The following is a 115,343-nucleotide window of genomic DNA, read 5'->3' as shown; positions in this document are numbered from 1 at the left end:
AAGATTTAAGCACAATCAATAATAATTAAAGCCTAAGAATATCAGCAAGATTAATGTTGATATCTTAGGCTTTTTTCGATCAGCGACTACGATTTAACAGCATTAAACAAAGGAAATAGCTACCACCTAAAATCGCTACTAAAGTTCCTGCGGCAATTTGTGCAGGATAAATCAATATTTGCCCAAGCCAATCAGCCCAAACCATTAAAGTCGCACCGATTAATCCCGAAAGAATTAATTGTGATTTTATTTTTTGAGCGCCAATTAATACCGCCATATGAGGAGCGACTAAGCCAATAAAGGCGATAGGGCCAACAGTTGACGTAACTAATGCACATAACAGAGAAACAATAATCAGTAAAATAATACTTGCTCGCGCTGTATGTAATCCTCGCGCTAAAGCAAAGTTTCGACCAATTGATATTAATGCCAACCATCGAGTGAGTAATAAAACAACGCCCACAATAAAGATGATAGCTAATGCAAAATAAATAGCTTGTTGCCCTGTTACACGATAAGTCGAGCCTGATAACCACAATAATATTTTATAGCTACTTAACGAACCTTTCGCTAAGAAAAACTGAATAAAAGCCTCTAAACTCGCGGTTAATGCAATACCCGTTAAGATTAAACTGGCAGGGGCATATTGGTGCCTTTTACCCAACACTAATAAGATAATCATAACAACACCGCTTCCTAATAACGCCGTTCCCCATTGTGATGTTTGTAAAGTGCTTCCCAGAATTAAGCTAGAAAATACCAAAGCGAAGGTTGCACCTGATGAAACACCTAAAATATCTGGGCTGGCTAACGGGTTATAAATTAAACGTTGTAAAATAACGCCAGCAATAGCCAGTGCAACACCAGCAAAGAGTGCTGTTAATAGACGAGGGAAACGCAAAGCCCATTGATAAACGGAAGGTATTTCCCATAACCATTGGCGCTCATTAATATGAATAAACAGGGTAAGCGCTAATCCAAGTATTAATAATGCCGTTATTCCTATGACCGTATAATTCGATATTTTTTTAGTTTGAGAAATAATTGAAATAGAAAGCTGATCTTGAGCTCGCATTTTCTTACGACTAAACCAAATTAATGCTGGCGCCCCAATAGCCGCTGCCGTAACACCACTAGGAATAACTGTATTGAGCCACTGACCAACCCATATCGCAAGACTATCGGTAATTAACAGCAAACATATTCCCATTAATCCACTTGCAATGAGTTCTTGGCTAGCCGTTCTAGCTCCTAATGTTCTAACTATATTAGGTGCAAGTAATCCGATAAAACTAATTACACCAACAGCCGTAATAGAAACAGAAACTAACCAAGTACTTAATATAATGAAAAAGGCAAATGCAGGTAAAACAGAAAGCCCACGAGCCGCCGCACCTTCATGCCCTAAACGTAATAAAGTAAGAATACGAGGTGCAAAGATAAAAATAAGTAAAACAGGTGTTATTCGTGGTAATAACCAATAAACTTTATCCCAGCCATCTTGTGCTAAATCACCAGCCCCCCACATGAATATATTTTGAGCAAATTGTGAGTTTAATGTCACTAATGCCGTTGCAATAGCGCCTAATAAAATATTGACCACCATACCTGAAACAACTAAAGGTAAGCCGGTCATATTGCGAATACCTGCAATAATAATCACCAGAGAAAAGGCTAATAAAGCGCCAATTGTTGCAGCTACTGCACTGTAATCTGCAACCCAGCCAGTGAACCAAATATTAACGATCACTAAGGCTAGCCAAGCACCTGATGAAGTTCCTAAGGTTAAAGGGGAAGTTAAATTATTTTGCGTTAATTGCTGCATTAAACTGCCAACAACACCAAATAACCCGCCAATAACAACGGTCATAACTAAACGTGGTAATTGTGCGTGCAAGAAAAAAACATCAGCAAAAGGCATTGTTGTGGCTGAATTAGCCAATAAATACAATTGGTGAGATAAAGAAAGAGAATTATCAATTTGTAAGTTGGTAATGCTTAATAAGATAATTACCAAAAAATAGAAAGTAAGTTGCTTAATTTTCATTACTAGGTGCCATATCTAATAAGCTTTCAGTAATGGCTTGCGCCATTAATGTCAATGATGTCATTCCTCCATAATTCCAGACAGGTTTGACTGAATGAAAATGCCCATTTTGTACAAATGGCATGGCTTTCCATAATACTGATTTTTGCAGTTTACTTTCATCAGGAAAAGGCAACATATAAAGGACATAACCATGTTTAATCTGTTGCAATACATTCATTCTTCGTTGATCAATACCCCAAGGTTGTGGCGGTAATGATATTGCCGATTTCAGCCCCAGCTTATTTATCACATATTCGGTTGTTGAATTTTCAGTATATAAAAAGATGGAGGTAAGCGTAGAAAAACGGATCACTTCTACTTCAGGTAATGTGATAAATGCCTGCTGTAACTTTGCTTTAAATTGCGCAAAAGTAGCGTCCATTTCAGCTAACTTTTGTTGTGCGAGAGCTTCTTTTCCCAAAAGCGAAGCAAGGGTATTAAAATGCGCTAGAGCGACTTGTGCCGCATTATCTTGGCGAGAAAAATTAGGTAAATAAACCACAGGAGCAATGGTTTCTAATACAGGTAATAAATCTTGTTGTGAGCTTGATGCTAAAATAAGGTCAGGTTTTAACGTCGCTATTTTTTCTAAATTAGGCTCTGCTCGCATACCAACTTCTTCAATAGAATTCGGTGCAATAGGGTGAGCAACCCATTGGTTATAACCTGCAATTTCAGTTGCCCCTACGGGGATAACTTCAAGTGTTAATATTTGTTCAAGTAAATCCCAGTCTAAAACAATAATACGTTGCGGTGTGTTAGAAGCCTTTTCATTATTATGTTGCGCCGCATTTACTGTGGGGGTAATTAATAAAATTACTAAACAAAAGGACAGTAAATTAACTATTTTTTGTAATATTACACGCATACCACCGCCACTTTATGTTGTTGTGAGCCTTTATTATCAGGGTGTTCAATCAGCTTAATGGGTGTTTCATAAAGCGAGGAGAGTCGCTCTTCATCAAAAAGTAACGAGGCTTCACCTTCAAACGCAATTTTCCCTTTTTTAAGTGCGATGATATGAGTGGCATAACGCAAGGCAAGGTTAAGATCATGCAAAATAACAATAATACCAACGTGCTGAGTTTGATTTAACTCACTCAACAATTCCATTAATTGGTATTGATGATGTATGTCTAATGCCGAGGTTGGTTCATCTAAGATCAAGATCGGTGATTGTTGAGCGAGTAACATTGCAACCCAAGCCCGTTGACGCTCACCACCTGATAAATCATCAGCAAGCGTGTCAGCGAAAGGAAGTACTCCCGCTTTTTCCATCGCCATTGTGATAATTTCATCATCTTTTTTATTCCAACGGCTTAATGTTCCACGCCAAGGAAAGCGTCCTAAACGCACTAATTCTCTGACAGTTAATCCAGCAGAAGCGGGAAGTTTTTGGGGAAGAAACGCGATTTGTTTAGCCAAATCACGAGGCTTATATTGTGAGATATTACGGTTATTTAGTGTGAGACATCCGCTATCAGGAATTTGCTGACCCGATAACAAACTGACGAGTGTCGATTTACCTGAGCCATTATGGCCAAGCACAATGGTTAATCCTGAATCTGAAATACGCAGTGAGGGTATTGATAAAATAGTGCGTCCACCGCGATCCATTTGAATATTTGAGAGTTCAAACATGGTCACTCATTTATAAAATCATATTCCGCCTTTTATTGCATGGTTAACAATAAAAAGCGGAATAAAAAAGAAAATTACCAGCGATATTTAGCGTTTAATAAAACAGAACGAGATTGCCCGTAATAGCAGTAATAATCACAGCCAGAGAGATATTCTTTATCAAGAATATTGTTGATATTTAGCTGTAATTGCCACTGTTTATTGAAATTATAGGTTGCTGCCATATCCCATAATGTTGCACTTGGTACTGTTAAATCACTGCTCTTAGGATTATCTTTAGATTTACCTAAATAACGAACACCCGTTCCTAAAGTTAAATCTTGGGTTCCTGTTATTGGAATAGTGTAACTACCCCAAGCAGAAGCAGTATGTTTAGGAATTAAACCTGCTTGTTGTTTACCTCTATTACCCGTGTCATCGGTTTGCATATCGGTATAGGTGTAATTGGCTTTTAACGCTAAACGTTCCGTTAATTGCATTTCACTTGTTACCTCAATACCTTTTGAAGTCACTTTACCTGTTTGTGTTGAAACAAATGTCGTTGGGTTTGCAACAAGCGCATTTTTCTGAGTGATATCAAACCAAGCAATATTAAAGTAGCCATCCATAAAATCAGGTGTATATTTCACACCTGCTTCAATTTGCTCACCTTTTAACGGTTTATACAGATCCTTTGTTGCTGGATCGATAGTGCTCATTACCTCAAAGGACTCGGAATAACTGACATAAGGCGATAATCCATTATCCGCTAAATACATTAATCCTGCATTCAGGCTAAATTCGCTATCAGTACGAGATTTATCCTCATTTTTTACTTTTGCTGTATTCTCTGTTTTTACCCAATCTTGGCGTACACCAGCAACGGCAATCCAGCGACTATCAAATTTGGTTTGATATTGTGAATAAAGGCTATATTGGGTTTTATCAATAGTCCTATTAACGTTATCTGCTGGATTGAGTGGGGTATAGTTTCCGTAAATAGGGTTCCAAGGATTAATGGTGCCAAAACTATAATTATCTTGTTCATCACCTTTAGTTTGGTGATATTGCAATTCTGCGCCTGCTAATAATGTGTGCTCAAAGTTATCCGTATCCCATTCACCGACCACATTATTATCAAAGGTAATACTTTGATTTTTACCATCACGGAAAACAACACCGCGATTCAATTCTGTTGCTGTTATATCTGAATTAGGAAATGCATAAACACTACGTAAGAGCAGATCGTTATAACCATAATTTAAACGTTGAGAAAAACGCCAAAAATCATTGATGTTACTCTCTAATAAATAACCAGCTGAAATTTGGGTTCGTTTATATTTATCGTATCCTGGTTCACCTAAGTTGGTAGTAGGCTTTATTTTACCAAAAGGAGATGAAATTAATGTACCGGCAGCAGGGAAGAAAGGATTAGTTGGCGTACCATCATCATGCAAATAGGTTGCCATAAAGGTTAATGATGTATCATCAGTCAGGTTGATCGCAACACTTGGCGCAAGGTAAATGCGCTCATTATCAGTGTGAGATAATTCTCCATCTGACTTTTTCATTAATCCAACAAGACGATAGCGCACACGTTTATCATCGGTAGCACTTGAAACATCAAAACCTAAACCACGTTGGTCATTATTTCCGACCTCAAGAAATACTTCATTTTGAGGCTTAAAGCTGGGTTTCTTTTGTACGACGTTAACCGCACCACCTGGTGTCGATTCACCAAATAATACCGCCGATGCGCCTTTTACCACTTCAATTTGTTCAAAACCATAAGGCTCTAATAACCATGTATAATAACCATCACGGAAAAGACGGCTACCATCTAAATAGGTTGCTGCTTCAAAGCCTCGAACACGAAGCCAATCTGTGTCGTTATCCGCACCATAAGGTTGAGAGACAACACCAGATGTATAACGCAATGCTTCATCTAATTTTTGTGGAGCATGTGTTTCTAGATCTTGTTGAGAAAGAACAGAAACCGATTTAGGTGTTTCTTGCAAACGTGTATTTACTTTTAGTGCTTGAGCGCTCACAACAAGCTTCTCAACGTGTTCTGTTTTTGCTGTTTCTTCAGCAAAAGCCTGTGTAGTCAAAATAAAAGGAAGGGTGGCAGAACAAAGTAATGCCACAGGTTTCAATTTAAATGCATAAAAATTAATCACAATAAGTCACCGAATAATAATCATTACTATTACCACTATTATTCATGTAATCGATACTAAGGTAAATTAATTTATGCAAAAATGTCTATAAATGATAATTTTTCGGGTTAATTAACTGCTTATGTCAATCCAAGCAAGGCGTCCACCGACAGAAGTGCTGCGATGTTGTGCATGGTGGCTTAAACATAAAAATAGTATTATTGATATATTGGCATATGCTCTACATTATAAAAAATAAAAGTATTTTTTATTAAAATAATCAATATATTTATTTATATTAAGTAATTTTATTATTATTTATTATTATTTTACTTTAAATACTTTCAAACTAAGTGAAATATGAATAGCATAACCATAGGAAATAGTAAACTAACATCAGCTCAAGTTGATAGGGTTTTATCTGGAGAAAAAGTCAATAAAGTCATGACTATCTGGGATAAGATAAAAGATTTTTTCCATATTAGCGATAAAAAGCAAGTCATGACATTGTTTTATGATGTTTATTATAACCCTAAAGTTTCATTTTTAGATAAAATAGATAAATTTCAAGAACTAAGGAATTTATCACTAAATGATTATAAAGATACATTTAACATTAAAATAGATGATAATGTTTTTTATTTTGAGATAGGGGACATTCAGGATGGTACACATATATCTCAATCATATTTTAAAATTGATTGCACAGAAGAACAAAATGAAAACATCATTAATAATCAAAGTATTAAATCATTGTTTAATCAATCACCCCAAAATGATATTGATAATATAGTATCAATAGTAGTAGATAAAATAGATAGAATAAATAAAATGGAAAATAAAAGCACGGAAGAAAAAATAGAATTAATAAGAAGCACTTTATCATTATTATTGAATGATGATAACTATAGAGATAAAGAACTCGATTCTTTTAAGAAAGGAAAATCAAAACTAAATGAGATTGCATCAAAAAAAAATTGTAGCGGAATGACAGAAAAATATGTCATGGATAAAATATGGAAAATAATAAAAGAAAATGGTAATGAAAAATATAATGACTATTACACCAGTTTATTAATAGACAATATTTTTAACGATAGGTTTTATTCAACCTATAATATAATATATAGTTATCTGGGACTGAAAGAAATTCTCAATAAAGACAGAAAAATATTAGATATAGAGTTTACACCAGAAAAAGTAACTTTTTTTCTTCTAGATGAAAATAATAATAAAATCATATCCAATGAACATTCAAATATAACACAGAAATTTAATTTAGACTTTGCAGCATTTGAATACATTATAAATAATGAAAACGTATACAATAATGCAAATTTAAAGGAAGACAAAGAAAACTTAACTAATTTTTTATCTACTTACTATATATTAAGTGAAAAATTAGATGAAAAAGACAAAGGCGACTTGTTTATTAAAATATTGAATTTAAAGGAAGAAAAAAACATATTAGGTGATAAATTAGAATTAATTAAATCGATATCTAAACAATATAATAATAGTAATATAGATAAAAAACTGGACATTAAAATAACTCAAGAAAAACAAATAGAATTTAAGCTTAAAACCAGTGAAAAGGGGAATGACAATGTATTAAAATTTACCATTCCTTATGATGATAATAATTTAGATTTACTTAATATAAATAACTTTAACAATAGCGATTTCTCCATTGAAAACAAAATAAATATATTAGCAAATTTAGATAAGTATAATAAAAACTCAACTATATTAAAGATCTTTCATTATCATAATTTTGAAAAATCTTCAGAGTTAAAGGAAGAATTTAAAAAAGAATATGGAGAAGAATTTGAAAAAGAATTTCGCGGAATAATCGAGCCTTTATTGATGGATGAAAAAAAGACAAATATTTTTGAGATTAGTACCGAAGAAAAAAACATAATAGAAAACTTACCTAAAAGTATCGGCATTTATAGTGTCGAACAAATAAATGAAGTATTTAAATATTATAACGATATATTATTTATAAAAAGATTAGACTTACAAGACATTGATAATAACAATGAATATATAATAAATTCAAAAATCGATAACTTAATTTTAAATAGCAATAACAAGAAAGAAACTATTAGCGAAGAGTTTTCCGATGTGCTAAATAAAACAGTTGTAGAAAACATCACCGAAAAATTAAAAAAAATAGAAACAGAGTCTAAAATAAATATTTTATCTTTAAGTAAAATTAACACAGAAAATCTTAATGAAGAAAAATATCTTGATACCTTATTTTCTGGAAAGTTTAATGAAATTATAGAAAAATACTATAACGATGGAAAGTTTAAGAATGTAACTAATTTTATGGAAGTTAAAGTAGATAAAAAAAGTGAAAAAGATGAAGAGATAATTAAAATTAGAGTATCAGAAGAACATGCACAAACTTCTCTAATTAATGCAATTCAAGAATATGTAAAATCCCCCGCAAGCTTTCTAGCAAATAAACTTAGCAATTCAATAGAAAAAGAAAAATCAATATTAAATTTAGCAGTTATAGACCGCTCTTTATTGATCGAAATTGATAATAAAATATCAGATTTAACTGAACTCGTTGATAGAACACCAGATGGAAATAATTTAGATAATATTAAAAGTTTATTACTAATATATAAAAAAACAAGAGAAATAATTAGTAAAAACCAAGATATAAATAAATTAGCAAAGAAAGAAAAAGATACTACTGGGTCTATAATCAATGATAGTGCGTTAAATGTAGCATTATTAAACAATATAGATATGTTGGGTATTTTATTATCAGATAAACATATGGATTTAAAATATAAAAAGGATAAAGAAGAGAAATTTAAGCTTATCGAAGAAAAACAAATCAGTGAAGATTTATTATTTGAAACTCCTTTATTATACAGTGGCTTGGAAATAATGATAAAAATAAATAGAAAAATAAAAAATAAGCCTGATGTGGAAATTTCAGGAAACTATAATAAAATAAGAATGTAAAAACCCATTTATCTAAATTTAAAAAGGCTTAGTCAATTCACTAAGCCTTTTTCATTTATCTTATCTACTATTTAATAAATAGGGCGGCGATTAAGCCTCAACACCTTTTTTCGCTAAGAACTCATCATAAGTTCCTTGGAAATTAGTCACTTTTTCAGGTGTAATTTCAATAATACGGTTTGCTAATGAGCTAACGAATTCTCGGTCATGAGAAACGAAAATCAACGTACCTTGATAAAGCTCTAATGCCATATTCAATGATTCGATAGATTCCATATCTAAGTGGTTGGTCGGCTCATCCATAATTAAAATGTTTGGTTTTTGCATCATTAGCTTACCAAATAACATTCTACCTTTTTCACCACCAGATAAAACTTGGACTGATTTCTTCAAATCATCTTGAGAGAACAGTAAACGACCTAATACGCTGCGTACAGATTGCTCATCGTCTTCTGGTTTCATCCATAAGCTCATCCAATCAAATACTGTCATATCCACTTCAAAATCAGTTGCGTGATCTTGTGCATAATAGCCAATGTTTGAGTTTTCAGACCATTTTAAACGACCTGTATCAGGTGTTAATTCACCGACTAATGTTTTGATCATTGTCGATTTACCCACACCGTTATTACCTAAAATAGCCACTTTTTCGCCCACTTCAAGCATCATATTGACGTCTTTAAACAGCGGGGCATTATCATCATAGCCTTTAGAGATATTTTCCACTTCAAGCGCATTACGGAATAATTTTTTCTCTTGTTCAAAACGAATGAATGGGTTTTGACGGCTAGACGCTTTCACTTCTGCTAATTGAATTTTCTCAATTTGTTTTGCACGAGAGGTTGCTTGGCGTGATTTAGATGCATTAGCACTAAAGCGACTCACGAAAGATTGTAATTCACTAATCTGTGCTCTTTTCTTCGCATTATCCGCTAATAAACGTTCGCGAGCTTGAGTCGCTGCAAACATATATTCATCGTAGTTACCGGGATGAACAGCAAGCGCACCATAGTCTAAGTCTGCCATGTGCGTACAGACCATATTTAGGAAGTGGCGATCATGGGAAATAATGATCATGGTACTGTTACGTTCATTTAGCGTTTGCTCAAGCCAACGAATGGTATCAATATCCAAGTTATTCGTCGGTTCATCCAATAATAGAATATCTGGATCAGCGAACAGGGCTTGCGCAAGTAACACACGTAATTTCCAACCGGGAGCCACTTCACTCATAGGGCCATTATGTTGTTCTAATGGAATACCTACGTTTAGCAATAATTCGCCAGCACGAGATTCAACGGTATAACCGTCCATTTCACCAAATTTCACTTCAAGATCAGCAACACGTAAACCGTCTTCTTCGCTCATTTCAGGTAAGCTATAGATGCGTTCGCGTTCTTGCTTCACTTCCCAAAGTTCTGTGTGACCCATAATTACCGTATCAAGCACAGTAAACTCTTCATAAGCAAACTGGTCTTGTTTTAGTTTACCAAGGCGTTCATTAGGATCGAGAAATACGTTGCCGCTACTTGGCACTAAATCGCCACCTAAAATTTTCATAAAGGTTGATTTACCGCTACCGTTGGCACCGATTAAACCATAGCGATTTCCGCCACCGAATTTGACAGAAATGTTTTCAAACAGAGGCTTTGAGCCAAACTGCATAGTGATATTATTGCTGATTAACAAGACGAATACTCATTATTAGTGAATGACAAAAGGTAATGGGGCGGCATTATGCCACAAGTTACCCCTATTAAGACAGTAAAGTGACGAATGACTATAAAGGAATTTTTGTTGTGAGAGAAAAACACATCGTAATGTGAGTTATTGCCCACGAGAAAAATAAGAAAAAAGAGATAACACAAAAGTGCTATCTCCAAGAATAATAGAGTAGATATTAATACATAACGTGCTTATTTAGAAGGCACTAAACCAGGTTCAACTACGGCATAGACTTGATCGTCTAAAAGGTCAGCGTCTAGAAGTTGTGCCACTAAACGTGCAACATCTCGGCGATTAACTAAACCATGAGTTTCTTCGTATTGATAAAGCTGAGCCTTACCCGTTTCTTCACCATTCAGTAATCCACCGGGTCTGACAATCGCATAATCAAAACGACTGGTTTGCAACCACACTTCAGCCAATGATTTTTCTCTCACAGCTTGACCAAACGCGGCTTTTGCTCTGTCAGATAACGCGACCCAACTATCGCCACACCCTAACGAAGAAACCATTAACATACGCTGAAAACCCATTTTCTCCGCAGTATCAATTACGGTTCGATGAGCTAAATAATCATTTTCACCGCCCATTGTGGAAATGATGTCTGCTTCTTTTCCTGCCAATGTTAAAGCAGCTTCAACAGCCTTAGCATCAATCGCATCGCCGATAACTGTTTTGATCCCTTTTTCTTCTAACCGATTAGCTGCCTCTTCGGAACGAACTAAAGCCACAATAGGGCGTCGTTGTGTAACGCCAATATCTGCAATATGTGCGCCAACACCTTTACCGCCAGCGCCAAAAATAACCCATGTTTTCACGCGCAATTATTCCTTATTTAATTGTTGTGCTAATTGACGGAAGGCTGATAATTGCTCTGGTAACAATTGACGATGTTCGTCTCTACCAAGGAAAATCTTAAACATTGCAACGCCTTCATGATTAAAAAATAAGATAGAGGCGGTATCCATACCCATAAATTTACGCTCGATCATCGCAATATATTGGCAATTTTCGGCTTTAATATGGCCTGTCATTCCTTTTTTACCACGTAAGTTAAAATAGCCATGACGATGAAAACCACTTGGTAATTCACCGCTAAACTCTAAAATAACATCTTGAGTATGCACAAGCGTGGTGACATTACCCCATTTCATGACGTTATCCCACACTATATCGAATTGCTCACCACCCATTAATGAACGTGATGGTAAATGTCTTACAACGTCTAATAACGTTGTATTAAATTGCGTCGCAATAGTTTCCAATGTGCCATCAGGCTCTGTCATTAAAAATTGTTGTAACTCTGTATTCATGATGTTGTTTCCATCTTTTCATTAATAGTAAGGGTGATGAGATTAACGAGGAGTATTTAACTGCAAAATTAATTGCTGTAAGGAAGTCAGTAAATTACTTGCCCAAAACCGACCTTCATTGGTCAGTTTCATGCAAAGAAAATCATCTTCAACAAGACCTGCTTGATACCATTGATTTAATAAAGGGGAGAGCTGAGTCGCTTGCGGACTTAATTTGGCTAAATCAACACGACCACATTCAATGCCCGCTTGTAGTTCATGACGCCAACGAAAACCGCTGTCTGTTGTACGGCTCATCATCATCAACGGTTTTTGGTTATCCGTGATTTTTTGATAATAATTATCGAGTGAGCGTTCAATCATCCAAGAATAACCATTAACTGAACCACCAGCACCAGAGCCAAAGGCAAGACAATCCGCGCCTTGTTTAATTAATAAATTATAGAGATTGCGTTCACGAGTTGTTCTAGCCCAATGACTATTACTGATCTGACGCCAACCCACGTTATCCATAAAATCACAACCTTGAAGATAAAGCGCTCGCCTTTCTATCGGTGTTGGTACTGTCACACGTTGATTTTCGACAGCTTTACCTAATGGTGTATTTGGCAATAAATTCAAGGCATATAAATCGACACCATCTAAGCCAATATCATGGGCAATAGTCAGATCCTCTTGCCAATTCAGCGCATTTTGTCCCGGTAATCCAAATAACAGATCACACACCACAGCAGCTCTATCTCGTAAACAGAGTCCTTTCATAAACTTAGCGGCTTCTTCACCGGTTGATGTCCTTGCCATTCGTTTACGTATTTTGCTGTTAAAGGTTTGAATACCAATAGAAAATCGATTTGCACCTGCATCTAAACAAGCATCAATTCGATTATCATCAAAATTTAAAACGCGACCTTCAATCGTGATTTCGCAATCTGGTGCTAAGGGGAGTGATTGGCGTAAATGTGTGATCACACGATAGAGATCTTTTGCTGATAATGCAGAAGGGGTTCCACCGCCAAAGTAAACTGCATGAATTGGTGCTGACTGATAAAGTAAGCTATCTGATTCAGCCGATATCTCACGCAGTAATGCGTCGGTATAACGCTTACAGGCTGCTTCGTGATAGTTATTTTGATAGAAACCACAAAATGTACAATGCGTTGCACAAAAAGGGATATGAATATACAACAAACGTTTACACGCAGGCGTTTTACTGTTTAACAGTGTTTGCCATGTAGATTGTTGATCTCCTTTCGCAATAGGTACAGAGCCTCGCCACGGCATTGTGGCATGTCTATCACGAAAAGGGCTATCACCCTCAAGTGCAAAATGGGGAGTAAGATCGATTTCAGTCGAAAATTGCGTGCTATGTGTTGCGACTAACTCTTTCATTATTAAATCATTCCTACTTATTATCATTAACAGGATCAGCGGGATAAAATTGTTGATGCAATAACTCCACGGCATCCACAATACGAGGTCCCATTCCCAAAATAAGGGATTGATCAATTTCAATAATGCGTTGATTTTTCCATGCTTGTGTCATTGAGACACCGGGAACGGACGCTAATCCTTCAGAGGATCTTATACCGCCAGTATGGTTTTGTTGGCTTTGTGTGGTTATAACGATAACTTCTGGGTCAGCCGCGATAATGGCTTCTGCGCTATAGATACGATAATTTTCGTGAGTGGCGATATTATCTCCACCCGCTAATGCCAAAATGGCATCTGCAACACTGTTTTTTCCTGCAACTTGAGGAATTCCCCCTCCTGGTGAAAGAAAGAACAATACTTTTACTTTGCGCTTAATGTGATTATTTTTAGCTGTGATCGTCGTTAAACGAGATTGCAGTGAACTAATCAAAGTTTCTGCTTCTGTCTGTTTATCTAATGAAACCGCTAAGGTACGAATATTTTTAAGCATTAATTCAAACGTAGCGGGTGTTCTTGGTAAAGAAATAACCTTTACATTATGTTGTGCGAGTTGGCGTAATACCATTCTAGGTTCAGCATCATCCCAAGTCACAAAAGTAGAAGGGCGTAATGACAGAATGCCTTCTGTACTTAACTGTTTCCAATATCCGATATGAGGCAATGCTTGTGTTTGTTCAGGATAAGACGTTGTTTCATCAACACCGACAACCTTATTGCCAGCACCTATGGCATAAACCAATTCCGTTATAGAGCCTCCAGCAATAACCCAGCGTTCATTATTTTTGTTTTCTTTTGCCATTAAGTTAAAAGGCAACAATAACAAACTAAGTGCGATTACTATTTTTTTCATAATTAAAATGCCCATGTCAGACCAACTGCTGCATTAATCCCCGCGGCAGGAATAGATTCATGAGCCGTTTGATAACGCTTATTTAAAATATTATTTAAATCGAAGTTAATACGGTATTGATCGTTATGACCAAATTCTGTACTCAATGAAAGATTAATCGTCGTCCAACCTGCATAGTGCTGTTTATTTTCGGGGTTACTATGATCTTTCGCTTTTGTTGCTGCTCTTAAATATAAGTCCGACATTAGATTCATATTATTGAGCAGTAATAAATGCTTAGCACCAATACGAGAAGTTAATGTTGGTTCACCGGTATCCCATGTTTTCAATGTTGAACCAATAAATTGACGACGTATCACATTGGCAGAAACATAAGGAGTAATTGACCAACCTTGGTATTGAGCCATCACTTCCATACCATAAGTTTTCGCGCGATCGATATTGTCGTAATAGAAATAATCTGCGCGGCCAGTTTTACTATTTCCTTCGCAAATACGTTCTCCCGCACAAGCGATAGATGTGATGTAATCTTTAGCTTCAGAATAATAAATCGCGCTATCGATGTACCAATTATTCCCTTTATAACGCGCACCAAATTCCACATTATTAGAATGTTCAGCTTCAAGATCGCGATTACCGTAAGTCACCGCACCGCCAGCAGTTGTGTTCATGAATTGCTGAACAAGTGTCGGGAAAACATAACCTTGTGCAAACGCGAGACGTAATTCTGTATCTTTAAATCCAGAATAACGCAAATGAGATGACACAATAAAAGCGTTATCTTTCACAGAATCGTAAGCTAATGTCTTATAACTTGTTCCTGTTTTATTATGGTGAATAGTTTCATCACCATCTTGTAATTCTGATTCCAACCAATATTGTCTGGCGCCCATAGTCCATGACCAATCATCTGTTATTTTCCAATCATTTTGGGCAAAAACAGAGATATTGGTTTGTTTACTGCGGTTATGCAAAAGAGATTGTTTTTCATAATTAACAGCAGGTGGAAAACCCGTTGTACTATTTGAAGAAGTCTGCCCAGCGGACGTTTGTTTTACTTTATCTTGTTGATATTGAGCGCCTAAAATTAACTCATTATTTGCAGGTAAAGTAAAATTAGCCTGCATAGTCATTCCATAAGTATTTTGAGTGTCTTCAGACTGAGTTCGGTTTTTAACGGTTAAATTACCAATCATTGGGCTACCCGTTGGGGTAACAACACCAACACGGTTTTCAAATTTTCGCTCTATACGTTGTGTATAGGCATCAATATGAAGTTTTTTGAAATAATCTGTATCAGCATCATAGTCATAAAATAAACCGACTTTTTCACGCTCAAGTTTAGGTACTTTAACGCTAAACTCTTGATATTTTCCTTCATCAGCATAATAAGATTGTGTTGATAAATTATAACGATCGAGCGAAAGACCAAACTTATGTTTATCCACTTTATAACCTAACCATGCACCTTGACCGTTATTTCTAAAATGCGTATTAGGTAAACGCCCATCAGGAGTATATCTATCACCATGATCGGCATAACTTCCATTAAGGCGATATTCAAAATCACCGACAGTACCTGAAATTAATGCAGACTCTCGCCATCCCATCGTTGCTGAGTCATAAACGACTTTGACATTTCCCCCAAAAGGCTTATCGCCACCTTTTTGAGTAATTAAATTCACCACACCGCCAATAGCTTGTGAGCCATAAAGCACAGAATAGGGGCCTTTAACCACTTCAATACGCTCTAGTGCAGATTCATCAATTAAAATACCGGCACCATAATTTTGACCGCCTCGTTGATAGGTTACTTCTTGTCCATCAACCAATAAAAGTACACGCGATGATGCTTCTCCACGAATACGGATCTGTTTACGGCCAGCAAGGCTATTGTCTGTAACTTCAACACCAGGAATATCACGTAATTGGTCAGCAATAGAAGATGAATTTGATTGGCTTAATGTTTCTTTATCAATAACTTGGATAGTAGCAGGGCTGTTCCATAAAGAAGTTGCGCTACGTGTTGTTGTCACAACAAGTGTTTCTTCTTTAGGTGGAGCATTATCAGCAATAGCATATTGAGAGAGTGAGAGTGTTAAAGCGGACAACACGAAGCAAGATTTAAATTGAATGCACATAGTCGCAGACCTTAATGAGATCGGTAATTATTATCATTCGCTTTATAATTTAAGTTTTGGTATTCATCAACATAAAAATGGCAAATAGAATACATCTTTGATTTTGATCAAGGTAAAATTGTGATCTCATGCACAATGGATGCTTAAATAAACAAAAAAGGCATAAAAAGAAGGGTTTTTAAGCAAATAAAGAAAAGGAGACGAGAAAGAGTAAAGCTTCAATCACTTAGTTAGTATTAATGTGTTATTTTAAACACCATAAATATAGACCATTTAATACCGAAGATAACAAAGAGAGTGTTGTTATGCCTATATGGGTTGATGCTGATGCATGTCCAAAAGTAATCAAAGAAGTGTTATATCGTGCAGCAGATAGAGAAAAAGTGATTATTACGTTTGTTGCTAATCAACGATTAATTGTACCTGCATCGCCTTTCTTACGTACATTACAAGTTTCGGCTGGGTTTGATGTTGCTGATAACGAAATTGTTCGCCGCACCAATAAAGATGATTTGGTTATTACCGCTGATATTCCATTAGCTGCCGAAGTCATAGAAAAGGGCGCAGTAGCACTGAATCCAAGAGGTGAACGTTATACTGAAGCAACTATTCGTGAACGTTTAAATATACGTGATTTTATGGATACGATGAGAGCAAGCGGTATTCAAACTGGAGGACCCGCAAGTTTAAGTCAGCGTGACCGCCAACTTTTTGCGAATGAATTAGATAAGTGGCTTTTACAACAAAAAAAGCGCGCTTAATTTAAGTCAGTAAACAAATGCGATAATAACTTCAATTAATTATTTATTCGGTGATCTCATTCACTTTCAATTGATATCAAAAACCAATGAATTTATTTATAATCTTAAGGAAATTTTCCCATCAAGACGAGAGGTAATGATGTCATTTTCTAAATCTATGCTTGCTTTAGCTGTAATGGCTGTCTCCTTTTCTAGTTACGCGGCAAAACAGGCTGATTTGATGATAGTTGACGGCACTGTTCTGACTATGGATCAGCAAAATAAAATCATTGAACAGGGTACTGTTGTCGTAAAAGAAAATAAAATTATTGCCGTTGGTGGCCCTGAGCTTTCTAAAGAGTATCAATCTAATAAAGTATTAGATGTTGATGGTGATATTGTGATGCCGGGTTTAATTAATACCCATACTCATGGTTCGATGACGGTATTTCGTTCATTAGCCGATGATGTGCCAGACAGACTTCACCGTTATATTTTCCCACTTGAAAGCAAAATGGTTTCTCGCGAAATGGTCAGAGTAGGTGCTGATCTTGCAAATATCGAAATGGTAAAAGGTGGCGTAACAACTTACGTTGATATGTATTATTTCGAAGATGAAGTAGCCAAGACTGTTGATAAAATGGGTAATCGTGCAGTATTAGGAGAGTCTGTTATTAATTTCCCTGTTGCCGATGCAAAAACACCAGAAGAGGGTATCCAATACGCAGTAAACTTTATTAAAGAATATAAAGATCACCCTCGTATTATCCCAGCATTTGCACCACATGCTCCTTACACAAATACCACAGAAAACCTTCAGAAAATTGCTAAGTTATCAATAGAACTTGATGTTCCTGTTATGATCCATTTAGCTGAAACTGATCGTGAACAAGAAGAAATCGCTAAACGTACTGGCGGTAAAAGCCCAGTTCAATATATGGCAGATATCGGAGCGTTAAATAATAAAGTTATCGCGGCTCACGCAATTATGGTCGATGATAACGATATTGATTTACTGAAAAAATATGATGTTGGTGTCGCTCATAATATAAGTGCAAATACTAAATCAGCGAAAGGTGTGGCGCCTGTCGTCGCGATGCTAGAAAAAGGTGTTCGTGTAGGTTTAGGGACTGATGGCCCAATGTCAAGTAACACACTAACGACGATGAATGAGCTAAATCTTGTGGGTAAAATCCATAAGTTAGAGAATAAAGATCGTGCTGCTATGCCACCATTAACCGTTGTAGAGCTGGCAACAATGGGGTCGGCGAAAGTATTACATATGGAAGATAAATTGGGATCTTTAGAATCAGGTAAACTTGCTGATATTATCGTTGTTGATACTAAATCACCTAACATGGTGCCAATGTATAGCCCTTATGCAGCATTAGTTTATGGTGCAAATGGAAGTAATGTTCGTCATACCATTGTTGATGGAAAAATCTTAATGGAAGATCGCCAATTATTAACAGTTGATGAAAAAGCCATTATTAAAGAAGCGCAAGATTTCTCTGATAAAGTGCGTAAAACTGTTATCGACAGCGGTGAAGTTGTTAAATAAAAATCGATAGTAATATTTTTATCCTAGGCAGTTTATTTTTAAACTGCCTTTTTCATTGTTTATTACTGAAATTTTTCTCTTATTCTTATCTAAACAAGACGATATAAAGCTAATAAAAGCTAAATATTTCCCCATCATTAAGATAATCCTTATTATTTAAATATTCATTTAATTAAAAATACTAATATACTGTTTTATCTATTCTTTTCACCTTCACGCTATTAGATCTTTAAGTTTATTCTGTTATCTAATTTATTAGAGATGCAATACTATCTAAATATACTTGTACAACAATACATCTCTATTTTGCCGTTCTTACTAATACTGCTCATCAACTATGGATAGAATGAAAATGATGATTAAACCCAACAAACTAACACTATCGCTTATTACGTTATCTATTATTAGTTCAACCAGTGCTTTTGCTAATGAAATCAACTCGGTAGATCCCACAAAACCGCTTAATTATGATATAAAACTCAATCAAGCAACTATTTTTCTACGGGGTGCTGAACTCGATAATAACGTAACTCTCAATTTACCCGCTGGGCAGAGTGAAGTTGTTTTATCTAATATTGCAAACAATATTGATCCTAAAAGCTTGTCAATTAGCATTGATAATAACGATGTGATTATTAACACCATTAACGTTAAAAAAATTCCTATTGCACCAATTTATCCTACAGTAATCACTGTATTAATAGATAAACAAAAAGAAATTAATAAACAAATTGAAGTGCTAAACATCAATATTAATGTGGGTGATGAGCAAATTGCATTACTTAAAGATCAATCATTTTTTGGCTATGGCGAAACGCAGTCATTAGAACAATCATCTCAAAAATTTGATTTTATCAGTCAGAAAATGACATCCATTTTAAATCAGCAGAAATTAGCCCGTGAAGAAATAGCTAAACTTACCGAACAATTAGAAGAATTAAACCGACAATTAGAAATTGATATGCCAATTATTGCAAAAGAGAAAACACAAATTGTTTTATCTTTAGGCACATCAAAAAACCTAACCAGTAAAATGCGTATTTCTTATATAACACCAGATGCGGGATGGTCACCCGCTTATGATATTCGAAGCCAAGGAATGGATAAGCCGATATTACTTACCTACAAGGCGGATGTTATTCAAAATACAGGCCTAAATTGGGATAAAGTCAAACTGGTTTTAACATCAACAAACCCATCACTTAATATTACTGCGCCAACATTATCACCTTGGTATTTATCTCTTTATAATAACACTGCGAAATTCAGAAATTCGAATATGGATATGAAGATGGCAATGCCAGCTCCCGTGTCAGAGGCAATGAATGAAGCACCAAGAGAGCAATTAAGTAAAGGTGTAACTCGTTACGTAACAACCAATAATAATGGTATTAATTTAAGCCATGCTATCGCGTTACCTTACACCTTAAAAAATAGCACAGAGCCTAATACATTAGTGATTAATCAAAAAGAAGTTGTTGCAGATTATCGCTATTTAACAACGCCAAAATTAGTTGAAGAAGTTTATTTACAAGCTGAAGTGAAAGATTGGGAAAATTTAAATCTACTCAATGGTCGTGCGAATATCTATTATATGAATAGCTTTGTTGGCAATAGTTATATTAATACTAACGAATTAACAGAGTTACTTAGCATTCCATTTGGAATAGATAAAAACATTCAAATTAGCCGTATTAACAATGAGAAGATAAGAAAAGAGCCTATCTTTATTGGTACAACGATTGAACAAAAAGAGAGTTATACCATTAAAGTAAGAAACACTTACAATTCTCCTGTAAAAGTAACTATTTACGATCAGCTACCACTGAGTCAGGAAAACAATATCAATGTAGCAGATACGGTTTATAAAGATGGCGTACTTGATAAAGATACTGGCGAAATTAAATGGAATATCACATTAGGTGCAAAAGAGGAAAAATCATTACCTCTAAATTACACCCTTTCTTATCCTAAAAATAGGCAAATTGTGGGATTATGATTTTTCTCGTCTAAATTTAAAAAGTAAAATAGAAGAAATAGACGAAATAGAAGAAATAGAAGAAATAGAAGAGGGTGCATTTGCACCTTTTTCTATTTTAAATAGCAGTAAAAATAGCAGTAAAACTTTTAATAAGTATTTTTCTGCATAAACTGATTAACACTATTTTTGATAGTTTCTCTTAACCACAGCACTTTAGAATTATACGCATGGCGTTTATGCCATAGTAAAATAAATGAAATATCAAGTTGTTCAGAAACACTATGTGGTAGAGGGATAGGCAATGTTACTAAATTAGGTAAAACTCGTGAGGTATAATGGACACAATATCCAGGCAAACAAGTAATGAGTTCATGATTAGGTTGAGAAATCGTAAATAAAGTTTGCTCAAATGACGTGTAAGTTATCGCGATATTACGTAAACGCCCATGCTCTGCCAATATATCATCTAGTGCCCAATGGGCACGTTTATCATATTCTGTTGAAATGTGAGAATAGTGCAAAAATGTCTCTAAATTCCAAGGTTCATTTAATAAAGGATGATTTTTTCGAACATAAACCAATGGTGTATCACGAAAAAGCTCTTCACAATCGATGACTTCAGGTAATAAATGTAACGCCTCTTTAGAGCCTGAATAATATTCACGACCTAAAAAAGCAATATCAGCATCACCATCGATAATGCTTGATAACGAGTTATATTCCCAATTTCGTATTTGCACCATTGATTGAGGATAATAATTCAATATTTCCAAAGGAAATTGATTGAGTAGTACCTGATGTAAAGGAGATTCTAATATTAAACTGAAATGAACACCTTTAGGCGTTTCGCTATTTTGCTTGCTCGCGATATGGTTACCAATATTAATAAAATCAGAAAGAGACTCTTCAATACTTAATGTCAAAGGTGTTGGAATTAATCCTTGAGGGCTACGAACGAAAAGGGGATCATCAAACCAAATCCGTAATTTAGCCAATGCTTTACTGACTGCTGAAGGCGAAATAGACAACCATTTTGCAGTTAATGTAACACTGCGCTCTTGTAAAAGAATTTGAAAAATAACTAATAAATTCAAGTCTATTCGATGTAATGGCTTATGCATCACAATTCACCTTTTGTTGTTGTCCAGAAGAACGAAAGAGATGCAAAAAGGTAAAACCAATAAGGCAACTAGCAGACAATATAACCATCAGCATATTAAGTGCAGATATTCCCAACCATCCCATAGTCCAGATATAGAGAGATGCAAAACTCAATTGCGAAATCCCTAAAATCGAACTGGCAAGCCCTGCACGCTGACTAAATGGAGAGAGCGCTTGGCTCATTATAATACCAAATAACAACGCAAACCCCGCACCACATAATGAAAATGAAGCAAAGAACCAACGAGGATCACTGTTTTTTCCAATAAAAAGAAAAATAACTGCACCTAAAAAGCTCGATAAGCCAGTATATAAAATGGTTTCATAACGAAGTTTTGTTAAAATTTTAGGCATCATAAACGACGTTGCCATACTGACCATTGAAAGCAATGTAATTGCTGTTGAATACTGCCCAGTAGTGTAATGCATTTGTTGCATAATCACGATTGGAGAGATATTAACATAAGTCAGGATCACGCTCATTCCCAAGCATGAAATAAGCAAACGACTTAAAAAGAAACTATTTAAGAAAGACTCACCAGTGATTGTGTTATTTTTATTTTTAGTCCACTGTTTTGGTTTAGTTTCTTTTATTCCAAAGAAACAATAAATAAAAATTAATAGCGCATAGATTGCCATAGCATAAAACATCACTGGCCATTTAAATTTTAATAAGATCAGAAAACCTAAAACAGGCGCTAATACTGGAATAATACAAGTAATACCATTTATCATAGAAAGGACTTTAGCGCGTTGTTTTTCAGCTAATGTATCTCGTAATATCGCAAAGGTAACAACGTAACAAAACCCAGCCCCAATACCTTGGAAAAAACGTGCAATCAAAAAATTATTTTCCGTTACAGAAATTCCCGCATTAAATGATGCCAATAAGAAAATAGCTGTTCCAAGCAATACAATGGGCTTACGCCCTAAATTATCACTACACCATCCTGCAACTAACATGGATGAAACCATGCCCATTAAATAAATTGAAAAAGCTTGATGTAATGTCGCTTCTGATGCGTCTAAATCATTCGCTATTGCCGTTAAACCTGTTAAATGTAAATCCACACCAAGAGGGTAAATCAGCACTAAACAAAAGCTAAAAAGGATATATTTTGTCATCCAGCCACCTCAATTATTCTGATGAAGAGGCATTCTAGTCGTCAAAGAAACTGAAACCTAATGACAAAAAAGCAATCTCTAATTTCCATTTTGGAAATAATATATTTATCTCATTATCAAAGTTTAGGATCATTACAGCATTAAAGCCCCGTAACATAAATTTACGGGGCTTTTCTTTGGTATACGCATTTAATACAAGAAATCTTAGCTATCTACTAATTTTTAAACCACTGCATGACTTCTTCATAACTTCCTTGGTAAATAATTTTATCTTCCTTTTTACTTAATTGATAACGATACATAGGATCGTAATACTCTTTAAGTAAAGGGGTTAACCAAGAAAAATGCGCTTCTGTATTACCACTCATTTTTTGTGTTTCTAATGCTTTATCAAGTAATTGAGTTAATTCAGAGGCTCTTTGAGAGCCTAATCGACGACGTATTGCAAATAGCCCATGATGTAAATAATCACTATAAGCTTGCCAGCCTTCATTTTCGCCATAAACATCTAAAAAATCGTGTGTCATACGATCAAAATATTCTGCTTTCAAACGTTCTATGCGTCGTTCAAAGGGATCATCAACAACAACTATTGAAGCCTCAACCATTTTTGCTCGTAAACATTCAGGTAATCCATTGGCGCCAATAGCACGACCTTCATCCTCAAGTACCCATCGTGTATATTTCGGTGCTTTCTGCAACATTTCAACACCAAGATGGTTTTCAAATGTGGCTTGAGGAAATTGTTCTTCTACAGTGCGGCCAAAAGATGAACCTCGATGGTGTGCAATACCTTCAAGGTCAATACCCTCAGGTAATGAACGCACTAAAGTCGTTTTTCCATTACCAGTACATCCACCAATTAAGATAATAGGCCGTTGAACCAATTCATTGGTCATTTCAATAACAGTCTGTCTTAACGCCTTATATCCACCTTCAATTAATGGATAATCTATACCTATTTCTTTAAGCCATTGCTGAACTATATGAGAACGCATTCCTCCTCGAGCACAGCAAATATAACCATTGGGAAATTGCTCACAAGCTTCACGCCAAGCTGCAATACGGTTGTCACGAATTTCACCACTCACCAATTGATGCCCTAAATCAACCGCTTTTTGTGAACCTTGCTGTTTATAACAAGTCCCCACAGCAGCGCGTTCCTCATCATTCATTAAAGGCAAATTGATAGCATTAGGGATCGAACCTTGATTAAATTCAATAGGCGCACGCACATCAATAATAGGTGTGTTATTAGCAAGAATATGTCGAATATTTTGAGCAGAAAACGCTGATTCCATAATAAAAATTGTTATATCTAGTCTGGCTGAAAGATTGACTACTATACTCTTAAGAGCATGTGATGACACGCTTTGATCGTATGTTTTTATTAAATTATAAAGTGTTATTTCTGACAGAATAATTTTTTCTAGAAATATGCATGGCGACAATGTATTTTTTACCTCTCTTATTCATCACAAGAAGAGCTTCAACAATTTATCTTATGGGCAGAGAACTATATTGATACCCAATCTCAATATTTTAAAACGTTATTTATACCCATTTGGAATGGGCTAATAACCGTAATAAATACGCCACATGACTATAATTATGATGATAAAGCATCACATCTTATTTTTTATGGTTGGTCTAAAAAACATTGGATGATGAAGGCTATTTTAAAAGCTAATGGTGAAGAAATTCTTGAATAAAACCAAATAAAGCAGGGTGTTATTTATTTAAAATGAACCGTTAAAAGTAGATACTGTTACGAGGTTTATGTGATATTTGAGATTGTTAGAACGCTTTTACATTACAGCTTGCACTTTTTAGCTCCTATTTTATTAGGCTATCTTTTCTGGCGTAAGAATTGGAAGATAGCCTCACTTCTTATGATAGGAACAATGGCTATTGATATTGACCATTTGTTAGCAACACCTATTTTTGATCCCAACCGTTGTAGCGTGGGTTTTCACCCATTACATACCAGTTGGGCAGCTTTAATTTACTTAGGCATATGGTTTTTACCCTCATGGAAATTAAAAGCCATTGCAGTGGGGTGTTTATTTCATTTATTTACCGACTCGGTTGACTGTTATTTAGGTGGATTAAAACCCAATTTAACAATAACGATGAGTTGTGATAAAAATTACTTTATATCCGTTCTAAATAGCAACTCTATTCTCTAAGCCTCTAATATGCTGAATGATTTCACTTATTTTCTCTCTTTCAAGCCACATAATCTGATGGTAATTACAAAAAGCTTGATGTAGAGTGCTCAGTCTTTTTTTAATGAAGTCTATTGGGGAGGCTAAATGTTTATTGGCTTTGACTACGGAACATCGAATTGTTCTGTTGCAATGATGAAAGAGGGAAAACCCACTCTTTTGCCTTTAGAAGGTAATGATGTGTATATTCCATCAACCCTTTGTGCGCCAACCCGTGAATCCGTTTCTGAGCACTTATTTCGCCATTTAAATATTAAACCGTCCAGTGAAGTTGGCGAACAATTACTAAGAAAATCGATCGCGTTTAATCGAGAAGAAGATATTGAATTAGTTCCTGAAGATATTCTTTTCGGACAATCTGCATTAAGTTTATACCTACGTGATCCTCGTGATGTCTATTACGTTAAATCACCTAAATCCTTTTTAGGTGCATCAGGCCTACATGAGATACAAATTAGCTTCTTTGAAGATTTAGTTTGCGCCATGATGGCAAATATTAAGCACCAAGCAGAAAAAACCACACAAGAAGCGATCACAGATACCGTTATTGGCAAACCTATTAACTTTAATGGGTTAGGTGGCGATGCTTCAAATAGGCAAGCTGAAAGCATTCTTATCCGTGCAGCTAAAAGAGCTGGCTTTAAGAATATTATGTTTGAATTTGAACCTGTTGCTGCCGGACTTGAATATGAGTCGACGTTAACTAAAGACCAAACTGTATTAGTCGTTGATATTGGTGGTGGTACAACTGACTGCTCATTAATTCAAATGGGGCCAAGTTATCAAGGTAAAACCGACCGTTCAAACACATTACTTGCGCATAGTGGACAACGTGTTGGTGGTAATGATCTTGATATTTACCTTGCTTTTAAACAAATTATGCCATTATTTGGTATGACAGGGTTAACGTCTTCAGGTATTAAATTACCTCTGAAACAGTTCTGGGATCCTATTGCGATTAATAATGTAGAAGCTCAAAAAGATTTTTATTCTCGTCAAAACCTTGCTGTATTAAATCAGTTAAGACGGGACGCAAAAGAGCCTGAAAAAATAACACGCCTTATTGAAGTCTATAATGAAACATTGGGTTACAGCATTGTTCGACGTGCTGAAAAAGCCAAAATTGCCTTATCAGATTCTCCTGAATATATTGCTAATATCGCGTTATTAAGTGAAACCTTAGAATTAACGATTGAACGTGATCAAATGGTTGAATCTATTGAATCACCAAAAAGTAAAATGATTGAATTGGTTAATGATGCGGTAAAACAAGGGGGAATAAAACCGGACGCTATCTTTATGACTGGAGGTTCGGCTCGTTCACCTATTTTATGCCAAGCAATAGAACAACAGTTACCCAATGTTCCTATTGTTAAAGGTAATGATTTTGGCTCTGTCACCGCAGGATTAGCACGTTGGGGCGAGGTTTGCTTTAAATAATTAATATCAAATAATCGGTTTTAAATAACTGACTTTTTCAATATATTAAAGCGCTTTACATTCAATCTTTGTATTGATTAGATGTAAAGCGTTTTTCTTTTTTCTTTATAAAACACGATAAAAACACAACATTCGACAGGAGAACACATGTACCGCTTCCAAAATGATTATAATGAAATTGCACATCCTGCGGTCATGAAAGCAATCACTGATACAATAGGGCAACGCTATGATGGATATGGTATGGATAAGCTTTGTCATCAAGCTGCTCAATCAATAAAACAGCGTATTCAACAACCTAGTGCAGATATTCACTTTTTTAATGGTGGCACCATTACTAATTTAACCGCTATCTCTCATTTTTTACGTCCACACCAAGCTGTTATTTCTGTTAGTACTGGGCATATCGCTACACATGAAACAGGTGCTATTGAAGCAACGGGGCACAAAGTTATCACCACTTTTTCGGCAGATGGTAAATTAACGCCCGCATTGTTAAAACCTATTCTCGCTGAACATAACGATGAACACTGGGTTCAACCTAAGCTTGTTTATATTACGAATGCCACCGAAATTGGTACGGTTTATCGCAAAGCGGAGTTGCAAGCACTGCGTGATTTCTGTAACGAGCATAACTTATGGTTATATCTTGATGGTGCTCGTTTGGCAGCAGGATTAATGTCTGCACAAAGCGATCTGACTATCGAAGATATCGCTAGCTTAACCGATGCTTTTTATATTGGTGGCACTAAAATTGGTGCAATGTCAGCTGAAACGCTAGTGATTTGTCACCCAGCACTAAAATCTGATTTTCGTTTTAGCTTAAAACAAAAGGGTGGATTACAAGCGAAAGGCTGGTTATTAGGCGCGCAATTTGAAGCTTTATTTAAAGAGGATCTCTATTTCAAATTAGGTAAACACCTTAATGAAATGGCATCACAATTAACTGAGTTCTTTACTGCACAAGGCTTTGAATTTTTAGCGCCACCAGAATCCAACCAAATTTTTGTTATTTTGCCAAACACGATTGCAGAAAAATTAACACAGCAGTTTGTTTTTCATCGTGTTTTACTTGAAGCCCCTAATTTGAGTTGTTTACGTCTTTGTACTTCTTGGGCAACAACACAACAAGATATTGATGAATTCAAAGTGACCTTTTTGAAATTAATTTAATTATTTAAGTTATTGGTTATTAAACTTCATCCATTACGCGCTTTTTTAAGGCGTAATGGATCTTCAATAAAATAGCGATCTAAATTTAAGAATATAGTGATGATGCAATAACGGGATAATGCTATATTAAAGACTCCTCACTCAACATAAGTAGGGTAATAGAATGAAGAAACTGACACTCCAAGAAATGACAGATGCCCAACAAATGCGAGTAAGAACCCGAATAGGTCAAGAGAGAAAGAAATTAGGGCGTGAATTAACGAATGCTGAAATGAACAAAGTCAAAGACTCCATTATTACCGAAATCTCCCTCGAAGTTGAAAAAGCCACCAAAAAAGCACAAGCCCTCAAGAAAAAACAAAAACTAGCCCCGAGTGATGAAACCTACAGTTGGTCAGCCAAAAACCACAGTCGGGGATATCGTTAATTTTTTGCCTTGCTAGTAAATTCGATTACTAGCAAGGAGTTACCTTAAAGGTTTTACTTTCAATTAATTGCTCTAAATACCCTGATATTGACGCAATATTGTTATATTTCCATCGTCTCTATTAATGAATATAACTTTTTAAATGCATGATATTTTTTATCGTATATTTTATGTTTTTCTAAATTTGGTGTATGACGTTTTTTAAGCTTAGGTTGAGAAAGAATAACTTGTGATGAATGTGCTGGATTTACCGCTAATTGAGCCAATCTTGCTGCACCAAGAGCAGGGCCAACATCACCGCCTTGGCGATAATCAAGTGTTTTTCCTGTAATATCAGCAAGCAGTTGCCGCCAATATCCACTTCTGGCTCCACCACCAATTAATGTAATATTATCAGCTGATTGACCTGCATTTTCAGCAACTTCAATACCTTGCCGTAACGCAAAACTCACTCCTTCTAGAACCGCTTGGCATAAATCAGCTCGTTGATGCTCATGGGTTAATCCCCAAAAGATACCTTTCGCATTAGGGTTGTTATAAGGTGTCCGTTCACCTGAAAGATAAGGTAAAAAAAGTAGAGGGCTATCAGCAAAAGTAGCGTGTTCAATTTCTTCAAACATCGCACTCACACTCTCAATACCTGTTAGTTGACACACCCAATCAAGACATGATGCAGCACTCAGCATCACCGACATTAAATGCCAAGTATTAGGTAATGCATGACAAAAACTGTGTACGGCATTATCACTATTTTGGAGAAACTGTTCACTCACCACAAAATAAACACCCGACGTACCTAAAGAAAGCATTGCCTGACCTGGTTGATAAACACCCACGCCAATTGCACCTGCTGCATTATCGCCGCCACCAGCAATAATAGGTACTTGTTTCATCTGCCATTTTTTAGCGATATCAGCCAATAGATAGCCCGTTATTTGATTACCTTCAAACAACGTGGGCATTTGACGACGCGTTAATCCTGTTACCTTTAAAAGCTCATCACTCCAATCTCGTTTTTGCATATCTAACCAAAGCGTACCAGCTGAATCTGACATATCACTGGCGAAATTACCGCTCATCTTCCAACGTAAAAAATCTTTAGGTAATAAAACATGTGCAATGCGTTGAAAGATTTCAGGTTCATATTCAGCAACCCATTGTAGTTTTGGCGCAGTAAAGCCGGGCATAACTAAGTTACCCGTGATTTTTTTAAACTGAGGATATTGCGCCTCAAGCATTTGGCACTGTTTAAAACTGCGTCCATCATTCCATAATATTGCAGGACGTAAAACCGCTTGCTGATCATCAAGCAAAACGGCGCCATGCATCTGTCCGCTTAATCCAATCGCCTCAATTTGATCCATTGGAAAATGACATCCAAGCTGAAGAATGGCTTCTTCTGTTGCTTGCCACCATTGTAGTGGATCTTGTTCTGACCATTGAGGGTGAGGGCGTGAAATTGTTAAAGGAACTGAATGGCTAGTGACAACGTCACCTTGTTCATTCATTATGATCGCTTTAACGCTTGATGTGCCTAAATCTAGCCCTAAATACATGAAATTACCTCATGACCTGTATCTAATTAATAAACACAGCGGAAAACCCGCTGTGTTATTACATTGATGCTATTAACCAAAAATATAGCGATTCACTAAGCTTTCGAGCATTTCTTGGCGTCCACTTTGTAACTGTGGTGCTAAGGTATTGCTTTGTGCATATTTCGCCACATCTTCAAGGCTTAATTGACCTTGTAAGATATTTTGACCAAATTCAGCACTCCAACCTGAATAGCGCTGTGCAGTGAATTTATCAAGTCCACCATCTTGGATCATTCTTGCCGCAATGCGTAACGCTATTGCCATCGTGTCCATTCCTGAAATATGCCCATAGAAAAGGTCATATTTATCATTACTTTGACGACGAACTTTAGCATCAAAGTTTAAACCACCCGTTGTGAAGCCACCTGATTTAAGAATTTCATACATCACGAGTGCATTTTCTTCTACGCTATTTGGGAATTGGTCTGTATCCCAACCTAATTGTGGATCGCCACGGTTAGCATCAACTGAACCTAAAATCCCTAGCGCAATGGCAGTGGCAATTTCATGGTGGAAGCTATGTCCCGCCAATGTAGCGTGGTTTGCTTCAATATTTACTTTGACTTCTTTTTCAAGGCCAAACTGTTTTAAGAAACCATAAACAGTCGCAGTATCGTAATCATACTGATGTTTTGTCGGCTCTTGTGGTTTGGGTTCAATCAATAATGTGCCTTGGAAACCAATTTTATGTTTGTGTTCAACGACCATCTGCATAAAACGGCCAATTTGCTCTCTTTCTTGGCGTAAATCCGTGTTTAATAGCGTTTCGTAGCCTTCGCGTCCGCCCCATAATACATAGTTTTCGCCACCCAGTGTTTTTGTCGCTTTCATCGCTTCACAGACTTGTGTCGCTGCCCATGCAAAAACGTCAGGATCTGGGTTAGTTGCCGCACCTGCACCATAACGAGGATTAGTGAAGCAGTTTGCCGTTCCCCATAATAACTTAACGTTGGTTTCTTCTTGTTTTCTCGCTAATACATCGGTGATTGCCGCCATATTAGAGATATATTCATTGATATTATTACCTTCAGAAATAACATCGACGTCATGAAAACAGTAGAAAGGAACATTGAGTTTATGAAAGAATTCAAAGGCAACATCAGCTTTGCGTTTTGCTTGCTCTAAGGCTTCACCCGGTGTTTGCCACGGTCTATCAAAAGTACCGATACCGAACATATCAGAACCATTCCAGCAGAAGTTATGCCAATAACAAGCCGCAAATCTTAGGTGATCTTCCATTCGCTTACCTAAAATAATCTCATCAGGATTATAGTAACGAAACGCTAATGGGTTATCGCTTGTTGTGCCTTCATATTGAATTTGTTCAATTTTATCAAAGTAAGACATGGAACCGTCCTTATTTAGTATCAAGTTGTAATTCTGAATGTGATTCAAGCTCAGCAGTCATTTCTTCCTGCTCTTCTGGTGTTAATTTGGTAATGCCAAAGCCCGTGAAACCCCACAGCATGGCAAAGAAGATGCCACTCCAGCACAATACGGCCCAAGGTAAGTAACTTAAGGTTGCAACACCTAACGTACCTGCCATATAAGCCCCTGCGGCTGTCCACGGTAAAATAGGTTCAAAGATAGTGGCGGAGTCTTCGACAGTACGAGCGAGGTTTTTAGGGTGTAATCCTCGTTCGATATAGGCACCGCGTAACATTTCGATAGGAATAAGGATTGAGATTTGTCCATTACAGGTCACGCCAATCATGGTTAGCCCACAAGCAATTGTGGCTAAGATCATTGAACCTGTTGAGTGAACCTTTTTTAACAATGCATGGACAATCACTTCTAATGCGCCACTTAACGATAAAGTACCGGCAAAAGAGAGGGCGCAGAAACAGATAAGCAAGGTGCTCATCATTGAGTTCATGCCACCACGATTTAATAAATTACCTAATAATTCAGGGACTTCTTTACCTTGGATCATCGAGACATTAAAGCCATCAACGGCACTTTTTACGATGTCATGTAAACCAAAACCTTGAATAAGATAAGCGTTAAACATCGCAATAGCGGCAGAAGCTAACATCACTGGGATAGTCGGTTTTTTCGTTACTGAACCATATAAAATCACTAATACTGGAATGAGAAGGATTAGATTGAAGTTATAAACATTCTCAAGACCATTTGTAATTAATGTCATTTTTTCTGGCACACCTTGACCAGCTAAATCGCCATTCATGCCATAAACAGTCATCACAATCGCCGTTAAAATCAGAGAAGGCAGTGTGGTGTAAAGTAAGTGCCAGATATGCTGATAAAGGTCGATTCTAGCTGCCATAGCTGCAAGGTTAGTATCACCTGATAATGGTGAAAGTTTGTCACCAAAATAGGCGCCGGCAACTACCGCACCTGCGGTTGCGGCAAGGTTAGCATCCATACCTACAGCTACGCCCATAAAAGCAACGCCGATGGTTCCCGCAGAGCCCCATGAAGTTCCCGTACAGACTGATACTAATGATGTGACCAATAATGCCGTAACGTACAGCATTTCTGGGCTGATCATTTTTAATCCGTAATAGATCATCAGTGGAATGGTGCCACCAATCATCCATGTGCCTATTAATAAGCCCACACTGATTAAAATCAGCAATGCTGGCATGGTTTTAGCAATTTTTTGTGAGATTGCCGTTAAGATCTCGTCATAGCGATATCCTAATCGTTTTACTAATAGCGCAGCTACAACGGTAGATAGCACCATTAAAGGCTCTGGTGGTAAATCAAAAGCGGCGTAGCCTCCGCCTAATAGCACCACCATGGTGAATATAGGAAAGAGTGATTCGAGTAATGTAGGTGTTCTCGGGCTGTTTATCGTTTGCGTTTTCATTGTAATTTATTCCGAACTGGCATGAGGTAAGGTACGAATAAGCCGAGTGAAAACGGTTTCTAATATTGAACGAGGTGTCGCGATATTAATGCGGAAAAAACCATCCCCAACCGCACCAAAACCACGCCCCCAACTCATTTCCACTTCAGCTAATGAAACAAACCAATGTTTTAGTTGTTCTTCAGATAACTGCATCTTTTGGTAGTTGATCCATAGCATGTAGGTGCCATGACTTTGTGTGATAACCCAATTAGGAAAGTAACGTTCACATTGTTCTTTTACCCAACGACGGTTATCAGCAAGGTACATTTTTAATTCACCAACCCACTGTTGGCCTTGTAAGGTATAGGCTTGTAAAAAAGCGGGCACTGAAAAATAGCCAGGATTATGAATACCCGCAGCAATTAAGCATTGCTTGAATTTTTCACGATATTCAGGATTGGCAATAACAATATTGGCAATTTCAAGGCCAGCTAAATTGAATGTTTTAGCGGGAGAAGTACAAATAAAGGAGTGTTGTTCTACATATGTATTTACTGATGAAATAGGGTGATAAGTTGCGTCATCAAAAATAAAATCTGCATGCACATCGTCAGAAATAATAAAAACCTGATATTTTTGCGCAAGTTCCACTATTTTTAATAAGTCACTTTTTTGCCATACCGTTCCTGTTGGGTTATGTGGCGATAGCAAAATAAAGCAGACAGACTGTTTAAACTTACTTTCCAAGTCATCAAAATCAATTTCATAATAGCCGTCACGATAACTCAACGGACTTTCTAATAGTTCACGTTGATTGACACAAACGGCATTGCTAATAGGATGATAAGCTGGTGACAGCGTTGTGACTTTATCGCCAATTTGTGTGAAGTTTTGAATATAAAGCGAAACCGCTTGAATAATACGAGGACAAAACACAATCGTCTCAGGGGCAACAACCCACTGATATTGCGTTTTAAACCAATTGGCAGCAACATTATTCCAATCATGGCTCAGGTCGGTATAGCCATAAATGCCTTTAAGATTAAATTGAGTGAGTTCATTAATAATAAAATCAGGCGCAGGAATATCCATATCTGCAACAGATAACGGGATAACATTGGCGTTACTATTACACCATTTTGCACTATAGGTATTTTGCCTAGAAATTAATTTATTAAAGTTATTCTGATACATGAGAAATCTCCTCGGCAATCGGGTTTAAAAACAAAATACTCGTTGTTATTAACATTGGTTATTCCTATTTTTTACTTTGCTATTACGAAATTTGGCTTGTGTGATAGTAGTCACATAGCGATGAAAGCAAGTTCTAGCAAAATTAAAGCTGTGGTTTAATGCCTGGCTGGGTAATTAGGTAGAGTAAAATGAAAAAAGATAAATACTTTCGTATTGTGCTGTTATTCAACGCTAATAAAGTGTATGACCGACAAGTGGTTGAGGGTGTTGGAGAATATCTTCAAGCATCACAGTGTCATTGGGATGTATTTATTGAAGAGGATTTTCGTACTCGGCTTGATAATATAAACCGTTGGGTTTGTGATGGTATTATTGCTGATTTTGATGATCCCATTATTACAAAACATTTAAGCCAATTACCATTAGCGGTTATTGGTGTGGGTGGTTCTTATCATCAAGAAGAAAATTATCCATCTGTACCTTATATCGCCACAGATAATTATGAATTAGTCCAGCAAGCCTTTTTACATTTAAAGCAAAAAGGGCTTAAACACTTTGCTTTTTATGGTTTACCAGCCAAAGATCACCCTCATTGGTCTAATGAACGAGAGCATGCATTTCGTCAATTAGTCACCAGTGAAAAATATCCGGGCATTGTTTATAACGGCATGGATATTACCCAAGAAAATTGGCAACATGCGCAAAACCGTTTATCCGATTGGATACAAACATTACCCCCACAAACAGGGATTATTGCAGTCACCGATGCAAGAGCGCGTCATTTACTGCAAGTCTGCGATAATTTAAATATTAATGTGCCTGAAGAAATAAGCATTATCGGTATTGATGACGAAGATATGACTCGTTATTTATCGCGCATTGCACTTTCATCTGTTGTACAAGGCTCACGGCAAATGGGATATTTAGCAGCAAAGCTTTTACATCAAACATTAGAAGGGCACTCAACAGATAAACAGCAAAGAATATTAGTCCCCCCTGTTAAAATTGTTGAGCGTCGTTCAACAGATTTCCATTCATTTAACGATCCTACCGTTGTACAGGCTATGCATTATATTTATTACAATGCTTGCAAGGGGATAAAAACGGAGCAAGTTTTAGATGCGGTTAATATGTCGCGTTCTAATTTAGAACAACGCTTTAAAAAGGAAATTGGCAAGACAATTCACACGGTTATTTATGAAGAAAAGCTCAAACGGGCTCAAAATTTATTAGCCACCACAACACTTGCGATACAAGAAATATCCGTGATGTGTGGCTATCCATCACTGCAATATTTTTACTCTATCTTTAAAAAAGAATTTGGTATGACGCCGAAAGAGTTTAGGGATGAGTGAGATAATCATGGCAAAAGGGAAATAAAAACGCCTATCTCTTCCTACTATTCGCCCACGGATCACAGTCTGGGTGATCGATAACTTCAATCACATCATCAATATCTGCTTCAAGAGAATCAAGATATAGCGCTTCCACTTCTGCTCGCGCCCAAGGTGTTCTGCGCAAAAATTTTAAACTCGATTTCACGCTAGGATCACTTCTAAAACAGTTAATTTTGATGAGTTGCCCTAATTTAGCCCAACCATATTTTGCTACTAGTGCATTTACTTGCATTTCAAGAGTGATGCCATGTAGCGGATCTTTAGAAATATGTCCTGTCATGATTTTCTCAAATACGTTTTAGTTATTTCAAAGGTAAGAAGCGGTGCAGAGTACAAGAAAGCAGTGAGAGTGGCAATAAACTAGGCTGAATAAAATAAAGGTGATGCATTGTTATCCAGCATAACGTGTTGATTACAACACACCCATTAAATCCTTAACCATAATGACTAATACCATTTCTATTTATTATTAATTGGAATTTAACCTTAGACTGTCCTAAAGGTTTATCCGTTATTTTAACGCCTAAAGGCACTGCATTTTCAGGAAATAGCACCGTACTTGCATTAAATACATCATCTGATAATGCCAAAGGTGTGGGTGTTGAAACACAGTACAGCGTGAATGGCAGTAATTGGACTACATTAGAATTAAATAAACGTAATACCGTGATTAGTGCTGCAAAAAATGAGGGTGAAGTAACATTGAATTTTAGAGGTTATTACAAACAAATAAGCCAAGCCATTAAGTTAATTCAGTAAGTTTTAATGGCTTGGCTAATTAATTACTTCTTACGTGAAAAAGCAGAAAAAGAGTGTGTCACTTTTTTAGCGCTAATTATTTTATCTAATTGTTGTTGCAACTGTTTATCATCCATTGTCGCGCGATCATGTTGACGAAGATGCTCAGCCCAAGAAGCCACCATAAAAGTTTCCATATAAGTTTGAGCGTTATTTTCCGTAATCGCATCAGATGAAACAAACAATCCCCATGAATAACCGCCATCTCTTAAACGAACCGTTTTTAGTCGATTCATTAAACTGAGAAATTGCTCACGGTGAATTGCTTCAATTTGATAATTGACGGTAATTAACACAGGGCCTTTATCTGTTGTGATCTCAATAAGTCCATCATCAAGAATAAAGTGTTCTGAATGCTGTAAGTTGATGTTGTCGTGTTCTAATTTGACACGCAAAACACATAACCAAACTAAAATAATCCCAACCATTGCACACAGTAACGCGATCGTCACTGAAGTATGTGAAGCGATTTGTCCCCAAACGAGAGATCCTAACGCCATAGAGCCTGAAAACACAGTTAAATAGAGTGCAAGACCTCTCGCACGAACCCAATTAGGTAATGCTGTTTGTGCGGAGACCATTAATGTGGAAAGGGTGATTATCCAACTAAATCCTGCAAGCATACTGGCGAAAATAGCGAGATATTTTGAAGTTGCACTGGCAAAAATAAATAACACCAAAGCTGTACCTATGGTGCCAAAAGCAATGAGTGTGCTGGTGCTAAATTTTTCACGTAATGTTGATAAGCTAAATGCGCCAACGACAGCACCAATACCAATGCTAGTCGTTAATAAACCGTATAATGTCGCATCACCTTGCAATGAGACACGAGCCACTAGCGGTAACATTGCCCAATAGGCACTTGCAAAAATAAAAAAGCTGGTGGCTCTTATAATCGTTTTTATCAACGCGGGGCTATAACGCGCATAACGTAAACCAGAGATCATTGCTGCCACAACAGATTCAGCAGGGAGTTTCTCTTCTTCTTTTTTCTCACCTTCCCACCACCAGACAGCAAGGATAATGGCGATAAAGCTCAAGGCATTAAGTAAAAATGGAAGATAAAGACCGACTTGAGAAATCAAAATACCTGCAAGTGCGGGGCCTATTGCACGGCTGATATTAATTCCCATACTGTTTAAGGCAATACCTGATTTTAATTCATGAGGCTCGACAATACTTGGCACAATAGCTTGCCATGCAGGGCCTAAAAACGCCGCACCAGAACCCAAAACAAAGGTAATTAATAATAACCAGCCAATACTGATAACATTGAAATAAACCAAAACAGCCAATAGAGTGGCAGCACAGAGCATTAAGATATTGACGAAAATAAGCAGTTTTCGTTTATCGAAAATATCAGCAATGGCTCCAGCTGGAAGTGCTAATAAGAAAACAGGTAATGTCGTCATGGCTTGAATAGCAGCAATCATAACGGGATCAGGGCTTAGGTTTGTCATCAACCAACCAGCACCCACATCATTCATCCAAGTACCAATATTAGAAAATAGCGTTGCCATCCATAATACGAAAAAAATGCGATTACGTAAGGGCGACCATGCAGAGGCGCGTTGCGTTGCCATCGTCTTATCTCTCTTTGTTTGAAATGGCCGGTAAATAAATTACCGACCATCGTTATCATAAAAATTAGAATGCAAAACAAGAACAGCCTAAAGCGCCCCAAAATGCATTATCATCTGAAATAGGAATGGATGATTGGCGAGCGATATCATGTTGATGCCCATGAACATGGCAGGCACCACAGCATTGATGTAACTGATTTAATACCGCTGTTTTTGTCTCTTGTTGTAAATAAGAATAATGACCTGGCACTTTGATCACAGGCGACCAATCTGGTAATACGGGAATAGACGGTGGTGTTAATGATGAAAAATCACCATTTGCATACACAATTTTTCCATCCACTACCGTTAAAAGTGATTCAATTGCTTTGATCTCGTTTTCTGGCACTCGAAAATAATCAGCAGAAAGGGCGATAAAATCGGCAAGTTGACCTGCTTTAATTTGACCTTTTTTACCTTGTTCATTGGAGAACCATGAACTCCCCATCGTCCATAACATAAGCGCTGTATCTCTGTCTAAACGATTATCGCCGTCATACATTTGTAGACCACCCACAGTACGCCCAGAAACTAACCAATAAAGCGCTGTCCACGGATTGTAACTAGCTACACGGGTTGCATCTGTACCTAATCCCACAGGCACTTCTGCATTTAGCATTTTGGCGATAGGCGGTGTTTGTTTCAGTGCTTTTGTGCCATAACGTTGTGCAAAATATTCGCCTTGGAATGCCATACGATGTTGAATTGCTAATCCACCACCAAGCGCTTTAACTCGTTCAATATTTTTCTCACTGATGGTTTCAGCATGATCGAAAAACCAATGTAATCCATCGAAAGGAATGTCTTTATTTACTTTTTCAAAGACATCTAACATACGACTAATAGATTCGTTATAAGTGGCATGTAAACGAAATGGCCAGCGATGTTCGACTAAATGACGGATCACTTTTTCTAATTCAGCTTCCATATTTTCAGGAAGATCAGGTCTTGGCTGTAAGAAGTCCTCAAAATCAGCCGCAGAAAAAACTAACATTTCACCCGCACCGTTATGACGATAAAAATCACTGCCATCACCAGGTGATACCATTGATGTCCATTGTTGGAAATCTTCAAATTCTTGTTTTGGTCTTTGGGTAAATAAATTATAAGCAATACGAATAGTTAATTGATTATTCTTGGCTAGCTCATCAACGACTTGATAATCTTCAGGATAATTTTGAAAACCACCACCCGCATCAATAGCGCTAGTTACACCAAGGCGGTTGAGTTCTCTCATAAATTGACGAGTTGAATTCACTTGATATTCAAGGGGTAATTTAGGGCCTTTTGCTAATGCAGAATAGAGCAACATAGCGTTGGGTTTTGCTATCAACAATCCAGTAGGGTTGCCATGTTCATCACGCTGAATTTCGCCTCCCGGTGGATTGGGCGTCTCTTTGGTATAACCAATCGCACGTAAAGCGGCTTTGTTTAGCAATGCACTGTCATAGAGGTGTAATACAAAAACTGGCGTATCAGGAGAAACCGCATTTATTTCATCTAGCGTTGGCATACGGCGCTCTGCAAATTGAAATTCGCTCCAACCACCAACAACACGCACCCATTGCGGTGACGGTGTCACTTGTGCTTGTGCCTTTAACATCTCAAGAGCAATAGAAAGCGAAGGTACGCCTTCCCACCGTAATTCAAGGTTATAATTTAATCCACCGCGAATAAGGTGAAGATGCGAGTCATTAAGCCCAGGAATAATAATGTGTTTTTTTAGATCAATGATTTTTGTTTCTGCATTTTGAAACTGCATCGCTTCATCATTTGAGCCAATAAAAAGAAATTTACCTTGATAGACGGCTATCGCTTGAGCGATAGGATTTTCTCTATCAAGAGTATGGATCTCACCATTGATAAATATTTCAGTCGCGAAAGTTTTATTCATGATTTTTGATTTCCTATTTAAAAGGAATTAACCCTTTATTAAATAAAAGGTGTGAGCGTACCGCGCTTTATTAGCAATACAGATAACTATTTCTTTTTAAAATGAATTAAAGATATGAAAGTAAGTTTTTTTATGTTTATTCCAGCAGGTTTATTAAATTGTAGCTCAAGTTTATTTCATTACCATTTAAAACATTTGCTTTAAGGGATCAAAAAAAATGAACAAGATAGAGATGAGGTAATTAGTTGATATTCAATTGAATATCTATTATTTAAAACCTATTCATTTGAATTATCAATGTAGGATAAGCATTCACAATTTAATACCGTTATCGATTTGTTCTTTAATGTAATCGCTTTAATACTCACTAAATGTGCTAACGCGCGGTTTAATTGTCTGGTTGAGATCCCAAGCATTGCCGCTAATGGATCTCTTTTTTCTAATTGAAAAGAGAGTCCTTCTTGCTGAGTTTTAAAAAATAAATATCGGCGTAATTTAAATTCTGAAGAATAGGGGGATTGAGAGTGTTTTAACGATGATTGATAAAGTTTTTGGCTTAATTGTTGGCAAATAAAGGTCAAAAAATTTGCATCTTGTAATGCTTTTTGTCTGACAATAGAAAGCGGTAACGCTAATAAATAAGAAGGTACTAAGGCTTGTACAGTACTAAAATTAATCGCATAGAAGATAACAACGCATTAGATAAATAAGTATCGAGTTGATGCATTAAAATAAAAGCGTTACGTTTTTGTTCATCATTAACTATTAAATATTTGCTCAGTATTTTAATGTAAAAAGGTAAGGAGAAGGTTTGATACGAAATTGGCCATTATGTGGGGGTATTAATAAGGTTCACAAAGTCTGAGTTTATACATTGAATTCAATTTAACATAATATACATTATGCGAATCTTGGTGTCCAAATACGGATAGGCATTGAAATCTCTGTTTTTGGCTGGTTGATGATGTTGGTTGATCCTTAACTTAACACTTATTTACCAATGCTTTTTCTAAAGCTTGAATATAGTTTTGTTTTTTCTTCAAAGCTACAAACATTCCCCTGACAGTTATTAACTACCATTTGACGCCAAACAAAAATATCACAATGCATTACTTCTATAATTACCAACTTACTCATTGATACAGATGTGGTCACATGGTTAACAAACTGAATCTTAACTGGCCTGAATTTTTAGAAAAATACTGGCAAAAAAAACCTGTTGTACTGAAAAACGCATTTCCTGATTTTGTTGATCCTATCACACCAGATGAACTGGCTGGTCTTGCAATGGAACCAGAAATCGACAGCCGCCTTGTTAGCCTCACTGGCAACAAATGGGAAGCAAGTCACGGTCCGTTTGAAGACTTCAGCGAATTAGGCGAAGAAGGATGGTCACTGCTAGTTCAAGCTGTCAACCATTGGCATATGCCAGCAGCTGAACTGGTGAAACCATTTCGAGTGTTGCCTGAATGGCGTCTTGACGACCTGATGATCTCCTATTCAGTGCCAGGAGGTGGTGTCGGACCACATATTGATAACTATGATGTTTTTATCATTCAAGGAATGGGACGTCGTCGCTGGCGTGTGGGTGATGCCCTGCCAATGCGCCAGTTCTGCCCTCATCCCGCATTACTGCATGTTGATCCGTTTGAGCCAATTATTGATGTGGAAATGGCACCGGGAGATATTTTATATATCCCGCCTGGATTCCCTCACGATGGCTTCACCTTTGAAGATACCATGAATTATTCTGTCGGCTTTCGTGGACCAAATGGCCGTGATTTGCTGAGTAGTTTTGCAGACTATGCACTAGAACAAGATCTGGGTGGGATCAATTATGGCGATCCAAACCTGACAGTACGCGACAATGCAGGAATAATGGAAGCTCATGAAGTTGAACGCCTGCGCGCCATGATGATTGAGATGATCAACAAGCCCGATGATTTTGAACAGTGGTTAGGCCGTTTTGCAACTACACCGCGTCATGAGCTAGATATTGCACCTTCAGAACCACCTTATCAGCCAGAAGAAGTACTGAATGCGTTGAATGACGGTGAAAAACTGATCCGACTAAGCGGACTACGCGTTCTACGCATCGGAGAAAATTTCTTTGTGAATACAGAAGCTTGGGCCACCAAAGAAACGAAGGGAGCAGATGCATTATGCCAGTTTACAGAAGTTGGAGCAGATCGACTTGGTGAAGCATTGAAGAACCCAGCCTTTGTTGCGGAATTAACCGAATTTATCAATCAAGGATATTGGTACTTCGAAGAATAAGCGATATTTGCTGAATATGATAAAACACCTGCTTGCGGGTGTTTTATTTTGTCATTTCCGCCCTCCTTCTTTCTCAAGTCAGATAGTGTTGGCTTCTTAATTACCATAAGAAAACCTCGTCTTAACGAGGCTTCTATTACTGCAAAATACCGTAAAAATAGTTAATAGACTCTTTTATATCAGCCGATTCCCTTTTTCATCGACAACATTTTGTCCATCTTCTTTTGAAAAGGCACCTTTCTGTGCTTTTGGAAGAATATCCAAAACGACTTCTGAAGGACGGCATAACCGAGTTCCTAATGGTGTCACAACAATAGGTCTATTGATTAATATTGGATATTGCAGCATATAATCAATAAGTTGCTCATCAGTAGCATCAATATGACCAAGACCTAATTTATCATAAGGTTCAACATTCTTTCGTAATAATGCTCGAACTGAAATATTCATATCAGCAATGATTTTTTCTAAAATCTGTTTAGATGGTGGTGTGTCTAGATAATGGATAATTTCTGGCTCTATTCCACTATTTCGGATCATTTCAAGCGTATTGCGAGAAGTACCACAATTTGGATTATGATAGATTGTAATATTGCTCATAATGTCACCATCAATTTATTAACGTAAGTCTAAGTACTAAAGCAATTAATGTTACTGTCAGCACTGGGATAGTCATAATAATGCCCGTTTTGAAATAATAGCCCCATGTAATGGTCATATTTTTTTGTGATAATACATGTAGCCACAATAAAGTTGCTAAACTTCCTATTGGTGTAATTTTTGGACCGAGATCTGCACCAATGACATTGGCATAAATCATCGCTTCTTTAATTAAACCCGTCGCATTGCTACCTTCAATAGATAAAGCACCTACAAGAACAGTTGGCATATTGTTCATAATTGAAGATAAAAATGCGGTAATAAACCCTGTTCCTAATGTCGCTTCCCATATTCCTTTTTCTGCCAATGTGTTGAGTACTTCTGATAGATAATGAGTCAAACCCTCATTGCGTAATCCATAAACAACAAGGTACATACCAAGGGAGAAAATCACGATTTGCCAAGGTGCTTCTCGTAAAACTTTTCGAGTATTAATCGCCTTTCCTTGTGCCGCGACAAACCACAAAATTACGGCACCAACAGCTGCAATGGCACTAATCGGAATACCCAACGGTTCCAGTATGAAAAAACCAAGCAATAAAAGAAGCAATACCAACCAACCTGCTCTAAATGTTTTCACATCTTTAATCGCTGTCGCAGGCATCGCTAATTTAGAGGTGTCATATTGCTGAGGAATATCTTTGCGGAAAAACCAATGCAACATAATTAATGTCGCGATAATAGCGGCAATATCAACCGGAACCATCACTGAGGCATATTCCGTAAATCCGATATTAAAGAAATCAGCAGAGACGATATTGACTAAATTTGAAACAATTAAAGGCAAACTCGCGGTATCTGCAATAAATCCTGCCGCCATAACAAAAGCCAATGTTGTGCCTTTACTAAATCCAAGAGCGAGCAACATTGCAATCACAATGGGTGTTAAAATAAGTGCAGCGCCATCGTTGGCAAACAGTGCAGCAACGGATGCACCTAGCAGGATAATATAGCTAAATAAAAGACGACCCTTACCACCGCCCCATTTTGCAACATGAAGTGCTGCCCATTCAAAAAAGCCACTTTCATCCAAAATCAGACTGATAATAATAACAGCAACAAATGTGGCAGTTGCATTCCAGACGATATTCCAAACTACAGGAATATCTTGAAGATGAATGACACCTAACAGTAGTGCAACTAGTGCACCCGCGGTTGCACTCCAGCCGATACCTAAACCTTTAGGTTGCCAAATAACAAAAGTGATTGTTAGGACAAATATTAATACTGCAATAAACATAAAAACCTCTTTCAGAAGACTTATCTTCTAGTTTTTCATATCTGTTTTTTCATATATATAAAATTAAAAAATTTTATTCAGAGCAGCAACTAACCGCTCCTTTCTTTTCAATAGTTCTAAGCAAATCTGCTATTTTATTTTTCTCTGTCGCGTAGGTGATTTCAATAATATTTTTCACCCACGGTAATAATGTGGGAGATAAACGATAATGAACCCATTTTCCATGTTTAGAATCAAGCAATATCCCACTTTCCCGCAACATAGCTAGGTGGCGAGAAGTCTTCGGCTGGGATAAGTTTAGGGCTGTATAGATGTCACAAACACACAACTCGCCAGATGCTTTAAGTAGCAACACAATATCTAGCCTTGTTTGATCACTTAATACCTTAAATAATTGCAATGGTTCCATATTTGCTCCTCTCTTTAGATTAGCTAAATTACACTTGCAACATATATCTGTCAAATCATATGTGTTTTAATGATTACTTTTGCAATCACCTTTCCACACAGGAAGCATACCCTGTTGACTTATATCAAATGAAACAAAGTTAAGCGAATCGATTCACCTTATTGATGAGATACCTCTCTTGACTTAATAACCAATGGGGTGAGAATGCACTAATACTTTAATTTTTCCTTATATGGCTGAAATGGACTTAAAGACGGCATATAGCTGTATCTGTATCCCCTTACTTCCATTCGCTAAAAAATGCAGCGACGACATATTTCTTCATTATTTTTCAAAGCACATTTTCGATGAGTATATTAATGGCGGAGGAGCCAAAGGCGGCGGTGTATTATATATAATGGTGTTAATTCCATTGGTCATACCGTTAGCAATAGGATATTTTGTCTATCAAATTAAAAAGTATAGAAAACAAAGTTAATGAGTTTTCTTTTCATCGCTGTTAGTGAATAATTGGGAACTTCTTCGCTTTTCAAAACAGGATGATCAACGTTTAGATGCCTTATTTAATAGATGCCTTATTTAATAATCATCTCTAATTATCCTCAAAGGTGATTATTATTCGCGATATTTCTTTATGTGTGGATGTATGTAATAAAAAATCATAAGCAAATAATCAATTAATAACTTTGCACTCTTTATATATTAATTTAGCCATCTTACCCATATATGTATTTATCTATTTTTATTTATCGATATAATCTAAGAGCTTATCTTTATAAAAAATATCATAACTCATTGTGTGCTTTATATTTGACAAGGAAAATAAATCATGAAAAATAATATGATGTCTTTTACTTCGGCATTATGTTGGCTAAGTTTTTGGTTCGGTGCCGTTCTTGTTGGTGCATCATGGTTATATGCAAGGTTACAAGAAAAGGTATTTCTAACTGGATTAGATAAAGGATTTTTAGAGTTAACATCACCAGATAGCACTGTCGCATTAATGTTATCGATTGGTATTATGATGGTTGCTTTAGGTTTGATTTATGTTCCTTTATATTACTCAGCCATGTTTATCGGTAATACCGTGGCTATTTTAAGTAGAAAACCAATTAGAATTTAATTCTACCTATTAAAGTATTTTAATATTTTATTGAATTATCTTTCGACTTAAAATAAAAAGAGCCTAAAGGATCTTGTTTAGGCTCTCTTTTTCTATGGTTATTAAAATACTTTAGATGGACAACATAATTTTTTTAGCTCTCTAAAAACCCATAATAATGAATGCCAAATCAGTAGTAAGATAATTAAATTAGCAAAGATAAATAGTGCCGTTGATAATAACTGCATAAAACGGCTATTAGATGCCATACTCATATTTAATGATGCTTTTGCTAACGCAGAGACACCAAAGGAAAAACTCCAAAATGGTAATGAAAATGACTGTTTAACAAACCAAGGGATTAATCTCACCATAAATAAAAGTTGTAATAGGCCATAGCCTAATAACATTTTAGCGAAGAAGTCGATATGATTATCATTGATAGCCAAATATGCACTACAGGCAACTAAAGCAGGAGCTAATTGAATACCAAATGAGAGCCGTGACTTCTCATCCATTAACCCTTCACTACGTATTCTGTTTAAAATAGCAGGTTCTAAACTTAACCAAGAAAATACGCCAGCGCCAAAAAATAAAATACCCAAATCATTAAATCCAAATGCACCACATGCCATAGCACAGATAAAGTTATTCGCCACTGTCGGTAAATATAATGCAGGTGTGGTTGCCATTTTAGGATATTCACCCTTCCATTGATAACCAATCAGCCAACTGGAATACGCTAACTGAGCAATCGCACCGAGGCTAAATAATACAAGAGAAAATAACGGTGAATAAGGACTTAAACCTATCGATACTAAAACTGTTGTTGCGGGAAATAAACTGGTAAATCCACTGGCAACGGGATGTTTAACTTCATCAAGAATAGCGTGTCGATGAAATAACCATTTGCCCAATAGAAATAACGTCAGTGTTAGCCAAACCAAACAACCCACACTAATAAATATTTCACCAATATAAGCTGGATAGTTATGCTCTTTAGCCGCATAGCGCCATGCCATACCCGTACCTATCATCCCCAGTACTACACCAAAATAGCCCGATGCAAATTGTGAAGAGAGTATCTTAAATTTATTCATTAATATCATGCTGTTATCTTAACTCATATAAATGACATAGTGCATTGATGCTTTTCTTCTGAACATAGAATAATAATATAGATAATAAAAATTATTTTGATAAAGCGCATTTAAAATATAAGTTATGAATTATGACTCACTTTAAGAGTTTTCTCCCCTTATGTTCCCGAATATTCTGATGCTCGTGTAAATACGATAACGATATCTTTATATTGCCCTTTATTTCGGAGTTTATAAAAATGAATATCACGTTAAAAAAGGTTGGAACACTGTGTGTCGCTTCTGTTCTGCTTTTTTCACTTGCGGGTTGTTCTAGCATGACAAAACGCGACCGTAATACAGCAATTGGAGCCGGTGCAGGTGCTATCGGTGGTGCTATTTTAACTGATGGTAGCGCATTGGGTACTATTGGTGGTGGCGTCTTAGGTGGCGTTATTGGTCATCAAGTTGGTAAAAAATAACTGATATTGTCTTATTCAGCTAGGCTGGGTTTATTGCTCAATAAGCCCAGTCTCAGCATTGTTAATTGTTATATCTAATCCCTCTTATCTTACAGTTGAAAACAAAAATCTTACTTATTATTAAAGATAAAAATCTTTCATATAAGAAAAGGATCTTGTTTTTAGCCTGATTTATCACAAACCCTACTTTTAAACTTGACTCTTTCTAGTGATAGCCTTTTACTTTCAATTATTATAACTATCGAGGGTAATTAAATGATTATTTTTATCACGGGTGCTTCTGCTGGTTTTGGTGAAGCCATTGCTCGTCATTTTATCAGCCACGGACACAAAGTTATTGGTACAGCCCGTCGTTTGGATAAACTGAATAACTTGCATAAAGAGCTAGGTGAACAATTTTATCCATTACAGTTAGATGTGACAGATAAAAAAGCAGTCAGTGAGATTTACACTCAATTACCTGAAAAATGGCGCGAAATTGATGTGTTAGTCAATAATGCAGGATTAGCCCTAGGTTTAAATACCGCCGATAAAGCCAACCTTGATGACTGGGATACGATGATCGAGACAAATAATAAAGGTCTGGTTCATGTCACCCGCGCTATTCTTCCTTTTATGGTAGAAAGAAACAAAGGTCATGTTATTAATATCAGCTCAACAGCAGCTTCTTGGCCTTATATGGGCGGTAATGTTTATGGCGCCACTAAAGCATTTGTTAAACAATTTAGTTTAGGATTACGTGCTGATCTCCAAGGTAAAAAAGTTCGTGTGACCGATATTGAACCAGGACTTGTTGGTGGTACAGAGTTTTCATTAGTTCGTTTTAAAGGTGATAGTAATAAAGTTGAGCAAACTTATGCTAATGCAAATGCGTTAACACCTGAAGATGTGGCAGAAGCGGTATATTGGACAGCAACATTACCTGCTCATGTAAATATCAATACCCTAGAAATGATGCCTGTTAGCCAATCATTTGCAGGCTTAAGTGTTCATCGTCAGAGCTAAACGCACTGAAAACTCATATTTTATTAAAGCATCAGCTATAATTATTAAGATATAATAGTCATTGACAGTAATAGCGACATAACTTTAGAGGATAGCAACCATGATCAACACACTCACTAAGAAACAAGTTATCAGAACAATGGTGTTCTCCTTATTTCTTGGTTTATCAGTGTCTTCTTTTTCTTCTGTTGCCGCTTCCACTAATGTAACCATTAATGGTGATGGCTATGATAATGTCTTAGATAAAGAACAAGCTCGACAAATGAAAGAGGATTGGGATCAAAAGCGTGAGCTACGTACCCAAGTCAATCAGCGAGAAAAAATTGAATTTAATAAAGTAGATAAAGCCATTGATGAGCGGGATGCTTGTCTGAAAAGTGCAAACGTCTACGCTTATTGGGAGCCTGAAACTCGTCGTTGTTTAGACAGTAATACGGGTCGCCCTGTTAACCCATAAGAAAATCGTGTAAAACAGTGATGTTTTGCTTTGTAAAACAAGGAGTGATTGAAATGAAAAAATATGTATTTGCAGTAATGGCCACACTGGTTGCATTTGCACCTTTAGCCGCGAATGCGGGTTGTGATGAAGTCGTTGAGTCTATTCAACAAAAAATCGTTAATAATGGTGTGCCAGCCGCTAACTTTACTTTAACTGTCGTTGAAAACGACCAAGTTGCACAAACAGAAGGTAAAGTTGTTGGAACTTGCGAAAATGACAGCAAGAAAATCATCTATACTCGTCATTAATCTATAAGTTGATAAAATCTTGTGTTAAAAAAGGGCGCAATGTTAGCGCCCTTTTCCTTTCCACTGTTTATCAATGACTACTCTTCTGATTTATCTGATCCGCTCTATCTTATTTAGTCTTAATTTTATGTGCTATTTTTATCATTAGTATGTTTGCGACTAAATCAGAAAAAACAAAAACACCCAATGAATTTACTCATCAGGCATTTAAAAGTAACAAGTTTGGTATCGTTTAAAAACAGATAGCAATCCACTTCGTTACTTATTTATATTCTCTCTTAAGCAGGTACAGCGATTTCCAACTGACTTAAATCGAGGTAACAAGAGAGATCACGTTCTTCAGGACGTAACAAATACGGGATTTCACCAATCAGCGGTGCAGGAATATGCTGAGACAGCCTTTCCACTATTTTCGCGTAATAAGGTAATCCTGGATTTATTCTGTTCGCAACCCAACCTACTAATTTCAAACCATCATTGATAATAGATTGCGCTGTTAATATTGAGTGATTGACACAGCCTGGTTGAATACCAACAACCAAAACAACTGGGATTTGTTCTTTCACCACCCAATCAGAATAAAAAGTATTATCATCAAGCAGATAACGCCAACCACCATTACCTTCGATAACAACACACTCTGCTTTTTTACTTAAATTGTCGAGCTCATTTGAAATTTTATTAAAATCGATTTCATTTTCGCTAACATAACAATTATCAAGCAAAATAGGATTAATTTCGTCGTAGCGAACTTCAACTGGTGATGAATTATGAATAATCATAGCGTCACGATTACGTTCACCATCAGCCGTTTCATGTAATTCTGTTGCAATAGGCTTATAACCTACTGCCGTTGACCCGCCACGATTTAATGACTGAAGAAGTGCTCGGGTTACAACAGTTTTACCCACGTTGGTATCTGTCCCCGTAACAAAAAAGCGTGTTAACATATAATTTACTTCCGTTATGACAGATAAATCAGGTTCATAAAAAATGACAGAGATTAGAGTTTAGGGTAACACTGTTTCTGGTGGCTTGAGGTAGCTCAATTTTTTAGTTAATTGCTCAAAAATAGAGAATTCGTTAATGATCAATTGACGCATTTACGCATACAAAACAGTTTTGTTACGTTTTATTTGGCTTAATTTAGCCTTGCATCAATTCAATTAACAAAGAACCGTTGTACAGCGCTTCTTTCACTAAAGATGCAGCTGGCAATGTGCCTTTATTTCTTAACTCTGTTTCTTCAATAATGAGTGACTTTGCATAACGAGGCATGACGTGATCTTGAATATGATTCAGCATCAAAGGAAAGAGCACTGATTTAGCGCGACATAGCGGCGAACCAATTAATATTTTTTGCGGATTAAAGATATTGATCATAACAGCCAAAATAAAACCTAATCGCTGAGCGACTAAATTTACAATTTCAAGCGCAGGTTTATCGCCAACTAATATCGCATCACACAATGTCTCCACAGTTATAGGATATTTGTTTAGCAACGAAGTGGGATCTTCTTGAGCTAATAATTGGGCTTTCTTAATTAATTGAGGAATAGCAATTTCTGTTTCTAAACACCCTTTTGCCCCGCAATAACAGCTATTTTGAGAATCGATAACTTTAGTATGTCCAATTTCGACGGCGCTATGGCTGTTAGAATGTAATGTTTTTCCATTGTTTATTACGCCAGCACCAACAATGTCATCGATAACAATTTGCAGAACGTCTGAATTGTTTTTTGCCGCACCATATAAAGATTCGGCCATTGTCCATGCAGTTACGCTATGTTGTAAAAATACAGAAACACCTGTTTTTTCATGGATTTTATCGGCAAGTGGAATGTCTTTAATATCATAATAAGGTGAGCTATAAATAACGCCACTAATAGGATCAACAATGGCATTCATTGTAATGCTAATTGCCGTCAATCTTTCAACATGAGATTGATAACGCTCGAAGAATTTATCAATTGCAACTAAAAAATGATTAAGAAAATCATCGCTGTATTCCTTGGGGAAATCGAATGTATCTTCAGTAACCAGTTTGCTATCTAATTCTCTTAAACTAAAAAGTAAGCTGCCTTTATTGACGCGAATACAGAGAAATTGCCAGCCTTGACTTTCTAATTTTAATCCGACAGCAGGCCTGCCTCGAAATCCCACATCTGGGAATTCCGTTTCATGAATAAGATGCGCTTCAACTAATTCTCGCGTGATCTTAGTAATACTTGCTGGCGCAAGCTCTGCCTTTTTCGACAATGAAATACGAGAAATGGGACCATGTTCATCAATCAAGCGAAAGACTGTGCCAAGATTAAATTGTTTTACGTGATCGATGTGGCTAGGTTGGTTCCCCATTGAATGCATCCTTAATTAAAGAGCCATAATTAATTCGAGGCTCCAAATAATTCATTACCGATTATGTCGTCAATTTGTAATAATTGTACAATACTTACATAAAAAGCGTGATCAAAAACACAGATAAATCAAGATTTTTGGTGATCTAAGATATTTTTTAACAGCAATTGCGTTAATCGATTCGCCGCAGCAGGAATAGTTCGTTTATTATGTGAAACTAACCAAACTTCAGAGAACGCTTGAGAATTTGCAAAGTGTAGATAGTGCACTCCATCAACTTTCATTCGCGTAAATGATTTTGTCACAATAGAAATACCAAGTCCTGCTGCAACTAGCCCTAAAATTGTCATGGCTTCACCCGCTTCTTGTGCAATAGTTGGCGTAATTCCTGACAGACTAAGTAACTGAATAATCTCATCATAAAGTGCCGTACCAACATCTCTCTCAAAGAAAACAAAAGGATATTGCCCAATATCTTGAATATTGACCCCCGTTTCTTTGTAAGCAAGCAGTGGATGCCCTTCATAAACCGCTAATATAAAAGGCTCACGAAACAATAGCTGGTGGTGCAAATTTTCGGGTAATGTTGTGTTTCGCATGATCCCTAGATCAATACGCCCCGTTAGTAACGGCGATATCTGTTGTTTTGTATTCATTTGATGCATATGAATACCGACTTCTGGATAGTTTTCTCTAAACTGTCGCAAACTCAAGGTGACTAAATGCATAAAAGGCGTTGTTGAGGTAAAACCAATTGAAATTTCACCTAATTCACCTTTTTCCATTCTAGCGGCGCGCGTTGCGGCTGCGTTGACCTGCGCCATAATTTGATACGACTCTTTTAAAAACATTTGTCCTGCGGGTGTTAACGAAACAGAACGGTTTGTTCGCTCTAAAAGTCTAGCGCCTATTTCACCTTCAAGTGCTTGTATTTGTTGGCTTAAAGGAGGTTGAGAAATATTCAATCTTTCTGCTGCTTTACCAAAGTGAAGCTCTTCTGCAACAGCAATAAAGTAACGTAAATGTCTAAGTTCAATATTCATATTTCTCTCATGTCGCCATTGATACTTTAAAAGTCTTATTTCTAATGATTAATATATTAGACAAAAAAATCAAATATTTCTAACATTGACATAAATCAAATTTAAGTAATGGAAGTTTAATCAATATGGATACTCACGAAATAGACAGTAAAAGTATGAGCTTAGGCACTGATATTTCAGACAATACACCAAGTATAGAAAAGCCTGCTCAACACCAATCTAACCCTAAACACTATATTCAACGTGATGATGCACTGTATATAAAAGTGACAGTGTCATTTTTTATGGTCGGTTTAGCGACATTCGCCTTACTCTATTTTGTGCAACCCATATTACCGGTGTTATCTAACGAATTTTCCGTCAGCCCAGCAACCAGTAGTTTAGCTCTCTCACTTTCAACCGCTTTAATGGCATGTGGATTATTAATCACTGGCCCACTTTCAGACGCCTTTGGTCGTAAGAATGTCATGGTTATCGCACTGTTTTGCGCCGCATTTTTTACATTATTAAGTGCGACAATGAATAGCTGGACAGGTATTTTAATTACGCGAGCTTTAGTTGGACTTTCATTAAGTGGCGTTGCAGCAGTAGCAATGACGTATTTAAGTGAAGAAATTCACCCTGCTTATCTCGCATTATCAATGGGTTTATATATTAGCGGAAACTCTATTGGAGGAATGAGCGGGCGCGTTATTACAGGGGTACTAAGTGATTATTATTCTTGGCGTTTATCCGTTGTTATTCTCGGTATTTTTGCCCTTTTTGCTGCAATTACTTTCTGGAAGATATTACCAGCTTCACAGCACTTTAGGCCGACAGCATTAAAACCTCGCAATCTTCTTATAACGACTAAATTGCATTTTAGAGATAAAGGGCTGCCTTTGTTATTTATTGAAGGTGGTTTATTAATGGGTGGTTTTGTTACTTTATTTAACTATATCGGCTATCGTTTATTAGACGCACCCTATTCATTAAGTCAAACTACTGTGGGTCTGATTTCTATCGTCTATTTAAGTGGTACTTATAGCGCATCCAAAGCTGGCTTATTAACCACTAAATACGGTTTAGGCAAAGTCTTTATTGCTGGAATTTCAATGATGTTAATTGGCATATTGATTACTTTGATTGAATCACTGCCCGTTATCTTTATTGGGATGCTTATCTTAACGACAGGTTTCTTTGCTGCACATGCAGTCGCAAGTAGTTGGGTTGGTCGTCGCGCTAAACGAGGAAGAGCCCAAGCCTCTTCACTTTATCTTTTTACTTACTATGCGGGATCTAGCCTTGCAGGCACAGTGGGCGGATTATTCTGGGTGAGTTTTGGCTGGCTTGGTGTAGGGTTATTTATTGCCCTTTTAATGTTAACAGCCTTATTAATAGCATTACACTTAAACAAAGTTGCCCAGTAATTTATTGATAATTAACAAAGTGCAAAAGCAGGTTAACGCGGTTTAATGTTGTCGATTTTGCACTCCCTTCTTAAGGTATAAACTTATTCTTTAAGAAGGGATTACGATTATGGCTATTATAAAACTATCTATTACCCTGCTATTTCTCTTTTTTACATCTATTACAAATGCATTTACAGAACGGTGCCCACCAACAAAACCAGATTGCAATGTTATTGATGGAACGTTAATACAGTCGAATGAAAAACAAACTAACTTTGATTTAAAAACCATCAAATAATCCCTTTTTAGGAAAAATATCATCCCAATATGCCCTTTTCACGATATACTGTATAAATAAACAGTATATCGTGTTTTTGAAATTTATCGCTGTTAGGCGATGTACTTTTCACTGAAGCTAATGTATTGTTTTAAACAAAGGCTAGTTGTATGTTGTAACTAAATAAGGATGTTAAGATGAATCGATATGATTTAATTGAGCAATTCAATCTCTGTTTTCAGCAATTAGAAATTGAAATTAAAAAACTAACTGATGTGTTGAAAAATTTAACTTTATTACCATCAGCAGTATTTGAATTACCTGAAGTGAGTAAAGAAGAGGAACATGATGATGTTGTTCGCGTTACGGTGTCACCTTGCTATAATGAGGAAGCTAGAGATCTCACTTTAAAGCTAATGGCGAATCTTTTTATTTATGACAATGCACCGCACATTAGTAGTAAGCGCGCTATTCGTTTACCCGGAGTGCTTTGCTTTAGTACAGATAATCAAACATTTAAGTCTGTAAAAAAACAAGTTGAGCAAATTAATTTATTAAAAAAACAGCTTTCCGATATTGTTACTAAAGAGTCTGGTATATCGAAGGAAGAGCGTTTTGATTTCGTCCATAATCAACTAAAAGGCTTAATTACGCTCAATGCTTATCGTACCCTCACCCTATTGTCTGATCCAGATACAGTGCGTTTTGGTTGGGCGAATAAGAATATTATTAAGAATTTAACGCGTAACGATGTTTTGACTCAATTAGAGAAAAGTCGCGAAGCCAATCGTGCAGTCCCCCCTTATACCAGTGAACAATGGGCTGAACGTCTGGATAAAGAGATCATCACTCTTTCTCAATTACCTGAAAATACAAAATTAAAAATAAAGCGTCCTGTCAAAGTGCAACCTATTGCGCGGGTTTGGTATTCAGAACTTCAAAAACAAGTGCAATATGCGTGTCCTTTGCCTTTATTAGCTTTCTATATTGATAAAGAGAGCGACTTTAAACCCGTTATAGGCGAACTTCCTGATTATGATGCCGATAACATTCAAATTCGCCATCGCCCTAAAGCTAAAAAGCTGCAATTAATTATTCCAAGAATGCATTTGTATATTGAAAAATAGAGAATATCTTATTTTTCAATAAGTTTAATTGAGCTTCCTTGAAGGATTTGCTGAAGATAATCATTAAGCTGAACAAAATGATTGTCTTCAATATCTAAATGGATTGTTATCACCACATTGTTTTTTAATGCAAGGATTATATTTTTTCGATCAAGGGTAATTTTTTCGAGCGTATTAATGGCTTCAATATCAGATAAATGGGTCATTAAACCAATTGAGTTATCTATATCTTCATCTTCTTCATCAAATCTTGAAAGAATAATGAAATGATCAGGAGAAACAGCATCATCCCCTATTCCGATAATGGTGACATCATCTTCGACATAGCAATTAACTTCTGTCGCAGTAAACGTAATTTCTTCAGTCATTATTTTTCCTATAAGATCTAAAAATCCCGCCATTATAGCGGGATTTAATATCGGTTAAATAAGTGTATCTAACACTTATTTTTTCATGCTACCAACCATATCTTCTGGACGTACCCAGCTATCGAATTCTTCCGATGTCAGATAGTTCAGTTTCAATGCAGATTCTTTTAGCGTTAAGCCTTCTTTATGCGCTTTCTTAGCAATTTCAGCGGCTTTATCGTAACCGATATGAGTATTTAACGCAGTAACTAGCATCAATGATTCATGCAGTAGTTTATTAATACGTTCACGGTTTGGCTCAATACCAATTGCACAGTGCTCATTGAAACTACGCATACCATCAGCCAATAAACGGACTGATTGTAAGAAGTTATCAATGATCATTGGGCGATAAACGTTCAGTTCAAAGTTACCTGATGCGCCACCAATATTAATAGCAACGTCATTACCCATAACTTGAGCACATAACATTGTTAATGCTTCACATTGTGTTGGGTTAACTTTACCTGGCATGATTGAACTACCTGGTTCGTTTTCAGGGATAGCGATTTCGCCAATACCACAACGAGGGCCAGAAGCTAACCAACGCACGTCGTTAGCAATCTTCATTAATGATGCAGCTAAACCTTTCAATGCACCGTGTGAATGAACTAATGCATCACAAGTTGCTAATGCTTCAAATTTATTAGGAGCCGTTACAAAAGGCTGGCCAGATAATTCAGCGATACGCTTAGCAACGCGAACAGCATATTCTGGATGGGTATTTAACCCCGTACCCACTGCTGTACCACCGAGCGCTAATTCACAAACATGAGGAACGGAATCATTGATATGTTTGATGCTGTGCTCAAGCATAGCAGCCCAACCAGAGATCTCTTGACCTAATGTCAGTGGTGTCGCATCTTGCAGGTGAGTACGACCAATTTTAACGATATCATGGAAAGCTTCTGCTTTCTCTTTGAATACTTTCAGCAGTGATTTTAATTCTGGCAGTAAATCCTGACGTAATGCAATAACAGCAGCGACATGCATGGCAGTTGGGAACACATCATTTGAACTTTGACTTTTGTTAACATCATCATTCGGATGGATTTTGCGTTCCATGCCACGGATACCACCAAGTATCTCACTACCACGGTTAGCTAACACTTCATTCATATTCATGTTTGATTGAGTGCCAGAACCGGTCTGCCAGATTGCTAATGGGAATTCAGTTGGGTGTTTACCTGCAAGCACTTCATCTGCTGCGGCGATAATTGCATCAGCGCGCTCTTTTGGTAATAAACCTAAATCCATGTTAACACCAGCGGCTGCTTTCTTCGTGATAGCAAGCGCATGGATAAGTGCAACAGGCATTTTTTCAACTGAAATACGGAAGTGTTCAAGAGAACGCTGCGTTTGAGCTCCCCATAACTGGTCAGCAGGTACTTCGATTTGCCCCATTGAGTCTTTTTCAATGCGAGTGGCTGCCATTTCAATCTCCTTAAGTACACAGAATAATTGATTAATTCCGAATCACTTTCTAGTAAATAACTCGGATACCAGTATCATGCCATAAACAGAATAATAAATATGAGAGCTAAAGCGAGCTTATGAAATTTATAACAGAATGAAATCTGTTGATTTTTTAGAAAAATACGGTTGGCGACCTTATTTCATTGCCAACATTATTATTTAAGCTTTCATATTTATATCCGTACTTATTATGAGCCTTTATTATTCATCATAAATAGAATTACATCACAATTAAATATTGTCTAAATTGAAAAAAGAGTAAAAAAAGATGTTTTTAATGCTTATTTTATTTACCTTATAAATCATATTCATTTTGCTTTAAACTCATTATGTTAGCAAGTAACTAAGTAAGTTCTGATTGCGATTTTATTCCACTAAATCTATATTTACGGTTAATATAGATGGCGATGTACACATGTGGATTATCTATATTTAAATTTAGTAAAATTTATCACCAATTTATCGGGTTGTTTAAGGGTTACAAAACAGCCTTTATAACGTACATCGCCGGATGTACACAGAGGATGGACTAGAATTATGAAGAAATCGCTTGTCGCTGTTGGTGTTATCGTCGCACTGGGTGTTGTTTGGACTGGTGCGTCGTGGTACATGGGCAGCAAAATTGAAAGTCGCTTACAGGAAGAAACGAAACTAGCTAATGTCCAATTAGCGCAACTTGCTAAAAATGCACAATTTGGCGCTGATGTTAAACTTGAAATTCGTGACTATAAGAAAGGGGTTTTTACCTCTAATGCAGACTTTGCTGTCGTGATTTCAAAAGATGCTAGTGATGCAGACCAAGAGAAAAAAGTAGAAGAAGTTATCTTCACTACCGATATTGATCATGGTCCATTCCCTCTTTCTGATCTGGCTAAGTTTAATTTAGCACCCAAATTAGCAGCAATGAATAATACGTTAGTCAACAATGATACAACGAAAGAATTATTCAAACTGACTAAAGAGAAATCTATTTTTGATATCCATACTTCTTTAGCATTCGATGGTGGAGTTTCAGGTGAAGCGAAACTAAATCCTATCGATTTTACTGAAAATGGTGACACCGTTAAAACGACGCCTCTAACGGTTGAATTCTCATCAGATAAAGATGCAACAAACTTCACAACCAAAGTTAAAGGTGACCAAGTTGTTGTGACTAAAGAAGGTGAAGAAACTTTCACAATTAAAAATATCGCGGGTTCTGTTGCAGGAACAAAAGTTAATAACGATCAATACTTATTTAATGAGCAGTTATTAAGTTTTGCTGAAATTGCACATACCAGTAAAGACAAAGCGTCTGATTTCTCGCTGAAAGATTTTTCTCTGACAACCAAAAGTGATATCAAAGATAAGCTCTTTAACATCTCTCAAACTTATTACTTTAAGTCACTAAATGTTGCAGGATTCGAATTTGGTGCAGGTAAATTTGGCTATTCAATTGATAAAGCTGATCCAGATGCTATGTTGTTATTAACCAAAGTTTATAACAACTCATTGTTACCGTGGAATAAAAATCATTTCGATAGTTCAGAAATGGTTGAACAAGCCGTTCGTGATGTTCTGGAAAAAGGCTTAGTTTTCCGTATCGATGAAGCCTCTTTAACAAATAAAAGCGGTGCAAGTAAGTTAGCCTTTAACTTAGACTTAAATGCTTTTAACGTTAAAGTATTAGAAAGCCAAGAGAAATCACCAGCAGAGTTATTTAACTATCTGTTTAAAAACATTGATTTCAATGTTGATTTATCTCTTCCAATGTTAGCTGAATTCCGTAACACCACTCAATATCTTGATGCGGCTCGTTACCAAGAAACCGCATTAACAGATGAAGATAAAAAAGAGATCGAAGCAACAACAGCGGCTGATATTGAACAGTTAAAAACTGAGCTACAGCAAAATATCAACCAAATTTCTCAAGACGAGAAAGATGCATTACCACTGATGTTACTGGCTCAAGATGGTAACGCATTAAACATGAAACTGAACTATGCTGCTGATAAATTTACCATGAATGGTAAAACTTATACTTTTGATGAATTTATGGAAGTGACCCAAGCTCCTCAAATGTTAGGTTTAGCAGCAATGTTATTCGGTATGGGCGCATCATCTTATGATTACGATGATTCTGATTATTCAGAAGAAGGTTATCAAGAAGAAATCACTGAAGATCCAGCTATTATCGAAGAACAAGAAATCTTAATTCCTGAGCAACCAGCACAAGCTCAATAATTAACTTTTTGTTAGAACGGTACGTTGTTAAAATAATCATCGGTTAAAACAATAATCTGGTAAAAAATAAATAAACACCCCATTTGTGAATAACATAATGGGGTGTTTTTTTAGCATCGTATTTTAATTAACAATCGCGATCTCTAACCAGAATATGGTGATTGTTCCATTCCTCTTTGCAACAAGAATCAATGGCTTTATTAACTATTCCAGCAAGCGTATTTACTGTTGACATAATAGACGTGAATTGTGCGCAGACCTGACTACAGCTAGATGTTTTTTCATTCGGCTTAGGAATGTTCGGTAGTGTCAAACTATCACAGAGAATTTCTTGTAATACTAAAGAGAAATTCGCAATGCCTGTGGTGTAAATATACGAGCGCCCCCCTGTTTGCTCCGCTAAACGTATATACTCTTTTGTTACGCGATCTCTATCAGCCACACTTGGGAAACGATCGAGGTTCGTTGCACTATCGTCTGGCGTTCCTTGGTAGGTATATACTTTGACTTTTTCTTGTTGGGCAACAGCAATCGCTTCGTCATTTTTTATCTTTGCCGCGTTGGTCAATATACCTCCGCCACCTTCCATACCTTCATCACCCAAAACAAAAACAGCACGACGAGCACCATCACGCCAATCAAAATGCTTACTTAAATCAATCACTGCACGACATAAATCTTCTTTATTACCCGCATGATCACGCCCATCAGCCTCTTTAAAAGGCTTTCTTGCCTGTAAGCGACTTTCAGGTACGCCTAGCGCTTTTAAATAGTCACTAGCTGATTGATCAAATTTAGTATCATCCCATGTACCTTCAATACCTAAAAAAGTCACCCGAAGTTTTGATGGGCAATTTTCCAGTGCTTTTTGTATTGCAATATCAATATCTTTACTTAAATCTGACGACTCATCAGACATAGAACCACTGGTATCAATCACGACAACTAAATCTAACGCAATCGTGCCATCACCCGTAACGACTTGTGAGCCATAACTAAGATTATTTGCGGATGAAGGCGGAAGTATTTTGGACATTAATTGGTGTTGTATATTATCATTTTTCTTTTCAAAACTAAAATCAGAATTCTCATTCATATTATATGCCTTAATTTAAAATAATTAGGTTTCTATTAAAAAATCATTGTGGAAATAATTACATTCAGTTGAATATATTTATTTAACAGCAATCTATTATGGCGTTAATTCCCTATTCTTTACCCCTTATTTAATAAAAGAGATATTTTATTTTTTAGTTCTATTTTATTTATATAAATTCAAGAAAAAACAAACTTTGTTATTTTTATAAAAATAATCTTTTCATTCTTTATTCAATTGCTTTAACCCGTGACAAACAAGCCACCTATTAAAGCAAACCATAACAAAATGATATTTCAGTTATTTTTTTACTCATTCCCCCTTTCAAACCTATCAAAATAACTGATAAGACATTTCAATTATAATGATAAATATTTTTAAACTTAATTTTTAATGTATCAATTAACCTGATAATACACGTCAATTACATTGAATATTGTAGCTAATAAATAAACACGTCTTTTTACCATTTTTTATTTTTTAACTTAAAATTGAGAAAAAACTGCATTTTCAGTTTTAAAAATAGCCAATTTAAGTTTATTTATTAGTGAATAAAATAAAAATCAGTCATAATTATCTGCAACTCATTTATATTTACCCGATTATAAGAAAATCACTATAAACGATAGATTTTCATTATTTCTATTAAAAGGAAAATAACGCGTGATTGACACACAGTTGCCTTTAACCGATTTACATCGCCATTTAGATGGTAATATCCGCCCTCAAACTATTTTAGAGTTAGCAAAACAACATAATATTGCGCTACCAGCTTATGAATTAGAAGCATTGCGCCCTCATGTACAAATTACAAAAAATGAGCCAAGCCTTGTTAGCTTTTTACAAAAATTAGATTGGGGTGTGGCGGTTTTAGCTGATTTAGACGCATGTCATCGTGTTGCTTATGAAAACGTAGTAGATGTGGTTAATGCTGGTATCGATTACGCTGAGCTGCGATTCTCACCTTATTATATGGCAATGAAACATCAATTACCGGTTGAAGGTGTCGTGGAAGCCATTGTTGATGGTGTACAAAGCGCACGACAATCACACGATGTAGATATTCGTTTAATCGGTATTTTAAGCCGTACCTTTGGTGAAAACGCCTGCCAACAAGAATTAAATGGCTTACTAAAACATCAAGATAAAATTACAGCGCTTGATTTAGCCGGTGATGAATTAGGTTTTCCTGGTCATTTATTCCAACCTCATTTTAATCGTGCTCGTGATACTGGCTGGAATATTACGGTTCATGCTGGTGAAGCGGCGGGTGCAGAAAGTATCTGGCATGCCATTAAAGAATTGGGTGCAAGTCGTATTGGTCATGGTGTTAAAGCGATTGAAGATCCACGCTTAATGGATTACCTTGCCGAGCATCAAATTGGTATTGAGTCTTGCTTAACGTCAAATATTCAAACTAGTACTATCAATTCGTTAGCAGAGCATCCTTTAAAAACATTTTTAGAGCATGGCATTATTGCCTCTCTTAATACCGATGATCCTGCGGTTGAGGGTATTGAGCTAAAACACGAATATACCGTTGCGGCGCCTGCTGCTGGATTAACGCCAGAGCAAATCCGCCAAACACAGATTAATGGCTTAAGAATGGCATTTATTAGCCAAGCAGAACGTGACGCATTAATTAAGAAAGTAAGCTCACGTTAATATTTGATCGCTTTTTGATTAAAACCACCTGTTTATCAGGTGGTTTTTTATATTTATTGAAAATGGATGGAATGATTAATGGCTCTTAGGCTAGAATTAATTTTCAAGGGGCTATTAATCATTAAGGAAAAGCTATGTGGAATATTCATCCGACAAGAGGTCAATATAAATTATTAGCACAATATCTATCACCAATTGATGCTTCTATTGAAGCAGGTTTTCTTCAATCAGAAGGCATTGATGCGATCCTTTTAGATGAAAATATTGTTTGGAATAACCAAGTGTATGCTCAAGCGACTGGGGGGGTAAAATTACTCGTCAACTATAAAGAATTTGAGCAAGCACAGACAATGCTTAATGAACTTTACCAAGGCAAATATAATATCAACGATCAGTTAGAACCCATCGATTGTGAATTAAAGGTTGATGTGAAAAATAATAAATCTGACTATTTAAATATGGGGCTTGTATTTTTAGTCTTTTTTACACTGGGTTTAGCCCTTCCGTTTAAATCAAAATATCAATCGCTATCAGACAAAAAAGAGAATAAAGAAAAAGCTCAATAAATAAAAAAGCACCGATTAATTGTTAAATCGATGCCGTTTTTCCTAATGAACCCAATAATCAATATTCACTTAACGTTATTGTATCCACCAGCTTAAATTCATTATTTTTTCTCTGCTCTTTTACCTTGATTAGCATAGCGCTGCGCTAACACAGCACAAACCATTAATTGGATCTGATGGAATATCATTAATGGCAATAACATTACCCCAACAGTTGCTGCTGGAAATAACACATTCGCCATAGGCACACCATTTGCTAAGCTCTTTTTAGATCCACAAAAAACAATAGTGATTTCATCTTCTTTATTAAAACCAAGCAATCTTGCACTGTACACGTTCACAAAAATAACAATCGCTAACAGAATACAACTCACTCCTGCAATCGTTAATAGTGACCAACCGTCAATTTTATGCCAGATCCCTTCAACAACCGCCTCACTAAACGCCACATAAACCACCAGCAAAATAGAAGAACGATCCGTTCTATTAACTAATTTCTTATGCTTATCAACCCAACGACCAATTAAAGGGCGTGATAAGTGACCAATAATAAAAGGCACCATCAATTGCAGTAAGATCGATTGAATCGCCCCAGCAGTATCAAAATCATTCGCAGAGCCTTGCGTTTGCATTAAAAAACCGACTAATACGGGTGAAAGAAAAACACCCAGAATACTAGATGCAGATGCACTACAAATAGCAGCTGCGACATTTCCCCCTGCCACAGAAGTAAAGGCAATGGCAGATTGAACCGTCGCTGGTAACGCACAAAGATATAAAAAACCCATATAGACAGTGGGTGACATCCATTCGGGCACAATAACTTGTAATCCGAGCCCCAAAATAGGGAAAAGAATAAAGGTACTGGTAAATACAGTAAGATGTAAACGCCAATGTCCAAGTCCTGCTAATATCGCCTCTCTAGAAAGCTTCGCACCATGCAAGAAGAACAGCAATGCTATCGCACCGGTCGTAAGATATTGGAACAAGACTTTAATATCACCTTGTGCGGGTAGTAGCGTTGCTAGCGTCACCACACAAATCATTATCATGAGAAAAGGATCGAGTTTTAATTTTTGCCACCAAGACATTAGATTTAGCGCTCCCTTTGGCTTACAGCGTAATAGTTTGTTTTAAACGATTAGAAATTTCGCCAGCTTCAATCAAACGCATAATGGCTGTTGCTTGTATTGGCGTAACAGGGTTTTCTTCACCCAATGTAATTGCACGATAAATTTGTTGGTAATAAGCGGGGTAATCACCAGAGAGTGTTGCCAGTGTTGTTGTCTCTAACTCTCCAGAATCTGACAATGTTGTTAATTCACCATCACTATTATCCATTCCCCAATTATATGTTTGGTTAGGAAGATAACCTGCTTTTAAGGCATCTTCTTGGGTATCTAAACCATACTTAACATAACTTCCTTTTGTCCCATGAATAGCAAAAATAGGTGTTGGAGACGCAACTAACATAGAAGCATGAAGAACAACTCTAAGATTTTCATATTCTAGTAATGCATGAAAGTAATCAGCATTTTTTGCATTAGGGCGTAACTGAGCAATATCAGCAGTAATCGCTTTAGGTTCACCAAATAGACAAATCGCTTGGTCAAGAACATGAGGAGCGAGATCGTACCAAAGCCCGCCTCCAATTCCGGCATCTTCTCGCCAACGTTGACGTACAGTTGGGCGAAAACGATCAAAATGCGCTTCGTATGCACTAACTTCACCGAGTGTTTTATCAGCTAAAAGCTTTTTAACGGTTAAAAAGCCTGAATCCCAACGACGATTATGAAAGACGGAAAGAAGTTTACCAGCATCTGTTGCTTGCTGAGTTAATTTTTCAGCTTCTTCCAGTGTCAGTGTAAACGGTTTATCAACAATAACATGTTTACCTTTTGCCAGAGCCTGTGAAGCCAGTGAATAGTGAGTATTATTTGGCGTTGGAATAATGATTAAGTCTATTGAGGGATCATTAATAAGTGCTTGAGGATCTGCATAAACCGTAATGTGAGGAAAATCTTGTTTAACTTTATTTTCATCAGAGCTTGAAATTGCACTAAGATTTAAGCCTTCGGTTGTTGTTATTAGCGGAGCATGAAAGGTTTTACTTGCATAGCCATATCCGATAATTCCAACATTGAGTTTAATTGTCATCACCCTATCCTATTTTTATATGTTTTTTTATTAACAAAAATCACTTTCACTTTTGTAGCTAAATAAATAATAACAAAGTTTGTGATAATATCTCGTTTAGTTCTGTACACACAGGTAGGAATAATTAATGAAATTTGATCTCAAAGCAAACACCTCGAATAACCATTCAGGCAAAGCGCCGATTACAGGATGGTTGCTTGCGCCATTGGCGTATATGATTTTGTCGATTATTGGCTCTGGATTGATGTCAGTTCTCTATGTTATTAAATATTTTTCAGATTTTTCGATCCTCCACCAGCTTCCTTTTCATTTGATCTCTAGTTGGTATCTTTCTGCATTAACAACATGGGTGATGTTTGCCTTTACGTTATATCTGTTAAGACAATTTTTTTATCGCGCTCAAAATTTTCCACGACTATTTATTTTGTGGTTATTGATTAACTTACTCTTAGCCATTAAAAGCTTTGGTTTTGCTCCTGTTGACGATCAAACAGCGTTAAAATCCCTTCTATGGTCGGTCTTCTCGACAGTCTGTTTTGTGCCTTATATCAAGTATGCTAAGCGTGTTCGTGAAACTTTCACACAACTTCGATAACTTCACACCTTTACCCTTGATATTATATACGCTTGTTTAGCCTCTTTATTTCTGGAGGCTTTTTGTTTCTCTGTTTAACAATTTTGGCATAACAATGACTGATTACTTGCTTCTATTCGTCGGCACCGTATTGGTGAATAACTTTGTACTCGTCAAATTCCTAGGTTTATGCCCATTTATGGGTGTATCAAAAAAATTAGAAACCGCGATTGGTATGGGATTTGCGACGACCTTTGTTATGACGCTCGCCTCGATTAGTTCTTGGCTGATGGATAATTTTATTTTAGTCCCTTTGGACTTACTTTATTTACGCACACTGAGCTTTATCTTAGTTATTGCAGTAGTTGTACAATTCACTGAAATGGTCGTAAGAAAAACAAGCCCGACACTCTATCGTTTGTTAGGGATCTTCTTACCTTTAATTACCACAAACTGTGCCGTCTTAGGTGTTGCGTTATTAAATATCAATCAAGCCCACACCTTTATGCAATCTGCCGTTTATGGTTTTGGTGCAGCCGTCGGTTTCTCTCTTGTAATGGTATTATTTGCCGCCATTAGAGAACGATTAGCGGTCGCCAATGTACCCGCGCCATTTAAAGGTGCTTCAATCGGTTTAATTACCGCAGGTTTAATGTCTCTTGCCTTTATGGGTTTTAGTGGTTTGGTGAAACTGTAATGAATTCTTTATGGATAGCAATTGGCGTACTGGGTGCGCTAGGTCTTATCTTTGGGCTAATTTTGGGCTATTCCGCACGTCGTTTTAAAGTGGAAGAAGATCCTATTGTCGAAAAAATTGACGCGATATTACCACAAAGCCAATGCGGACAATGTGGTCATCCTGGTTGTCGTCCTTATGCCGATGCAGTCGCAAACAATGGTGAAATGATTAACCGTTGTGCGCCGGGTGGCGAACAAGTGATGTTAAAAATCGCTGAGTTGATGGGTGTTGATCCTCAACCGCTTGATGGTGACGAAGAAGCATTAAATCCAATTAGAAAAGTCGCCTTAATCGATGAAGATAACTGCATAGGATGTACTAAGTGTATTCAAGCATGCCCTGTTGATGCCATTGTGGGCGCAACACGAGCTATGCACACCGTTATTGAAGACTTATGTACGGGCTGTGACTTATGTGTTCCTCCTTGCCCTACTGATTGTATAACCTTGATTCCTGTCAAAGTCACAACCTCGAACTGGAAATGGGATTTAAACACAATCCCTGTTAAAAACATTCCAGCAGAGCCTGAAGAAACACCTGAAGATGAACCGTCATTAAAGACGGAGGATAGCGCTCATGTTTAATCTCTTTTCGTTATTTAAAAAAGATAAAATCTGGGATTTTAAAGGCGGTATTCATCCTCCTGAAATGAAATTACAGTCAAGTCGTACACCCATGCGTATAGCGCAATTACCTAATGAAGTCATTATTCCTATTCATCAGCACTTAGGTGTACCGGGTCAACTTTGTGTCAGCGTAGGTGAGCATGTATTAAAAGGCCAACCCTTAACAAAAGGAGTTGGCAGAACATTACCTGTACATGCATCTATCTCTGGTACCGTTACGGCAATAGAACCTTTTCCAAGTGCTCACCCTTCTGGCTTACCTGAAATTGCAGTAAGGATCCAATCTGATGGTAAAGATGAATGGAGAGAGAAATCACCTATCATTAATTACCAGTTAGAAAGCAGAGAAACATTACTTAGCCGTATTCATGAAGCTGGTATTGCAGGATTAGGCGGTGCAGGATTCCCAACGGCATCAAAATTAAAAGGTGGTGGCGATCTCGTTAAAACACTGATCATCAATGCAGCAGAATGTGAACCTTATATCACCGCTGACGATCGCTTAATGCAAGAACACGCTGATGAAGTAATTGCTGGATGTCAGGTATTAATTCACCTTCTCTCCCCTGATGAAGTATTAATTGGTATTGAAGATAACAAGCCTGAAGCCATTGAGGCATTAAAACAGGCATTAAACGCGATGCCCGATGAAAAACGTATTTTCATTCGTGTTATCCCAACAAAATACCCATCAGGTGGCGCTAAACAACTTACCAAGATCTTAACGGGTAAAGAAGTTCCATCGGGAGGTCGTTCATCTGACATTGGCGTTTTGATGCAAAACGTAGGTACTGTTGTCGCGATCAAACGCGCAATTATCGATGATGAACCTTTAATTGAGCGTGTCGTCACCGTTACAGGTAATGGCGCCAAAACACCGGGTAACTTCTGGGCACGTTTAGGTACACCGATTTACTCGTTATTAAAACAAGCGGGCTTTGTAGCAGGCTCTGAACAAATGGTGATTATGGGTGGGCCATTAATGGGCTTTACCTTACCAGACTTAAATGCCCCTGTTGTTAAGATAACGAACTGCCTACTTATCCCTTCAGCTGAAGAGATGGATACAGATAACCTTGAAGAAGCCTGTATCCGTTGTGGCCATTGTGTTGATGCTTGCCCTAGTGGTTTATTACCTCAACAACTTTACTGGTTTAGTAAAGGTAAAGAGCATGAGAAAGCGCAACAACATAATTTATTTGATTGTATTGAGTGTGGTGCATGTGCGTTTGTTTGCCCAAGTAATATTCCACTAGTTCAATACTACCGCCAAGAAAAAGCAGAAATACGTGAAATTGATGCGGAAGCAAAACGCGCGACTGAAGCCAAAGCACGTTTTGAAGCGAAAAAAATACGTATGGAGCGAGAAAAACTTGAACGTGAAGCAAGACATCAACGTGCCGCAGTTAAACTTGACGATGAAGAGCACAGTGAAGTTCAATCCGCACTTTCTCGCGTAAAAGCGAAACAAAGTATCGGCAAAATTATTTCTGTTAAAGCAGGTGAAGAGCCAGATAATGCAGCCGCTATTGCCGCACGTAAAAAACGTAAAGAAGAAGTCAGAGCAAAACAGGCTGCTAAATTAGCACAGCAAAAAACACTAGAAGCGTCAAGTGAAAATACAGCGAGTGAGAGCGAAGATGCTGACCCACGTAAAGCCGCTGTCGCTGCCGCATTGGCTCGTGTTAAAGCTAAGAAAGCTCAACAAGCTGCTGAAGCCATATCAACCGTAGAAACCCCAGTTGAAAACATCGAGGCTGAAGAAGTTGATCCTCGTAAGGCTGCTGTCGCTGCCGCACTGGCTCGTGTTAAAGCTAAGAAAGCTCAACAAGCTACTGAAGCCATATCAACCGTAGAAACCCCTGTTCAAAGTGCTGAGACGGAAGATGTCGATCCGCGCAAAGCCGCTGTCGCTGCCGCACTGGCTCGTGTTAAAGCTAAGAAAGCTCAACAAGCTACTGAAGCCATATCAACCGTAGAAGCCCCTGTTCAAAGTGCTGAAACGGAAGATGTCGATCCGCGCAAAGCCGCTGTCGCTGCCGCAATTGCCAGAGTAAAAGCCAAAAAAGAGGCTCAACAAGCTCAAACGGAAACAACAATTGATGAAGCCCCTGCTCAAAGTGCTGAAACGGAAGATGTCGATCCGCGCAAAGCCGCTGTCGCTGCCGCAATTGCCAGAGTAAAAGCAAAAAAAGAAGCCGAACAACGTCGAGCTAATAAAGAAGAAGTTACCTTGGATTAATCACAGATGAAATTCAGACCAATACAAAATAACAATAGTAAATTAAAAATTGCGAGTTCACCTTTTACGCATAATCAACAGTCCACCAGCCAAGTTATGCTATGGGTAACATTAGCAGCACTTCCGGGGATCTTAAGCCAGATCTATTTCTTTGGCTTAGGAACCATTTACCAAATTGTGCTAGCTATTATCGTGGCGCTTGTTACTGAAACACTTTGCGTAAAGCTCAAAAAAGAAGATCCCTTACTCTATCTGAAAGACAATTCAGCGCTGTTGACTGGTGTATTGCTCGCCATTAGTATTCCGCCTTTAGCGCCATGGTGGATCATTGTTTTAGGTACTTTTGTTGCTATTGTTATCGCAAAACATATTTATGGCGGCTTAGGACAAAATCCATTTAATCCCGCAATGGTGGGTTATGTGGTTTTGCTGATCTCATTCCCAGTACAAATGACATCTTGGATGCCTCCCGTTGAATTACAGGCTGTCTCTTACAATGTCATGGATAGTTTAAGCATCTTCTTTACAGGGCATACCTCTTCTGGCTTAACGCTTGAAGATTTAAGACGTTCTGTCGATGGCATTACACAAGCAACACCTCTTGATAGCTTTAAAACGGGTTTATTAACTCACCCTATTAATGAAGTCTTAGCGACACCTATTTTACAAGGTGAATTTGCAGGCATTGGCTGGCAATGGGTGAATGTCGCTTATTTAGTTGGCGGATTAATCCTGCTTTATAAACGCATTATTAGCTGGCATATCCCTGTTGCGATGATTTCTGTATTAGCACTATGTTCGGTTATTAGCTGGGGTATTGATCCTACGCGTTATTCACAACCGTTATTACAGCTCTTCTCTGGTGCAACAATGTTAGGAGCCTTCTTTATTGCGACTGATCCAGTTAGCGCCTCAACAACCCCTAAGGGGCGTTTAATTTATGCGGGCATGATTGGTTTATTAGTTTGGATTATCCGTGTCTATGGCGGATATCCAGATGCAGTCGCCTTCTCTGTATTGCTTGCCAATATTGCCGTACCGCTGATTGATAGCTATACACGCCCTCGTGTTTACGGACATTAATCCAAGGAGAAAATGATGATCGAAATATTAAAACGTCATGGGTTAACATTAGCTATCTTTGCTGCCTGTACGACAGGCTTAACTGCGGTGGTTTATCACTTAACCGCAGACACCATTGCAGAACAAGTCGCTTTAGAGAAACAAAAATTATTAGATCAGGTGATCCCACAATCAATGTATAACAACGATCTCTCTAAAGATTGTTATCTACTCACGGCACCTGAATTAGGGAATACAAAACCACATAAGCTTTATGTTGCTCGTTTAGACGGTAAACCTGTTGCAGCCGCATTAGAATCTACCGCTCCTGATGGATATTCAGGCGCAATTGAGCTTCTTGTGGGCGCCGACTTTAAAGCGAATGTCCTTGGTGTACGTGTTACTGCTCATAATGAAACACCAGGGTTAGGGGATAAAATTGAAACACGTATTTCTGATTGGATCACGACATTGAGCAATAGATTCATTTCCAGTGAAAACGATCCGCACTGGGCAGTAAAAAAAGATGGTGGCGATTTTGATCAATTCACGGGCGCGACGATCACCCCTCGCGCTGTTGTTAACTCATCAAAGCGCACTGCTTGGCTAATACAATCTTTACCAGAGAAGTTGGATACACTTCCTGTCTGTGAGGCGAATTAAGATGAACTCTATCAAAACGCTATTTTCACAAGGGTTATGGACCAATAACTCAGCTTTAGTTCAACTACTGGGTTTATGTCCTTTACTTGCTGTTTCTTCTACTGCCACTAACGCATTAGGCTTAGGGCTTGCAACAACATTAGTGCTCTTTTGTACTAATGTGGCGGTTTCAAGTTTACGTCGTTGGGTTCCTTCTGAAATTCGAATCCCAATTTATGTTATGATAATTGCGTCTGTCGTCAGTGCTGTGCAATTACTAATCAATGCGTATGCTTACGGCTTATATCAATCTTTAGGGATCTTTATTCCATTGATCGTCACTAACTGTATTGTTATTGGTCGTGCTGAAGCGTTTGCCGCTAAAAATGAAGTCTTTCCTTCCGCTATTGATGGTTTAGCAATGGGATTAGGCGCAACCGCGGCACTCTTTGTTTTAGGTGCAATACGTGAAATTTTAGGTAACGGCACATTATTTGATGGTGCAGATTTACTATTAGGTGAATGGGCGCAAGTATTAAGAATTGAGATAGTACATTTAGACTCACCCTTCTTACTTGCCATTTTGCCACCGGGTGCTTTTATCGGCTTAGGCTTTATGTTAGCAGCAAAATACCTGATCGATGAAAGACAGAAAAAGCGCAGCACTTTGACAACGAAAACTTACGAAAAAGAACAAGGCTGTGGTAGTCATATCGTCAAAAATTAATTTGTGAGCATAATGAATCAAGCAAAACGTATTGAAATTCTAACTCGGTTGCGTGATGACAATCCGCAACCTACGACAGAGCTAAAATTTGACTCTCCGTTTGAACTATTGATCTCCGTGTTACTCTCTGCACAAGCAACCGATGTGAGTGTAAATAAAGCAACAGCCAAGCTTTACCCCGTTGCCAATACACCACAGGCAATACTGAATTTAGGCGTTGATGGTCTTAAGAAATACATTAAAACCATCGGCCTCTATAATACTAAAGCTGAAAATGTGATTAAGACGTGCCAAATCTTAGTTGATAAACATAACAGTGAAGTACCTGAAAACAGAGAAGCCCTAGAAGCCTTACCCGGTGTCGGTCGTAAAACTGCCAATGTCGTTTTAAACACGGCATTTGGCTGGCCAACAATCGCTGTCGATACACATATCTTTAGAGTGAGTAATCGGACAGGTTTTGCCCCAGGTAAAAATGTCAATGAAGTCGAACAAAAACTGTTAAAGGTTGTTCCGGCAGAATTTAAGGTTGATTGTCACCATTGGCTTATTCTTCATGGTCGTTATACCTGCATTGCACGAAAACCACGGTGTGGCTCTTGTATTATCGAAGATCTTTGTGAATTTAAAGAAAAAACAGATCCCGAGTGAAAATTTGTCGATTTGTCTGTTTTTATGATGCGATATTACTTGCGTCACTACACACAATCGAATAAAACTATTGCCCACTTTTATTATTAAAACTGCCGACTTTCCGGAAAAATATGTTTCAAGACAATCCGCTGCTTGCACAGCTAAAACAGCAACTCCATGCCCAAACACCGCGCGTGGAAGGCCTTGTAAAGGGAACAGATAAAGGCTTTGGCTTCCTTGAAGTTGATGGTCAGAAAAGCTATTTTATTCCCCCTCCGCAAATGAAAAAAGTGATGCACGGCGACAGAGTTATTGCTGCCGTTCATACAAACGGCGATAAAGAGTCGGTTGAACCCGAAGAATTGGTCGAACCTTTCTTAACGCGTTTTGTTGGTCGTATTCAGAAAAAAGAAGGTGATAACCGTCTGTGGATAGTACCTGATCACCCTCTCTTAAAAGATGCTATTCCTTGCCGTCCTGCTCAAGGCTTAACACATAGCTTTGTTGATCAAGATTGGGCTGTTGCCGTAATGCGTCGTCACCCACTTAATAAAGGTGATAAAGGTTTTCAGGCTGAAATTACAGACTATATTACCGATAAAGACGATCACTTTGCGCCTTGGTGGGTAACCTTAATGCGTCATCAGCTTGAACGTGATGCGCCTGAAATGGGTGACGAAGCGCTCACATTACATGACACTTTACCTCGTGAAGATCTGACTTCTCTCTCCTTTGTCACTATTGATAGTGCATCAACAGAAGATATGGATGACGCCCTCTTTATTCGTAAAGAAGAGAACGGTCAACTCACACTCTTTATCGCTATTGCAGATCCAACCGCTTATATTCTGCCTAATAGTGAATTAGATAAAATTGCCGCACAACGTGCGCTAACTAACTATCTGCCAGGCTTTAATATCCCAATGTTGCCTCGCGAACTGTCAGACAATATTTGCTCATTACGTCCTAATGAGAAACGTCCTGCATTAGTTTGCCAAGTGAGTATTACCGAAGATGGCTCATTGCTTGAAGATATTCACTTCTATTCTGCGTGGGTAGAATCAAAAGCCAAGCTAGTTTATGACCATATTTCAGATTGGTTAGAAGGTGAAAATACCCAATGGCAACCTGAAAATGAGATTGTTCATGAGCAAGTGATGTTATTAAAAGAGATGTGTGAAAAACGTCATGAATGGCGTGAAAAACATGCTCTGGTCTTTAAAGAACGCCCTGATTACCGTTTTATTCTTGATGAAGGTGGCAATGTTTTAGATATCGTTGCAGAAAAACGCCGTATCGCAAACCGTATTGTTGAAGAAGCGATGATCACCGCCAATATCTGTGCGGCAAAAGTACTGGCGAAAAACTTAGGTTTTGGCGTTTACAACGTTCATACAGGCTTTGATCCACTTTATATCGATCAAGTTGTGCAGACATTAAAAGATAACGGTATTGAAACTACATCTGAAAGTTTATTAACGCTTGAAGGTTTCTGCCAATTGCGTCGTGAGCTTGATAATCAGCCAAATCAATTCCTTGATAGCCGTATTCGCCGCTTCCAAAACTTTGCTGAAATCAAAGCTGAGCCAGGTCCTCACTTTGGTTTAGGATTAGAAGCTTACGCAACATGGACTTCACCAATTCGTAAGTACAGTGATATTTTAAATCACCGTTTGCTTAAAGCGATTATCAGCAAAGAAAGTGCTGAAAAACCACAAGAAGAAGATGGTATTCGTATTGCAGAGCGTCGTCGCGCTAATCGTATGGCCGAACGCGATGTGGGTGATTGGTTATATGCGCGTTTCTTAAAACCTTTTGCTGGCACTGAAACACCATTTAATGCAGAAATTATCGATATTACTCGTGGTGGTGTTCGTGTTCGTCTAGTTGAAAATGGTGCTGTTGCCTTTATTCCTGCGCCATTCTTACATGCTGTACGTGATGAAATTCAATGTAGCCAAGAAACAGGCACCGTCATTGTGAAAGGTGAAACTGCTTATAAACTCAATGATATCATTCCTGTACGCATTGAAGATGTGAAGCTGGAAACACGCAATATCGTTGCTCGCCCTATCTAATAGGACTTAAATCGGTATACAATGAGGCTGATAGTTCACTTAGAGCTATCGGCTTTTTTTATATCTCTTATTTTTGTTAGTGATAATGAAATGCAAAAAAATAGGTGACATTGTCACCTATAATCGTATTTATGGATTTCGCTGTTTTCTTAATAATTAATCAGGGTGACCAGTGATCGTGATTTTAGTGCCTTTCTTATCTTCTTCTAACACAAACTCCGTAAAACCACCTGAAAACTGTTGCTCTATCATTAATTTCTTCGGATTTTCCCATTTATAATCAACAGAAACACCGTCTTTTGTATATTCTTTTTGGATGTTATTGTTCACTTTAATGGTTTTTACAAGATAATCTTCATCGAGTTCATTGACATATTTTTTATATGCATCTGCAATTGAAAGCCCAGCATAAACACAATGTGTTATTGCGCCATTCTCATAAACTTCATCCATGGTCTGTTTTGGTGAAGAACAATATTTGTTATGAACAATTATTTTATCCGCAGTCGTTTCTGCAAAAAGCGCAGAAGAATATAATAGTGCAACAATCATCAAGTACGCTTTCATAAAATACCTTTTAAAAAACATCTATTAGTGACAATAAAAAAATGCGCTAATCTCAATAGAAAATCAGCGCATTATCATTCATTTCATTGCTATCTAGCTAGTTAAATCAGCCACCAGCAAGTTTAACCTTCATTCCTTTAGCTTCTAATAGCGATTTAATTAAATCACGTTTATCACCTTGGATCTCAATTAAACCGTCTTTGACACTCCCACCACAGCCACATTTTTTCTTCAGTTCAGCCGCAAGTTTAGCTAACTCTGCATCATCCAGATCAATACCTGAAACAACGCATACACCTTTGCCTTTACGTCCACTAGTTTGGCGCTGAATACGCACAATACCATCACCAGCAGGACGTACTGGCTTTTGTTCTTCTTCTTTTATGCGACCCGTATCTGTGGAATAAACCAAACGAGAGTTATTATCCATTTACATACCTTGTATAGAACGATTAATTTGTTGCAATGTTTCATGAGGGTTATCGCTACGAGTAATAGGACGACCAATCACCATATAATCAACGCCTGCCGCAATGGCTTGCTCTGGTGTCATTACACGACGCTGATCGCCAACATCACTTCCTGCTGGACGAATACCCGGAGTGACTAATAAGAAATCATCACCACAAACTTGTTTAAAACGTGTTGCTTCATGTGCAGAGCAGACGACACCATCAAGACCACAAGATTTTGTCAGTAACGCTAAACGTTCTGCTTGTTCTGCGGGCGTCAATGTTATTCCCAATTCAATTAAATCAGATTGATCCATACTGGTAAGTACAGTCACTGCCGTTAAAAGTGGCGCGTCTTTACCAAAAGCAGCAAGACTCTCTTTAGCCGCACGCATCATACGACCGCCACCACTCGCGTGTACATTAACCATCCATACACCTAAATCAGCAGCGGCTGCAACGGCTCTTGCAACAGTATTGGGAATATCATGGAATTTTAAATCGAGGAAAATATCAAACCCTTCTTTTTGTAATTGAGTCACAAACTGAGGTCCAAAACGGGTAAACATCTCCTTACCAATTTTTAAACGACAAGATAAGGGATCGATACGCTGTGCAAAGTCTAATGCACTTTTTTGGTCTTCATAGTCTAGTGCCACAATAACGGGCGCGCAGGTAAGCTCGGGCGATTTCTTATCACAATGAAATGACATTTTAGGGCCTTTATTTATAGAGAGACTATTAAAAAAGTGACATCGTCACTGACCATCTAAACCGCGAATAGGTTTAACGGTATCCCATGAACGACAGGATGGACAATGCCAATATAATGCATGAGAGGTAAAACCACATTTATGGCAACGATAATCTGGTTTCGTGCGAATTTGTTCACCAACCATATAGCGCAATAAGATAAGGCTCTCTTTAGCGCGTCCTTCTTCTGCTTCTGCTAAATGGTAACGCATTAAACGATAGAACAAGCGCATGGTTGGATGACGCTCTAATTGACGATTAATGTATAACTGAGCCGCTTCAATACCTTCTTTAGCTTCAATAATGTCAGCAAGGTAAAGCTCCGCAATCGCACCACAATTACTATCCACACATTGACGTAAATAAGTTTCCCAACGAGCATTATCGTCGCCTTGAGCTTGGAAACATTCAAAAAGCATAGGTAAGGTTTCACTGACCATCTCTTTATCTTGCTCAATAACTTTCATTAAAACATCGATAGCTTTTTGTTTATCATCACGAGCAATATAGATACGACCATACATAATTGAAACACGAGCGCAAAGCGGGTCTGTTTGCCCTGCTTTTTGTAAGAAATTGAGCGCGCTCTCAAGATTATCGCTACTCATTTCTTGTAACGCCAATTCACAATAGAAATGGGCGATTTGCTCTTTGAGCTCGCGTTGTCCCAATTTTACTAATTTTTCAGCCGTTTCTATGGCTTTTCCCCAATCACTGGTTAATTGGTAAATAGCTAACAGCGATTGCAACGCACTTTGGCGAAATTCATGCTCATCAATAAGTTGCTGAAACATATTTTCAGCGCGATCGTAAACACCCGCCGCCACATAGTCACGACCTAACTGTTGAACAGCAAGTAGGCGTTGCTCAAAGGAAAGCGCAGCACTTTCCATTAGCGATTGGTGGATACGAATAGCGCGTTCGACTTCGCCACGAGAGCGGAAAAGATTACCTAAAGTAAGATGAGCTTCAAAAGCAGAGCTATCTTCTTTAAGCATTTCGAGGAAAAGATCAACTGCTTTATCTTGTTGATCAGAAAGTAAAAAGTTAACACCCGCCACATACTCACGTGACAGGCGATCGGCGTTCTGCTGTTTGTCCTGTTGGGCGCCACGACGCCCCATATACCAGCCGTAAGCCGCAGCGACAGGTAATAACAGAAACAGCAATTCTAGCATCAGCTATCGTCCTTATTTCGTAGCAGAAGCAACCGTTGGGCAACTTTCTTGGTTTTCTTGTTTTGTTTGGGCGCTTTCAAGACGTTTAATTTTACGTTTTGCTCGACCTAGTGATAAGCGTACACGTAGATAAAAAACACCACTTACAATCCAGCCAAGTACAAAACCCATACCAAACAGGGTAGCTAACAAGGTAGAAATACGATATTCACCTTGAGCGATAAGATAATTGAATGTGACTACCTGATCGTTATTTGTGCCTAAAGTCATGGCAATCACCACGATGGCAAGAACAAGAATAACCAAAATAAAAAGTAGGACTTTTTTCACATTATTTCCTTTTTTATTCTCTTTTCTTTAGTAGACAGATAAAGGTAGCATTTTCACTGCGCACAAAGAAAGTCATTTCTTAGAATCATCTGATTTTCGTATATTTTTTCATATAAATACTGAAAAAGACATTCTCTCAAAAATAAGGGCTATTGTCAGGGTTTGAGTAATAAACGTCGCTCAATCACCTTAAATGCACACCAAACCAGCACGGTGCTGATAAGAATACCGACAATCACATCAGATGCCCAGTGCATTCCTAATACAATACGCCCTACCGTGACATCAATTCCCCATAATAACCCGAGTGACGCTAAAAAATAATGACGGCGCAACATAAAAAGGACAAAAACAAATAATGCGAGTGTCGCTGAAAATAAACTATGACCAGACGGAAAAGCATAACCTGTTTCAGTTTTCCAATATTTAAGTTGCCATTCAGGGACCACAGGTGAGTTGGTTAATCCATTTTGGAGTAATTGTTCTCGCTCAGGTCTTGATACTTGATAAAAAGCTTCAGAGCTAATGTGCAAATTTTCACTAACCCAAACAACATAAGGGCGAGGCTCTTTTACTGTATTTTTAACCGCAACCTTAATTAATTGCCCAATAAATAATGTTGCAATAATTATCACGGCTAATTGAATAAAATGATTACGTTTTAATTTCAACACCATAAAAAGCAATGCTAACAAAACAATAATAGTCACAGCGCCCCAAGGTTTTGCTGCACTATCAGCTATCCATAATGTGCTTATCCCGCCTAAAGGGTGATCAGTAGGTTGCCACTTCCAACCCAATATCAACACAGCACTTGGTATGATTAAGAGCAACATACTACCTAACAGAATCAACTTTGTTACTTGCTTATTCAATATATTGCCTCTTCTTAAATACAAATGTTCTCATCCATTTACAGCTAAAGATTATCAGTATAAACGATGCAAGTTTAGCAATAAATCATTATGCACTCGGCATCAAAATCTGATAATTTGTTGAAGTGTGATTTAATAAGTGTGTGTTATTCATTTCCTTACCTATGAGGCCTGGAAATATTTCAGTGTATTATTTCTCTTTGTTCTCGTTATAAAGTGTATAATCTTGGACGAGAGTATCACCTGAAATTATGAGTCAAAAATAATGAAATTAAGACGTATCGCAGAAGCAAAACTACCGACTCCTTTTGGCGAGTTTTTAATGGTCGGTTTTGAAGAAATCGCAACAGGAAAAGATCATGTCGCTCTAGTTTATGGCGATATTTCAGGCTCAGAGCCCGTATTATCTCGTATTCATTCAGAGTGCCTAACGGGCGATGCCCTATTTAGTTTACGTTGTGATTGTGGTTTCCAACTTGAAGCAGCACTTTCACAAATAAGTAAAGTAGGTCGTGGCGTATTACTTTATCATCGCCAAGAAGGCAGAAATATCGGATTGCTAAATAAAATACGAGCCTATGCGTTACAAGATAAAGGTTTAGATACCGTTGAAGCGAACCTTGAGTTAGGTTTTAAAGCTGACGAACGCGATTTTACCCTTTGTGCTGACATGTATAACCTCTTAGGTGTTCATGAAGTTCGGTTATTAACCAATAATCCGAAGAAAATTGAAATCATGAAAGCCGCAGGAATTAATGTTATCGAGCGAGTTCCTTTGATTGTCGGGCGTAATCCAAGTAATGCACATTATCTTGATACTAAAGCCGATAAAATGGGACATCTTTTATTTAAGAAAGCGCAATAATAAAGTAACAACACAACATTAATTATTTTCAAATCCGAGCCTGAGTTGCTCGGATTTTTTATTTATTCCTTTTATTTTATTACCTTGTAAATTTATTCTTTATCTATTTTTCTTCTCTTACATCTTATTTTTATGTCTTTATTATCATTAAATTATATCATGTGAAAATTTGTCATATGCGATTTCATTGACTATCTATCTGATTCTAAGTTATTTATTAATAAATAAATTTTGATAGGAATGCATTATGCCATTACATTTTTCTGGTAGGGTTTTCGGCGCGCTTTTATTAGCAGGAGCATTATTGACTGGTTGTGATAATAGCGATAAAAACAGCTATTCAATCAAGGTTGGTGTGATTAATGGTGCTGAACAAGATGTGGCTGAAATTGCCAAAAAAGTCGCAAAAGAAAAATATGGCTTAGAGGTTGAATTGGTAAGTTTCAGCGGTTCTTTATTGCCTAATGATCCCACTGCAAATAAAGAACTTGATGCCAATGTTTTTCAACATCGCCCTTTTCTTGCCCAAGATAATCAATCTCGTGGTTACAATTTAGTGGCTGTCGGTAATACCTTTGTTTTTCCTATGGCGGGCTATTCAACTAAAATCAAACACCCTTCGGAGTTAAAATCAGGCGATACCATTGCAGTTCCTAACGATCCCACCAATTTAGGTCGAGCATTACTGTTACTAGATAAAGAAAAGCTTATTACGCTAAAACCAAACAGTGGTTTATTGCCTACGGCTATCGACATTATTGATAATCCACTTAGGCTTAAAATTATGGAGCTAGAAGGTGCGCAATTACCACGGGTTTTAAACGATCCCAAAGTAACTGTCGCTATTATCAGTACAACTTATATCCAGCAAATTAATTTATCACCGACCAAAGACAGTATTTTTATTGAAGATAAAAACTCTCCTTACACCAATATTATTGTGACAAGAGAAGAGAACAAAGACGCTGATAATGTACGTGATTTTATCAAAGCATATCAATCTCCCGAAGTTGCCACCGCTGCCGAAACCATTTTTAACGGTGGTGCAATTCAAGGTTGGTGATTGTTATTACAAAAAGAAAAGATAAAAAAATGCCCCATTATTTTTATAATGGGGCATTGTTATTAACTACGTTACAAAACTAATTAAAGCATATTACGAATAACATAATGCAATATGCCACCATGTTGGAAATAGGCTAATTCAGTTTGAGTATCAATACGGCAACGCGCCATAATAGTTTCAGTACGATTATCTGCAAAAGTAATATTAACCGCGACATCTTGGCTCGGTATTAATGCATTAAGCCCTGTGATCTCAATTTTCTCATCACCTTTTAAGCCCAATGTTTGACGAGATACCCCTTTAGGAAACTCTAAAGGTAAAACTCCCATACCGATTAAGTTAGAACGGTGAATACGCTCAAAAGAGCCTGCAATCACCACACGTACACCTAATAGACGTGTTCCTTTTGCCGCCCAGTCACGGCTAGAGCCTGAACCATATTCACTACCAGCAATAATTGCCAACGGCGTATTTTCTTGCTGATAACGCATTGAAGCATCATAAATAGCCAATATTTCACCAGTTGGAATATGCTTGGTAAAACCACCTTCGATTCCCGGCACCATTTCGTTACGAATACGAATATTGGCAAATGTGCCTCGCATCATGACTTCATGATTGCCACGTCTTGAACCATAAGAGTTAAAATCTTTCGGCTCGACACCATGTTCACGCAGATAACGCCCTGCGGGACTATCCGCCTTAATATTACCTGCAGGTGAAATATGATCCGTTGTCACCGAATCACCTAAAATAGCCAAAATACTGGCTTGATGAATATCTTTAATCGGAGCCGGCGTTTTTGACATACCTTCAAAGAAAGGAGGATGTCGAATATAGGTAGAGTCTGGTTGCCAATCATAGACGGGTGTATCTTGTGTTTGCAGTGATTTCCATGTTTCATCGCCTTCAAACACGGCAGAGTACTCTTTATGGAACATCTCTGTTTTAACTTTCTCAACAGCATCTGCAATAGCTTTACTGTCAGGCCAAATATCTTTTAAATAAACGGGAGCACCCTGTTTATCTTTACCTAATGGCTCTTTAGTAAGATCGATATTCATATTTCCTGATAAAGCATAAGCAACCACTAAAGGCGGCGATGCTAACCAGTTGGTTTTCACTAAGGGATGAATTCGACCTTCAAAGTTACGGTTACCAGATAATACAGCCGCAATAGTTAAGTCATTATCTTTAATCGCACTTTCAATCGGTGCTAATAAAGGCCCAGAGTTGCCAATACATGTTGTGCAACCATATCCCACAAGATTAAACCCTAACTTATCCAGATAAGGCGTTAATCCTGCTAGATTAAGATAATCCGTGACGACTTTAGAGCCAGGAGCCAAAGAAGACTTAACCCAAGGTTTACGCTGCAATCCTTTTTCTACCGCATTTTTAGCGAGTAATCCTGCTGCCATTAAGACATTAGGGTTTGATGTGTTGGTACATGATGTGATCGCCGCAATAACGACGGCACCATCGGTTAACTCAAATGCAGGATAATCATCAATTTTTACTTGAGGAAATTGTGCCAGTGGTTTCTTATTGGTTTCAAGATCTACAGCTGCTTTAAATGCCTTAGGTACACTCGGCAGATTAACTCTATCTTGAGGGCGTTTAGGCCCTGCAAGACTCGCTTCAACGGTTCCCATATCTAACGATAATGTTGACGTAAAGATAGGTTCATCACCTGTATGTCGCCATAAACCTTGCTCTTTGCTATAAGCTTCAACAAGTGCAATTTCTTGTTCTTCACGCCCTGTTAAACGCAAATAATCAAGGGTGATCTCATCTATTGGGAAGAATCCACAGGTCGCGCCATACTCTGGCGACATATTCGCTATTGTTGCACGATCAGCTAAAGGTAATGACGCTAAACCATCACCATAGAACTCCACAAATTTACCCACAACACCATGAGCACGTAACATCTGTGTGACGGTTAATACCAGATCAGTTGCCGTGATCCCTTCACGTAATTTTCCTGTCAATTTAAAGCCAACAACATCTGGAATTAGCATGGAGATAGGTTGTCCTAACATTGCAGCTTCTGCTTCAATGCCTCCTACACCCCAACCTAAAACACCAAGACCATTTATCATTGTGGTGTGAGAATCTGTGCCGACTAAGGTATCAGGATAAGCCACATGACGCCCATTTTGCACCTCAGACCAAATAGCTTTACCTAAGTACTCCAAGTTTACCTGATGGCAAATTCCTGTCCCTGGCGGCACGACACGAAAGCGTTCAAAGGATTGCTGCCCCCAACGTAAAAAAAGGTAGCGTTCATAGTTACGCTCCATTTCAATTTCCACGTTTTCAGCAAACGCATTTTTACTGGCATATTCATCAACCATAACAGAGTGGTCAATAACCAAATCTACGGGTGATAATGGATTAACTTTATCCACTTGCCCGCCCAAAGATTTCACAGCTTCACGCATAGCCGCTAAATCAACAACCGCAGGCACACCTGTAAAATCTTGCATAAGTACCCTTGTAGGTCGATATGCAATTTCTCGCAATGCATGTGCTGTTTTTTGCCACTCAACGAGTGCCTTAATATCCTCGTCAACAACAGTATCATTGTCGAGATAACGCACTAAGTTTTCTAGTAACACCTTCAGAGACTTAGGAAGACGGGTAATATCGCCTAATTGGCGGGCAACTTCTGAAAGACGGTAGTACTCATATTCTTGAGATCCGACTAAGAGCGTGGAATGGCTCTCTTTTTTCAAACGTAACGACATAGCTCCTCCTTCTTATTTTTATACTGACAGCATGTTTAAACCATCAAAATAGGTAAGGTTATTTATTAAACATATCATATAACGCCGAATTTCGCTTAAAGACCACACAATTTGTTAACGTAATGTTATGGGTGTCATAGTGTTAATAAATTTTAATCTCAGGATTTTCGCTTAATTAGGATTTAATGGTGGAGGTATGACTACGTAAGGATAACTTTTATGAGTAATAAACAATCTGATTTACTTAAAAATATTATGAATGCGGATCGCTATTTTGCAGAACCTATTACACCTCCTTTTCCGCAAACCTTATCGATGAATGCATTACATTCTCAAAATATAAAAGATACCGAAGGCTTAGTGCAATTTATCATCGCGTCACCAAAACCTTTTGAGCCTTCCGAAATAGAAAAAATGTCACAACTTAAAAATATCCAAATTGGACTCATTTCTATTATGGCAAACCATCTTGCTGCATTAAAAAAAGAGGATAATGAAGCCTATTATCGCCCCGAACATTGGTTAGATACGCTCAACCATTTACCCCTTCTAGGACACAATAAAATAGAAACAAAAAAACTTCATAAGCAAACCTTTGATTTTTCTGTTGCTCAAGCGTTTATTCAATTATTACTAGGAGCTGCAATCAATGCCACCTCTCCTGCACTTGGAGAATTTATTGATTTTTTACGTACCCAAGGACAAAAAATAGAAATCGGCTTACGAAACTCATTAGACAGCTATCAAACGATAACTATTGCGGGGATCACGGAGATACTCAATCATAATAATCATCTTATTTTTGTTCCAAAGCTGAAAATTTTGAGCCTACGTTTTTCTTATCAATCAGCAAAAATGCTACTCGCCAGTTGTATCGGTCGTAAATTTACCCTCTCTTTAGAGTACACCACCATTACCTCTGTATTTGATGCTAGTGCACTTGATGATCCACTGATTAATCAGCAGTTTTATGATTTTTTAAACAAGTATCGTCAGCTAAGCATTGCAAAATCAGATGCTTTTTTTAGTGGGGATTTTTATTTGAAATGAGTAATAACAGAAATTAGATTTATGAACACGCTTGAAGGCGGGAATGACCCGCCTTTCAGTATTACACTAATGGTAATTCGATATCTTTAAATAACTCTTCAATCTCTTCGTTAGTTCGCAACGCAACAGCTTGCTCAATCAAATTACGCGTAAGATGGGGAGCAAAACGCCACATAAAATCATACATATAGCCACGTAAGAAACCACTACGGCGAAATGCAATTTTAGTGGTGCTATAACTAAACTTATCACGCATATCAATGGCAACTAAATCGCTATCGAGTACAGGATCAAATGCCATGCTGGCAATCACACCAATGCCTAAATGCAGTCTCACATAAGTTTTAATAACATCCGCATCGGTTGCAGTGAAAACAATTTTAGGTTTCAACCCTACTTTACCGAAGGCATCATCAAGATCTGAACGCCCAGTGAACCCCTGGGTATAAGTGACAATATCGTAGTTTGCGAGCTCTTTAAGCGTCACTTCTCGTTTTTGTGCCAGTGGATGATCTTTAGAAACCACCACAATGCGGTTCCAACGATAACAAGGTAGCATCACTAAATCGTTATAAAGATGCAGTGATTCTGTCGCTATTGCAAAATCACTTTTACCTCTGCATACATCTTCAGCAATTTGCGTTGGTGAACCTTGGTTCATATGTAATGAAACATCTGGATAACGCTCAATAAAACCTTTTATTACTGGAGGTAATACATAACGAGCTTGCGTATGCGTTGTTGCAATCGATAGTGAGCCTCTATCTGGATAAGTGTGTTCACCCGCAGCTGATCGAATAGCTTCTGTTTTTGACAAAATCTCTCTAGACAGCCTTACAATTTCTTCACCTGCTGGTGTCACATGCGTTAGATGCTTGCCACTGCGAGAAAATATTTGTATACCTAGCTCATCTTCTAACATGCGAATTTGTTTACTTATTCCCGGCTGAGATGTATACAAACGCTCTGCTGTGGTCGAAACATTTAAATCGTTATTCACCACTTCAACGATATAACGCAACTGTTGTAATTTCATGGAGAGGCTATCCCTTCAACAAAAGACTTATTATTCCGTTATTCTATTTATATTCATATAACTAAAAAGAATAATAAAGATGTAATATATAACCACTATATCACTTATTTCATTTCGGTCTAACGTAATTAATAGTGTTATTTAGGTTTTGTTATATCGAATAGTTATAAGCTATAAATAAGCATAAAAAAAGCCAACCTTATCTGTCAGCTTCTATTTCATAATATTAGTGCCACTAAATTATTTAATCACACTACATACCATTCTTGCACCGTCGTCACTAAGAGCTTGGATCATCAGTCTTAATACAAAAAAGCGACTAACTCTCATTAGTCGCTTTTTTATTTATCACGTAATGCCAATGTTATTTGGTTTTTTCAACCCATTTACCATCGACATAAAACGCAGACCAACCTGTTGCTTTGCCATCTTTCTCTGAAGAAACATATTGCTGTTTTGTTTTACGACTAAAACGCACAATAGTTGGGTTTCCTTCAGGATCAGCTACTGGAGCTTCTGCTAAATAGCGCATTTTCTCTGCTAAACGGTCTTTAAAGCGAACCAGTTCTTCTACTTTTGGTGCACGTGTTTCTCTTGATTTAGGGAACGTGTTTGCGGCCAAGAAGACACCAGCAGCACCGTCTCGTAAGACAAAGTAAGCATCTGATTTTTCGCATAGCAATTCAGGAAGTGGAACAGGATCTTCCTTCGGTGGTGCAATTTCACCGCTTTTTAAGATTTTACGGGTATTTTTACAATCATCATTAGTACAACCCATGTATTTACCAAAACGCCCCATTTTTAGGTGCATTTCAGAACCACATTTATCGCACTCAATAACTGGGCCTTCATAACCTTTTAAGCGGAATTCACCTTCTTCAACTTCATAACCATCACATGCAGGGTTATTACCACAAACATGTAATTTACGATGAGTATCAATCAAGTAACTGTCCATTGCAGTACCACATTTCGGGCAACGGCGACGTGCACGTAATGCGTTAGTTTCTGCATCTTCCCCTTCAAGAATATTTAATAATTCATCTTCAGGGATAAGGTTGATGGTTTGCTTACAACGCTCTTTAGGCGGTAAAGCATAGCCCGAACATCCTAAAAATACGCCTGTTGTCGCCGTTCTAATTCCCATATGACGAGAACAAGTTGGACATTCAATCGACGTGATCACCATTGGATTTGGTCGCATTCCACCTTCTTCAGGATCTTTTTCAGCAACTTCTAATTGCTGACTAAAATCGGTGAAGAATGCATCTAATACCGCTTTCCAGTTTTCTTCATTATTAGCAACATGGTCGAGGTGATCTTCCATTTGCGCAGTAAAATCGTAATTCATTAAATCGCTAAAATTCTCTTCTAAACGATCCGTTACAATCTCACCCATTTTTTCTGCATAAAAACGACGGTTTTCAACTTTCACATAACCACGATCTTGAATAGTGGAAATGATAGAAGCATACGTTGAAGGGCGACCAATACCGCGCTTTTCTAACTCTTTAACTAAAGTCGCTTCGCTAAAACGTGCTGGTGGCTTAGTAAAGTGCTGAGTAGGTTCTAATTCAGCTAAAGCCAGTTTAGCCCCTACATCAACTGCCGGTAAGGTTTTGTCTTCATCTTTGTTACGCATCGCTGGCATGACTTTCGTCCAACCGGCAAAACGTAAAGTACGGCCTTTAGCTCGTAGTTTATAATCACCTGATTCAACTGTTAATGTGGTTGAATCGTATTTTGCTGGTGTCATTTGACAAGCAACAAATTGATTCCAAATCAGTTGATATAAACGTTTGGCATCGTTATCCATATCTTTTAAAGATTCTGCGATAACGTTGATATCTGAAGGACGAATAGCTTCGTGCGCTTCTTGAGAATTTTCTTTGCTCGAATAAACATTTGGCTCTTTCGGCAAATATTTAGCACCAAAATTCTCATTGATATAATCACGCGCCATTTGAATTGCATCCTGACTTAAGTTAGTTGAGTCAGTACGCATATAGGTTATATAACCAGCTTCATAAAGGCGCTGAGCTAGCATCATCGTCTTTTTCACACCAAAGCTTAAACGCGTACTTGCCGCTTGCTGTAAGGTTGATGTGATAAGTGGTGCGCTTGGTTTGCTTGATGTTGGTCTATCTTCACGATCTTTTACCGTGAAGGTTGCATTTTGTAATGCTTTAACCGCCACCTGTGTTTCATCGGATGAAACAGGGTTGAAGGCTTTATCATTATAATGCGTGACTTCCATACGCAACGGTTGCTCGTCAGGCGTTAATAATGACGCGTGCAATTGCCAATATTCTTCAGGAACAAAGGCTTTAATTTCACGCTCACGTTCAACTAAAAGACGCACAGCAACAGATTGCACTCGACCCGCAGATAATCCACGAGCAACTTTTTTCCAAAGTAAAGGTGAAACCATATAACCCACAACACGATCCATAAAGCGACGAGCTTGTTGTGCGTTAACGCGATCTATATTTAACTCACCCGGAGTTTGGAAAGCTTGTGTAATGGCATTTTTAGTGATTTCGTTAAAAACCACTCGACTAAATCGTTCATCATCACCGCCGATAACTTCGCGTAAATGCCACGCGATAGCTTCTCCTTCGCGGTCAAGGTCCGTTGCGAGATAGACATGATCAGCTTTCTCAGCCAATGCTTTTAGTTCAGCCACGACTTTCTCTTTGCCGGGTAGAATTTGATAGTTCGCATTCCATCCATTATAGGGATCAATTCCCATACGGCTGACTAAGGCTGATTTCTCATCCTTTTTAACTTTTTTCACGCCTTTCGTGGCGGATGAGTTTTCGCTCTTCTGGCTGCCAGAACCACTCTTTGGCAAATCACGAATGTGACCCACGCTAGATTTAACTACGTAGTCATTGCCAAGATATTTATTGATCGTTTTGGCTTTAGCCGGGGACTCCACGATAACAAGAGCTTTACCCATAATTACCTTTACCTAATTAAACTTTGTTATGACGGTATCGTTTAATACCCTCAACTAAAAAAATGTTTAAAATCTCTTTTTTATATTGCGTTAGTTTTGCAATATATCAACCTGTTTTTATTCAAAGCTTTTGTTTAAGCTCAAAACTCATCACTTTTTTTGAGGTATTTTAATCACCTCACTACTTTGACCGAGTACAGGCAAATCATTGTTTGCTACATATAGAGTAGCTAAGCTTTTAAAAATGCCACACTCTACCTGATAAAAAGTGAGGCGCAACAAATTATTTTTCTAAGGAGCACATATTATGTCAACACAAACTACACCGATTACAACAGAGATGCTACTTGAAAAAGCGAATAAAATCATATGTGAACATGAAGATTATTTACAAGGTATGCGTGCAGATTCGGTTGAACAGAAAGGTAATGTCCTCGTATTTAAAGGCGAATTTTTTTTAGATGAACAAGGTTTACCTACTGCAAAAAGCACAGCAGCATTCAATATGTTTAAGCATTTAGCTCATGTGTTATCTGATAAATACCATTTAGAATAAGTCATCTTCGTGATTATTTTTATTTAATCACTGAAGTAAATTAATTTACTCTTTATCGATAACAAAAAAGAGACTTTGCTTGCCAGTTATTGCATTCATTCAGATGCCAATAACTGGCATAATCAAACAAAAATAAAGAATAATAATTCAGTTTGATTATAATGCAGATTTTCTGTCACATCTCAACTCAAGATTACACTTACCTATCAATACAATCAGTAATATCAATTATTTTTATTTTCTATTTACAGCTATATTGAAACCTCCTAGAAAGAGGAAATATTTACCCTGTTGTTATAAGCAATATCAATTATTTCTTTGATTGCCAGTGAAATTTTCACTGGCTTTTTTTATTTTATGGAAATAAAAGCTTTTAAAATAGAGAGTTAGAATATTTTTTGAGAAGATTTAGGAAAAGTGACTGAGTAAGGAAGGATGATATCAGCGATAATCCATATCACTGATATCATTTATTGCGTACTTATTGGCTTATAGCAGCGGTTTTTTACTTCTTTGTACCCAACGCATCATCAGTTTATCAATACTTTCCATTGCGCCACCTGTAACTCGCTCAACCATTTTCTTTTTGGTAACATATTGGACAGAAAGAACTTCAAAGTCATTAATATGATTGATTAGCCAATCATCACTGACACCAACTTCATCAATTAAGCCTCTGTTTAGTGCTTCTGAACCGTACCAATACTCACCCGTTGCAACGCTATCGATATCAAGTTGAGGGCGATATTTATGCACAAATGATTTAAACAATAGATGCGTTTCATTTAAATCTTGTTTAAATTTCTCACGACCTTCTTCAGTATTTTCGCCTAACAAGGTCAATGTACGTTTATATTCGCCAGCGGTATGCAACTCAACATCAATATCGTTTTTCTTGAGCAAACGATGAATGTTAGGGATCTGAGCCACAACACCAATCGAGCCAATAATCGCAAATGGTGCAGCAACAATTTTATCTGCCACACATGCCATCATATATCCCCCGCTAGCAGCCACTTTATCGACAACCGCCGTCAGTTTAATACCCTTTTCTTTTAAGCGTGTTAATTGAGCTGCGGCTAATCCATATCCGTGAACCATACCGCCTGGGCTTTCTAAGCGCAGTAATACTTCATCACCTGCTTGTGCAACAGAAAGAATGGCGCTGATTTCTTCACGTAATGCACCCACTTCATGTGCATCCATACTACCGTTAAAATCAAGCACATATAAACAAGGTTTTACAACGCCTTTTTTACCTTCTTTTGCATTGTTTTTACTCTGTTTATTCTCTTTTTTTTGCTGCTTTTTAAACGCTTTATACCAGACTTTTAATTCAGCATCGTCCATTTTTGCTTGTTGCATAACGCGCTGTTTTTCTTCGTAAGCTTCAGCAAGATCTGTGACTCTTAACGTCCCTTTACGATTTTGCTTTTTATTTCCAATTACAACGAAAAACAACACGATAGCGATAATCGCCACAACAACAGTGACAATTTCTGCTAAAAACAGCCCATATTGCAAAATATACTCCACAAAGACCTCTTTTTAAGGTTAATAACACTGACTAAAACCAATATGCCTAGTTTAACGAAATTCTGCTTTAGCGCCAGCAACAAAGGCATGATTATGTTTAATACCATAAAGAAAATAGCCATAAATTGTAAACAAAAAGTCAGACTAAACTGGTCGCTAGACAAATAAGACGTTACACTTTATTTACTTTTTACTAGACAGGATATCAATATGTTGCAATATCAACCCGATCATAGCGTGCTAAAAGATAAAATTATTCTAGTAACGGGTGCTGGTGATGGCATAGGAAAAGAAGCCGCACTAACTTATGCGCAATATGGCGCAACACTTATCTTATTAGGCCGTACTTTATCAAAACTTGAAGATGTTCAAGAAAAAATAATCACATCAGGTGGCCAACAGCCCATGTTATATCCGCTTGATCTACTTACAGCGACAGAGAATGATTTTCAGCAATTTGCTGATACTCTCGTTAAGCGCTTCCCTCATCTTGATGGTGTATTACAAAATGCTGGTTTATTAGGTGTTGTTGAACCTATCATTAATCAACCGAGTAATCTTTGGCATGACGTTATGCAAGTCAACGTTAATGCGACATTTATGCTCACAAAAGCACTACTACCATTGATGCTCAAAGCGCCTCATGCAAGCCTTATCCTCACCACATCTAGTGTAGGTCGCCAAGGTCGTTATGGTTGGGGAGCTTATTCTGTCTCTAAATTCGCAACAGAAGGCTTTATGCAAGTACTTAATGAAGAATATAACGAAAGTACTTTGCGTATTAACTGCATTAATCCTGGTGGCACTCGTACCGCAATGCGAGCAAGTGCATTTCCAGATGAAGATGCACAGAAATTAAAAACACCTAAAGATTTGATGCCGTTATATCTCTACCTTATGAGTGATGACAGTATTGATGTGAAAGGACAATCTTTAGATGCACAACCTGGCCGTAAAGCAGGTCCCGCTGAATAACATAATTTAAGGTAACAAAATGAATGATGCACAACACCAAAAACGCCAACAACGTTTAAAAGAGAAAGTAGATACTCGAATTGAGCAAGCTCAACACGAGCAAGGTATTTTGATAATATTTACTGGCAATGGTAAAGGCAAAACAACAGCGGCGATGGGAACCGCAACGCGTGCTGTTGGTCATCAAAAAAAAGTCGGTGTTGTGCAGTTTATAAAAGGTACATGGGAAAACGGTGAACGAAACCTATTAGAACAATTCGGTGTACCATTTTATGTAATGGAAACGGGCTTTACTTGGGAAACACAAGATAAAACGGCAGATACCGCTGCCTGTTTGAATACTTGGCAATATGCACTGAAACTACTTAACGATCCAGAGTACGATCTGGTCATTCTTGATGAAATTACCTATATGATTAGCTTTAACTATTTACCATTAGATGAAGTTATTTCAGCTATTAGCTCTCGCCCACCTCACCAAAATGTCATTATTACAGGAAGAGGCTGCCATCGAAAATTAATTGAGTTAGCCGATACGGTGACAGAAATGCGTCCTATAAAACATGCTTTTGACAGCGGAATAAAAGCACAAAAAGGTATAGATTGGTGACCTATAATGATTATCATAAAATGAATATTTTTCTTAAATAAGAATTGGCTCGCCTAAAATGCCAGCACCAAATATTCTCCCATTTTTTTTCATAAATTCAAAATAGGCATCTCTATCTACAAAAATATTATTTTGTATTTGTTGATTGTAAATCATTGCCATTCTTACTAAATATTTATGATATTCATCATAAAATATTTGTTTTTCTTTAGGATCTCTTGACGCTAAATATTTCTTCATTATTTCATAAATACTATTTGCTTCTTTGGTTAATTTTTCATTACTAAATTTAACATTATATTCTAGTGGAGTTAAATTATCTGTTCGTGTGTTCCCTCCATCTATCCAATTAAACTTATCTGTTGCTAAATATTCAGTTAACAAATCACGTTCAGAATAAAAGTGAATACCATAAGGATATTTAGCGATATATTGATAAAAATCCTCTCTTGAAAAACATTTTGTCAATACATTCACTTTTTCATTATCGTCCCAATCAGATAAGTAAGTAGGTAATGATTCATCTAATGGAATATCGCAATTAAAAATATTATTATCAATAAAAAGAGAGTCAGAGCTATTAATGGCGCCGCGTACAAGTATGCCGTTAATCCATACAGTGCGCTCATCTATATGAAGATCATCAAGTGTATCATCTGGTTTAAATACCGAAGTGAAACTATAATATATTTCTCTATTTGGATTAATTATTCCGCCTCGATTGCCTGGATAAATCATAAATTCACTCTGTTCACCATGACTATCAACTAACAGATGTTTTCCGTTATTAAGTTTTATTTTTTTAACTTCACCTTTACCCATTACGAAATAAGAATTATCAACTTTAAACTCTAAAGGTTCTAATCGGTTATTGCTGATATAAAAAATACCGTTCTGCTTTTCTCGTTTTGCGGGGTTGTCGCACCCTACTATCAGAAAAGTCATATATAACACTGTTGTTAAATAAAAATAACGATACATATTATTTTGAATACCTTATCGTTAAATAAAAAATTATTAATATTTCTACCGTAATAATGTAATTATCATAGATATATTTATTATAAAAATAAAGCCATCAAAAAAAGAAGCACTCATAAAAACATGAGTGCTTCTTTTTAAAAATGAAAATTTAATTTGAAATAATAAATAATTATTCGCTAATTACTTTTTATTTCCTGCTGATTGGCGACGACTTGACGCTCTTTTAGCTGGTGATGTTGAAGTGCGAGCAGATACTTTCGTATGACGCTTAACTGCACGACGGATCTGATTCGCTTTGATACGACGTTGATCTTTTTCTACTGCAACTTTTGTTACTGTTTCGTCGTTTAATTCAACTAATTGACGTAAATAGTTGATTTGATCTAATCCAAGTTCAACCCAACCACCACGCGGTAAACCTTTTGGTAAATCGATGTCACCGTAACGAACACGAATAAGGCGGCTGACTTGGACACCAACAGCTTCCCACATACGGCGAACTTCACGATTACGCCCTTCAGTAAGTGAAACGTTGTACCATTGGTTAATCCCTTCACCACCACGATAAGAAACAGAGCGGAATGAAGCAGGACCATCTTCTAATTGTACACCACGCGTTAATTGACGAATTTTCGCATCATCAATTTCACCAAAAACACGGACAGCGTATTCACGCTCAACTTCACGGCTAGGATGCATTAAACGGTTGGCTAATTCACCATCAGTTGTAAATAACAGTAATCCACTGGTATTCACATCAAGACGGCCTACGGCAATCCAGCGAGCACTGTTAAGGCGAGGAAGACGTTGGAAAACGGTTGGACGACCTTGCGGATCACTGCGAGTACACAGTTCACCTTCAGGTTTGTAATAAGCAAGCACACGGCAAACATCTTTTTGTGCTTCACGAATATTTAGAATACGGCCATCTAAGCGGATTTTTGCTGTAGTGGTGACATCAATACGATCACCTAATTTCGCTTTTGTACCATCAATGCTGATACGCCCTTCTTGAAGATAGCCTTCAATTTCACGGCGAGAACCGTGACCAGAACGAGCAAGGATTTTTTGTAATTTTTCAGTGCGTTGCGATTTATCGCTCATGAAACAACCTCATGTGTCGCCTTCACAGGCGTCATAAAAATAGAATTAATTTTTAAAAATCAATTAAATAAAAATAACCCATGTTTATTAAAATAAGAAATAAACACAGGTTTATTGATTCAATAGTGAACAATGTTGATGATTTTTCACATCAACATTGTGATAAATAGTGGCGATAAAATGACGTTGGCAAAACCTTAACGATAGCTTAGCCGTTTGTTCGCAGATCAAGTTATAGTGTTTAACGTTTAAAATACGCGTTGATATAACCGATTTCAAAAACAGACACCGTGATTTTTATCGCAATGTATAAATTTAACACAAGCGATAAATCCCTTCACCTTTTATCTCTTTATCTCGTGATAAATTTCTTCACTATCGAGTCATTACTATCGAGTCATTAACTCCCAATTCAGTTTAATCAGCTAAATGACTTACTGAAATGGCGTAATATCACCCGTACCTTCACGCACGATAACTGGGGTATCTTCTGTTAAATCAATTACCGTTGTCGGTTTTTGTCCTAAATAACCACCGTGGATCACCAAATCAACTTGTTTGCTTAATAAATCTTCGATTTCTTCCGGATCAGATTCAGCAAAATCGTTGCCTGGTAAAATCAGGCTTGTTGACATTAATGGCTCACCAATATTTTCCAACAATGCCAATGCAATAGGGTTAGAAGGAACACGCAAACCTATGGTTTTACGTTTATCATTCATCAAACGTTTTGGTACATCTTTAGTTGCTTTTAAGATAAAGGTGTAATTACCTGGAGTGTTATTTTTTATTAAACGAAACACCACATTATCAACATAAGCGTAATTGGCGATTTCTGATAAATCACGGCACATCAGTGTGAAATTGTGGTTTTTATCTAATTGGCGAATACGACAAATTCGCGTCATTGCATCTTTGTTTTCTAAACAACAGCCAATAGCATAGCCAGAGTCTGTTGGATAAATCACCACACCGCCTTTGCGTAAAATATCAGCACTTTGTTCAATTAAACGAGCCTGCGGATTATCAGGGTGAATATAAAAAAGTTGGCTCATACATCCCTCAATGAATTTCTAATGTTACTCTTGCCATAGCGACCAAACTGGTTCTACACCACTGGGTAACCATAAATTACGCCCCAATTCTATCCACGAGCAAGGGCGATGAAAATCAGAACCTAACGAAGCTTTTAGCCCATAAAGTTGCGCTAATGCTGCGTGCTGTTCTCGTTCTTGTGGTGGTTGTTGGCATTGTGCCACTTCGATTGCATCACCACCAAGTTGTTTAAAATAAAGCGTTAAGCGTTTTAACCACTTAGAGGATAGACCATATCGTCCCGGATGCGCTAATACTGCAACGCCACCAGCCTCATGAATCGCTGTGACAGCGTCACCTATTGAGCACCACTGTGGGGGGACATAACCCGTTTTACCTTTCGCTAAATAACGCTTAAACACTTTATTAACCGAGGCAACATGCCCTTCATTCACGAGAAAACGGGCAAAGTGTCCTCTTGTAACTTGTCCACCATGTGCTAAGGCTTTTGCCCCTTCAAATGCATTTGCAATACCCGCTTTTTCTAATCGCTCACCTATCATTATCGCGCGTGTTTCACGACATTGGCTTTGTGACGAAAGGAGTGCTTTCATTGCATTATGGTTGATATCAATATTCAATCCAACAATATGGATTTCTATATTCTCCCATAAAGTCGATATTTCGACACCTGATATCAGGGTAAGAGGCAGATTTTTTTCTGCAATATAATCATTAGCAGGAGTAATCGCCGCTGTTGTATCGTGATCTGTAATCGCTAAGACATTAATTTGACGCTCTATCGCTCTCTCAACCAATTCTTTTGGTGAAAGCTCGCCATCTGACGCGGTAGTGTGGCTGTGCAAATCATAAATCACTCTTAAATCAGATAGCACTTCTGTCATCGCTTCTCCCTTTTCATCTTAGCAAGGTAATAATTTTTAAAGAGTATGCCATAAAGTACTTGACGAACCCAACGCAATCCAGTTTACTAGTACACAACACGAGCTAGTCTATTAACTTATTGTCTGTCGTTAGCTGTAAGGAGATCTTATGAATATTAATCAACGTCTTATCGCTCTTTGGTGGCGCAATACTCTTTTATGGGCGGTTTGATCTCCTGCTTCACGTCAGTGATATCTAAAACCCGCCTACGCGGGTTTTTTTATGCATTAAAAACAGTTAGTAAAAAATAATATAGAGCGATAATAATGAATACATCACTTGCATTCTCATTTAATACCAAGGCAACGCCACTGCCTTACCACAGCGAACCTGCTTTACTTTTCAATACATTATGTGAAAACAAACATCACACATTATTATTAGAATCTGCACAAGTTGACACTAAAGCAAACTTAAAAAGTTTGTTAATTGTTGATAGCGCATTACGTATCAGCGCAGTAAAAAATCAAGTCACTATTGATGCATTAAGCGTTAATGGACAAGGTTTATTACCTGCATTAAAAATCGCACTAAAAGAAAAAGCGGTCTTAATGCAAGAGAGCGATAAACAGTGTGTTTTTACTTTTTCTTCACCTGCACAAGATATTGATGAAGAGAGCAAATTAAAATCAGCCAGCGTATTTGATGCTTTACGTTTCTTTCTTGCTAATAAAGACACTAAAGATGCTAATGCTATTTTTGTCGGCGGTTTATTTGCTTATGATTTAGTCAGTGGATTTGAACCCATTCCTGAATTAGACACCGTTTTTTCATGCCCTGACTACTGCTTTTATTTAGCAGAACAGTTAATCGTGATCGACCATCAGAATAAAGATAGTCAGTTAATTTCCATTGCTTTTACTGATGATAAAACAGAGTGTCAGCGCCTCACTTTACGCCAATCTGAGTTAATTTCACTGGCTAAACAACCTTTAAAACATCCTATCCGCCGCGCTTTAACAGCAGCAGAATCAACAATACAAGGCAATATGGATGATAAAGGTTATGGCGATATTGTTGAGGCAATGAAAACCTATATTCGTCGTGGTGACATTTTCCAAGTTGTTCCATCACGTCGCTTTCAAGTTGCTTGCCCTTCACCACTTGCCGCTTATCAAGTGTTGAAAGAGAAAAATCCAAGCCCTTATTTATTCTATATGCAAGATGCTTTGTTCACGGTATTTGGAGCATCACCAGAAAGTGCATTGAAATATCAAACAAGCGATCGCCAAATTGAAATCTATCCAATTGCAGGAACTCGCCCAAGAGGACGCAACACAGATGGTTCAATCAATGCAGATTTAGACAGTCGAATTGAACTTGAAATGCGCACTGATACGAAAGAGCTTTCTGAACATTTAATGTTAGTTGATTTGGCACGTAATGATTTAGCGCGTATTTGCCAAGCAGGTAGCCGTTATGTCGCTGAATTAACAAAAGTTGATCGTTATGCTTTCGTCATGCACTTAGTCTCAAGAGTTGTGGGTAAATTACGTGATGATTTAGATATTTTCCATGCGTATCAAGCTTGTATGAATATGGGAACACTATCTGGAGCGCCGAAAGTCAGTGCAATGCAATTGATTGCTCGTTATGAAAAAACGAAACGTGGCAGTTATGGTGGTGCTATCGGCTATTTTACTGGCGCAGGAGATTTTGATACTTGCATAGTTATTCGTTCCGCTTATGTTGAAAATAATATTGCAACTATTCAAGTTGGTGCTGGAATCGTGCTCGATTCAGATCCAAAAATGGAAGCAGAAGAGACACGCAATAAATCACAAGCTGTTATCAATGCCATTTTACAAGCTCACACCAATACTCAAATGCAGGAGGCTTGCTAATGGCGACTATCTTACTGCTCGATAATATCGACTCATTTACTTATAACCTTGTCGATCAATTACGTAGCCTTGGCAATAATGTTGTGATTTATCGCAATAGCGTCGCAGCCGATGTTATTGAACAAAAATTACATGAGCTCGATAACCCGATTTTACTGTTATCGCCGGGGCCAGGAGCACCTTCACAAGCTGGTTGCATGCCTGAACTGTTAAAACGTGTATTAGGCACATTGCCTGTAATTGGTATTTGCTTAGGTCATCAAGCCATTATTGAGGCTTACGGTGGCAAAGTTTCTTCATGTGGAGAGATCTTACATGGCAAAGCGACATTAGCTGAACACGATAACAGCGAAATGTTTGTGAATTTACCTAACCCTTTACCCGTAGCTCGTTATCATTCGCTTTCAGGAGAACAAGTTCCAGAACAACTCATTATTAATGCTTGGTGCGATAACACTGTTATGGCGGTGCGTCACCGTCAACATAAAACCTGTGGTTTTCAGTTTCACCCAGAATCAATTTTAACCACAAAAGGCGCACAACTTTTAGAGCAAACAATCGCATGGGCATTAACTCCTAAAGGAGACGCATAAAATGGAAACTATCTTCAACAAATTATTTAGCGCACAACAATTGACGTTAGAAGAAAGCCAAACACTGTTTAGCGCCATTATTCGCGGTGAGTTAACAGAATCACAATTAGCGGCAGTATTAATCAGCATGAAAATGCGCGGTGAACATCCTCAAGAAATCGCAGGAGCAGCACGCGCATTACTCGAAAATGCACTGCCATTTCCTCGTCCTGATTATACCTTTTGCGATATCGTAGGCACTGGCGGTGATGGTGCAAATAGTATCAATATTTCAACAGCAAGCGCCTTTGTTGCAGCTGAAGTAGGTATCAAAGTTGCGAAACACGGTAATCGTAGCGTATCCAGCCGCTCTGGATCTTCCGACTTATTAGCAGCATTTGGTATCCCTTTAGACAGAAGTGCTGATGATGCGCGCCAATTACTGGATGAAGTGGGTTTATGCTTTTTATTTGCACCTCAATATCACAGTGGTTTTCGTTTTGCAGCACCCGTTCGCCAACAATTGAAAACACGCACGTTATTTAATGTATTAGGTCCATTGATCAACCCAGCGCGTCCGCCATTAGCATTAATTGGAGTGTATAGCCCAGAGTTATTGATGCCTATCGCAGATACATTAAAAGTTTTAGGTTATGAGCGTGCTGCTGTTGTTCATAGTGGTGGAATGGATGAAGTTTCACTACATGCACCTACTCAAGTCGCTGAATTACGCAATGGTGAAATTACACGTTATCAACTGACACCTAGTGATTTTGGTCTTCGCCCTTGTGCCATTACTGATTTAGAAGGTGGTACACCTGAAATAAACCGTCAATTATTAGCAGATTTATTACAAGGAGAAGGAAAAAGAGCACATACCGAATCTGTTGCAGCTAATGTCGCTTTATTAATGCGTTTACATGGGCAAGAAGATTTAAAAATGAATACTGAAGTTGCTATGCACGCCATTTATAGCGGTAAAGCAATAAATCGTGTAACTGCATTAGCAGCGAGAGGATAAGAGCATGACTGTATTAAACGCCATTGTAAAAGATAAAGCTGAATATCTAATTGCACGTAAAGCAAGCCAACCATTATCAGAATTTGTGCACCAAATAGAGCCATCAACACGCTCGTTTTATCAGGCATTAACTCAGCCCAATACTGTTTTTATTTTAGAGTGTAAAAAAGCATCACCCTCAAAAGGTCTAATTCGTGCTGATTTTGATCCCGCTACGATTGCAAAAATTTATCAGCCTTATGCTGCTGCAATTTCGGTATTAACGGATGAGAAATATTTTCAAGGGAGCTTTGATTATTTACGTCAAGTTAGCCAAGCCGGGCATCAACCCGTTTTGTGCAAAGATTTTATTATTGATGAATACCAAATCTATTTAGCTCGTTTTTATCAAGCAGATGCCATTTTATTAATGCTCTCTGTCTTAGATGATGAGCAATATCGTGCACTATCAGCCGTTGCTCATCAATTAAACATGGGTGTATTAACGGAAGTAAGCACTGAAGAAGAGCGTCAACGTGCCATTAATCTCAATGCTAAAGTTATCGGTATTAACAATCGTGATTTGCGTGATCTCTCTATCGATTTAGCGCGTACCCAGCAGTTAAGCCAAGGATTGCCTAAAGATGCAATCGTGATCAGTGAGTCAGGTATTCACACCCACCAGCAAGTTCAAGCGTTAAGCCAATATGCTAATGGGTTTCTAGTTGGTAGCGCCTTAATGTCACAAGAAAATATTGACCAAGCAGTGAGAGCGCTCGTTTTGGGAAAGCATAAAGTGTGCGGGTTAACTCGCACACAAGATGTAAAAGCGGTTTATCAAGCTGGTGCTTATTATGCAGGGTTGATTTTCGCAGAAAAATCCCCTCGAAAAGTGACATTGTCACAAGCACAAGAGTTGATAGCGCAAGCTCCCTTAGCCTTTGTGGGAGTTTTTCAAAACCAACCCATTACGCTTATTTGTGACTATGCTGAAAAACTTAATTTATCTGCCATTCAATTACACGGACAAGAAGATGCTCAGTTTATTGAGCAACTTAGACAAAGAATTCAACCTAGCTGTGAGATTTGGCAAGCAATAAATATGGCAATTCACGCAGATATTTCTCCTGTTTCACACGTTAATAAATATGTACTTGATAACGGCACTGGTGGCACAGGAACAACGTTTAATTGGCAAAAAATTCCTAATACATTACGTGAAAAAGCGTTACTTGCAGGTGGTCTTAACAGTGAAAACTGTTTGGATGCAGTTAAAACAGGCTGTATCGGGCTTGATTTTAACTCTGGAGTAGAGTCGGCTCCCGGCATAAAAGATGCGCAACGTCTGAACCAAGTATTTGCACAATTACAGCTAAACTAAATTTCACAAAAATAAAATTTCAAACAGGATGACATCACAATGAGAAAACTTAACCCCTACTTTGGCGAATTTGGTGGCCAATATGTACCTGAAATCTTAATTCCTGCATTGGATCAACTCGAACAAGCTTTTATTGATGCGCAAAACGATCCCTCTTTTCAGCAAGAATTCCAAGATTTATTAAAAAATTATGCAGGCAGACCAACGGCACTAACCCTTTGTCGTAATTTAACAGAAGGCACGCGAACTCGTTTATATCTAAAACGTGAAGATTTACTGCATGGTGGCGCCCATAAAACTAACCAAGTATTGGGTCAAGCCTTGTTAGCAAAACGTATGGGTAAAACCGAAATTATTGCAGAAACAGGTGCGGGTCAACATGGTGTTGCAACTGCTTTAGCCTGCGCACTGCTTAATATGAAATGTCGTATCTATATGGGTGCTAAAGACGTCGAACGCCAATCGCCTAACGTATTTCGTATGCGCTTAATGGGTGCCGAAGTGATCCCCGTTCACAGTGGTTCATCTACCTTAAAAGATGCGTGTAATGAGGCATTACGTGACTGGTCTGGTTGTTACGACCGCGCACATTACTTATTAGGAACGGCGGCAGGCCCTCATCCTTATCCAACCATTGTCCGTGAATTTCAACGCATGATTGGTGATGAAGCCAAAGCACAAATTCTAGAGCGTGAAGGTCGTCTACCTGATGCTGCTATCGCTTGTATTGGCGGTGGTTCTAATGCTATCGGCTTATTTGCATCCTTTATCCCAGAAACTTCGGTGCAACTAATTGGTGTTGAACCTGCGGGTAAAGGTATTGAAACGGGTGAACACGGTGCACCACTGAAGCATGGAAAATTAGGGATCTATTTTGGTATGAAGTCCCCAATTATGCAGACTGATGAAGGACAAATTGAAGAGTCATATTCAATTTCAGCAGGTCTTGATTTCCCATCTGTCGGGCCTCAACACGCACACTTAAATAGCATTGGTCGTGCTGATTATGTTTCTGTTACCGATGATGAAGCCATAGAAGCATTTAAAGCACTTTCTCGCCGTGAAGGGATTATTCCAGCCTTAGAATCTTCTCATGCATTGGCTTATGCATTGAAATTAATTGCACAAAATCCTGACAAAGAGCAGCTATTAATTGTGAACTTATCAGGCCGTGGTGATAAAGATATTTTTACTGTAAACGATATTTTAGCAGCAAGAGGAGAAATCTAATGAGCCGTTATCAAGTATGCTTTGAAGCATTGGCACAAAAACAGCAAGGCGCATTCGTTCCTTTTGTCACATTGGGTGATCCTTCTCCTGAGCTGTCATTACAAATTATTGATGCGTTAATTGAAGGTGGCGCAGATGCATTAGAGATTGGTATTCCCTTCTCCGATCCTCTTGCAGATGGTCCTACAATCCAAGGGGCTAATTTACGTGCGCTTAATGTCGGTGTAACGCCAACAGATTGCTTTGCGCTCTTAACTAAAATTCGTGCAAAACATCCTAATATTCCTATTGGCCTATTAGTTTATGCCAACCTTGTTTTTAGTAATGGCATTGATAATTTTTATAGTAAATGTGAGCAAGCAGGCGTGGATTCTGTCTTGATTGGTGATGTACCTTTACGTGAATCAAAAGAGTTCCGTGAAGCAGCACAACGCGCAAATATCAGTCCTATTTTTATTTGTCCACCTAATGCTGATGATGAACTTTTACAAGAGTTGGCAGCATCAGGTAAAGGCTATACCTATTTATTATCAAGAGCAGGTGTAACGGGTACAGATAAACGTGCAGAACAATCACTAACACATCTTACTGACAAACTAAAAACCTATAATGCCCCTCCCGCATTGCAAGGTTTTGGCATTTCTGAGCCTAAGCAAGTTAAAGAAGCGATTGCCAATGGTGCCACAGGCGCAATTTCAGGCTCGGCAGTGGTTCAAATTATTGAGAAAAATCTTCATCAACCCGATGTGATGTTAAAAGCACTGACGACATTTGTGAAAGAGATGAAGGCAGCTACCCTCGCCTAATTGCTTTAAATACGCTTAGTGAGATCCGCTTTAGAGAAATAATTTGCTATTTTTCTAAGCGGATTACTCTTAATTTATTGTCTATTCAATCCCACTCATTGACTGCTGAAACCGCGATAAACCGCGTTCTCATTCCCTCGTTCATATTCTGAATCAAATAATCTTTTTATCTAAAGTTGGGCGAAATTTTATTTTTTGGTCATACTTTATAAGGTACTTTATATTTTCTTTTCGGAAATACTCAACCAATAATGTAATTACAAGGAGTTTGATGATGAAACTATGGGCAAAAATCTCCGCTGTTATGGCAGCATTACTGATGGCATTAACTTTATCTGCATGTTCTCCAACTGCAACATCAGAGGGTACTGGGGGATATTTTGATGACTCCGTGATCACCACTAAAGTGAAAACAGCGCTAATTGGTGAAAAAAATCTTAATTCAACACAAATCAGCGTTGAAACATTTAAAGGTAAAGTTCAACTAAGTGGTTTCGTCTCTTCTCAAGCAGATGCCAATCGTGCCATTGAAACAACACGTAAAGTAACAGGTGTAAAAGGGGTTATAAACTCAATGGTTATTCGCTGATCCGCTTTTATTCTCGTCTTCCTTTAGTCCTAATTTTCTAGACCACTTCGGTGGTCTTTTTTTGTCCAAGACTTTTGTCTTAATCATTTAATCTTTCATAAAGTAGATCAATTTTTGCAAAAAAAACAAATAAGCTAAAAAGTGTCTATTTTTATTCCACGCCAGAATTAGCTCACAAAAAGAACAAATCAGAAATATTACTAATCATTTTGAGATTATAAATTACCCACCTTATTACTCTGAATATCTCCTATGTTGATATCATTTTATTCTTTTTCTATTTTCTTCTATCTATTGATAGATAAAGCCGTTTTACTCAATTTAAATACAAAGATGCATTTTAAATACATCAATAAAATACACTCTTTTACTTATTAAAATGTCAGCAATTTTTAATAAATAAAATCACACTTTTTTTATTTTGATAATATCAATAAATAAAAGATGCATATTGAATACATTTTAATGGATATCAAAATGCTAAATGTCTTATTTCAGATGTCTATTTACCTATTTAACTCTGCTTTTAATAACTCATAATGTAGGTATTAAGAATAAAAAAGAAGCTGTATATAATCTAGAAATGAAAGATTTTTAGCAAATTAAAAAGATAAAAAAAGCGAAGAGAAACTTCGCTTTTTCATTATGAGATATTCTTTTAAAGAAAGAATAATTAGAAACGGTAACCCACACCAAACATAAATACGAATGGGTCTAAACGTGTTTTAACGTCAAAATCTTTATCAGCAACAGTGCTATTAAATCTTGCTTTTGTTTCGATGTTCATCCACCAAACAGAAGCATTCAGCATCCAGTTTTTATCAAGGTTATAATCTAAACCTGCTTGTGCCGCAAAGCCCCATGAATCCTTAAGATCAAGACCATTTAAGCCTAAACCATCTACAGCAGGGTTATTATTAAATTTCTCATCAAAGAAAGTGGTAAAGTTAAGACCTGCACCTAAATAAGGACGTAATTTATCTTCGCCATTACCGAAGTAATATTGTGCCATTAATGTTGGTGGCAAATGTTTAACTTTTGCAATCTCACCTACACCTGTCAATGAAATTTTATGTTCAAAAGGCGTAGCTGCTAATAACTCAACACCGATATTATCAGTGATCATATACCCGAAAGTTAAACCTAATTGGGTATTATTATTTACTTCAAAATGGTCGCCACCTAATATTGCATCAGAACCCGCATTAGGACGAACTGTTGCAGTACCTGCACGGAATAAAAAATCACCTGCTTGGTGAGCAAAAGAAATAGAAGGCGCAAGAGTTGCAGCCGCTAAAATAAGCGCAGAAAGTTTTTTCATTATTTAACCCATTCCTGTAATAAGTAAAATCTCCGCTAAAAATATAACCATTTATTGGTAATTATGATCTAATGCCGATCACAACTTTGGAATTATTTTTGCAGAAAGTGTTATTTCTCTTTTTATTATTTATCAATACTATTATTTATAATTGATCCACATCAAATTTCCCATTAATACCATTTTTTCTTATAATTAAATTTATTATTACTATTATTTTTTGAATAAAAAATACCCTAACAAGCCTTATTTGAAAATAAAGTTATCTTTGTGTTAAAAATATGTTTTATTTAATTTAAATGATAAGTGTAATTCGATTATTCGCATCTAGAAAAACGTGAAATAAGAGGATCGAGATAAAATATCCCTTTTTGCTGCTGTAAAAGGTACAATAGCGCGCATTGACACAGTCTATTTTTATAGGAGCAGTTTCATGCCTACCACGGCACGCACAATCTACCGAGACAGTCTTAATTTTTATAAGAATGAACGACGTAGCATTGTTACTCTTTCCGCTATTCTTGCCATTATTTTAGCGATCATTCATGTCTTCATTGGCCCTAATCCTCAAGAGTACCAATTGATGATTGAATTTGTGGCTAATTTTAAAAATACACAGCTTTCTTCAGCCTCTCCTGCTGAGTTAGAAGCAATGTCAAACAGTGTCGTGGGTATTGCCAAAAAAGTGTTATCACTGTATGCATTTGAAACATTACAGCAAAGCATCTTGGTTCTAACCTTATTGATGTTCGCTACGGCGATTTCCACAGGTCATAACGTCACCTTAGGTCAAACATTTAATGCGGCTCTACCTCGCTTACCTAAAATGTTCCTATTGATTGTGCTGTGCTCTATTTTGATTAGCGCTGGTTTTATGGTGATGATTATTCCTGGCATCATTTTATTAATTGGTTTTGCATTAGCGCCCGTTGTTTTAGTACGTCAACAAAATATGGGAAGTGCAATACGTTTGGGTTGGAAAGTTGGATTTAGTGAATCGGCTGCGCTTATTCCTGCTTTAGGTATTTGGATCTTATTGCAGTTCGGCATTGGTTTTGTGAGTAATCTTACAATTCAACTACCTGATGTTATCCATAACTTCTTATTCTACTTCCTAAAAAATATGGCTTCGGCTTGGATGATTATTTATCTGTTCCGTTTGTTTATGTTGGTTGAAAACAAATACACAACGCAACAGCGTTAATCTATTCAAAGATTCAAAGCATTATCATTACCTATAAAAAATCCCGTGTATAAGCTAATCACTTATCACGGGATTTTGTTATTTATTATGCACCAATGAAGTTTAGCCAATACACTTAGAGAGTAGATGTATGACTCGTTGTTGGCGCATCTACTGTATTCTCATCATTATTTTCAGAGTCTTGTTTTAGCGCCTCTTTTCTTGCTTCTTTCTGTTTTTCTTTGATCTGCTGTCGGCTTTGATACAGGCGGATCACAAAATAGAGATCTGGGGCAATAATCAAATCATCTTCATTGAGCGAAATTTTATTTCGTTCTATCCAACGATTTAATTCCGTTCTGCGCCCCGCTAGAACCAATTTAACGCCTTTTATTCGTAATTCTCTTATTAACTCATCAATGGCAGCAAATACGCTAACATCATCATAAGTAAAGCTTACAGCAGCATCTACCGCTAACCATGCTGGTCTTTGAGGTGCGTTATCAACCAGTTGTAGTACTCGTTTTTTAAAATAACCCACATTAAAATAAGTCAGGGGTGAATTAAAACGGTACATCATTAAACCATCAATAGGCTCAATACCATTATCCTTATTCATTGAATGGACCATTCCTTGTTCATCAACACCCAATAACTGATCGCTAGGTCGAAAAACAATACGTAAGAATTGTAATAGGCCTAATAAAACCGCAAAACCAATACCATTAATAAGACCTGCCAATAACACAGCTAATAATGTAAATGATGCCAATGTAAATGCTTGTTTATTACGCTTACGATAAGACCAAATATGACGAATACTAAGCAGTGACCAAGAAGAAACTATCAACACTATCCCTAACGAAGACAGTGGAATATAAGCAAGAAAATCGGTCATAAATAGCAACACGAGCAAAATCATCAATGCGGCAATAATAGAAACTAACTGCGTTTTCCCCCCAACGGAGTCATTGACCGCTGTACGACTACTTGCCGCACTTACAGCGAACCCTTGAGACAATGCGGCGGCAATATTGGCAATACCTAATGCTTTTAATTCTTGGTCTGCATCGACATCATAACCATTTTTGCTGGCAAAACTGCGGGCTGTCATCATAAAACTCACAAAGCTAATGACAGCCAAGTTTATGGATGGAACTAATAATTCTCGTAATACACCAGGATGAAATCCACTCATCGAGACTACTGGCAGAAATAGATCAGCATTCCCAGCCTCTTTATTCACGATAGCAATACCAAAGCTTGCCAAATCAAATTGCCAACTCAAATATGTCATCATAACCATGGCAATTAACGGTGCAGGCCATCGGCTACGAAAATAACGAATCCCTAATAATAAGGCTAATGTTACAGCTGACATTAATACTGTGGGCAAATGAGCATCCATTAATCGAAAAGGAACTTCCATGAGTTTTTCGATTAAGTGATCTGGGGAAGTATCAAAGCCAAAGACTTTGCTAATTTGCCCGACCATAATGGTGATCGCAACACCATTTAAAAGCCCTTGAAGAATGGGACGAGAAAGAAAATCAGTAAAAGCCCCTAATCTAAAATGGCTGGCTAAAATACACCAAAACCCCGTCATCGCTGTCATGATAATCGCAAGTTGCCATCGAGTATTTTCATCACCAGCAGATAGTGGAATGACGACCGCAGCAATAACGGCACAAGTTGCAGCATCTGGCCCCGTAATTAACTGGCGAGAAGTACCAAATAACGCATAAATAATCATGGGGAAAATACAGGCATATAACCCAACAATAGCGTTAATACCCAATAATTCGGTATAAGCAATGGCGACAGGTAATGCCACGGCAGCAACAGAAAGGCCCGCTTTTAAATCATAGCCAAAATATTCACGCTTATAGTTAAACAATAAGCCTAATCCTGGCATCCATTTTATTAGTCTTTTTCCGATCATTGATTTCCTCTTATCAGAAATACTTTTTTATTTATGCATTCATCAAAAAGTAGCGGATGAAAATGATGAGTATATGAATCATATACTAGTGTAATATTTAAATCCTCCTTCATAATTCAAGCTTAAGTTTTAATTTTACATAAATGCAATTGCGTTGATTTTTCATTGAGTTATTTCAGATAAAACTAGGTTTTTTTGTACAAATTAACACTCTGTCGTTAAAGATATGCAATTGTTTACCCATTTTCTGTCGCTTTGCATTAGAATAGCCAAGTTTATGAATTTAATTACCATAGGTTCCTATCTGTTATGAAAAATGGCTGGCTTAAGCAATTACTTGATTTTGCTCCACTATTAGTTTTTTTTATCTTCTATAAATGGCAAGATATTTTCTATGCTTCAGGTGCATTAATTATCGCGACGTGGATCTCAGTCGGTTTAACATGGCTTATTTTCCATAAAGTAGAGAAAGCGCCGCTCATTACCGCTGTGGTTGTCACTATTTTTGGTTCATTAACCCTATTTTTCCATTCTGCTGATTTTATTAAATGGAAAGTGACGGCTATTTATGCCATTTTTGCTATCGTTTTAATTGGTATGCAGTTATTTACGCCAAAAACGTTAATGGAAAGAATGTTAGGCAAAGAACTCGCTATGCCGCCTGCAAATTGGAAGAAACTCAATATTGCATGGGTGGTTTTCTTTTTTGCTTGTGCTCTTGGTAATATTTATGTGGCATTTTCTTTGGCGGAAGAGACTTGGGTTAATTTTAAAGTCTTTGGCTTAACTATTTTAACCTTTATCTTTACTATCGCCAGTGTGGTTTATATCTGGAATAACCGTTTACCAGAAGAACAAACTGAAAATGAAGCTACAGAAAATAGTGAACACAAATTATCAGATAATATGACAAAGCAAGCATCTAAACCGACATCACACGATGCCCATTCAAAATCTGAATAATTATTTTTATTTTATTGGGAGATATGTGCTCTAAATAATTTAAGTTGTAGCTATTAAAGTATAGCCTGCAGATACTCTAAATAATTTAAGTTGTAGCTATTAGAGTATAGCCTGTAGATACTCTAAATAATTTAAGATGTAGCTAGGCGACAAGTGAATGAGACGCTAGGAGCATACATTAGTATGTGACTAGTGCGAATGAACGAAGTCAACAACGCTACAACTTGAAGTATGACGAGACTCTTACTCTAGATAATTCGAGGTGTAGCTAGGCGGCAAGTGAATGAGACGCTAGGAGCATACATTAGTATGTGACTAGTGCGAATGAACGAAGTCAACAACGCTACAACTTGAAGTATGACGAGTAAACTTGATGTATACGAGTAAATATCTCCTTGGTTTAAACATTATTTTACAGATACTTTATTTCCATGACTGAACAACAATCTTTGCCTAATGGTGAGCTCGTTTTACGCACCCTTGCCATGCCTGCTGATACTAACGCTAATGGTGATATTTTCGGTGGCTGGTTAATGTCTCAAATGGACATCGGTGGTGCAATTTTAGCAAAAGAAATTGCGTTAGGTCGTGTCGTTACTGTAAGTGTAACAGGCATTACCTTTCTTAAACCTGTTGCTGTTGGTGATGTCGTTTGTTGCTATGCGCGTTGCTTAAAAACGGGTAACTCTTCAATTACTGTTAATATTGAAGTATGGGTTAAAAAAGTCGCCACAGAACCTGTCGGCCAACGCTATCGTGCAACAGAGGCTGTGTTTACCTACGTTGCCGTTGACGAGAACAATTCTGCTCGTCGCTTACCTGAGGGTAAAGCTCACTTCACGCTAACAAGTACTATGGAATAAAACGCCATTACGACAATTCGATTACGACGCTAATAGCGTGAAAGCATTAAAAATTGAATACTAAAAAAGGCACTTATTAAAGTGCCTTTTATTTATCTGGTATCAAATAGGGATATCGCTTTGTTTAACGGCTAACTTTATAAAAATTAGCTTGCTGACACCCCTGTCATTTTGAACTCAATGAGAACCACTTTTCCTTTATAAGGAATTTTTTCATAACGCCATTGACGCATCGCTCTTTTAACATCTCTTTCAAATACATTCTTAGGATCAGCAGAAAGTATTTCTACATTATCTACTCGCCCATCAGCATCAACATCAAAACGTACTTTTATAGATCCTTCAATACCCACGGCTTTTGCTCTCTGAGGATATTCAGGTAAACCTTGGCGTACTGCATTGGGTACTTTGCCTTCACCACTGCTTGCCACGGCAACCGGTTTTTCATCGCCTTTATCACTTGGCTTTGCCGTCGGGTTAAGATTTTTGAGATCATTACCTTTATTAACAACTAAAGGTTGTGGTCGCTCAACAGGCGGTTTCGGTTTATCCACAGGTTTTGGTTTAGGCTTAGGTTTTGGTTCTGGTTTTTTCTCTATTGGTTTTTCGATAATAGGTTTTACATCAGGAATAGGTTCTGGCTCGGGTTCTGGCTCAACAACTGGCTCAGGTTCTGGAGGAGTGACTTCTTCAACCACAGGCTCTGGTTCGCCTGCTGGCTCATCTGCCGCAAATGCCAACATCTGTATAGAGATAGGCTCAGGTGTAACTGGCTTATCTTCTACAACATATAACATCGCAGCCGCAACAAGTGAGGCATGTAGACAAAGTGATATGAGTACCCAAAGCTTCCAACGCATAACTGATCTTATTTCACCTAAAGAAAAAATATGCCCCTAGTTTAAATGCAAATAGCAATCATATTCAATAACGTTTAACAAAATGATTGATATTAACTGTTAAAAAGTGAAATTATGAGTTCCATTCTATGTGTTGTACAAATAAAAGTGCTCTATGTTTTCTAGAAGTATCAAGTTTACGCAGTTTATAAATTCGGAAATTACGACGAGATTGCCCTTCTAACCATCGACGACGTTTACGTATAGCTTGTCTCATCATCCGCCAACGAGCTACTTCAGTCCTACTGTGTCTCATGCTATCAGCACCTATTTTTTCGAATAAGTGGACTATTATAAGACGTTCATTTTGTGATCCAAGGGGTGATTTATGATTTGCTTGAATTTCATCCATTATTTAAGCATTTCTCACAAAGAAAAAATGAATAAAGAGTTGTATCTTATTGCTTATTTGATGCTTATCTCTTAAGAAAGAGATTTGACAGAGATAATAATCCTGATTTAATAGCAACATTCGGCAAATAACAAAAATAATGAACTATTTTTAGTAAATTGCCTTCAGCTTATCCATGCAATTCATTTTCAACGGAAAATAGCTCTACTATGACAACATTTTATACTGTATTAAGTTGGCTAACCTTTTTCTTCTATTGGCTATTAATTGCGGGGGTCACATTTCGTGTCCTAATGCATCGACGACCAGTTACATCAACAATGACATGGTTATTGATCATCTATATTCTGCCATTAGTCGGGGTTATTGCGTATTTTGCTTTTGGTGAATTACACCTAGGAAAACGACGCGTTGAACATGCTAAACAGATGTGGCCTTCTGTTGTTGCGTGGCTTGAAGACTTGAGGAAATGTAAGCATATTTTTGCTACAAGTACGAGCGATATTGCGACTCCTCTTTTCCAATTAACCGCTAAACGCCAAGGTATTAAAGGTGTTAAAGGTAACAAAATTGAACTTTTAACCACCTGTGAAGATTCACTAAATTCAATTACACGCGATATTAATAACGCTCGTGATAACATTGAAATGGTCTTCTATATTTGGCAATCAGGTGGTTTAGTCGATGAAGTAACCGACGCCTTAATCAGAGCCGCTAAACGCGGTGTAAAATGTCGAGTTATGGTTGACTCAGCTGGAAGCTGGAACTTCTTTCGTACCAAAGGCCCTGACGCAATGAGAGCCGCGGGTATTGAATTTGTTGAATCACTGCATGTTAATTTATTCCGTTTCTTCTTGCGCCGCATGGATTTACGTCAACATCGAAAAATCGTATTGATTGATAATTATATTTCCTACACAGGGAGTATGAATATGGTCGATCCTCGTTATTTCAAACAAGATTCCGGTGTCGGTCAATGGATTGATATTATGGTAAGAATGGAAGGTCCAGTTTCTACCACATTAGGGATGATTTATGCCTTTGACTGGGAAATGGAAACAGGTGAACGCCATTTACCACCTCCTCCTGATGACAATATTATGCCTTGTGAGCAAGAAAGTGGTCATACAACACAAGTTATCGCATCAGGCCCTGGCTTTCCTGACGAGCTTATTCAGCAATCCTTAATTACAGCCATTTATTCCGCAAGAAAAGAATTAGTGCTCACAACACCTTATTTTGTACCTAGCGATGATCTTGCCCATGCAATCTCAACCGCGGCGATGCGAGGTGTTAATGTGAGTATTATTGTTCCTCGCAGTAATGACTCTTTCCTAGTGCGTTGGGCAAGCCGTTCATTCTTTACAGAAATGCTGGAATCTGGTGTAAAAATATTCCAATTTGAAGATGGTTTATTACATACAAAAAGCGTGATGGTTGATGGACAACTTAGTATGGTAGGTTCAGTTAACCTTGATATGCGTAGCTTATGGTTAAACTTTGAAATCACTGTTGTCATTGATGATGAAGGCTTCGGAAGTGATTTAAGCATTGTGCAATATGATTATATTGCTCGCTCTACAGAATTGACACTAGACGAATGGGAAAAGCGCCCTTTCTTAAATCGTGTATTAGAGCGCATCTGCTATTTCTTTAGCCCTCTGTTATAATCAAGAAGGTAATAAAAATAGGCAATAGAATATTTTGCTAAATGAGCAAAAATGCTATACAAACAACGCGATAATTATTGGAATAATAGACAGGCATTACCATGAATGAACCAACCTTAATCAGTGAAGACGATGCTTTAGAACAAGCTTATGATCTATTTTTAGCTCAAGCAGCTGATAATTTAGATGTTGCAGACCAATTACTCTTTAACCTGCAATTTGAAGAAAGAGGCGCAGCTGAAGTGGTTCCATTAGGTAATGATTGGCAATTTATTGTTGGCCAGCCTGTCACATCAGCCCGTTTTAGCGAAGTGATTATTGGCCTTGCTCCAGACGATGATTCCGATATTGATGATATTTTTGGTCGAGTCCTGATTAGTCGCGATCCATTACAGCCTATGTTCCATATTATTTGGAAATCATAATCACTTAATATTCACCTGCTTATATTTTAGCAGGTGATTTTTTATTTCAGAGAGAAATAAAATGAGTGAAAGTCACTTTATTATTGATACTATTTTTACCTTAGCTTTCTTTGGTGCCTTTTACTGGTATATCTGCGTAGCTATTATTATCATCATGCTCTATACCACAATAAAAACAAAAAAAACGTTATTTCGTATCTTATTTATACTCATTGCTTTATTTTTTGCTTATTTACCTTTCATGCAATACCTCTGGTAAAAATTAAGCAAATAAAATCAAAAGCGCCCTATCAGCGCTTTTCTCTTGATCATTATTTGAGGCATATGATTTGCGTAGGTAATACTAATTACTGACGCAAACTCACAGCGATACGATTAAAGGCATTCATTAATCCAATTGCCAATGTCAGATCACTCATTTCTGTATCTGTAAAATACGCTTTAACCTGCTGATAAATATTATCCTCAGTACTTTTTGCTGAAATATTACTGACCACCTCTGCCCATAGCAATGCAGCTCGCTCTTTATCAGTAAATCGTTCACTCACTTGCCAACCATTTAGTGCATCTAACTTATTTTGAGCAACACCATGATTACGCAACGAATTATTGTGCATCTCTAAACAAAAAGCACAGCCATTGATTTGAGACACTCTTAAATAAACAAGCTCGATTAACGTTATATCCAGTGAACTACCTTCTAGTGCAGTTTTACATTGAATTAAACCAGCATAAGCTTTAGGACTGAGTTTTGGGTAAGATAAGCGAAGCTTTGACATAATTTCCTCTCGATTCACAATAAAGATAAACCCACAACCAACTGTATATAAAAACAGTGATAATATATTCAATTTATAGCGATGGGTTTATCAATTTTGTGGTATTTGCGTTTAGAGGCGATGATCTTCAGTATAAGTAACTTAATTTACGACCTATTCTTTATTAGTTATTACGCGTAATATCTGTTACTCAAAGCATTTAGATGAATGAGCAATAGTTAAAAACATTGTGCCCTCTCTTGTAAGTGTACTGTCTTGTTTTATTGGTGGTGATTTGACCATTCTATCTATTTCAGTTGAAGAAAATTTATTACTTGCTTCATTATAAAAACACAAACATTGATCTTTACTCACATTACTATAGACACTTAATGTATCCATACAATATTCAATAAATTTATTTTCTCTTGATTCAGAGCAAGCGGGTAGTAAAAATAAAGATAAAATAACAATTAAGGCTTTTTTCATAACTATTCCAATGTTGTGTTAGATCTATTTAATTATGAAAAAATTATTTCATTAAAGCAGAAGGTTTATCACGATATAAATCAAACTTGGGTGGATAATTATTATTTGAACAAGATAAAAAGAGAGAACTTTCACTTTTCTCCTTATTTTTTATCTTTAATATTCCTTTATTTAGTATTTATACTTATTTTTATTTAATCTTAAATGTAACAATGGAAAAGGATTGCCTTGTCCATCTAATTCTGAACGCCCTATTTGCTCAAATCCAATATAAAGATAAAAGCCAATTGCTTGAGGATTTTGCTCATTTACATCTAACTCATCAATATGCAGTGTATTTATCGCGAAAGTTGTAAGTAATTTACCACAACCATGCCCTCTAGAATTCGCATCGACAAAAAGCATTTCTAACTTATTTTCTGCTGTGCCTAAGATCCCATGAATAACATTATTATTGTCTATCGCGATATAGGTATTAAGCATAGGAAAATACTGTTCTACAATATCTTTTTTAAGCGAAAAGATAATATCTTCAGATAGAAATGCATGCGTAGCTCTAACTGAAGATTCCCAAACTGCTATCATTTCATCATAGTGTGAAGGTTCTGCTTTTATTACAGTTAACATAATTCTCTCTCCATAAAATATGGCATCTTAAAGATCCTTTATTGACAGTCAAGCACCCCGAATAAAAAACACACATTTAATGTATATTTAATGTGCTTTGATAAGTGAATATCCTACATATAGTGATGCATTTACACTTGTATTCACAAAAAGGCCACATACTGTGACCTTTTAAAAATATTATTTATTAGCTTAAAATTAGAAACGGTAACCAACACCTAATACCCAAGTACCAAATTTTGCATTATCTAATTTTGAGTATTCATAAGATGCATCAATTGCTACGTTTGGGATTGGATTAATTTGTAAGCCTACCCCATAAGCCATAGACGTTTTGCTGTATTCGTCATTAACATAATAATATTTATCTTCTTGGCTAACGTGACCAAGCCCAATTAAACCATATGCACTAAAGTGATCATTAAAACGATAGCTAGGCCCAGCCGTTAATGAAACATAATCAATTTCAGTTGAACCAATTTTTCCCCAGCGGCTATAATAATTATAAGTTAATTTTGTGTACGTCAGTGATCCAATAAAACCCCAATCATTATCAAACTCGTGATTGTATTTAAAGTTAATTCCTTTAGGTTTATCATCGATTTTATAATCACCCAATTTAATTGAGCTCTGAGCATAACCTACGGATAAAGTATTATCTAACGCTGCTTGTGCATTAAAAGAAAGTGTAGAAATAGCTAACAGCGAAGTAGAAAGAAATAAATTACGACTCATCTTTATTCTCTATATAAAAAAGGATAGACAAATGGAACTAAATTAGAATTTAGCTCTCTTATTAAATTGAGTGCAATACTCAATAAAAATTATTGATAAATAATACGTTATTTATAATATTTTATAAAGAAAATCTTATGATTAGAGCTACAATTAAAATACCATTCGCCTCAACAATAAACTTACCTTATTTTTTGCTATTATTAATGGAATATTAAGATCATAACGTTATGAAAAAAGACTAATTTTGATTTATCATTAACTTCAATCGCAGTTTAAATATGATTTAAACCACGATTGACATTCTATTTTTAGAGATAAAAAAATAAAAAACACTCGCTAAGTAAAATTAATTTACTTTAACCTATGGAGCATTGATTAATATTTAATTAAAAGCTTAAAGTAGTATTTAAAATAAATTATTTTATTAATTTTAATAGGTATAAAAAAGCCACCTATAAAGTAGCTTTTTTATACGACTA

At 37.3% G+C, this 115,343-nt stretch carries 103 protein-coding genes and 2 pseudogenes (1 of these 105 running past the window's edge); 50 read left to right on the top strand and 55 right to left on the bottom strand.

What is annotated here, in order from left to right; all coding sequences use genetic code 11:
- On the top strand, positions 1 to 9 hold the 3' portion of the coding sequence (locus JEP36_RS04045) for an MFS transporter (RefSeq protein ID WP_308301892.1). The gene continues 222 nt to the left of window position 1, outside the view; 9 of the gene's 231 nt are visible here — the last part of the coding sequence; its start codon lies beyond the left edge, outside the window; it ends in the stop codon at positions 7 to 9.
- A 70-nt stretch (positions 10 to 79) separates the two neighbouring features.
- On the opposite strand, the gene fhuB is transcribed toward JEP36_RS04045, so the two are convergent.
- The 4 genes from fhuB to JEP36_RS04025 all read right to left on the bottom strand — a co-directional run bounded on the left by fhuB (position 80) and on the right by JEP36_RS04025 (position 5,889).
- Positions 80 to 2,047 carry a Fe(3+)-hydroxamate ABC transporter permease FhuB gene (gene fhuB / locus JEP36_RS04040; protein WP_102086731.1) on the bottom strand — a complete coding sequence of 656 codons (1,968 nt, stop codon included), beginning with the start codon at positions 2,045 to 2,047 and terminating at the stop codon, positions 80 to 82.
- Positions 2,037 to 2,957, bottom strand: coding sequence for an iron-siderophore ABC transporter substrate-binding protein (locus JEP36_RS04035; protein ID WP_102086732.1), 921 nt, complete (start codon positions 2,955 to 2,957; stop codon positions 2,037 to 2,039). Before JEP36_RS04035 ends, fhuB begins: the two co-directional genes overlap by 11 nt.
- Positions 2,948 to 3,730 (bottom strand): ABC transporter ATP-binding protein, encoded by a 783-nt coding sequence (locus JEP36_RS04030; RefSeq protein ID WP_102086733.1) that lies wholly within the window; start codon positions 3,728 to 3,730, stop codon positions 2,948 to 2,950. Before JEP36_RS04030 ends, JEP36_RS04035 begins: the two co-directional genes overlap by 10 nt.
- Before the next feature lie 74 nt (positions 3,731 to 3,804).
- The gene (locus tag JEP36_RS04025) at positions 3,805 to 5,889 is read right to left on the bottom strand and encodes a TonB-dependent siderophore receptor (protein ID WP_102086734.1); all 2,085 of its coding nucleotides are present in this window, start codon (positions 5,887 to 5,889) and stop codon (positions 3,805 to 3,807) included.
- Between the two features lie 339 nt (positions 5,890 to 6,228).
- Here JEP36_RS04025 and JEP36_RS04020 point away from each other — a divergent pair, with 339 nt between their 5' ends.
- Positions 6,229 to 8,856 carry a hypothetical protein gene (locus JEP36_RS04020; protein ID WP_102086735.1) on the top strand — a complete coding sequence of 876 codons (2,628 nt, stop codon included), beginning with the start codon at positions 6,229 to 6,231 and terminating at the stop codon, positions 8,854 to 8,856.
- 90 nt (positions 8,857 to 8,946) lie between these two features.
- Here JEP36_RS04020 and JEP36_RS04015 read toward each other — a convergent pair whose 3' ends face one another.
- The 6 genes from JEP36_RS04015 to JEP36_RS03990 form a co-directional block, all read right to left on the bottom strand.
- Entirely contained in the window at positions 8,947 to 10,545 is a 1,599-nt protein-coding gene (locus JEP36_RS04015) for an ABC-F family ATPase (RefSeq protein ID WP_040133156.1), read from the bottom strand.
- A gap of 227 nt (positions 10,546 to 10,772) precedes the next feature.
- Complete coding sequence (locus tag JEP36_RS04010) at positions 10,773 to 11,399, bottom strand: NAD(P)H-binding protein (protein ID WP_040133157.1); 627 nt, start codon at positions 11,397 to 11,399, stop codon at positions 10,773 to 10,775.
- Between the two features lie 6 nt (positions 11,400 to 11,405).
- Entirely contained in the window at positions 11,406 to 11,894 is a 489-nt protein-coding gene (gene hutX, locus JEP36_RS04005; RefSeq protein WP_232797447.1) for a heme utilization cystosolic carrier protein HutX, read from the bottom strand.
- Positions 11,895 to 11,936: 42 nt separating this feature from the next.
- Positions 11,937 to 13,283 carry a heme anaerobic degradation radical SAM methyltransferase ChuW/HutW gene (gene hutW / locus JEP36_RS04000; protein ID WP_052038365.1) on the bottom strand — a complete coding sequence of 449 codons (1,347 nt, stop codon included), beginning with the start codon at positions 13,281 to 13,283 and terminating at the stop codon, positions 11,937 to 11,939.
- Between the two features lie 13 nt (positions 13,284 to 13,296).
- Positions 13,297 to 14,175 carry a heme/hemin ABC transporter substrate-binding protein gene (locus JEP36_RS03995; protein WP_040133469.1) on the bottom strand — a complete coding sequence of 293 codons (879 nt, stop codon included), beginning with the start codon at positions 14,173 to 14,175 and terminating at the stop codon, positions 13,297 to 13,299.
- Between the two features lie 2 nt (positions 14,176 to 14,177).
- On the bottom strand, positions 14,178 to 16,316 hold the full coding sequence (locus JEP36_RS03990) for a TonB-dependent receptor plug domain-containing protein (protein WP_040133159.1): 2,139 nt from the start codon (positions 16,314 to 16,316) through the stop codon (positions 14,178 to 14,180).
- Positions 16,317 to 16,621: 305 nt separating this feature from the next.
- On the opposite strand from JEP36_RS03990, the gene JEP36_RS03985 reads away from it, so the two are divergent.
- The 3 genes from JEP36_RS03985 to JEP36_RS03975 all read left to right on the top strand — a co-directional run bounded on the left by JEP36_RS03985 (position 16,622) and on the right by JEP36_RS03975 (position 20,616).
- Positions 16,622 to 17,077 (top strand): YaiI/YqxD family protein, encoded by a 456-nt coding sequence (locus JEP36_RS03985; protein WP_040133470.1) that lies wholly within the window; start codon positions 16,622 to 16,624, stop codon positions 17,075 to 17,077.
- A gap of 139 nt (positions 17,078 to 17,216) precedes the next feature.
- Positions 17,217 to 18,617, top strand: a complete 1,401-nt coding sequence (locus tag JEP36_RS03980; protein ID WP_102086737.1) for an amidohydrolase — start codon at positions 17,217 to 17,219, stop codon at positions 18,615 to 18,617.
- 352 nt (positions 18,618 to 18,969) lie between these two features.
- The gene (locus JEP36_RS03975) at positions 18,970 to 20,616 is read left to right on the top strand and encodes a DUF4139 domain-containing protein (RefSeq protein WP_232805406.1); all 1,647 of its coding nucleotides are present in this window, start codon (positions 18,970 to 18,972) and stop codon (positions 20,614 to 20,616) included.
- 128 nt (positions 20,617 to 20,744) lie between these two features.
- Here the strand turns inward: JEP36_RS03975 and yidZ are convergent, their stop codons facing one another.
- The 3 genes from yidZ to mnmH form a co-directional block, all read right to left on the bottom strand.
- Positions 20,745 to 21,719, bottom strand: coding sequence for an HTH-type transcriptional regulator YidZ (gene yidZ / locus JEP36_RS03970; protein ID WP_040133161.1), 975 nt, complete (start codon positions 21,717 to 21,719; stop codon positions 20,745 to 20,747).
- The gene (locus JEP36_RS03965) at positions 21,712 to 22,884 is read right to left on the bottom strand and encodes an MFS transporter (RefSeq protein WP_040133162.1); all 1,173 of its coding nucleotides are present in this window, start codon (positions 22,882 to 22,884) and stop codon (positions 21,712 to 21,714) included. The genes yidZ and JEP36_RS03965 overlap by 8 nt, the downstream gene beginning before the upstream one ends.
- 215 nt (positions 22,885 to 23,099) lie before the next feature.
- The gene (gene mnmH, locus JEP36_RS03960; protein ID WP_040133163.1) at positions 23,100 to 24,185 is read right to left on the bottom strand and encodes a tRNA 2-selenouridine(34) synthase MnmH; all 1,086 of its coding nucleotides are present in this window, start codon (positions 24,183 to 24,185) and stop codon (positions 23,100 to 23,102) included.
- Positions 24,186 to 24,665: 480 nt separating this feature from the next.
- Between mnmH and JEP36_RS03955 the strand changes: the two genes are divergently transcribed.
- The 4 genes from JEP36_RS03955 (at position 24,666) to JEP36_RS03940 (ending at position 28,152) form a co-directional block, all read left to right on the top strand.
- Positions 24,666 to 25,073, top strand: coding sequence for a DUF6122 family protein (locus tag JEP36_RS03955; protein WP_040133164.1), 408 nt, complete (start codon positions 24,666 to 24,668; stop codon positions 25,071 to 25,073).
- A 126-nt stretch (positions 25,074 to 25,199) separates the two neighbouring features.
- Entirely contained in the window at positions 25,200 to 26,552 is a 1,353-nt protein-coding gene (gene yegD, locus JEP36_RS03950) for a molecular chaperone (RefSeq protein ID WP_040133165.1), read from the top strand.
- Positions 26,553 to 26,699: 147 nt separating this feature from the next.
- Positions 26,700 to 27,725: a threonine aldolase family protein gene (locus JEP36_RS03945; protein WP_040133166.1), complete on the top strand. Its 1,026-nt coding sequence runs from the start codon at positions 26,700 to 26,702 to the stop codon at positions 27,723 to 27,725.
- A 163-nt stretch (positions 27,726 to 27,888) separates the two neighbouring features.
- A complete protein-coding gene (locus JEP36_RS03940) occupies positions 27,889 to 28,152 on the top strand; it encodes a DUF3811 domain-containing protein (RefSeq protein WP_040133167.1) in 264 nt (87 codons plus the stop codon).
- A 101-nt stretch (positions 28,153 to 28,253) separates the two neighbouring features.
- On the opposite strand, the gene xylB is transcribed toward JEP36_RS03940, so the two are convergent.
- From xylB to JEP36_RS03920, 4 genes are all read right to left on the bottom strand, one after another.
- A complete protein-coding gene (gene xylB, locus JEP36_RS03935; RefSeq protein ID WP_040133168.1) occupies positions 28,254 to 29,708 on the bottom strand; it encodes a xylulokinase in 1,455 nt (484 codons plus the stop codon).
- A 72-nt stretch (positions 29,709 to 29,780) separates the two neighbouring features.
- The gene (xylA, locus tag JEP36_RS03930; protein ID WP_040133169.1) at positions 29,781 to 31,097 is read right to left on the bottom strand and encodes a xylose isomerase; all 1,317 of its coding nucleotides are present in this window, start codon (positions 31,095 to 31,097) and stop codon (positions 29,781 to 29,783) included.
- 10 nt (positions 31,098 to 31,107) lie between these two features.
- A complete protein-coding gene (gene nhaC / locus JEP36_RS03925; RefSeq protein WP_040133170.1) occupies positions 31,108 to 32,583 on the bottom strand; it encodes a Na+/H+ antiporter NhaC in 1,476 nt (491 codons plus the stop codon).
- A gap of 6 nt (positions 32,584 to 32,589) precedes the next feature.
- Positions 32,590 to 33,759 (bottom strand): MalY/PatB family protein, encoded by a 1,170-nt coding sequence (locus tag JEP36_RS03920; RefSeq protein WP_040133171.1) that lies wholly within the window; start codon positions 33,757 to 33,759, stop codon positions 32,590 to 32,592.
- A 188-nt stretch (positions 33,760 to 33,947) separates the two neighbouring features.
- Here JEP36_RS03920 and JEP36_RS03915 point away from each other — a divergent pair, with 188 nt between their 5' ends.
- Positions 33,948 to 35,114 (top strand): XylR family transcriptional regulator, encoded by a 1,167-nt coding sequence (locus JEP36_RS03915; protein WP_040133172.1) that lies wholly within the window; start codon positions 33,948 to 33,950, stop codon positions 35,112 to 35,114.
- Between the two features lie 31 nt (positions 35,115 to 35,145).
- Here the strand turns inward: JEP36_RS03915 and JEP36_RS03910 are convergent, their stop codons facing one another.
- Positions 35,146 to 35,436, bottom strand: a complete 291-nt coding sequence (locus tag JEP36_RS03910; protein ID WP_040133173.1) for a VF530 family DNA-binding protein — start codon at positions 35,434 to 35,436, stop codon at positions 35,146 to 35,148.
- Positions 35,437 to 35,750: 314 nt separating this feature from the next.
- On the opposite strand from JEP36_RS03910, the gene JEP36_RS03905 reads away from it, so the two are divergent.
- A complete protein-coding gene (locus tag JEP36_RS03905) occupies positions 35,751 to 35,915 on the top strand; it encodes a hypothetical protein (protein WP_180949074.1) in 165 nt (54 codons plus the stop codon).
- A 23-nt stretch (positions 35,916 to 35,938) separates the two neighbouring features.
- On the opposite strand, the gene JEP36_RS03900 is transcribed toward JEP36_RS03905, so the two are convergent.
- The 3 genes from JEP36_RS03900 to JEP36_RS03890 all read right to left on the bottom strand — a co-directional run bounded on the left by JEP36_RS03900 (position 35,939) and on the right by JEP36_RS03890 (position 40,051).
- Complete coding sequence (locus JEP36_RS03900; protein WP_040133174.1) at positions 35,939 to 37,537, bottom strand: MFS transporter; 1,599 nt, start codon at positions 37,535 to 37,537, stop codon at positions 35,939 to 35,941.
- A 64-nt stretch (positions 37,538 to 37,601) separates the two neighbouring features.
- The gene (locus JEP36_RS03895; RefSeq protein WP_040133175.1) at positions 37,602 to 39,470 is read right to left on the bottom strand and encodes an amidohydrolase; all 1,869 of its coding nucleotides are present in this window, start codon (positions 39,468 to 39,470) and stop codon (positions 37,602 to 37,604) included.
- Between the two features lie 278 nt (positions 39,471 to 39,748).
- Positions 39,749 to 40,051 carry a winged helix-turn-helix domain-containing protein gene (locus JEP36_RS03890; RefSeq protein WP_052038366.1) on the bottom strand — a complete coding sequence of 101 codons (303 nt, stop codon included), beginning with the start codon at positions 40,049 to 40,051 and terminating at the stop codon, positions 39,749 to 39,751.
- A gap of 574 nt (positions 40,052 to 40,625) precedes the next feature.
- On the opposite strand from JEP36_RS03890, the gene JEP36_RS03885 reads away from it, so the two are divergent.
- Positions 40,626 to 41,747 carry a ribosomal protein uL16 3-hydroxylase gene (locus JEP36_RS03885; protein ID WP_198625608.1) on the top strand — a complete coding sequence of 374 codons (1,122 nt, stop codon included), beginning with the start codon at positions 40,626 to 40,628 and terminating at the stop codon, positions 41,745 to 41,747.
- Between the two features lie 174 nt (positions 41,748 to 41,921).
- Here JEP36_RS03885 and arsC read toward each other — a convergent pair whose 3' ends face one another.
- From arsC to JEP36_RS03870, 3 genes are all read right to left on the bottom strand, one after another.
- Positions 41,922 to 42,347: a glutaredoxin-dependent arsenate reductase gene (gene arsC, locus JEP36_RS03880; protein ID WP_198619536.1), complete on the bottom strand. Its 426-nt coding sequence runs from the start codon at positions 42,345 to 42,347 to the stop codon at positions 41,922 to 41,924.
- A gap of 10 nt (positions 42,348 to 42,357) precedes the next feature.
- Positions 42,358 to 43,647: an arsenic transporter gene (locus JEP36_RS03875; RefSeq protein ID WP_198619537.1), complete on the bottom strand. Its 1,290-nt coding sequence runs from the start codon at positions 43,645 to 43,647 to the stop codon at positions 42,358 to 42,360.
- A gap of 73 nt (positions 43,648 to 43,720) precedes the next feature.
- A complete protein-coding gene (locus JEP36_RS03870) occupies positions 43,721 to 44,056 on the bottom strand; it encodes a metalloregulator ArsR/SmtB family transcription factor (RefSeq protein WP_109374015.1) in 336 nt (111 codons plus the stop codon).
- Between the two features lie 829 nt (positions 44,057 to 44,885).
- On the opposite strand from JEP36_RS03870, the gene JEP36_RS03865 reads away from it, so the two are divergent.
- Positions 44,886 to 45,179, top strand: coding sequence for a hypothetical protein (locus JEP36_RS03865; protein ID WP_109374013.1), 294 nt, complete (start codon positions 44,886 to 44,888; stop codon positions 45,177 to 45,179).
- 101 nt (positions 45,180 to 45,280) lie between these two features.
- On the opposite strand, the gene tehA is transcribed toward JEP36_RS03865, so the two are convergent.
- A complete protein-coding gene (gene tehA / locus JEP36_RS03860) occupies positions 45,281 to 46,258 on the bottom strand; it encodes a dicarboxylate transporter/tellurite-resistance protein TehA (RefSeq protein ID WP_232805405.1) in 978 nt (325 codons plus the stop codon).
- Positions 46,259 to 46,497: 239 nt separating this feature from the next.
- On the opposite strand from tehA, the gene osmB reads away from it, so the two are divergent.
- The 4 genes from osmB to JEP36_RS03840 all read left to right on the top strand — a co-directional run bounded on the left by osmB (position 46,498) and on the right by JEP36_RS03840 (position 48,471).
- Positions 46,498 to 46,719, top strand: coding sequence for an osmotically-inducible lipoprotein OsmB (gene osmB / locus JEP36_RS03855; RefSeq protein WP_109374011.1), 222 nt, complete (start codon positions 46,498 to 46,500; stop codon positions 46,717 to 46,719).
- A gap of 255 nt (positions 46,720 to 46,974) precedes the next feature.
- Positions 46,975 to 47,724 carry a bifunctional NADP-dependent 3-hydroxy acid dehydrogenase/3-hydroxypropionate dehydrogenase YdfG gene (gene ydfG, locus JEP36_RS03850; protein ID WP_109374010.1) on the top strand — a complete coding sequence of 250 codons (750 nt, stop codon included), beginning with the start codon at positions 46,975 to 46,977 and terminating at the stop codon, positions 47,722 to 47,724.
- 100 nt (positions 47,725 to 47,824) lie between these two features.
- Positions 47,825 to 48,181, top strand: a complete 357-nt coding sequence (locus tag JEP36_RS03845) for a DUF1283 family protein (protein ID WP_088495660.1) — start codon at positions 47,825 to 47,827, stop codon at positions 48,179 to 48,181.
- Positions 48,182 to 48,234: 53 nt separating this feature from the next.
- Complete coding sequence (locus JEP36_RS03840) at positions 48,235 to 48,471, top strand: DUF1161 domain-containing protein (RefSeq protein WP_099075341.1); 237 nt, start codon at positions 48,235 to 48,237, stop codon at positions 48,469 to 48,471.
- A 278-nt stretch (positions 48,472 to 48,749) separates the two neighbouring features.
- Here JEP36_RS03840 and bioD read toward each other — a convergent pair whose 3' ends face one another.
- The 3 genes from bioD to JEP36_RS03825 all read right to left on the bottom strand — a co-directional run bounded on the left by bioD (position 48,750) and on the right by JEP36_RS03825 (position 51,872).
- A complete protein-coding gene (gene bioD / locus JEP36_RS03835; RefSeq protein WP_072068031.1) occupies positions 48,750 to 49,421 on the bottom strand; it encodes a dethiobiotin synthase in 672 nt (223 codons plus the stop codon).
- 196 nt (positions 49,422 to 49,617) lie between these two features.
- Positions 49,618 to 50,829 (bottom strand): sugar metabolism global transcriptional regulator Mlc, encoded by a 1,212-nt coding sequence (gene mlc, locus JEP36_RS03830; protein WP_409339348.1) that lies wholly within the window; start codon positions 50,827 to 50,829, stop codon positions 49,618 to 49,620.
- Between the two features lie 128 nt (positions 50,830 to 50,957).
- Positions 50,958 to 51,872, bottom strand: coding sequence for a LysR family transcriptional regulator (locus JEP36_RS03825; RefSeq protein ID WP_198619541.1), 915 nt, complete (start codon positions 51,870 to 51,872; stop codon positions 50,958 to 50,960).
- 125 nt (positions 51,873 to 51,997) lie between these two features.
- Between JEP36_RS03825 and JEP36_RS03820 the strand changes: the two genes are divergently transcribed.
- The 3 genes from JEP36_RS03820 to tus all read left to right on the top strand — a co-directional run bounded on the left by JEP36_RS03820 (position 51,998) and on the right by tus (position 54,667).
- Complete coding sequence (locus tag JEP36_RS03820; protein ID WP_198625601.1) at positions 51,998 to 53,281, top strand: MFS transporter; 1,284 nt, start codon at positions 51,998 to 52,000, stop codon at positions 53,279 to 53,281.
- Positions 53,282 to 53,390: 109 nt separating this feature from the next.
- Entirely contained in the window at positions 53,391 to 53,561 is a 171-nt protein-coding gene (locus tag JEP36_RS03815) for a hypothetical protein (RefSeq protein ID WP_198619543.1), read from the top strand.
- A 176-nt stretch (positions 53,562 to 53,737) separates the two neighbouring features.
- Complete coding sequence (gene tus, locus JEP36_RS03810) at positions 53,738 to 54,667, top strand: DNA replication terminus site-binding protein (RefSeq protein ID WP_198629891.1); 930 nt, start codon at positions 53,738 to 53,740, stop codon at positions 54,665 to 54,667.
- A gap of 8 nt (positions 54,668 to 54,675) precedes the next feature.
- Here tus and JEP36_RS03805 read toward each other — a convergent pair whose 3' ends face one another.
- Complete coding sequence (locus tag JEP36_RS03805; RefSeq protein WP_109374004.1) at positions 54,676 to 55,035, bottom strand: hypothetical protein; 360 nt, start codon at positions 55,033 to 55,035, stop codon at positions 54,676 to 54,678.
- A 75-nt stretch (positions 55,036 to 55,110) separates the two neighbouring features.
- A complete protein-coding gene (fumC, locus tag JEP36_RS03800; protein WP_198619545.1) occupies positions 55,111 to 56,508 on the bottom strand; it encodes a class II fumarate hydratase in 1,398 nt (465 codons plus the stop codon).
- Between the two features lie 579 nt (positions 56,509 to 57,087).
- Between fumC and JEP36_RS03795 the strand changes: the two genes are divergently transcribed.
- Entirely contained in the window at positions 57,088 to 58,773 is a 1,686-nt protein-coding gene (locus JEP36_RS03795) for a YdgA family protein (protein ID WP_198619546.1), read from the top strand.
- Between the two features lie 127 nt (positions 58,774 to 58,900).
- Here the strand turns inward: JEP36_RS03795 and JEP36_RS03790 are convergent, their stop codons facing one another.
- Positions 58,901 to 59,869 (bottom strand): VWA domain-containing protein, encoded by a 969-nt coding sequence (locus tag JEP36_RS03790; protein ID WP_198629890.1) that lies wholly within the window; start codon positions 59,867 to 59,869, stop codon positions 58,901 to 58,903.
- A gap of 663 nt (positions 59,870 to 60,532) precedes the next feature.
- Here JEP36_RS03790 and add point away from each other — a divergent pair.
- The gene (gene add / locus JEP36_RS03785) at positions 60,533 to 61,534 is read left to right on the top strand and encodes an adenosine deaminase (protein WP_198619548.1); all 1,002 of its coding nucleotides are present in this window, start codon (positions 60,533 to 60,535) and stop codon (positions 61,532 to 61,534) included.
- A 134-nt stretch (positions 61,535 to 61,668) separates the two neighbouring features.
- Positions 61,669 to 62,100, top strand: a complete 432-nt coding sequence (locus JEP36_RS03780; RefSeq protein ID WP_198619549.1) for a hypothetical protein — start codon at positions 61,669 to 61,671, stop codon at positions 62,098 to 62,100.
- Positions 62,101 to 62,201: 101 nt separating this feature from the next.
- Here JEP36_RS03780 and JEP36_RS03775 read toward each other — a convergent pair whose 3' ends face one another.
- Both JEP36_RS03775 and JEP36_RS03770 read right to left on the bottom strand, forming a co-directional pair.
- On the bottom strand, positions 62,202 to 63,191 hold the full coding sequence (locus JEP36_RS03775) for a bile acid:sodium symporter family protein (protein WP_198619550.1): 990 nt from the start codon (positions 63,189 to 63,191) through the stop codon (positions 62,202 to 62,204).
- Between the two features lie 22 nt (positions 63,192 to 63,213).
- A complete protein-coding gene (locus JEP36_RS03770) occupies positions 63,214 to 64,257 on the bottom strand; it encodes an oxidoreductase (protein WP_198629889.1) in 1,044 nt (347 codons plus the stop codon).
- 127 nt (positions 64,258 to 64,384) lie between these two features.
- On the opposite strand from JEP36_RS03770, the gene JEP36_RS03765 reads away from it, so the two are divergent.
- The 9 genes from JEP36_RS03765 (at position 64,385) to JEP36_RS03725 (ending at position 73,580) form a co-directional block, all read left to right on the top strand.
- The gene (locus JEP36_RS03765; protein ID WP_196533218.1) at positions 64,385 to 64,852 is read left to right on the top strand and encodes a DUF2569 domain-containing protein; all 468 of its coding nucleotides are present in this window, start codon (positions 64,385 to 64,387) and stop codon (positions 64,850 to 64,852) included.
- Between the two features lie 94 nt (positions 64,853 to 64,946).
- Complete coding sequence (rsxA, locus tag JEP36_RS03760; protein WP_006536930.1) at positions 64,947 to 65,528, top strand: electron transport complex subunit RsxA; 582 nt, start codon at positions 64,947 to 64,949, stop codon at positions 65,526 to 65,528.
- Complete coding sequence (gene rsxB, locus JEP36_RS03755) at positions 65,528 to 66,154, top strand: electron transport complex subunit RsxB (protein ID WP_198629888.1); 627 nt, start codon at positions 65,528 to 65,530, stop codon at positions 66,152 to 66,154. Before rsxA ends, rsxB begins: the two co-directional genes overlap by 1 nt.
- Entirely contained in the window at positions 66,147 to 68,438 is a 2,292-nt protein-coding gene (gene rsxC / locus JEP36_RS03750) for an electron transport complex subunit RsxC (protein WP_198629887.1), read from the top strand. Before rsxB ends, rsxC begins: the two co-directional genes overlap by 8 nt.
- A gap of 6 nt (positions 68,439 to 68,444) precedes the next feature.
- Complete coding sequence (rsxD, locus tag JEP36_RS03745) at positions 68,445 to 69,521, top strand: electron transport complex subunit RsxD (protein ID WP_196533221.1); 1,077 nt, start codon at positions 68,445 to 68,447, stop codon at positions 69,519 to 69,521.
- A gap of 15 nt (positions 69,522 to 69,536) precedes the next feature.
- Positions 69,537 to 70,163, top strand: a complete 627-nt coding sequence (gene rsxG / locus JEP36_RS03740; RefSeq protein ID WP_109372350.1) for an electron transport complex subunit RsxG — start codon at positions 69,537 to 69,539, stop codon at positions 70,161 to 70,163.
- 1 nt (position 70,164) lies between these two features.
- On the top strand, positions 70,165 to 70,869 hold the full coding sequence (locus tag JEP36_RS03735; protein ID WP_198619555.1) for an electron transport complex subunit E: 705 nt from the start codon (positions 70,165 to 70,167) through the stop codon (positions 70,867 to 70,869).
- A 12-nt stretch (positions 70,870 to 70,881) separates the two neighbouring features.
- Entirely contained in the window at positions 70,882 to 71,520 is a 639-nt protein-coding gene (gene nth / locus JEP36_RS03730; protein WP_109372352.1) for an endonuclease III, read from the top strand.
- A gap of 113 nt (positions 71,521 to 71,633) precedes the next feature.
- Positions 71,634 to 73,580, top strand: coding sequence for an exoribonuclease II (locus JEP36_RS03725; RefSeq protein ID WP_198619556.1), 1,947 nt, complete (start codon positions 71,634 to 71,636; stop codon positions 73,578 to 73,580).
- Between the two features lie 156 nt (positions 73,581 to 73,736).
- Here JEP36_RS03725 and JEP36_RS03720 read toward each other — a convergent pair whose 3' ends face one another.
- The 6 genes from JEP36_RS03720 to pgpB all read right to left on the bottom strand — a co-directional run bounded on the left by JEP36_RS03720 (position 73,737) and on the right by pgpB (position 77,735).
- Positions 73,737 to 74,147 carry a hypothetical protein gene (locus JEP36_RS03720; protein ID WP_198629886.1) on the bottom strand — a complete coding sequence of 137 codons (411 nt, stop codon included), beginning with the start codon at positions 74,145 to 74,147 and terminating at the stop codon, positions 73,737 to 73,739.
- A 106-nt stretch (positions 74,148 to 74,253) separates the two neighbouring features.
- Complete coding sequence (yciH, locus tag JEP36_RS03715; RefSeq protein ID WP_006536941.1) at positions 74,254 to 74,577, bottom strand: stress response translation initiation inhibitor YciH; 324 nt, start codon at positions 74,575 to 74,577, stop codon at positions 74,254 to 74,256.
- On the bottom strand, positions 74,578 to 75,312 hold the full coding sequence (pyrF, locus tag JEP36_RS03710) for an orotidine-5'-phosphate decarboxylase (RefSeq protein WP_198619558.1): 735 nt from the start codon (positions 75,310 to 75,312) through the stop codon (positions 74,578 to 74,580). It lies immediately after the preceding gene.
- Positions 75,313 to 75,357: 45 nt separating this feature from the next.
- A complete protein-coding gene (lapB, locus tag JEP36_RS03705; protein ID WP_109372357.1) occupies positions 75,358 to 76,530 on the bottom strand; it encodes a lipopolysaccharide assembly protein LapB in 1,173 nt (390 codons plus the stop codon).
- Positions 76,531 to 76,542: 12 nt separating this feature from the next.
- The gene (locus JEP36_RS03700) at positions 76,543 to 76,800 is read right to left on the bottom strand and encodes a LapA family protein (protein ID WP_232805410.1); all 258 of its coding nucleotides are present in this window, start codon (positions 76,798 to 76,800) and stop codon (positions 76,543 to 76,545) included.
- A 215-nt stretch (positions 76,801 to 77,015) separates the two neighbouring features.
- Complete coding sequence (gene pgpB, locus JEP36_RS03695) at positions 77,016 to 77,735, bottom strand: phosphatidylglycerophosphatase B (protein WP_198629884.1); 720 nt, start codon at positions 77,733 to 77,735, stop codon at positions 77,016 to 77,018.
- Positions 77,736 to 78,000: 265 nt separating this feature from the next.
- Between pgpB and ribA the strand changes: the two genes are divergently transcribed.
- Together ribA and JEP36_RS03685 are read left to right on the top strand one after the other, a co-directional pair.
- On the top strand, positions 78,001 to 78,600 hold the full coding sequence (ribA, locus tag JEP36_RS03690; protein ID WP_109372360.1) for a GTP cyclohydrolase II: 600 nt from the start codon (positions 78,001 to 78,003) through the stop codon (positions 78,598 to 78,600).
- Between the two features lie 247 nt (positions 78,601 to 78,847).
- Positions 78,848 to 79,663, top strand: a complete 816-nt coding sequence (locus tag JEP36_RS03685; RefSeq protein ID WP_198619561.1) for a MetQ/NlpA family lipoprotein — start codon at positions 78,848 to 78,850, stop codon at positions 79,661 to 79,663.
- An 83-nt stretch (positions 79,664 to 79,746) separates the two neighbouring features.
- Here the strand turns inward: JEP36_RS03685 and acnA are convergent, their stop codons facing one another.
- The gene (gene acnA / locus JEP36_RS03680) at positions 79,747 to 82,419 is read right to left on the bottom strand and encodes an aconitate hydratase AcnA (RefSeq protein WP_198629883.1); all 2,673 of its coding nucleotides are present in this window, start codon (positions 82,417 to 82,419) and stop codon (positions 79,747 to 79,749) included.
- Between the two features lie 219 nt (positions 82,420 to 82,638).
- Here acnA and JEP36_RS03675 point away from each other — a divergent pair, with 219 nt between their 5' ends.
- Positions 82,639 to 83,469, top strand: coding sequence for a hypothetical protein (locus tag JEP36_RS03675; RefSeq protein WP_198619563.1), 831 nt, complete (start codon positions 82,639 to 82,641; stop codon positions 83,467 to 83,469).
- Between the two features lie 61 nt (positions 83,470 to 83,530).
- Here the strand turns inward: JEP36_RS03675 and cysB are convergent, their stop codons facing one another.
- On the bottom strand, positions 83,531 to 84,505 hold the full coding sequence (cysB, locus tag JEP36_RS03670; protein WP_109372364.1) for an HTH-type transcriptional regulator CysB: 975 nt from the start codon (positions 84,503 to 84,505) through the stop codon (positions 83,531 to 83,533).
- Between the two features lie 364 nt (positions 84,506 to 84,869).
- Positions 84,870 to 87,467 carry a type I DNA topoisomerase gene (gene topA / locus JEP36_RS03665; protein WP_198619564.1) on the bottom strand — a complete coding sequence of 866 codons (2,598 nt, stop codon included), beginning with the start codon at positions 87,465 to 87,467 and terminating at the stop codon, positions 84,870 to 84,872.
- Between the two features lie 307 nt (positions 87,468 to 87,774).
- On the opposite strand from topA, the gene JEP36_RS03660 reads away from it, so the two are divergent.
- Positions 87,775 to 88,023 (top strand): YciN family protein, encoded by a 249-nt coding sequence (locus JEP36_RS03660; RefSeq protein ID WP_069369238.1) that lies wholly within the window; start codon positions 87,775 to 87,777, stop codon positions 88,021 to 88,023.
- A 489-nt stretch (positions 88,024 to 88,512) separates the two neighbouring features.
- Here the strand turns inward: JEP36_RS03660 and sohB are convergent, their stop codons facing one another.
- Positions 88,513 to 89,559, bottom strand: coding sequence for a protease SohB (sohB, locus tag JEP36_RS03655; protein WP_100158176.1), 1,047 nt, complete (start codon positions 89,557 to 89,559; stop codon positions 88,513 to 88,515).
- Positions 89,560 to 89,772: 213 nt separating this feature from the next.
- Here sohB and JEP36_RS03650 point away from each other — a divergent pair, with 213 nt between their 5' ends.
- Both JEP36_RS03650 and cobO read left to right on the top strand, forming a co-directional pair.
- Complete coding sequence (locus JEP36_RS03650; RefSeq protein ID WP_196533331.1) at positions 89,773 to 90,534, top strand: YciK family oxidoreductase; 762 nt, start codon at positions 89,773 to 89,775, stop codon at positions 90,532 to 90,534.
- A gap of 19 nt (positions 90,535 to 90,553) precedes the next feature.
- A complete protein-coding gene (cobO, locus tag JEP36_RS03645; protein ID WP_109372368.1) occupies positions 90,554 to 91,144 on the top strand; it encodes a cob(I)yrinic acid a,c-diamide adenosyltransferase in 591 nt (196 codons plus the stop codon).
- Positions 91,145 to 91,177: 33 nt separating this feature from the next.
- Here the strand turns inward: cobO and JEP36_RS03640 are convergent, their stop codons facing one another.
- From JEP36_RS03640 to rnm, 4 genes are all read right to left on the bottom strand, one after another.
- On the bottom strand, positions 91,178 to 92,089 hold the full coding sequence (locus tag JEP36_RS03640; protein ID WP_232799477.1) for a hypothetical protein: 912 nt from the start codon (positions 92,087 to 92,089) through the stop codon (positions 91,178 to 91,180).
- 219 nt (positions 92,090 to 92,308) lie between these two features.
- On the bottom strand, positions 92,309 to 93,232 hold the full coding sequence (rluB, locus tag JEP36_RS03635) for a 23S rRNA pseudouridine(2605) synthase RluB (protein WP_088495702.1): 924 nt from the start codon (positions 93,230 to 93,232) through the stop codon (positions 92,309 to 92,311).
- A 434-nt stretch (positions 93,233 to 93,666) separates the two neighbouring features.
- Positions 93,667 to 94,287, bottom strand: a complete 621-nt coding sequence (locus tag JEP36_RS03630) for an L-threonylcarbamoyladenylate synthase (protein WP_023582284.1) — start codon at positions 94,285 to 94,287, stop codon at positions 93,667 to 93,669.
- A gap of 24 nt (positions 94,288 to 94,311) precedes the next feature.
- Positions 94,312 to 95,172 (bottom strand): RNase RNM, encoded by an 861-nt coding sequence (gene rnm, locus JEP36_RS03625; protein ID WP_198619566.1) that lies wholly within the window; start codon positions 95,170 to 95,172, stop codon positions 94,312 to 94,314.
- Between the two features lie 306 nt (positions 95,173 to 95,478).
- Between rnm and JEP36_RS03620 the strand changes: the two genes are divergently transcribed.
- The 6 genes and pseudogenes from JEP36_RS03620 (at position 95,479) to JEP36_RS03590 (ending at position 102,634) form a co-directional block, all read left to right on the top strand.
- Positions 95,479 to 97,056: an anthranilate synthase component 1 gene (locus tag JEP36_RS03620; RefSeq protein WP_198625589.1), complete on the top strand. Its 1,578-nt coding sequence runs from the start codon at positions 95,479 to 95,481 to the stop codon at positions 97,054 to 97,056.
- Positions 97,056 to 98,649: pseudogene (gene trpD / locus JEP36_RS17715) on the top strand (bifunctional anthranilate synthase glutamate amidotransferase component TrpG/anthranilate phosphoribosyltransferase TrpD). The gene JEP36_RS03620 and the pseudogene trpD overlap by 1 nt, the downstream one beginning before the upstream one ends.
- 4 nt (positions 98,650 to 98,653) lie before the next feature.
- A complete protein-coding gene (gene trpCF / locus JEP36_RS03605; protein WP_198629882.1) occupies positions 98,654 to 100,009 on the top strand; it encodes a bifunctional indole-3-glycerol-phosphate synthase TrpC/phosphoribosylanthranilate isomerase TrpF in 1,356 nt (451 codons plus the stop codon).
- A gap of 39 nt (positions 100,010 to 100,048) precedes the next feature.
- Positions 100,049 to 101,239, top strand: coding sequence for a tryptophan synthase subunit beta (trpB, locus tag JEP36_RS03600; RefSeq protein WP_036937130.1), 1,191 nt, complete (start codon positions 100,049 to 100,051; stop codon positions 101,237 to 101,239).
- A complete protein-coding gene (trpA, locus tag JEP36_RS03595) occupies positions 101,239 to 102,045 on the top strand; it encodes a tryptophan synthase subunit alpha (protein WP_198619571.1) in 807 nt (268 codons plus the stop codon). The genes trpB and trpA overlap by 1 nt, the downstream gene beginning before the upstream one ends.
- A gap of 274 nt (positions 102,046 to 102,319) precedes the next feature.
- Positions 102,320 to 102,634, top strand: coding sequence for a BON domain-containing protein (locus JEP36_RS03590; RefSeq protein WP_109372376.1), 315 nt, complete (start codon positions 102,320 to 102,322; stop codon positions 102,632 to 102,634).
- Positions 102,635 to 103,307: 673 nt separating this feature from the next.
- Here the strand turns inward: JEP36_RS03590 and ompW are convergent.
- Entirely contained in the window at positions 103,308 to 103,955 is a 648-nt protein-coding gene (ompW, locus tag JEP36_RS03585) for an outer membrane protein OmpW (protein WP_196571173.1), read from the bottom strand.
- Between the two features lie 433 nt (positions 103,956 to 104,388).
- Between ompW and JEP36_RS03580 the strand changes: the two genes are divergently transcribed.
- A complete protein-coding gene (locus JEP36_RS03580) occupies positions 104,389 to 105,159 on the top strand; it encodes a YciC family protein (RefSeq protein ID WP_196533244.1) in 771 nt (256 codons plus the stop codon).
- Between the two features lie 115 nt (positions 105,160 to 105,274).
- Here JEP36_RS03580 and JEP36_RS03575 read toward each other — a convergent pair whose 3' ends face one another.
- Positions 105,275 to 107,080 (bottom strand): SulP family inorganic anion transporter, encoded by a 1,806-nt coding sequence (locus JEP36_RS03575; RefSeq protein WP_198629881.1) that lies wholly within the window; start codon positions 107,078 to 107,080, stop codon positions 105,275 to 105,277.
- 309 nt (positions 107,081 to 107,389) lie between these two features.
- Here JEP36_RS03575 and JEP36_RS03570 point away from each other — a divergent pair.
- A pseudogene (locus tag JEP36_RS03570) lies at positions 107,390 to 107,938 on the top strand (septation protein A); the annotation flags it as partial.
- A 536-nt stretch (positions 107,939 to 108,474) separates the two neighbouring features.
- Positions 108,475 to 108,906, top strand: a complete 432-nt coding sequence (gene yciA / locus JEP36_RS03565; protein WP_006536988.1) for an acyl-CoA thioester hydrolase YciA — start codon at positions 108,475 to 108,477, stop codon at positions 108,904 to 108,906.
- A 146-nt stretch (positions 108,907 to 109,052) separates the two neighbouring features.
- Here the strand turns inward: yciA and tonB are convergent, their stop codons facing one another.
- Entirely contained in the window at positions 109,053 to 109,766 is a 714-nt protein-coding gene (gene tonB, locus JEP36_RS03560) for a TonB system transport protein TonB (RefSeq protein WP_160230327.1), read from the bottom strand.
- 112 nt (positions 109,767 to 109,878) lie between these two features.
- The gene (locus JEP36_RS03555) at positions 109,879 to 110,061 is read right to left on the bottom strand and encodes a YciY family protein (RefSeq protein ID WP_036913581.1); all 183 of its coding nucleotides are present in this window, start codon (positions 110,059 to 110,061) and stop codon (positions 109,879 to 109,881) included.
- A 305-nt stretch (positions 110,062 to 110,366) separates the two neighbouring features.
- Between JEP36_RS03555 and cls the strand changes: the two genes are divergently transcribed.
- From cls to JEP36_RS03540, 3 genes are all read left to right on the top strand, one after another.
- Positions 110,367 to 111,827, top strand: coding sequence for a cardiolipin synthase (gene cls, locus JEP36_RS03550; protein ID WP_109372382.1), 1,461 nt, complete (start codon positions 110,367 to 110,369; stop codon positions 111,825 to 111,827).
- A gap of 95 nt (positions 111,828 to 111,922) precedes the next feature.
- A complete protein-coding gene (locus JEP36_RS03545; protein WP_375165166.1) occupies positions 111,923 to 112,252 on the top strand; it encodes an HI1450 family dsDNA-mimic protein in 330 nt (109 codons plus the stop codon).
- A 61-nt stretch (positions 112,253 to 112,313) separates the two neighbouring features.
- Entirely contained in the window at positions 112,314 to 112,511 is a 198-nt protein-coding gene (locus JEP36_RS03540) for a hypothetical protein (protein ID WP_198629880.1), read from the top strand.
- A gap of 88 nt (positions 112,512 to 112,599) precedes the next feature.
- Here the strand turns inward: JEP36_RS03540 and JEP36_RS03535 are convergent, their stop codons facing one another.
- From JEP36_RS03535 to JEP36_RS03520, 4 genes are all read right to left on the bottom strand, one after another.
- Positions 112,600 to 113,031: a carboxymuconolactone decarboxylase family protein gene (locus tag JEP36_RS03535; protein WP_198629879.1), complete on the bottom strand. Its 432-nt coding sequence runs from the start codon at positions 113,029 to 113,031 to the stop codon at positions 112,600 to 112,602.
- A 186-nt stretch (positions 113,032 to 113,217) separates the two neighbouring features.
- Positions 113,218 to 113,499, bottom strand: a complete 282-nt coding sequence (locus JEP36_RS03530; RefSeq protein WP_198619577.1) for a hypothetical protein — start codon at positions 113,497 to 113,499, stop codon at positions 113,218 to 113,220.
- A 171-nt stretch (positions 113,500 to 113,670) separates the two neighbouring features.
- Positions 113,671 to 114,126, bottom strand: a complete 456-nt coding sequence (locus JEP36_RS03525; RefSeq protein ID WP_198629878.1) for a GNAT family N-acetyltransferase — start codon at positions 114,124 to 114,126, stop codon at positions 113,671 to 113,673.
- 198 nt (positions 114,127 to 114,324) lie between these two features.
- Positions 114,325 to 114,861 (bottom strand): Ail/Lom family outer membrane beta-barrel protein, encoded by a 537-nt coding sequence (locus JEP36_RS03520; protein WP_198619579.1) that lies wholly within the window; start codon positions 114,859 to 114,861, stop codon positions 114,325 to 114,327.
- Between the last annotated feature and the right edge of the window lie 482 nt (positions 114,862 to 115,343).

Source organism: Proteus sp. PR00208, from assembly GCF_016238545.1.
Classification (GTDB): domain Bacteria; phylum Pseudomonadota; class Gammaproteobacteria; order Enterobacterales; family Enterobacteriaceae; genus Proteus.
The sequence above is the reverse complement of the archived record's forward strand: the minus strand, read 5'-3'. Positions and strand labels throughout refer to the sequence as shown.

Excerpts from the sequence above, each read along its gene's own strand:
- ompW (WP_196571173.1), bottom strand. The coding sequence starts at position 103,955 with ATGAAAAAACTTTCTGCGCTTATTTTAGCGGCTGCAACTCTTGCGCCT.
- rluB (WP_088495702.1), bottom strand. The coding sequence starts at position 93,232 with ATGAGCGATAAATCGCAACGCACTGAAAAATTACAAAAAATCCTTGCT.
- JEP36_RS04020 (WP_102086735.1), top strand. The coding sequence starts at position 6,229 with ATGAATAGCATAACCATAGGAAATAGTAAACTAACATCAGCTCAAGTT.
- JEP36_RS03995 (WP_040133469.1), bottom strand. The coding sequence starts at position 14,175 with ATGAAAAAAATAGTAATCGCACTTAGTTTGTTATTGTTGCCTTTTAAC.
- cls (WP_109372382.1), top strand. The coding sequence starts at position 110,367 with ATGACAACATTTTATACTGTATTAAGTTGGCTAACCTTTTTCTTCTAT.
- yidZ (WP_040133161.1), bottom strand. The coding sequence starts at position 21,719 with ATGCATAAGCCATTACATCGAATAGACTTGAATTTATTAGTTATTTTT.
- JEP36_RS04030 (WP_102086733.1), bottom strand. The coding sequence starts at position 3,730 with ATGTTTGAACTCTCAAATATTCAAATGGATCGCGGTGGACGCACTATT.
- arsC (WP_198619536.1), bottom strand. The coding sequence starts at position 42,347 with ATGAGCAATATTACAATCTATCATAATCCAAATTGTGGTACTTCTCGC.
- JEP36_RS03815 (WP_198619543.1), top strand. The coding sequence starts at position 53,391 with ATGGCTATTATAAAACTATCTATTACCCTGCTATTTCTCTTTTTTACA.
- mnmH (WP_040133163.1), bottom strand. The coding sequence starts at position 24,185 with ATGGAATCAGCGTTTTCTGCTCAAAATATTCGACATATTCTTGCTAAT.
- pyrF (WP_198619558.1), bottom strand. The coding sequence starts at position 75,312 with ATGTCATTTCATTGTGATAAGAAATCGCCCGAGCTTACCTGCGCGCCC.
- JEP36_RS03840 (WP_099075341.1), top strand. The coding sequence starts at position 48,235 with ATGAAAAAATATGTATTTGCAGTAATGGCCACACTGGTTGCATTTGCA.
- yciH (WP_006536941.1), bottom strand. The coding sequence starts at position 74,577 with ATGGATAATAACTCTCGTTTGGTTTATTCCACAGATACGGGTCGCATA.
- tonB (WP_160230327.1), bottom strand. The coding sequence starts at position 109,766 with ATGCGTTGGAAGCTTTGGGTACTCATATCACTTTGTCTACATGCCTCA.
- JEP36_RS03875 (WP_198619537.1), bottom strand. The coding sequence starts at position 43,647 with ATGTTTATTGCAGTATTAATATTTGTCCTAACAATCACTTTTGTTATT.
- JEP36_RS03790 (WP_198629890.1), bottom strand. The coding sequence starts at position 59,869 with ATGAATGAGAATTCTGATTTTAGTTTTGAAAAGAAAAATGATAATATA.
- JEP36_RS03985 (WP_040133470.1), top strand. The coding sequence starts at position 16,622 with ATGCCTATATGGGTTGATGCTGATGCATGTCCAAAAGTAATCAAAGAA.
- JEP36_RS03885 (WP_198625608.1), top strand. The coding sequence starts at position 40,626 with ATGGTTAACAAACTGAATCTTAACTGGCCTGAATTTTTAGAAAAATAC.
- JEP36_RS03795 (WP_198619546.1), top strand. The coding sequence starts at position 57,088 with ATGAAGAAATCGCTTGTCGCTGTTGGTGTTATCGTCGCACTGGGTGTT.
- acnA (WP_198629883.1), bottom strand. The coding sequence starts at position 82,419 with ATGTCGTTACGTTTGAAAAAAGAGAGCCATTCCACGCTCTTAGTCGGA.
- JEP36_RS03575 (WP_198629881.1), bottom strand. The coding sequence starts at position 107,080 with ATGATCGGAAAAAGACTAATAAAATGGATGCCAGGATTAGGCTTATTG.
- JEP36_RS03630 (WP_023582284.1), bottom strand. The coding sequence starts at position 94,287 with ATGAGCCAACTTTTTTATATTCACCCTGATAATCCGCAGGCTCGTTTA.
- JEP36_RS03940 (WP_040133167.1), top strand. The coding sequence starts at position 27,889 with ATGAAGAAACTGACACTCCAAGAAATGACAGATGCCCAACAAATGCGA.
- JEP36_RS03820 (WP_198625601.1), top strand. The coding sequence starts at position 51,998 with ATGGATACTCACGAAATAGACAGTAAAAGTATGAGCTTAGGCACTGAT.
- JEP36_RS03580 (WP_196533244.1), top strand. The coding sequence starts at position 104,389 with ATGCCTACCACGGCACGCACAATCTACCGAGACAGTCTTAATTTTTAT.
- JEP36_RS03520 (WP_198619579.1), bottom strand. The coding sequence starts at position 114,861 with ATGAGTCGTAATTTATTTCTTTCTACTTCGCTGTTAGCTATTTCTACA.
- JEP36_RS03725 (WP_198619556.1), top strand. The coding sequence starts at position 71,634 with ATGTTTCAAGACAATCCGCTGCTTGCACAGCTAAAACAGCAACTCCAT.
- JEP36_RS03590 (WP_109372376.1), top strand. The coding sequence starts at position 102,320 with ATGAAACTATGGGCAAAAATCTCCGCTGTTATGGCAGCATTACTGATG.
- nth (WP_109372352.1), top strand. The coding sequence starts at position 70,882 with ATGAATCAAGCAAAACGTATTGAAATTCTAACTCGGTTGCGTGATGAC.
- xylA (WP_040133169.1), bottom strand. The coding sequence starts at position 31,097 with ATGTCTTACTTTGATAAAATTGAACAAATTCAATATGAAGGCACAACA.
- JEP36_RS03805 (WP_109374004.1), bottom strand. The coding sequence starts at position 55,035 with ATGACTGAAGAAATTACGTTTACTGCGACAGAAGTTAATTGCTATGTC.
- JEP36_RS03870 (WP_109374015.1), bottom strand. The coding sequence starts at position 44,056 with ATGGAACCATTGCAATTATTTAAGGTATTAAGTGATCAAACAAGGCTA.
- trpB (WP_036937130.1), top strand. The coding sequence starts at position 100,049 with ATGAGAAAACTTAACCCCTACTTTGGCGAATTTGGTGGCCAATATGTA.
- hutW (WP_052038365.1), bottom strand. The coding sequence starts at position 13,283 with ATGAAAGAGTTAGTCGCAACACATAGCACGCAATTTTCGACTGAAATC.
- JEP36_RS03640 (WP_232799477.1), bottom strand. The coding sequence starts at position 92,089 with ATGACTTTTCTGATAGTAGGGTGCGACAACCCCGCAAAACGAGAAAAG.
- trpCF (WP_198629882.1), top strand. The coding sequence starts at position 98,654 with ATGACTGTATTAAACGCCATTGTAAAAGATAAAGCTGAATATCTAATT.
- JEP36_RS03780 (WP_198619549.1), top strand. The coding sequence starts at position 61,669 with ATGTGGAATATTCATCCGACAAGAGGTCAATATAAATTATTAGCACAA.
- JEP36_RS03910 (WP_040133173.1), bottom strand. The coding sequence starts at position 35,436 with ATGACAGGACATATTTCTAAAGATCCGCTACATGGCATCACTCTTGAA.
- JEP36_RS03915 (WP_040133172.1), top strand. The coding sequence starts at position 33,948 with ATGAAAAAAGATAAATACTTTCGTATTGTGCTGTTATTCAACGCTAAT.
- JEP36_RS03865 (WP_109374013.1), top strand. The coding sequence starts at position 44,886 with ATGAAAAATAATATGATGTCTTTTACTTCGGCATTATGTTGGCTAAGT.
- lapB (WP_109372357.1), bottom strand. The coding sequence starts at position 76,530 with ATGCTAGAATTGCTGTTTCTGTTATTACCTGTCGCTGCGGCTTACGGC.
- rsxG (WP_109372350.1), top strand. The coding sequence starts at position 69,537 with ATGATCGAAATATTAAAACGTCATGGGTTAACATTAGCTATCTTTGCT.
- JEP36_RS03920 (WP_040133171.1), bottom strand. The coding sequence starts at position 33,759 with ATGTATCAGAATAACTTTAATAAATTAATTTCTAGGCAAAATACCTAT.
- rsxB (WP_198629888.1), top strand. The coding sequence starts at position 65,528 with ATGAATTCTTTATGGATAGCAATTGGCGTACTGGGTGCGCTAGGTCTT.
- JEP36_RS03535 (WP_198629879.1), bottom strand. The coding sequence starts at position 113,031 with ATGTCAAAGCTTCGCTTATCTTACCCAAAACTCAGTCCTAAAGCTTAT.
- JEP36_RS03685 (WP_198619561.1), top strand. The coding sequence starts at position 78,848 with ATGCCATTACATTTTTCTGGTAGGGTTTTCGGCGCGCTTTTATTAGCA.
- bioD (WP_072068031.1), bottom strand. The coding sequence starts at position 49,421 with ATGTTAACACGCTTTTTTGTTACGGGGACAGATACCAACGTGGGTAAA.
- cysB (WP_109372364.1), bottom strand. The coding sequence starts at position 84,505 with ATGAAATTACAACAGTTGCGTTATATCGTTGAAGTGGTGAATAACGAT.
- JEP36_RS03945 (WP_040133166.1), top strand. The coding sequence starts at position 26,700 with ATGTACCGCTTCCAAAATGATTATAATGAAATTGCACATCCTGCGGTC.
- JEP36_RS03895 (WP_040133175.1), bottom strand. The coding sequence starts at position 39,470 with ATGAATAAAACTTTCGCGACTGAAATATTTATCAATGGTGAGATCCAT.
- topA (WP_198619564.1), bottom strand. The coding sequence starts at position 87,467 with ATGGGTAAAGCTCTTGTTATCGTGGAGTCCCCGGCTAAAGCCAAAACG.
- JEP36_RS03530 (WP_198619577.1), bottom strand. The coding sequence starts at position 113,499 with ATGAAAAAAGCCTTAATTGTTATTTTATCTTTATTTTTACTACCCGCT.
- xylB (WP_040133168.1), bottom strand. The coding sequence starts at position 29,708 with ATGTATTTAGGGCTAGATTTAGGCACATCAAGCGTTAAAGCGATCATA.
- tus (WP_198629891.1), top strand. The coding sequence starts at position 53,738 with ATGAATCGATATGATTTAATTGAGCAATTCAATCTCTGTTTTCAGCAA.
- nhaC (WP_040133170.1), bottom strand. The coding sequence starts at position 32,583 with ATGAAAACGCAAACGATAAACAGCCCGAGAACACCTACATTACTCGAA.
- JEP36_RS03825 (WP_198619541.1), bottom strand. The coding sequence starts at position 51,872 with ATGAATATTGAACTTAGACATTTACGTTACTTTATTGCTGTTGCAGAA.
- JEP36_RS03900 (WP_040133174.1), bottom strand. The coding sequence starts at position 37,537 with ATGGCAACGCAACGCGCCTCTGCATGGTCGCCCTTACGTAATCGCATT.
- JEP36_RS03675 (WP_198619563.1), top strand. The coding sequence starts at position 82,639 with ATGAGTAATAAACAATCTGATTTACTTAAAAATATTATGAATGCGGAT.
- JEP36_RS03720 (WP_198629886.1), bottom strand. The coding sequence starts at position 74,147 with ATGAAAGCGTACTTGATGATTGTTGCACTATTATATTCTTCTGCGCTT.
- JEP36_RS03540 (WP_198629880.1), top strand. The coding sequence starts at position 112,314 with ATGAGTGAAAGTCACTTTATTATTGATACTATTTTTACCTTAGCTTTC.
- JEP36_RS03975 (WP_232805406.1), top strand. The coding sequence starts at position 18,970 with ATGATGATTAAACCCAACAAACTAACACTATCGCTTATTACGTTATCT.
- JEP36_RS03660 (WP_069369238.1), top strand. The coding sequence starts at position 87,775 with ATGTCAACACAAACTACACCGATTACAACAGAGATGCTACTTGAAAAA.
- JEP36_RS03775 (WP_198619550.1), bottom strand. The coding sequence starts at position 63,191 with ATGTCTTGGTGGCAAAAATTAAAACTCGATCCTTTTCTCATGATAATG.
- rnm (WP_198619566.1), bottom strand. The coding sequence starts at position 95,172 with ATGACAGAAGTGCTATCTGATTTAAGAGTGATTTATGATTTGCACAGC.
- rsxC (WP_198629887.1), top strand. The coding sequence starts at position 66,147 with ATGTTTAATCTCTTTTCGTTATTTAAAAAAGATAAAATCTGGGATTTT.
- yciA (WP_006536988.1), top strand. The coding sequence starts at position 108,475 with ATGACTGAACAACAATCTTTGCCTAATGGTGAGCTCGTTTTACGCACC.
- trpA (WP_198619571.1), top strand. The coding sequence starts at position 101,239 with ATGAGCCGTTATCAAGTATGCTTTGAAGCATTGGCACAAAAACAGCAA.
- JEP36_RS03965 (WP_040133162.1), bottom strand. The coding sequence starts at position 22,884 with ATGACAAAATATATCCTTTTTAGCTTTTGTTTAGTGCTGATTTACCCT.
- tehA (WP_232805405.1), bottom strand. The coding sequence starts at position 46,258 with ATGAATAAATTTAAGATACTCTCTTCACAATTTGCATCGGGCTATTTT.
- JEP36_RS03620 (WP_198625589.1), top strand. The coding sequence starts at position 95,479 with ATGAATACATCACTTGCATTCTCATTTAATACCAAGGCAACGCCACTG.
- fhuB (WP_102086731.1), bottom strand. The coding sequence starts at position 2,047 with ATGAAAATTAAGCAACTTACTTTCTATTTTTTGGTAATTATCTTATTA.
- JEP36_RS03525 (WP_198629878.1), bottom strand. The coding sequence starts at position 114,126 with ATGTTAACTGTAATAAAAGCAGAACCTTCACACTATGATGAAATGATA.
- JEP36_RS03765 (WP_196533218.1), top strand. The coding sequence starts at position 64,385 with ATGAAATTTGATCTCAAAGCAAACACCTCGAATAACCATTCAGGCAAA.
- JEP36_RS03700 (WP_232805410.1), bottom strand. The coding sequence starts at position 76,800 with ATGACTTTAGGCACAAATAACGATCAGGTAGTCACATTCAATTATCTT.
- mlc (WP_409339348.1), bottom strand. The coding sequence starts at position 50,829 with ATGGGGAACCAACCTAGCCACATCGATCACGTAAAACAATTTAATCTT.
- JEP36_RS03770 (WP_198629889.1), bottom strand. The coding sequence starts at position 64,257 with ATGACAATTAAACTCAATGTTGGAATTATCGGATATGGCTATGCAAGT.
- hutX (WP_232797447.1), bottom strand. The coding sequence starts at position 11,894 with ATGAATACAGAGTTACAACAATTTTTAATGACAGAGCCTGATGGCACA.
- yegD (WP_040133165.1), top strand. The coding sequence starts at position 25,200 with ATGTTTATTGGCTTTGACTACGGAACATCGAATTGTTCTGTTGCAATG.
- osmB (WP_109374011.1), top strand. The coding sequence starts at position 46,498 with ATGAATATCACGTTAAAAAAGGTTGGAACACTGTGTGTCGCTTCTGTT.
- ydfG (WP_109374010.1), top strand. The coding sequence starts at position 46,975 with ATGATTATTTTTATCACGGGTGCTTCTGCTGGTTTTGGTGAAGCCATT.
- ribA (WP_109372360.1), top strand. The coding sequence starts at position 78,001 with ATGAAATTAAGACGTATCGCAGAAGCAAAACTACCGACTCCTTTTGGC.
- JEP36_RS03980 (WP_102086737.1), top strand. The coding sequence starts at position 17,217 with ATGTCATTTTCTAAATCTATGCTTGCTTTAGCTGTAATGGCTGTCTCC.
- JEP36_RS04035 (WP_102086732.1), bottom strand. The coding sequence starts at position 2,957 with ATGCGTGTAATATTACAAAAAATAGTTAATTTACTGTCCTTTTGTTTA.
- JEP36_RS03555 (WP_036913581.1), bottom strand. The coding sequence starts at position 110,061 with ATGAGACACAGTAGGACTGAAGTAGCTCGTTGGCGGATGATGAGACAA.
- cobO (WP_109372368.1), top strand. The coding sequence starts at position 90,554 with ATGAATGATGCACAACACCAAAAACGCCAACAACGTTTAAAAGAGAAA.
- fumC (WP_198619545.1), bottom strand. The coding sequence starts at position 56,508 with ATGGCAGCCACTCGCATTGAAAAAGACTCAATGGGGCAAATCGAAGTA.
- JEP36_RS03845 (WP_088495660.1), top strand. The coding sequence starts at position 47,825 with ATGATCAACACACTCACTAAGAAACAAGTTATCAGAACAATGGTGTTC.
- rsxD (WP_196533221.1), top strand. The coding sequence starts at position 68,445 with ATGAAATTCAGACCAATACAAAATAACAATAGTAAATTAAAAATTGCG.
- JEP36_RS03990 (WP_040133159.1), bottom strand. The coding sequence starts at position 16,316 with ATGTGCATTCAATTTAAATCTTGCTTCGTGTTGTCCGCTTTAACACTC.
- rsxA (WP_006536930.1), top strand. The coding sequence starts at position 64,947 with ATGACTGATTACTTGCTTCTATTCGTCGGCACCGTATTGGTGAATAAC.
- JEP36_RS03735 (WP_198619555.1), top strand. The coding sequence starts at position 70,165 with ATGAACTCTATCAAAACGCTATTTTCACAAGGGTTATGGACCAATAAC.